Source organism: Sphingomonas sp. BAUL-RG-20F-R05-02 (assembly GCF_022662305.1).
Lineage (GTDB): Bacteria > Pseudomonadota > Alphaproteobacteria > Sphingomonadales > Sphingomonadaceae > Sphingomonas.
Window position 1 is genome coordinate 226,234 of sequence record NZ_JAKNQH010000004.1, and the last position, 115,343, is coordinate 341,576.

At 64.8% G+C, this 115,343-nt stretch carries 99 protein-coding genes, 2 tRNA genes and 2 pseudogenes (1 of these 103 running past the window's edge); 48 read left to right on the forward strand and 55 right to left on the reverse strand.

Annotated features, from left to right (window positions below; all coding sequences use genetic code 11):
* The 6 genes from L8F97_RS11265 to L8F97_RS11290 form a co-directional block, all read left to right on the forward strand.
* On the forward strand, positions 1–205 hold the final stretch of the coding sequence (locus tag L8F97_RS11265; protein ID WP_242149652.1) for a glycoside hydrolase family 108 protein. 356 nt of this gene lie to the left of the window's left edge; the window shows 205 of its 561 coding nt (coding positions 357–561); the start codon falls outside the window, past its left edge; its stop codon occupies positions 203–205.
* Complete coding sequence (locus tag L8F97_RS11270) at positions 202–576, forward strand: hypothetical protein (protein ID WP_242149654.1); 375 nt, start codon at positions 202–204, stop codon at positions 574–576. The genes L8F97_RS11265 and L8F97_RS11270 overlap by 4 nt, the downstream gene beginning before the upstream one ends.
* 227 nt (positions 577–803) lie before the next feature.
* A complete protein-coding gene (locus L8F97_RS11275; RefSeq protein ID WP_242149656.1) occupies positions 804–4,124 on the forward strand; it encodes a hypothetical protein in 3,321 nt (1,106 codons plus the stop codon).
* A 214-nt stretch (positions 4,125–4,338) separates the two neighbouring features.
* A complete protein-coding gene (locus L8F97_RS11280; protein ID WP_313931958.1) occupies positions 4,339–5,514 on the forward strand; it encodes an acyltransferase in 1,176 nt (391 codons plus the stop codon).
* 167 nt (positions 5,515–5,681) lie between these two features.
* The gene (locus L8F97_RS11285; RefSeq protein ID WP_242149661.1) at positions 5,682–6,911 is read left to right on the forward strand and encodes a cellulase family glycosylhydrolase; all 1,230 of its coding nucleotides are present in this window, start codon (positions 5,682–5,684) and stop codon (positions 6,909–6,911) included.
* Positions 6,912–6,984: 73 nt separating this feature from the next.
* Complete coding sequence (locus L8F97_RS11290; RefSeq protein WP_242149663.1) at positions 6,985–7,278, forward strand: hypothetical protein; 294 nt, start codon at positions 6,985–6,987, stop codon at positions 7,276–7,278.
* A gap of 1 nt (position 7,279) precedes the next feature.
* Here L8F97_RS11290 and L8F97_RS11295 read toward each other — a convergent pair whose 3' ends face one another.
* The 5 genes from L8F97_RS11295 to L8F97_RS11315 all read right to left on the reverse strand — a co-directional run bounded on the left by L8F97_RS11295 (position 7,280) and on the right by L8F97_RS11315 (position 9,333).
* The gene (locus L8F97_RS11295; RefSeq protein WP_242149666.1) at positions 7,280–7,531 is read right to left on the reverse strand and encodes a hypothetical protein; all 252 of its coding nucleotides are present in this window, start codon (positions 7,529–7,531) and stop codon (positions 7,280–7,282) included.
* A gap of 165 nt (positions 7,532–7,696) precedes the next feature.
* Positions 7,697–8,482, reverse strand: a complete 786-nt coding sequence (locus L8F97_RS11300) for a hypothetical protein (RefSeq protein WP_242149669.1) — start codon at positions 8,480–8,482, stop codon at positions 7,697–7,699.
* 144 nt (positions 8,483–8,626) lie between these two features.
* Complete coding sequence (locus tag L8F97_RS11305) at positions 8,627–8,788, reverse strand: hypothetical protein (RefSeq protein WP_242149672.1); 162 nt, start codon at positions 8,786–8,788, stop codon at positions 8,627–8,629.
* 51 nt (positions 8,789–8,839) lie between these two features.
* Positions 8,840–8,910, reverse strand: a tRNA-Gly gene (locus tag L8F97_RS11310).
* Positions 8,911–8,979: 69 nt separating this feature from the next.
* Positions 8,980–9,333, reverse strand: a complete 354-nt coding sequence (locus L8F97_RS11315; protein WP_242149674.1) for a hypothetical protein — start codon at positions 9,331–9,333, stop codon at positions 8,980–8,982.
* 110 nt (positions 9,334–9,443) lie between these two features.
* On the opposite strand from L8F97_RS11315, the gene L8F97_RS11320 reads away from it, so the two are divergent.
* Positions 9,444–10,748 (forward strand): methyltransferase family protein, encoded by a 1,305-nt coding sequence (locus tag L8F97_RS11320; protein ID WP_242149677.1) that lies wholly within the window; start codon positions 9,444–9,446, stop codon positions 10,746–10,748.
* Here the strand turns inward: L8F97_RS11320 and L8F97_RS22980 are convergent.
* The 5 genes and pseudogenes from L8F97_RS22980 to L8F97_RS11350 form a co-directional block, all read right to left on the reverse strand.
* A pseudogene (locus L8F97_RS22980) lies at positions 10,745–11,299 on the reverse strand (NADPH-dependent FMN reductase). The gene L8F97_RS11320 and the pseudogene L8F97_RS22980 overlap by 4 nt on opposite strands.
* Positions 11,296–12,669 carry a glutamate--cysteine ligase gene (locus L8F97_RS11335; RefSeq protein WP_242149684.1) on the reverse strand — a complete coding sequence of 458 codons (1,374 nt, stop codon included), beginning with the start codon at positions 12,667–12,669 and terminating at the stop codon, positions 11,296–11,298. Before L8F97_RS11335 ends, L8F97_RS22980 begins: the two are co-directional and overlap by 4 nt.
* Positions 12,670–12,973: 304 nt before the next feature.
* Positions 12,974–14,005 (reverse strand): glycoside hydrolase family 99-like domain-containing protein, encoded by a 1,032-nt coding sequence (locus tag L8F97_RS11340; RefSeq protein ID WP_242149687.1) that lies wholly within the window; start codon positions 14,003–14,005, stop codon positions 12,974–12,976.
* 5 nt (positions 14,006–14,010) lie between these two features.
* Entirely contained in the window at positions 14,011–15,459 is a 1,449-nt protein-coding gene (locus L8F97_RS11345; protein ID WP_277924903.1) for a lipopolysaccharide biosynthesis protein, read from the reverse strand.
* Complete coding sequence (locus L8F97_RS11350) at positions 15,456–16,607, reverse strand: glycosyltransferase (RefSeq protein WP_242149693.1); 1,152 nt, start codon at positions 16,605–16,607, stop codon at positions 15,456–15,458. Before L8F97_RS11350 ends, L8F97_RS11345 begins: the two co-directional genes overlap by 4 nt.
* A gap of 285 nt (positions 16,608–16,892) precedes the next feature.
* On the opposite strand from L8F97_RS11350, the gene L8F97_RS11355 reads away from it, so the two are divergent.
* The gene (locus L8F97_RS11355) at positions 16,893–18,173 is read left to right on the forward strand and encodes an O-antigen ligase family protein (protein WP_242149697.1); all 1,281 of its coding nucleotides are present in this window, start codon (positions 16,893–16,895) and stop codon (positions 18,171–18,173) included.
* Between the two features lie 22 nt (positions 18,174–18,195).
* Here L8F97_RS11355 and pepF read toward each other — a convergent pair whose 3' ends face one another.
* Positions 18,196–20,058: an oligoendopeptidase F gene (pepF, locus tag L8F97_RS11360; RefSeq protein WP_242149701.1), complete on the reverse strand. Its 1,863-nt coding sequence runs from the start codon at positions 20,056–20,058 to the stop codon at positions 18,196–18,198.
* Positions 20,059–20,220: 162 nt separating this feature from the next.
* Here pepF and L8F97_RS11365 point away from each other — a divergent pair, with 162 nt between their 5' ends.
* Positions 20,221–20,748 (forward strand): hypothetical protein, encoded by a 528-nt coding sequence (locus tag L8F97_RS11365; protein WP_242149704.1) that lies wholly within the window; start codon positions 20,221–20,223, stop codon positions 20,746–20,748.
* A 33-nt stretch (positions 20,749–20,781) separates the two neighbouring features.
* On the opposite strand, the gene L8F97_RS11370 is transcribed toward L8F97_RS11365, so the two are convergent.
* Positions 20,782–21,777 carry an aldo/keto reductase gene (locus L8F97_RS11370; protein WP_242149707.1) on the reverse strand — a complete coding sequence of 332 codons (996 nt, stop codon included), beginning with the start codon at positions 21,775–21,777 and terminating at the stop codon, positions 20,782–20,784.
* A gap of 97 nt (positions 21,778–21,874) precedes the next feature.
* On the opposite strand from L8F97_RS11370, the gene L8F97_RS11375 reads away from it, so the two are divergent.
* Together L8F97_RS11375 and L8F97_RS11380 are read left to right on the forward strand one after the other, a co-directional pair.
* A complete protein-coding gene (locus L8F97_RS11375) occupies positions 21,875–22,777 on the forward strand; it encodes a LysR family transcriptional regulator (protein WP_242149710.1) in 903 nt (300 codons plus the stop codon).
* A gap of 52 nt (positions 22,778–22,829) precedes the next feature.
* Positions 22,830–23,801: a GNAT family N-acetyltransferase gene (locus L8F97_RS11380; protein WP_242149714.1), complete on the forward strand. Its 972-nt coding sequence runs from the start codon at positions 22,830–22,832 to the stop codon at positions 23,799–23,801.
* Between the two features lie 205 nt (positions 23,802–24,006).
* Here L8F97_RS11380 and groL read toward each other — a convergent pair whose 3' ends face one another.
* Together groL and groES are read right to left on the reverse strand one after the other, a co-directional pair.
* The gene (gene groL, locus L8F97_RS11385; protein WP_242149717.1) at positions 24,007–25,653 is read right to left on the reverse strand and encodes a chaperonin GroEL; all 1,647 of its coding nucleotides are present in this window, start codon (positions 25,651–25,653) and stop codon (positions 24,007–24,009) included.
* Between the two features lie 52 nt (positions 25,654–25,705).
* Positions 25,706–25,993 (reverse strand): co-chaperone GroES, encoded by a 288-nt coding sequence (gene groES / locus L8F97_RS11390; protein WP_242150152.1) that lies wholly within the window; start codon positions 25,991–25,993, stop codon positions 25,706–25,708.
* 209 nt (positions 25,994–26,202) lie between these two features.
* Here groES and sppA point away from each other — a divergent pair, with 209 nt between their 5' ends.
* The 5 genes from sppA to L8F97_RS11415 all read left to right on the forward strand — a co-directional run bounded on the left by sppA (position 26,203) and on the right by L8F97_RS11415 (position 32,527).
* On the forward strand, positions 26,203–28,077 hold the full coding sequence (sppA, locus tag L8F97_RS11395) for a signal peptide peptidase SppA (RefSeq protein WP_242149720.1): 1,875 nt from the start codon (positions 26,203–26,205) through the stop codon (positions 28,075–28,077).
* Positions 28,071–28,634, forward strand: a complete 564-nt coding sequence (locus L8F97_RS11400; protein WP_242149723.1) for a GNAT family N-acetyltransferase — start codon at positions 28,071–28,073, stop codon at positions 28,632–28,634. The genes sppA and L8F97_RS11400 overlap by 7 nt, the downstream gene beginning before the upstream one ends.
* 62 nt (positions 28,635–28,696) lie before the next feature.
* Complete coding sequence (gene ileS / locus L8F97_RS11405) at positions 28,697–31,585, forward strand: isoleucine--tRNA ligase (RefSeq protein WP_242149725.1); 2,889 nt, start codon at positions 28,697–28,699, stop codon at positions 31,583–31,585.
* Positions 31,582–32,115: a signal peptidase II gene (gene lspA / locus L8F97_RS11410; protein ID WP_242149729.1), complete on the forward strand. Its 534-nt coding sequence runs from the start codon at positions 31,582–31,584 to the stop codon at positions 32,113–32,115. Before ileS ends, lspA begins: the two co-directional genes overlap by 4 nt.
* Entirely contained in the window at positions 32,108–32,527 is a 420-nt protein-coding gene (locus tag L8F97_RS11415; protein ID WP_242149731.1) for a DUF3035 domain-containing protein, read from the forward strand. Before lspA ends, L8F97_RS11415 begins: the two co-directional genes overlap by 8 nt.
* A gap of 86 nt (positions 32,528–32,613) precedes the next feature.
* Here L8F97_RS11415 and L8F97_RS11420 read toward each other — a convergent pair whose 3' ends face one another.
* From L8F97_RS11420 to sseA, 3 genes are all read right to left on the reverse strand, one after another.
* Positions 32,614–33,375, reverse strand: a complete 762-nt coding sequence (locus L8F97_RS11420) for a TorF family putative porin (protein WP_242149734.1) — start codon at positions 33,373–33,375, stop codon at positions 32,614–32,616.
* A 181-nt stretch (positions 33,376–33,556) separates the two neighbouring features.
* The gene (gene metC, locus L8F97_RS11425; protein ID WP_242149737.1) at positions 33,557–34,768 is read right to left on the reverse strand and encodes a cystathionine beta-lyase; all 1,212 of its coding nucleotides are present in this window, start codon (positions 34,766–34,768) and stop codon (positions 33,557–33,559) included.
* A complete protein-coding gene (gene sseA, locus L8F97_RS11430; protein WP_242150155.1) occupies positions 34,765–35,607 on the reverse strand; it encodes a 3-mercaptopyruvate sulfurtransferase in 843 nt (280 codons plus the stop codon). The genes metC and sseA overlap by 4 nt, the downstream gene beginning before the upstream one ends.
* A gap of 98 nt (positions 35,608–35,705) precedes the next feature.
* Here sseA and queF point away from each other — a divergent pair, with 98 nt between their 5' ends.
* The 5 genes from queF (at position 35,706) to map (ending at position 41,070) form a co-directional block, all read left to right on the forward strand.
* On the forward strand, positions 35,706–36,152 hold the full coding sequence (gene queF / locus L8F97_RS11435) for a preQ(1) synthase (protein ID WP_242150158.1): 447 nt from the start codon (positions 35,706–35,708) through the stop codon (positions 36,150–36,152).
* A gap of 140 nt (positions 36,153–36,292) precedes the next feature.
* Positions 36,293–38,566, forward strand: coding sequence for a glycosyltransferase family 4 protein (locus tag L8F97_RS11440; protein ID WP_242149739.1), 2,274 nt, complete (start codon positions 36,293–36,295; stop codon positions 38,564–38,566).
* Between the two features lie 45 nt (positions 38,567–38,611).
* Positions 38,612–39,895: a glycoside hydrolase family 130 protein gene (locus tag L8F97_RS11445; RefSeq protein WP_242149741.1), complete on the forward strand. Its 1,284-nt coding sequence runs from the start codon at positions 38,612–38,614 to the stop codon at positions 39,893–39,895.
* A gap of 190 nt (positions 39,896–40,085) precedes the next feature.
* The gene (locus tag L8F97_RS11450; RefSeq protein ID WP_242149744.1) at positions 40,086–40,289 is read left to right on the forward strand and encodes a ParD-like family protein; all 204 of its coding nucleotides are present in this window, start codon (positions 40,086–40,088) and stop codon (positions 40,287–40,289) included.
* Between the two features lies 1 nt (position 40,290).
* Complete coding sequence (gene map, locus L8F97_RS11455) at positions 40,291–41,070, forward strand: type I methionyl aminopeptidase (RefSeq protein WP_242149748.1); 780 nt, start codon at positions 40,291–40,293, stop codon at positions 41,068–41,070.
* Positions 41,071–41,072: 2 nt separating this feature from the next.
* On the opposite strand, the gene L8F97_RS11460 is transcribed toward map, so the two are convergent.
* Complete coding sequence (locus tag L8F97_RS11460) at positions 41,073–43,019, reverse strand: OPT family oligopeptide transporter (RefSeq protein WP_242149752.1); 1,947 nt, start codon at positions 43,017–43,019, stop codon at positions 41,073–41,075.
* 214 nt (positions 43,020–43,233) lie between these two features.
* Between L8F97_RS11460 and L8F97_RS11465 the strand changes: the two genes are divergently transcribed.
* A complete protein-coding gene (locus tag L8F97_RS11465; protein ID WP_242149754.1) occupies positions 43,234–44,073 on the forward strand; it encodes a diacylglycerol/lipid kinase family protein in 840 nt (279 codons plus the stop codon).
* A complete protein-coding gene (locus L8F97_RS11470; RefSeq protein WP_242149757.1) occupies positions 44,070–44,837 on the forward strand; it encodes a metallophosphoesterase family protein in 768 nt (255 codons plus the stop codon). Before L8F97_RS11465 ends, L8F97_RS11470 begins: the two co-directional genes overlap by 4 nt.
* Before the next feature lie 63 nt (positions 44,838–44,900).
* Here L8F97_RS11470 and rpsI read toward each other — a convergent pair whose 3' ends face one another.
* The 4 genes from rpsI to L8F97_RS11490 form a co-directional block, all read right to left on the reverse strand.
* A complete protein-coding gene (gene rpsI / locus L8F97_RS11475) occupies positions 44,901–45,449 on the reverse strand; it encodes a 30S ribosomal protein S9 (RefSeq protein WP_242149760.1) in 549 nt (182 codons plus the stop codon).
* Positions 45,449–45,928: a 50S ribosomal protein L13 gene (gene rplM / locus L8F97_RS11480; protein WP_242149764.1), complete on the reverse strand. Its 480-nt coding sequence runs from the start codon at positions 45,926–45,928 to the stop codon at positions 45,449–45,451. The genes rpsI and rplM overlap by 1 nt, the downstream gene beginning before the upstream one ends.
* A gap of 138 nt (positions 45,929–46,066) precedes the next feature.
* Positions 46,067–46,876, reverse strand: a complete 810-nt coding sequence (locus tag L8F97_RS11485; protein WP_242149767.1) for a hypothetical protein — start codon at positions 46,874–46,876, stop codon at positions 46,067–46,069.
* On the reverse strand, positions 46,873–47,865 hold the full coding sequence (locus L8F97_RS11490) for a COX15/CtaA family protein (protein WP_242150160.1): 993 nt from the start codon (positions 47,863–47,865) through the stop codon (positions 46,873–46,875). The genes L8F97_RS11485 and L8F97_RS11490 overlap by 4 nt, the downstream gene beginning before the upstream one ends.
* Positions 47,866–48,164: 299 nt before the next feature.
* On the opposite strand from L8F97_RS11490, the gene L8F97_RS11495 reads away from it, so the two are divergent.
* Both L8F97_RS11495 and galU read left to right on the forward strand, forming a co-directional pair.
* Positions 48,165–48,557 carry a MerC domain-containing protein gene (locus L8F97_RS11495; RefSeq protein ID WP_242149770.1) on the forward strand — a complete coding sequence of 131 codons (393 nt, stop codon included), beginning with the start codon at positions 48,165–48,167 and terminating at the stop codon, positions 48,555–48,557.
* A 205-nt stretch (positions 48,558–48,762) separates the two neighbouring features.
* Positions 48,763–49,637: pseudogene (galU, locus tag L8F97_RS11500) on the forward strand (UTP--glucose-1-phosphate uridylyltransferase GalU).
* Between the two features lie 51 nt (positions 49,638–49,688).
* On the opposite strand, the gene L8F97_RS11505 reads toward galU, so the two are convergent.
* A complete protein-coding gene (locus L8F97_RS11505) occupies positions 49,689–50,492 on the reverse strand; it encodes a metallophosphoesterase family protein (RefSeq protein WP_242149773.1) in 804 nt (267 codons plus the stop codon).
* Between the two features lie 159 nt (positions 50,493–50,651).
* Between L8F97_RS11505 and L8F97_RS11510 the strand changes: the two genes are divergently transcribed.
* Complete coding sequence (locus L8F97_RS11510) at positions 50,652–51,122, forward strand: Fur family transcriptional regulator (protein WP_242149775.1); 471 nt, start codon at positions 50,652–50,654, stop codon at positions 51,120–51,122.
* Between the two features lie 31 nt (positions 51,123–51,153).
* On the opposite strand, the gene L8F97_RS11515 is transcribed toward L8F97_RS11510, so the two are convergent.
* Positions 51,154–51,690 (reverse strand): GNAT family N-acetyltransferase, encoded by a 537-nt coding sequence (locus tag L8F97_RS11515; protein WP_242149778.1) that lies wholly within the window; start codon positions 51,688–51,690, stop codon positions 51,154–51,156.
* Between the two features lie 97 nt (positions 51,691–51,787).
* Here L8F97_RS11515 and dxs point away from each other — a divergent pair, with 97 nt between their 5' ends.
* Genes dxs through fghA form a run of 4 tightly spaced genes read left to right on the forward strand, consistent with a single transcriptional unit; the run spans position 51,788 to position 56,077 of the window.
* Positions 51,788–53,713, forward strand: a complete 1,926-nt coding sequence (gene dxs / locus L8F97_RS11520; RefSeq protein ID WP_242149781.1) for a 1-deoxy-D-xylulose-5-phosphate synthase — start codon at positions 51,788–51,790, stop codon at positions 53,711–53,713.
* Between the two features lie 15 nt (positions 53,714–53,728).
* Entirely contained in the window at positions 53,729–54,841 is a 1,113-nt protein-coding gene (locus L8F97_RS11525) for an S-(hydroxymethyl)glutathione dehydrogenase/class III alcohol dehydrogenase (protein ID WP_242149783.1), read from the forward strand.
* A 22-nt stretch (positions 54,842–54,863) separates the two neighbouring features.
* Entirely contained in the window at positions 54,864–55,247 is a 384-nt protein-coding gene (locus L8F97_RS11530; protein WP_242149787.1) for a VOC family protein, read from the forward strand.
* Positions 55,247–56,077 (forward strand): S-formylglutathione hydrolase, encoded by an 831-nt coding sequence (gene fghA, locus L8F97_RS11535; RefSeq protein WP_242150162.1) that lies wholly within the window; start codon positions 55,247–55,249, stop codon positions 56,075–56,077. The genes L8F97_RS11530 and fghA overlap by 1 nt, the downstream gene beginning before the upstream one ends.
* Positions 56,078–56,128: 51 nt before the next feature.
* Here the strand turns inward: fghA and hemW are convergent, their stop codons facing one another.
* Positions 56,129–57,283, reverse strand: a complete 1,155-nt coding sequence (hemW, locus tag L8F97_RS11540) for a radical SAM family heme chaperone HemW (RefSeq protein WP_242149790.1) — start codon at positions 57,281–57,283, stop codon at positions 56,129–56,131.
* A 37-nt stretch (positions 57,284–57,320) separates the two neighbouring features.
* Between hemW and L8F97_RS11545 the strand changes: the two genes are divergently transcribed.
* Positions 57,321–57,878, forward strand: coding sequence for a CAP domain-containing protein (locus tag L8F97_RS11545; RefSeq protein ID WP_242149793.1), 558 nt, complete (start codon positions 57,321–57,323; stop codon positions 57,876–57,878).
* Between the two features lie 80 nt (positions 57,879–57,958).
* Positions 57,959–59,248, forward strand: a complete 1,290-nt coding sequence (locus L8F97_RS11550; protein WP_242149796.1) for an aminotransferase class V-fold PLP-dependent enzyme — start codon at positions 57,959–57,961, stop codon at positions 59,246–59,248.
* Positions 59,249–59,367: 119 nt separating this feature from the next.
* Here the strand turns inward: L8F97_RS11550 and L8F97_RS11555 are convergent, their stop codons facing one another.
* The 6 genes from L8F97_RS11555 to L8F97_RS11580 all read right to left on the reverse strand — a co-directional run bounded on the left by L8F97_RS11555 (position 59,368) and on the right by L8F97_RS11580 (position 68,264).
* The gene (locus L8F97_RS11555) at positions 59,368–60,381 is read right to left on the reverse strand and encodes a sensor histidine kinase (protein ID WP_242149800.1); all 1,014 of its coding nucleotides are present in this window, start codon (positions 60,379–60,381) and stop codon (positions 59,368–59,370) included.
* Positions 60,382–60,450: 69 nt separating this feature from the next.
* On the reverse strand, positions 60,451–61,263 hold the full coding sequence (locus L8F97_RS11560; RefSeq protein WP_242149803.1) for an ATP-binding protein: 813 nt from the start codon (positions 61,261–61,263) through the stop codon (positions 60,451–60,453).
* Positions 61,264–61,396: 133 nt separating this feature from the next.
* On the reverse strand, positions 61,397–63,472 hold the full coding sequence (locus L8F97_RS11565) for a tetratricopeptide repeat protein (protein WP_242149806.1): 2,076 nt from the start codon (positions 63,470–63,472) through the stop codon (positions 61,397–61,399).
* The gene (prsR, locus tag L8F97_RS11570; RefSeq protein ID WP_242149809.1) at positions 63,465–64,826 is read right to left on the reverse strand and encodes a PEP-CTERM-box response regulator transcription factor; all 1,362 of its coding nucleotides are present in this window, start codon (positions 64,824–64,826) and stop codon (positions 63,465–63,467) included. The genes L8F97_RS11565 and prsR overlap by 8 nt, the downstream gene beginning before the upstream one ends.
* Positions 64,823–66,868 (reverse strand): XrtA/PEP-CTERM system histidine kinase PrsK, encoded by a 2,046-nt coding sequence (prsK, locus tag L8F97_RS11575; RefSeq protein WP_242149811.1) that lies wholly within the window; start codon positions 66,866–66,868, stop codon positions 64,823–64,825. Before prsK ends, prsR begins: the two co-directional genes overlap by 4 nt.
* A 4-nt stretch (positions 66,869–66,872) precedes the next feature.
* Positions 66,873–68,264 carry a TIGR03013 family XrtA/PEP-CTERM system glycosyltransferase gene (locus tag L8F97_RS11580; RefSeq protein ID WP_242149814.1) on the reverse strand — a complete coding sequence of 464 codons (1,392 nt, stop codon included), beginning with the start codon at positions 68,262–68,264 and terminating at the stop codon, positions 66,873–66,875.
* A 437-nt stretch (positions 68,265–68,701) separates the two neighbouring features.
* Between L8F97_RS11580 and L8F97_RS11585 the strand changes: the two genes are divergently transcribed.
* The 7 genes from L8F97_RS11585 to L8F97_RS11615 all read left to right on the forward strand — a co-directional run bounded on the left by L8F97_RS11585 (position 68,702) and on the right by L8F97_RS11615 (position 81,664).
* Positions 68,702–71,167 carry a glycogen/starch/alpha-glucan phosphorylase gene (locus tag L8F97_RS11585; protein WP_242149817.1) on the forward strand — a complete coding sequence of 822 codons (2,466 nt, stop codon included), beginning with the start codon at positions 68,702–68,704 and terminating at the stop codon, positions 71,165–71,167.
* Positions 71,168–71,191: 24 nt separating this feature from the next.
* Positions 71,192–73,348, forward strand: a complete 2,157-nt coding sequence (gene glgB / locus L8F97_RS11590) for a 1,4-alpha-glucan branching protein GlgB (protein ID WP_242149820.1) — start codon at positions 71,192–71,194, stop codon at positions 73,346–73,348.
* A gap of 12 nt (positions 73,349–73,360) precedes the next feature.
* Positions 73,361–74,620 (forward strand): glucose-1-phosphate adenylyltransferase, encoded by a 1,260-nt coding sequence (gene glgC, locus L8F97_RS11595; RefSeq protein ID WP_242149822.1) that lies wholly within the window; start codon positions 73,361–73,363, stop codon positions 74,618–74,620.
* 4 nt (positions 74,621–74,624) lie between these two features.
* On the forward strand, positions 74,625–76,073 hold the full coding sequence (gene glgA / locus L8F97_RS11600) for a glycogen synthase GlgA (protein WP_242149825.1): 1,449 nt from the start codon (positions 74,625–74,627) through the stop codon (positions 76,071–76,073).
* Entirely contained in the window at positions 76,070–77,698 is a 1,629-nt protein-coding gene (locus L8F97_RS11605; RefSeq protein ID WP_242149828.1) for an alpha-D-glucose phosphate-specific phosphoglucomutase, read from the forward strand. The genes glgA and L8F97_RS11605 overlap by 4 nt, the downstream gene beginning before the upstream one ends.
* A complete protein-coding gene (gene glgX / locus L8F97_RS11610) occupies positions 77,698–79,560 on the forward strand; it encodes a glycogen debranching protein GlgX (protein WP_242149831.1) in 1,863 nt (620 codons plus the stop codon). The genes L8F97_RS11605 and glgX overlap by 1 nt, the downstream gene beginning before the upstream one ends.
* A gap of 64 nt (positions 79,561–79,624) precedes the next feature.
* A complete protein-coding gene (locus L8F97_RS11615) occupies positions 79,625–81,664 on the forward strand; it encodes an ATP-binding protein (protein WP_242149834.1) in 2,040 nt (679 codons plus the stop codon).
* 127 nt (positions 81,665–81,791) lie between these two features.
* Here the strand turns inward: L8F97_RS11615 and L8F97_RS11620 are convergent, their stop codons facing one another.
* Positions 81,792–82,805: a polyprenyl synthetase family protein gene (locus L8F97_RS11620; RefSeq protein ID WP_242149837.1), complete on the reverse strand. Its 1,014-nt coding sequence runs from the start codon at positions 82,803–82,805 to the stop codon at positions 81,792–81,794.
* A 108-nt stretch (positions 82,806–82,913) separates the two neighbouring features.
* Here L8F97_RS11620 and L8F97_RS11625 point away from each other — a divergent pair, with 108 nt between their 5' ends.
* Entirely contained in the window at positions 82,914–83,198 is a 285-nt protein-coding gene (locus L8F97_RS11625) for a chorismate mutase (RefSeq protein WP_242149840.1), read from the forward strand.
* A 49-nt stretch (positions 83,199–83,247) separates the two neighbouring features.
* Here L8F97_RS11625 and L8F97_RS11630 read toward each other — a convergent pair whose 3' ends face one another.
* On the reverse strand, positions 83,248–84,126 hold the full coding sequence (locus tag L8F97_RS11630; RefSeq protein WP_242150165.1) for a helix-turn-helix domain-containing protein: 879 nt from the start codon (positions 84,124–84,126) through the stop codon (positions 83,248–83,250).
* A gap of 107 nt (positions 84,127–84,233) precedes the next feature.
* Between L8F97_RS11630 and pobA the strand changes: the two genes are divergently transcribed.
* A complete protein-coding gene (gene pobA, locus L8F97_RS11635; RefSeq protein ID WP_242149843.1) occupies positions 84,234–85,403 on the forward strand; it encodes a 4-hydroxybenzoate 3-monooxygenase in 1,170 nt (389 codons plus the stop codon).
* A gap of 92 nt (positions 85,404–85,495) precedes the next feature.
* Here pobA and L8F97_RS11640 read toward each other — a convergent pair whose 3' ends face one another.
* From L8F97_RS11640 to L8F97_RS11675, 8 genes are all read right to left on the reverse strand, one after another.
* On the reverse strand, positions 85,496–86,497 hold the full coding sequence (locus L8F97_RS11640; protein WP_242149846.1) for an aldo/keto reductase: 1,002 nt from the start codon (positions 86,495–86,497) through the stop codon (positions 85,496–85,498).
* 8 nt (positions 86,498–86,505) lie between these two features.
* The gene (locus tag L8F97_RS11645) at positions 86,506–87,444 is read right to left on the reverse strand and encodes a Gfo/Idh/MocA family oxidoreductase (protein ID WP_242149848.1); all 939 of its coding nucleotides are present in this window, start codon (positions 87,442–87,444) and stop codon (positions 86,506–86,508) included.
* Complete coding sequence (locus L8F97_RS11650; protein WP_242149851.1) at positions 87,441–88,292, reverse strand: class III extradiol dioxygenase subunit beta; 852 nt, start codon at positions 88,290–88,292, stop codon at positions 87,441–87,443. The genes L8F97_RS11645 and L8F97_RS11650 overlap by 4 nt, the downstream gene beginning before the upstream one ends.
* A 1-nt stretch (position 88,293) precedes the next feature.
* Positions 88,294–88,704, reverse strand: a complete 411-nt coding sequence (gene ligA, locus L8F97_RS11655; RefSeq protein ID WP_242149854.1) for a protocatechuate 4,5-dioxygenase subunit alpha — start codon at positions 88,702–88,704, stop codon at positions 88,294–88,296.
* On the reverse strand, positions 88,701–89,588 hold the full coding sequence (locus L8F97_RS11660; RefSeq protein ID WP_242150168.1) for an amidohydrolase family protein: 888 nt from the start codon (positions 89,586–89,588) through the stop codon (positions 88,701–88,703). Before L8F97_RS11660 ends, ligA begins: the two co-directional genes overlap by 4 nt.
* Before the next feature lie 11 nt (positions 89,589–89,599).
* Positions 89,600–90,616, reverse strand: coding sequence for an amidohydrolase family protein (locus tag L8F97_RS11665; RefSeq protein ID WP_242149856.1), 1,017 nt, complete (start codon positions 90,614–90,616; stop codon positions 89,600–89,602).
* Positions 90,613–91,473: a DUF1932 domain-containing protein gene (locus L8F97_RS11670; RefSeq protein ID WP_242149858.1), complete on the reverse strand. Its 861-nt coding sequence runs from the start codon at positions 91,471–91,473 to the stop codon at positions 90,613–90,615. Before L8F97_RS11670 ends, L8F97_RS11665 begins: the two co-directional genes overlap by 4 nt.
* Positions 91,474–91,712: 239 nt before the next feature.
* The gene (locus L8F97_RS11675) at positions 91,713–92,897 is read right to left on the reverse strand and encodes a LysR substrate-binding domain-containing protein (RefSeq protein WP_242149861.1); all 1,185 of its coding nucleotides are present in this window, start codon (positions 92,895–92,897) and stop codon (positions 91,713–91,715) included.
* Positions 92,898–92,991: 94 nt separating this feature from the next.
* Here L8F97_RS11675 and L8F97_RS11680 point away from each other — a divergent pair, with 94 nt between their 5' ends.
* From L8F97_RS11680 to L8F97_RS11690, 3 genes are all read left to right on the forward strand, one after another.
* Entirely contained in the window at positions 92,992–93,663 is a 672-nt protein-coding gene (locus tag L8F97_RS11680) for a 4-carboxy-4-hydroxy-2-oxoadipate aldolase/oxaloacetate decarboxylase (RefSeq protein ID WP_242149864.1), read from the forward strand.
* Positions 93,656–94,714, forward strand: coding sequence for a 4-oxalomesaconate tautomerase (locus tag L8F97_RS11685; protein WP_242149867.1), 1,059 nt, complete (start codon positions 93,656–93,658; stop codon positions 94,712–94,714). Before L8F97_RS11680 ends, L8F97_RS11685 begins: the two co-directional genes overlap by 8 nt.
* 86 nt (positions 94,715–94,800) lie before the next feature.
* Complete coding sequence (locus L8F97_RS11690) at positions 94,801–96,945, forward strand: TonB-dependent siderophore receptor (RefSeq protein WP_242149870.1); 2,145 nt, start codon at positions 94,801–94,803, stop codon at positions 96,943–96,945.
* Here L8F97_RS11690 and L8F97_RS11695 read toward each other — a convergent pair.
* The 3 genes from L8F97_RS11695 to L8F97_RS11705 form a co-directional block, all read right to left on the reverse strand.
* A complete protein-coding gene (locus L8F97_RS11695) occupies positions 96,942–98,072 on the reverse strand; it encodes an endo-1,4-beta-xylanase (protein WP_242149873.1) in 1,131 nt (376 codons plus the stop codon). The genes L8F97_RS11690 and L8F97_RS11695 overlap by 4 nt on opposite strands.
* Positions 98,072–99,628, reverse strand: coding sequence for a glycoside hydrolase family 28 protein (locus tag L8F97_RS11700; protein ID WP_242149876.1), 1,557 nt, complete (start codon positions 99,626–99,628; stop codon positions 98,072–98,074). Before L8F97_RS11700 ends, L8F97_RS11695 begins: the two co-directional genes overlap by 1 nt.
* A 61-nt stretch (positions 99,629–99,689) precedes the next feature.
* A complete protein-coding gene (locus tag L8F97_RS11705; protein WP_242149879.1) occupies positions 99,690–102,857 on the reverse strand; it encodes a TonB-dependent receptor plug domain-containing protein in 3,168 nt (1,055 codons plus the stop codon).
* Between the two features lie 244 nt (positions 102,858–103,101).
* On the opposite strand from L8F97_RS11705, the gene L8F97_RS11710 reads away from it, so the two are divergent.
* Together L8F97_RS11710 and L8F97_RS11715 are read left to right on the forward strand one after the other, a co-directional pair.
* Positions 103,102–104,676 carry a glycoside hydrolase 43 family protein gene (locus tag L8F97_RS11710; protein WP_242149882.1) on the forward strand — a complete coding sequence of 525 codons (1,575 nt, stop codon included), beginning with the start codon at positions 103,102–103,104 and terminating at the stop codon, positions 104,674–104,676.
* Complete coding sequence (locus L8F97_RS11715) at positions 104,673–106,247, forward strand: MGH1-like glycoside hydrolase domain-containing protein (RefSeq protein WP_242149885.1); 1,575 nt, start codon at positions 104,673–104,675, stop codon at positions 106,245–106,247. The genes L8F97_RS11710 and L8F97_RS11715 overlap by 4 nt, the downstream gene beginning before the upstream one ends.
* 8 nt (positions 106,248–106,255) lie before the next feature.
* Here L8F97_RS11715 and L8F97_RS11720 read toward each other — a convergent pair whose 3' ends face one another.
* The 4 genes from L8F97_RS11720 to dapB all read right to left on the reverse strand — a co-directional run bounded on the left by L8F97_RS11720 (position 106,256) and on the right by dapB (position 108,951).
* Positions 106,256–107,287, reverse strand: a complete 1,032-nt coding sequence (locus L8F97_RS11720; RefSeq protein WP_242149887.1) for a LacI family DNA-binding transcriptional regulator — start codon at positions 107,285–107,287, stop codon at positions 106,256–106,258.
* A gap of 117 nt (positions 107,288–107,404) precedes the next feature.
* A tRNA-Arg gene (locus tag L8F97_RS11725) sits at positions 107,405–107,481 on the reverse strand.
* Positions 107,482–107,530: 49 nt separating this feature from the next.
* Positions 107,531–108,202, reverse strand: a complete 672-nt coding sequence (gene nth / locus L8F97_RS11730) for an endonuclease III (RefSeq protein ID WP_242149890.1) — start codon at positions 108,200–108,202, stop codon at positions 107,531–107,533.
* 11 nt (positions 108,203–108,213) lie between these two features.
* A complete protein-coding gene (dapB, locus tag L8F97_RS11735) occupies positions 108,214–108,951 on the reverse strand; it encodes a 4-hydroxy-tetrahydrodipicolinate reductase (protein ID WP_242149894.1) in 738 nt (245 codons plus the stop codon).
* Positions 108,952–109,079: 128 nt separating this feature from the next.
* On the opposite strand from dapB, the gene L8F97_RS11740 reads away from it, so the two are divergent.
* Positions 109,080–109,778, forward strand: a complete 699-nt coding sequence (locus L8F97_RS11740) for an NAD-dependent deacylase (protein ID WP_242149897.1) — start codon at positions 109,080–109,082, stop codon at positions 109,776–109,778.
* Positions 109,779–109,789: 11 nt separating this feature from the next.
* The gene (locus L8F97_RS11745; protein WP_242149900.1) at positions 109,790–110,326 is read left to right on the forward strand and encodes a peroxiredoxin; all 537 of its coding nucleotides are present in this window, start codon (positions 109,790–109,792) and stop codon (positions 110,324–110,326) included.
* Positions 110,327–110,471: 145 nt separating this feature from the next.
* Here L8F97_RS11745 and L8F97_RS11750 read toward each other — a convergent pair whose 3' ends face one another.
* The 7 genes from L8F97_RS11750 to L8F97_RS11780 all read right to left on the reverse strand — a co-directional run bounded on the left by L8F97_RS11750 (position 110,472) and on the right by L8F97_RS11780 (position 115,312).
* Positions 110,472–111,137, reverse strand: a complete 666-nt coding sequence (locus L8F97_RS11750) for an HAD hydrolase-like protein (protein ID WP_242150171.1) — start codon at positions 111,135–111,137, stop codon at positions 110,472–110,474.
* 5 nt (positions 111,138–111,142) lie between these two features.
* The gene (locus L8F97_RS11755; protein WP_242149903.1) at positions 111,143–111,703 is read right to left on the reverse strand and encodes an EF-hand domain-containing protein; all 561 of its coding nucleotides are present in this window, start codon (positions 111,701–111,703) and stop codon (positions 111,143–111,145) included.
* 68 nt (positions 111,704–111,771) lie between these two features.
* Positions 111,772–112,827 carry a tRNA preQ1(34) S-adenosylmethionine ribosyltransferase-isomerase QueA gene (gene queA / locus L8F97_RS11760; RefSeq protein WP_242149906.1) on the reverse strand — a complete coding sequence of 352 codons (1,056 nt, stop codon included), beginning with the start codon at positions 112,825–112,827 and terminating at the stop codon, positions 111,772–111,774.
* Positions 112,828–112,853: 26 nt separating this feature from the next.
* Positions 112,854–113,555 carry a peptidylprolyl isomerase gene (locus tag L8F97_RS11765; protein WP_242149909.1) on the reverse strand — a complete coding sequence of 234 codons (702 nt, stop codon included), beginning with the start codon at positions 113,553–113,555 and terminating at the stop codon, positions 112,854–112,856.
* A gap of 84 nt (positions 113,556–113,639) precedes the next feature.
* Positions 113,640–114,140: a pantetheine-phosphate adenylyltransferase gene (gene coaD / locus L8F97_RS11770; RefSeq protein ID WP_242149912.1), complete on the reverse strand. Its 501-nt coding sequence runs from the start codon at positions 114,138–114,140 to the stop codon at positions 113,640–113,642.
* 27 nt (positions 114,141–114,167) lie between these two features.
* Positions 114,168–115,070 (reverse strand): polyprenyl synthetase family protein, encoded by a 903-nt coding sequence (locus L8F97_RS11775; protein ID WP_409929038.1) that lies wholly within the window; start codon positions 115,068–115,070, stop codon positions 114,168–114,170.
* A 2-nt stretch (positions 115,071–115,072) separates the two neighbouring features.
* A complete protein-coding gene (locus L8F97_RS11780; protein ID WP_242149918.1) occupies positions 115,073–115,312 on the reverse strand; it encodes an exodeoxyribonuclease VII small subunit in 240 nt (79 codons plus the stop codon).
* Positions 115,313–115,343: the final 31 nt, after the last annotated feature.

The window sequence follows — 115,343 nt, forward strand, 5'->3', positions numbered from 1 at the left end:
GGTCGATGGCTCGTATGGCTCCAAGTCTGATGCAGCGCTTGCCGGTTGTCAGCGCGTGCGCGGCAAGCAGCAATGGGAGGACGTGCTGCTCGCGGCGATGAACTGCCAGCAAGGCGATCGCTACCTCGACATTCTCGAACGAAATCCCAGCCAAGAGGCGTTCGGCTGGGGTTGGTTTCGCAACCGCGTGCTGGCGCCAGCATGATCGGCGTTCTCGTTGCACTGGGCGTGCCGCAGCGCTTCGCCAAGGCGGCGCTGATCGTCCTGGCTGTCGTTCTCGCGCTCGTCCTGCTCGCCGTAGGCAAGTGCTCCTACGACGCCGCGATCATCAACGATCACGACGACAAGCGATCCGCCACGATCGCCGCCGATGGACGCAAGGGCGAGGCGAACGCTGCCGTCGATCGCCGCGCCGACGATGCGGCAATCTCCAACCAATCCGAAGAGGTACACAATGCGGTCGACAGCCTTCCCGAAAGCACGACTAGCGCTCGTCAGCATGCTCGCGCTTGCGTCATCCTGCGCCAACAAGCCGACGCCAATTCCGCTCGCATACCAGCATCCACCGGCTGCTGACCTGAAGGTCGAGCAGCTGCCGCAAGCCGGGCCGGAGATCGCCACGTCTGAGCCGGCATACGAGGCCTACAACCAAGCTGTGATGGATTGGGGCAAGCGCGGCTGGGCCGCTGTTGCCCGTCTGTGCCGCTTCTCGCGCAGCATGGGCATGCCGATCGAGTGCCCGGCTGCGCCCGCCAGCCGTGAGCAATAATCCAACCGAACCACCCTAATCTGAGGACTGATTGATGACAGATCCATTCTACTCGGACTCTGCAAGCGCGGCGTCTCGGCTGACAACTCCTATCGTGCCAAACGACAGCACAGACCTAACAGTCATTCCAAAGGCCATCTACGTCGGCACTGGCGGTAATATCACTCTTGTAGCCGTAGATGCGCCGGTAGATGCAGCGCCCGTGACTTTTAAGAATGTTCCGGCCGGTTCGACCTTGCAGGTGCGGCCGCGCCGAGTTCTCGCAACTGGAACGACGGCTGCTGACATTTTAGCTTTCACCGCTGCCGTTTCTATTGCGCCGTCGCCGGCTTCTTTCGCGAAAAAGCCTTCGATTATCTCGGACAGCGGTGCAACTGCCGGGATGAGCTTCCAAGCTCTGGATGGCATCATCTTGAACGGGAGCGTCACAGCACGGCGGTGGCTGCTTGACGGCACCTTGATCGGCAACGCGACAACCGTTTCGCCCCGGTCTGCTGGCAGCTTGGTGCTTGAGAACACCGCAACCGGTTTGGACGGCAAGACGATCACCAGCACTTCTGCTGCTGTGACTGTTGCGGACTATCAAGCGCCAAACCTCCCCGTGGCTCCGATTATCAAAAGCCTCACCGCCAATCCAACCACCAAGACCATCGCAGCAAATGTTGTCTCCGGCACGCTCCTGTTCGCGATCGGCAACGTACCCGCTGGCGTCACACCGACCGTCAGTCCGAACGATGGCCGCTTTGCTATCGCGGGCGATGCGACAAGCGGCTGGAAGGTTGTGGTGGGTCTTTCGGCGCTTTCGGCTGGATCGGTGAACGTCGGCGTTAATGCAGCTGGGGCGACCGGTGTGAGCGTGCCGGTGACGATTACTTCTGCTGTTGCAGCCTTCGCTCCGGTTTCGTTGCGAACCGCGTCAGACCTCTCCGTTCGCCTCGCGTCTACCGCCGTCACACCCTTCGCGGCTGGCACGGGGGTCACAGAGGCGAAAGAGATCCTGATTGACAGCGGCACTCTTTTCCAGCCGTGGCTCGCAGGCGGTGCGGCCCTCACGGACGCCTCCGCTACGGTCCTGATGGCGATGCCTCAGGATAAGCTCACCGCTTTCCTCACCGCTGTCTTCCACCCAACGCTTGGACTCGGCTGGAACCTTGTCCGCTTGTGCATGGGCGACAGCGATTACACCTCGCGCAATCCCAATGGCGGGGACACGGGCGGCGCTCTCACGGGCAACTTTTCGGTCTACGATAACTCCGACACCAACGATAACCTCGCCTCCTTTTCGACCGCGCAGGACGATGTTGCGGTCTTCCCGATCTTGCGACAAATCCTTGCAATCAACCCGAACGTGGACTTCTTGGTCGCGCCTTGGACGCCTCCAAAGTTCTTCAAGAACCCTGCGGTTCTGGCGGGGGGAGGCACCAACCAGTTCTACCAGAACACCCCCGCAAACAACGCCCTGTATGCTCAATACCACGTAAAATATCAGCAGGACTTGAAGGCGAAGGTTGGAAAGTACGCTCGGTGGGCGTCGCTCCAGAACGAGCCTAACATAAATCCGGGGACTTATCCGGGATGCCGGTTTAGCCCTTCCGATCTTCTGACTGTGGGCATCGCCGTGCGGAGCGGCTTTGATGCGGGCAACATCCCGACCATACTAACCTCGGGCGATGTGTCTTGGGGCGATGACGTTTCGGGGGGCATGTCTTTCACGGCTTACCCGTTCCAGCAGGGTTCCACCGCCTTCGGTGCGGCAGCTTGGCATTTTTACGGCACGCAAGCAGCCAACAACCCATCGGTGCAGACGGTCATGGCCCCCTATACCGATAAAGCCACCCTCATGATGTCCGAGGCCTGCGACGTATCAAACAACCTGCCTGCAAGCTGGTTGAAGTTCATGGGCGATGTCGTGATGGGGTCGCGCGCCTATGGTGCCGGTGTCATTTGTTTCTGGAACCTCGCGCTTGATCCAAACGGACAGCCGGGAACCGCAGATAACCTGATGCCTGTTGCGAACATCGCGTCAGACGGCTCATGGACATTCACCCAGCAGTTCTACGCCTTGGCGCACCTCACCTCATATACGAAGCCAGGTGCAAGGCGCTTCGCGGCCACGAGCTTCGGGGCGTTCGGGCGATCGGGGACGGATGTTCAGGTGATCGGGCATAAGAATTCAGACGGTTCCCTGAGCCTCGATCTACTCAACGCCAGCAGCACCACGCAGAATGTGACCCTGAAGGATCAGCAAGCAGGGAACAAGGTTTCCCGCATCTCACTCGCTCCACTTGAAATGCGCTCAGTAAATTGGAAGAACGATGCGGCTGTTGTGGTACCGGATGCGCAGGCATTCCAAGTAGTTCCCGCCACATCGACTAGCGTAAAAGTAAACGTGATTGCCCCCGTTGCGGCTAACGGCGGTTCTCCTATCACAGGCTACGACATCTGGGCGGGTACGGTGCAGGGTGGAGCCAAGACTAAGATCGCCAGCAACGTTCCATCGGGATATGAAATCACGGGGCTAACCGCCGGAAACCCGATATATGTGAATACGTACCCGCGTAACGCAGCGGGACCGGCCACCACCAGCGTGGAACAAAGCGCCACACCCGTTGCCATCGCCCACGCTCTGAACTTCACCGGGGTGCAGAACGCAGATGTCTATGGGGTTCCGACTGCGTCCACCAGCAGCGCAAGCGGTATCAGGGTCATCAAGGCTCGGCTTAACTATCAGTCCTATGCGGCGGGTTCTGGCGGTACGATGACTCTAGCCGCGCAGGGTAAGTCTTCGGGTCTGACTAAGAGTGAGACCGAGTGGCTGCTCGGCTCCTATGATACAACGGCCACACCACTCGTCTTTGGATACAACGCTGCGGGCACGTATAAAAGCGCGGCAGCCACTGGTTTCTCGTGGACGGCTGCGCCTTACAAAGTTGCGGTCATCAACGGCTCTGCGAACGCCTTCAGCACGCCCTTTAAGGTGGGAGGCTCCACGGTCAACGGCGTTAACTCGGGCGGTGCTGCGCTAAGCATCCCAGCAGGTTCAACGGGCTTTTTCGAGTCCTTGGATGACATCACTTATACGCAGATCGGTAACTTGGTAACGACGTGGGGCACCGGGGGTATCAACAACCTCGGCGCCGCCTCGCGCGCCCCCGCGATTGGCTCGCTTGACACCAATACGGCGAACAAACCTCCAGTCGGGCAGTTCTACCGGCTTACGGTCACGGACGGCACCAACACGCTCTACGACATCGACTTCACCACACAAGCACCCGGCGCGGGTCCATACCCTGCCAGTGTCGGCGGCAACTGGACGATCTACCCGACGTCCGGCAGCGGCATCTCGGTTTCGTGATCCGTCCTGTCACAAAGCGGAACCTATTGACCGGGCGGTTCTACCCTTTGCCAAAGCCTTGATATCCTCGGCGAACGAAGATGAGGGCGGGCTGGGTTAGTCACACTTAAGCGTAGAAATGGGACACCAGCTCATACCGAAAAAATTTCCCGTTGTGCAGTAGCGAACAAGCGGGGTAGCGCTCGCTCTGCTACGGCGCAACGGGGATGGACAAGTGCAACAGAAGCGGCAAGAGATACGGTCACTAACAGGACTTAGAGGCGCTGCTGCGTGTCTCGTCGTGTTCTATCATCTTTCACAGCGCGCCATTAATTTTCCAAACGCATTCAATTACATAATCGGCAGGGGTTATCTGTCGGTCGATGTATTTTTCATCCTCAGCGGCTTCGTTATGGCTCTGTCCTATCGCAAGCTGTTCGATGGGGCTGCTTTAAGACGAGCTTACCCCGTCTTCTTGTTGCGGAGGCTAGCTCGTACCTATCCGCTTTACGCTGCCGTGATCCTCGTCGTGTCGTCGCAGGACGTCCGCCATGCCATTCAACATCACGTTCTGGCGCCAGATCAGGTTGCGCAGAAGGTCGCCGCGAACCTGTTGTTCCTTCAGGGCGTCGGCTACCCTGCTCGGGTGGTGGGGCCATCGTGGTCAGTTGCCGTCGAGTTCGTCGCCTACCTGTTGTTCCCTCTTTTGCTTGCCGCGACCGCCCGTAGACCTCGAGCCCTGCTCAGCGCTACGGTTGCCTATATGTGCCTCTTGCTGGCCGCGTACCTGCCAAACGGCGTGCTGCTTCAGGGATTTTCCGGGCCGTTAGACCTGACGGTTTCTGATCAGGGACCGTTTATCGTCCGCTGCCTGCCGGTTGTCCGATGCCTGACGGAATTTACTATCGGCCTCTGTCTTTTCTCCTTTGTAGGTTCAAAGGAGTTTAGCTTCGCCAGCCCTGCCAAGTCTTTCGCCGTGTTTGCAGCTATCTTGGCTACGTTGGCTTTGCCGTATTCTGATTTTGCGTTCGTTCCTGCCGCCGCCCTGCTGATCGCGGTCCTGCTGCATGATAATCCTGTCACGAAAGCTTTCGCCTCTCGCCCGGTTTTCTTCCTCGGCGAGATTTCCTACGCCATATACCTTTGGCACTTTCAGCTGTTCCAAGTTCAAACGTCCTTGTTCGCGAAGTTATCGCGGCACATGGGCGTCAGCAGCGCTGAGGCTTGTGCGATGGTCTGTTATTGGATCGTGCTGATCGCCATTTCCTACGCCAGCTTCCGGATGATCGAGGTTCCGGGACGCAGGTACGTTCGGAAGCTAGAGCAGCGCTTTTTCCCTGCCGAGGATGCTGCCTTGCTAGCGCAGGAGCGGGCAGCAAGTGCGGCTATAGATCATACCGATCAGCCGTGAGCAGCAGGCGCTTCATCCGCGCCTCTAAGGCGGCGCTAGGTAAGATCGCTCTAACCTAGCGCCGCTAGCTCCGGAGGCCGCAGGGCCGACGAAACTCTCAGACTTTGAAATTATTCACCCCCGCTTCGGCGGGGCTTTTTGCGTTAACTTCACAAAGGAGATATAATATGAGCCGCTACGTTCTAGCCGCAGTCCTAGCACTGCTCGCCATGCCAGCCCTAGCCGACACGGTCCCGCTCGTGGACGGTCCGCTAATAGTTCGCCAAGGCGACATCGTCGTCAGCAGCAAGCCGCTGGTGCAGGCAACTGCGATCGACACACTGACTTGCTTCAACAGCGTGTGCGTCAACCGCATGACCGGGCATCAGACGATCTTGTCGGGCGGTGCGACAAAGCTAAAAGCGCTAGGCCCAATCAAAGGCGGTTACGTTTTGAACGGCTACCGCTATCAGGTCATGGATGGTGCGCCAGCGGCATCCACACCGCCAGCGCCGGTGCTGACTTCGCAGCCCGCGCCGACAGTCTCTGGTCCGCTCTACGGCATCAATGTCTCAGGCGGCGAGTTCGCCAACATGGACAACGGGCAGTCTCTGCCGACGCCAGCCGATCTCGATGCATACTATGCAGTCGGCTACCGCATGTTCCGCATTCCGCTGAAGTTCGTGCAGTTCGACAACTCCGCGCCGAAGCTGAACGCGCTGGCGAACGAGTGCATCAAGCTCGCAACGCCGTGCGTGTTCGAGAACCACTCCTACGCGTGGCCTGCGCCGGCCCTACAAGTCGCCCAGGTGGTGAAAGCCGATAGCGTTTTGCCGAAGTCGTCGCTCATCCAGTATGGCTTGCAGAACGAACCGAACTTCAAGGATTGGGACCAATGGGCGAAGGACGCGCAGGCGATCGTCACAGGCGTCCGTGCTGCCGGCGTCACCCGCTTCCTGTGGCTCGATTATCCCGGTTCCAGCGGCGCGCAGCGCTTCGACAAAGGCGACCGCGCTCCAAAGGCTTGTGCGTCTGTCGCGTGCTCGATGGCAAAGCTGCCTAGTGGCACGATCGTTGACCCGCTGCACCGCACTGGCCTCGACATCCACCGCTATTTCGACAGCAACGGTTCGGGCACGAGCATGAACTGCGACAAGTGGGTGATACTGGCTTCTGCCGCTCGCGCTGCCGTGCCGTTTGGCATGCCGGTGTTGTACGGCGAGTACGCATTTGGAAATGACGGCGCGGTCAAGGACACCTGTGCGGCGCTGGCACCGTCAATCATGCAGGAGATTAAGGACTCGCCTAACCTCTACGGCGTCACGCTGTGGGGCGGCGGGTCGCGTTGGGGCAACTATATGTTTCGGGCGTTACCGAAAGCTACGTCGCCGTATATCAAGATGACGACCGGGCAGTGATGCATAGCGGGCGGGGCATACTGCCTCGCCCGAATCGCTTGCACAGCGTTCCGCTTTCGTTCCACATCGCAAGATGCCCAGCCGCTACGAGAACACCAACGTCAACATTGCGCTTCAGGTGCTACGGGCGATCGTGCCATCGTCGCTGGTGATCGGGGATACGACGCCGCTACGTCTCGCTCTACGGACTATCCTGCCCCATGCTGCCGATAGCCCGGCACTAGTTAAGTTCTGGACCTACGCCACGAACACACACAAGCCGGTCCATGAGACGTGCATCGAGCCATATTTGGCGGTGGTGGCTCATCTGAAGCGAGCGGGTTTCGAGATCGACGCGGCGAACGATCTCCATTCAGGGAGGCAATAGGCTACTCCGGTTGCCACGGATCACGCGCGCCGAGTAGCCGCTCATCCACCTTGAGAACTTTCGCAAGTTTGAGCCGCGCATCTTCATCAAGCCGCCTCGGCGTGCCGCGCCGGATGAACTGCTGTAGATAGGCGTCGTTTCTGCCGATCATTCGCGACAAGGCGCCGAGGCTTTCGCCACGTTGATTGATTAGATCGGCCAGTGTTGCGCGCACGTTGTCAGGCTCGGCAGAAGTCGCTTCCTTGTTTTGCACGCGTTTCTCAAGTGATTGTAACTAAACGCGAAAAAATCACGTTGTTTTGCACCGTAAAGTGCAGTTCTCTGCGGATTGCCGATGCTTGGAAGGCTGCTGCAACGTGTGCCTACATACGAGAACGCATGTGGCGAAGCCCTACCCGTCTTAACGTTTCGACGTCAGTCATAGCGATTGGAACTCTTCGACTCGTACGAAGTGTTCTGCGCTAAATGTCTCTTGTACTGTCTGGCAGAAAGACGGATGCATCGGAACGTAGCTTTCTCCAAGATGCTTAATTGCTTCTGCCGTACAGTCTGCTGTCACACTGTCGAGATGATCAAGTAGATTTTGAGAAAGAGTTATAAGATCATCAAGGGGCAATCGTTTTCCAAATGCCCATAAATTCAGATTACCCCATGGGAAATACACTTCATCCGTTAGAACCTCTTTCGTGTTTATCGAGAAAGGATGATGTGTACCGCTAATCGAGATTATCGATAGCTTTCTACCTTTCAGGATTATGCCATCTCCTTGCTTAAAAGCATCAGTCTCGTCAAACCACGTCCAGCCGATAACTCCATAAATCGGAAATTCCTTTTTACGACTAATCAGCTTATCTATCGTGCCCTTCGGATGATCCATCGCGTTTCGCATCTGTCGCGCGATTTCAATAGAAGCTAGCTGTGCCTCTGTGGGTTTGAACGATAAGTATTCACGCTGAAACCAAAGAATTTGTCTAAGTGCATCGACGCGATCAATGATCGACCAAGCAGAACTAAAAACTACCAGTTTCTCATCAAAGCTTAATTCCAAATCACCTTCGCGACGCATTGCTCGCTCAACGGTAACTCCAATAGCTTCGTAATTACATTTGGTGAGGTAGGCTGCGATGGCGAGCCCTTCAATTGCCATTCTCTGACTTGGTTCTAGGTTGACTGGCAATTGCTTTGAAAACGGAACGTCATTCATAGAGGATCGCTTCGTCTCATTAGTGCGGTGCGGGCCGTTAACACGATGGAAGCTGACGGCGCTAATGTTTTACCGACGCCCCTTGCCTAGCAGCCAACGTGTCGAGCCGCATTAGTCGGCTTCGCATTGTAAACGTGACGACGCTTAATTGTCCGTCAGGTAGGGCAGGGCAGCCTCGACAGCTACCATAGCCTCCGTGAGATAGCTCTGCCACATCGGCTTGCCCTCGAAGCTTGAATTTTCGGGGTTACCTGCGAGGCGGCAAAGGGCACGGGCAGCAGCTTCAATTGCTTTATCGATCTGCATCTTCGCCTCTTAACGAGCGCTAGGCCGACTCGGTATACGGGGTAACGTGGGAGCGGGTAACGGGAATCGAACCCGTGTATTCAGCTTGGAAGGCTGCTGTACTACCATTGTACTATACCCGCGTGGCGCTGGCAGATACCGACAAGCCAGTCGCGATGCAATATGCCTTGCGCCAGCGGCAGCCAAAGCCGTTACTGATAATGCGTGGTGTTGCCAAAGCCGGAGTTGAGCTTCGCCATCTTGGCGAGTTTGCGGATGTAGCCGCGCACGTGGCGATCGAACTTCGCATCGTTGTAGACGCCTCGCCAGATGAAGTCGTCGCGGTCCAGCAGCGCGCGTAGCGCGTCGGCGAACGCGCTTTGGGTGTCGGCGGCCTTGGCGACGAAGGTGCAGACCATCTCCTCGGCGGCGGCCTTGTCGCAATCGTCCTGAAGCTGGTAACCGCCACGCTCCGCACGGACCTGATCGCTGCGGGCGGCGGCGATCCGGCTTTGCAGCCAGATGCGAACGGCGGCGGCGTTCCATTCGGGTGGTGGTTCGGCCATGATCGTTCCAGTTCGCTTGCAGGCAATCGGCGGGTGTCATGCCCGGTTGCGACCGACACCTCAATCGCGCTTTACGGGTCGCTAACCACTACGGCGCTACAGCGTGCGCCATGTTCCACGATACCGCTCTGTCGCGCGCGGCGCGTGCCGCCGATCCCCGTCCGCGATCTGCGGTCAGCACCGGGTGCGGGCTGGCCGGCCTGGCCGGGCTGCTGGTGTGGATCGCAATTGCGCGGATGTTCGGAATGGACGGGCCATTGTCCGCCATGGCCAACGTTGTAGCCTGTGGGTTGCCGATGGTCCTGTGGTCCGTGCTGGTCGATAAGGTGCATCGCAACCCCTCCACCGGAATCGATTGGTCGAATCCTAAGCCGCTGCGCGAGACGTATGAGATCAGCCTGACCAAGCTCGCCGGGCTGTGGCTGACCTGGGCCGCGATTGGGATAGTCTATGGGCTTGAGCGGTTCTACTGGGACGGCAACTATGTGTTCGCGATGTGGTGTCTCGGCATCGCCGCGCCGGTGATGTTCGTGGCCTCGATCCCGTACATGCTGTGGATCGATCGTCACCTCACCGAGCCCAGGGATGGCGCATGGGCATTGGGTGCATGGTTGATGGGACTGGCCGAGCCGATCGAGCGCGAGGCGATCTATGCGCACCTGCGTAGCTGGGCTGTGAAGGGGTTCTTCCTCGCCTTTATGTTGGCGATCGTGCCACCGGGGTTCGGCGACTTCATTCGCGGGGATAGCGCGCAGGTGCTGCACGACCCGGTTGCGCTCGCCAACTGGCTCATCACCTTTATGTTCGTCATTGACGTGGCGTTCGCGACCGTCGGCTACATCCTGACCCTGCGCCCGCTCGACTCGCATATCCGTAGCGCGAACCCCTTCATGGCGGCCTGGACGGCCGCGTTGATCTGTTATCCGCCCTTCGTGCTGATGGGCGATGGCGGCGTGCTCGACTACCATGTCGGCACGCGTGGGCCGGACGGCTGGACGATCTGGTTGGCGGGTCACCCGATCCTGATGGCGGCGACCGGCGCGCTGCTCGTCGCGCTGACGGCGATCTATGCGTGGGCGACGATCGCGTTCGGTCTGCGCTTTTCCAACCTCACCAACCGCGGCATTCTGACGCATGGTCCGTACCGGTTCACGCGGCATCCGGCGTACCTTTCCAAGAACGTGTTCTGGGTCATCTCGACGCTGCCGTTCCTCACTACCGGTTCGTGGCTCGACGCGGTGCGCGCGTGTGCGCTGATGGCGGTGACGGCGGGCGTGTACTATTGGCGGGCGCGTACCGAGGAACGTCACCTTGGGCTGGACCCGGACTATCGCGCGTATTCGGAATGGATGACGCGTAATGGCACGGTGCCGCGCCTGTTCGCCAGACTGACCGGAAAGCCCCGCGCCGGTTAGGCTGCGAGCGCGGTGGCGAGTTCGGCCAGCGCCTCGCGGACCGTGTCAACGTGTGTGGCGAACACCTCGATCGCGTCGATCTCGCCGGTGTTCGCCTCGATCAATGTGCGCGGCAGCGTAAGTTCCGGGCAGGTTGCTACGGTACGCAGCTTCAGGCCGGCCAGAACCTCGCGCAATTGCGCGCCGCATTTGCCGCCGCCATGACCGCCGTAGCTGACGATGACCGCCGGCTTGTCGGCCCACTCGCGGTACAGATGGTCGATCGCGTTCTTCAACGCCGCCGGATACCCCCAGTTGTATTGCGGCGTGACGAACACGAATCCGGGCGCGGCCGCGATCTTCGCGCTCCATGCGCGCGTGTGCGGCTGAGCTTAAACGCCGCGCTGCGGCATATCCGGCTCGTCATCCATCGGCAGCGGCCAGTCGCGCAGATCGACCACCTCGAAAGTGCCCCCGCTCGCGCGGCCGATGCCGGCAACCCAGTCCGCCACCTGCACGGCAATCCGCGTTGGTCGCACGCTGCCAGCGATGACCAGCGTGGCTCCTATCAGAACGTCATATCCTCGTACACGCGTGACACATCACCGCCCCAAGGGCCGTGATACTTCTCCAGCAGCACTTCCGCCGGAACCTTGCCGCTGCGAACCACTTCACGCAGCGGATCGAGGAAGCCGGTTTCGTTGCTGCCGACGCCATCGAAGCGCGCGCGGGCGGAGAGGCCGGCATGGGCGATGTCGAGCACCTCGCCGGCGATGTCGCGAAGTTTGCGCCCGCCAGCGATCGGCGCGTCGAGGCCGAGCTTCGGGACTGAGGAACGCAGCGCCTCGCGCTCGTCCATCGTCCAGTGCTTCACCACATCCCATGCCGCGTTCAAGGCGGCGTCGTCGTACAGCAGCCCGACCCACAACGCGGGAAGCGCGCAGATCCGGCTCCAAGGCCCGCCGTCCGCGCCGCGCATTTCGAGAAAGGTCTTTAGCCGCACCTCGGGGAAGGCGGTGGAAAGGTGGTCGTTCCAGTCATCCAGCGTAGGCTTCTCGCCGGGCAGGATCGAAAGGTCGCCTTTGAGGAAATCGCGGAAGTTCAGCCCCGATGCGTCGAGATATCTGCCGTCGCGGTAGACGAAGTACATCGGCACATCGAGCGCGTACTCGGCATAACGCTCGTAGCCGAAGCCATCCTCGAACACGAACGGCAACATGCCGGTGCGCGCGGGATCGGTGTCGGACCAGATATGGCTGCGGTAGGAGAGCATGCCGTTGGGCCGCCCTTCCGTGAACGGCGAGTTGGCGAACAGAGCGGTGGCGAGCGGTTGCAGCGCGAGGCCGACGCGGAACTTCTTCACCATGTCCGCCTCGCTCGCATAGTCGAGGTTGACCTGGATGGTGCAGGTGCGCAGCATCATGTCGAGCCCCATGCTGCCGACGCGCGGCATGTGGCGCAGCATGATCGCATAGCGGCCCTTGGGCATGATCGGCAGCTCGGCGCGGGTCTTGTCCGGCCACATGCCGAGCCCGAGGAAGCCGATGCCGAGCTCGTCGCCGACCGCCTTGACCTGCTCCAGATGTCGTCCGGTTTCGGCGCAGGTCTGGTGGAGGTTGTCGAGCGGCGCGCCCGACAGTTCGAACTGTCCGGCGGGTTCGAGGCTGAGGCTGCCGTCCGCGCCCGTCATCGCGATCACGTTGCCGTTCTCAATCACCGGCTCCCAGCCGAAGCGCTGCAGGCCCATCAGGAGAGCACGGATGCCGCCTGCCTCGTCATAGCTCGGCGCGTGATGATCGGAGCGCGCGTAGACGAATTTCTCGTGTTCGGTGCCAATCCGCCAACGGTCCTTGGGCTTCTCGCCCTTCGCGAAACTCGCGATCAACTGGTCGCGGTGTTCGATGACCGCATGCTTGGCGGGGGGGGCGGTCTTGGTGCTCATGGCCGCGCCTTAGCGGGGCGGTCGGCGACGCGCTAGGGGATAAGCAGCGCCTTAAAACCGATCAGTACAAAAAGCGGACGGCTTCACGGGCGTTCGCGGGATTTTGAGCTCCGGTGGGATAAGCGGAGACGTGGGTAGGCAGGTAACGCGGTGACAATCGGTGCGGTCCCGATCATCGTACGATGCAGCTATTCCAGCCCGGTGTTCTGCATATACCCGAAGGTGAGCGGAAGGCCATGCAACCCGATACCGGCCTTCGACGAAATGGTACTGGTTATCACCAGAACGACGCCTGGGACGGTAATCAACGATCGCGCAATCCATGCCCAAAGGTTGCGCTCACGTTGTTGAGCAAGGCCGTGCCCGCTTTTTTGGTCGGCTCGATAAAACTGCCTTCACCATATTCGTTCCAGCAACAGATTACGCCCGCGTCGATACGCCTGTCGATCATGAACTCGCGCGCCGCCTGCAAATGTGTTTTGAACTCGGCCGGGGTCGGGATCGAACCGTCACGATTAGGCATCGGTCCCCACGGCCGATGATCCCAACCCGATGTGATCGGAAGGATCGGCTTGAAGCCTGTAAACCGCGCCATCCGCTGCCATTGCTCGCGATATAGCGCGTCCAGATTCGCATAGCCTTTGCCGTTGATATGACTGTCCGGGCGGCTGTGGATGTTGTAGGCGCTGATCGAGGAGAACCCATTCGCGGTGGCCACCGGAATGATGGTGTCATTGCCGGAAAACACGCCCGCAACGAAGTAGATCGGCGGCAGGTGGCGGCGACGCATTTCGGCCTGCGCGTAATCGGTCCACCCTGCCGCGCTCGCGCCGGAGGCCTTTGCGTCATCGGCAAAGCGCTGGGCATTGAACACGAAGATGACGTTGCTGCCGCCGATCTGAAAAAACCGGGCCTTGGCGAAGTAGCCGGCCCAGATATCCACGATGGCGTGCCAGACCTGCGTCGTCGTGTGACCGCCGTGGTTAGCCCACATGAGGCTGAGCTTTGGGCGTGGCGTGCTGAGCGCGATATAGGCTTTGAGCGGGCCGTCCAGCTGCACCTTGCCGTTCTCGTAATACCAGTCGAACACCACATAATCGAGGTGTGCGACCTGCATCATGTCGGCCTGCTTCTGCAATGTGCCTCGGCTGCTGCCTGCGTACCAGCCGAGCAGGGGCTGACGCTCGGGAAAAGGCCTGATCCGTTGCCAACTATCCGCGACGTTGAACGGGTCGTTTGACCAGCCTGGGAAATAGTAGACGCCGATCTTTGGCGGTTCCGCCTGCGCTGTGGCGGCGGTGGCCAGCCCTGCCAACGATGCGAGGGCAATCGCCAACGGTTTCACGCGGTCGGAATCCGCGTCTTGCTCCGCACCAGTCCGACGATTTCATCGACGCCCTCACGATTGAGCAGAAGGCTCATCACCATGAAAACCATGCCGCCGCTTGCGAGGGAAAGGGCGGTGCGTTCGAGGAGCGCGCCGCCCGCGAACAGGCGGGCCAGCAACACGGTGATCACCGCGCCTATCACCGGGACGCCCGGTGCCAGGATCTGGCGATGATATTCAACAAAACCGACCGACGACATCGGCCGCAATACCGCCACCCAGGCCACTTCGATAAAGACGAGATACACGCCGGCCATGCCGAGCGAGAGCGCGATCGGCCCGTACCGCGAACCCGCCCATGCCGCGACCGCGACCAGCCCTGCAAAGGCGAGCTGGTAGTAGAGTGCCGCCCGGCTCTTGCCGAGCGCATACATATAGGTGCCGAGCGGATTTACCGCGGAGCGAAGCGCGAACCACAGCGAGATGTACGGCAGCAGCAGCCCGGCGCCGCGCCAGCGTTCTCCAAGCACCGCCGGCAGCACGTCGGCGCCGAGCAAGCCGAGCGCCGCGTACACGGGGAAGCATACCGAGCAGGACATGCGGATCACACGCAGATAGATCTGGCCGACGCGTACCGGATCATGCTGCTCGCGCGCCATCAGCGGCAGACCGACCCGAGAGATGACCGGGTTGATCGCGGTCATGATCTTCATGCTCAAATCGCGCGGCTGGCCGAAGCTGCCGAACTGCTGCTTTGTGAAGAACACGCCCGCGATCAGCAGGTCGAGCTGAACGGTGAAGGAGATCGCGGCGTTGACCAGCAGCATGTCGAGCCCATAGGGAACGAACCGCCTCACGTCCGCCCAGGCGAAATGCAGGCTAGGCCGCCACGCGCGCGCAAGCATCAACCACGCCAGGATCAGCAGGCTGATCGAGGTTGCGACCTGTCCCCAGATCACCGAAAACGGTCCGACCTTCGCAACCGTGAGCCCGACCGTTACCAGAAACCCGAGTGTCGAGGCTCCCACCTCGACCTTGATGATCGTATCGAAGCGCAGATCACGCTCCGCCAGCACGCGCAACTGGAGGTAGAAGCCGTTGGCCACGAACAAGGTGCTGCCGATCCACAACATCGCCTCCAGCCGAGGCGCCGCGTAGAACCGGGCGACGAACGGCGAGGACGCCACCGTCATCAACGCCATGACCACGCCGACCGATACGTTAAGCCAGTACAGCGACGACTTCTCGTCCTCCGTCACGTCGCGAAAACGGATCAGCGCGCTGGACAGTCCGGCGTCGGAGATGTTCTGTGCGAGCTGAAGCAGCGACACCAGCAGGATAACGAGACCGAAATCGGCAACCGAGAGGAAGCGTGCGACGATCAGGAGTTGCACCGTCATCAGTGCCGACCGCAGGATGTTGCCTCCTGCGTTCCAACGGACCGATGTCCGCCCCGTGCTCATACCCGCACGCCGAGCGCGCGGCGGAACACCGCCTCATACTGGTCGCACGCGATCGGGATCGAAAACGCGCGCGCCCGCTCGATCTGCCGATCGCGCGGCGCGGGGCTGCGGATCATTTCGGAGATTGCTGCCGCCATCGCGGTGGCATCGCCGACGGGGACCAGCGTGCCGAAGCGGCCGTCCGCCACGATCTCGCGTGGGCCATCGGGGCAATCGGTGGTGACGATACTGGCACCAGAGCCGAGCGCCTCGATCAACACGTTGCCGAAGCCTTCCCAACCGGAACTCAGCACGAAGAAGCCGCTGGCAATGATCGACGGGTTGATGTCGGGCACGAACCCGGGCAGCGCGACCCGGTCGCCCATACCGAGTGACACGACCAGCGCCTCAAGATCGGTACGCAGCGGCCCGTCGCCCAAAATCACCGCCCGCACGGGCGGCTGTTGCTCGACCTGCGCCAACGCGTGGATCAGCGTTGCGAAGTCCTTTTGCTCGACCAGCCGACCTGCGCCGACAATTACCGGACCCTTGCCATCGCGGGTCCATGGGTGCGCGAGGGTGGCAATCTCGGCATCGCTATAGGTCTGCGACCGATAGGCGGGGTTGTAGATCACGGTGATGCGGCTGCGGTTCAGCCCAGCGAAGCGTGCAAGCGAATCGGCCAGATCGCTCGACACCGCGACGATCTCGCTGGCCAAGGGGTAGGCGATCGCCGCCGCCTTGTGCCAAGCCTTCTGCTTCCACCCTTTCAGTCGCACATAGTCGGCCTGCGGATTGGTGCGTTCGGTCAGCACGTTGCGTGCTTTGGTGCGTGACAGGATGCGGCCGAGCACGGCGGCGTTGTTGAACTGCGGCATTGCGCTCAGCACGATATCGTACTTGCCCGCGCGTAGCAGCTTGGCGAGGGGGCCGATCGTTCCCCGTGCGCTGCTGGTCGGGTGGCGCAACCAGTGAATGTCGACGTTGGGCGCAACCCGATAATCCTGGTCGGTCGGCGATCCGGCGAGGATCAGCGTCAGGCTGTGCCCACGCGCCAGCAACTCGTGCGACAGGTTGGCGATCATATGCTCGACGCCGCCGGGTTTCAGCCCTTCGTAGAAGAAGGCGATCTTCAAGCCATGCTGATCCACTTCGCGTGATGCTGTCATCAGAACGCCCCGTCTGTCATCATCATCCCCGATAGAAGCTGAAGGCGATCATTATCTGCGGCGTCATATCAGGCGCATCTTCTCGCAACAGCCTCGGGAGCCCGAATTACCGATAGAAACCGGTGGCGATATGACATACCCGCCCGACAGAAGCCTGCGTGTTCGACAGACGGGCTGGTGGGGGAGGTTGGTGTTGATCGAGTATCCTGTCGACGTCGCAGCCAAACCGCAAACTTGGCGACCGGGCGAACCGCGCGTCCACGCACCTTCGGTGCAAGGCCGACCATGAAGATCTCGACGACCTTCATCCCGGTGTTTCTCTTCATTCTGCTATTGTTCTCGGGCGTGACCTGGTCGCTCGTCGACTCCCAGCAGATGGTGGATACCGGCGGCGCTGCCGCGATCAACGTGTTCAACGGAAAGGCCGGCCTGATCGCGGGGCTGGTGCTGGTCTCCCTCTACCTCGCATACCTGCGCCATCCGATCCGCGCGATGGGTGCGCCGCTCGCGTTGTTCTGCGTGCTTGCCGCCGCTTCCGCGGCTTGGGCCAGCAATCCTGGCACGACCTTGTTCGCGCTCGCCAACCTGTTGCTGTTGCTCGCCACCGTCATCATTGCGCATAAGCTGCTCGGCTTTACGAAGATGGTGCGGCTGGTGTGGCTGCTCAGCACCGTGATGATCCTGATCTCGGTCGCGCTCGCCCTGATCGGCGATCGGCATGCCCTGATGGGCGGGCTTCATAGCGGCCGTTGGCGCGGCATCTTCGCGCACAAGAATGCGTTCGGGCAGTTCCTTGCGGTCAACGTGCTGATCAGCGCCTTTGGTCGACCAAGCCTGAAATTTTCTGGCCTGACCGTCTATTCGGTGGTGCTGATCGACGTGGTTGCGTTGGTGATGGCCAATTCCGCTACGGCAGACATTGGCGTTGCCGCAGGCGTGACCGGCGGTATCGCGCTGTTGCCGATCCCCAATCGTGCACTGCGCAACCTGTGGCGCTATGGAGCGATCGCGGTGGCTTGCCTGCTGGGCGCTGTGCTGCTGCTGCAACCCGAAATCGTCAACAACGCCGTCGGTCGCGATCCAACGATGAGCAGCCGTGGCGACCTATGGCAGGCGGCGATGCCGACCACATTCCAGCGCACGCTCGGCAGCGGTTACGGTACCGGCGGCGGATCGCAGGTATCGATCGAATTGCAGAAGCGGATGAACCGCACGACAGCGCTCAGCGTGCAGAGCGGCTTTATCAACACAGCACTAGAACTTGGCTGGATCGCAGTGCTCTTTTACGTCGTGTGGGCGGGCGCTGCGGTCGTCTCGGCGCTGCTCGATCGTAACGCCGCGCCGACGCAGACGCTGCTCATCGCGCTGCTCGCGTTGCACATGATCGAGAGCGTTTCCGAGGTGAACGGCTGTTTCGCTGCGAGCTGGCTGCTGCTCGTCGTGATGGTGCCTATGGTCGAGGTGCGGCTTGCCGGCACGCCGCGCTTTGGGCTGACGCGGCGACGCTATACGTCCATCGCGCCGGCCAATGCGCGGCCGGCCCCTAGCGCCGAACTTCCCGCCTAAACGGACCGCCCGGCGCGGCGGCTCACCCCACCAACGCCTCGCACTGATCGAGCGTATCCTTGAAGCTGGCGACGATTGCCTGATACGGCGTGCTACTCGCCATATCGAGGCCGGCGCGCTTGAGGATATCGACCGGATAGTCCGATCCGCCCGACTTCAGCACTGTCAGGTACGTGTCGCGCTCCTTGGCACCGCCGTTGAGGATCGACCGCGCGAAGTACGACGCCGCCGAGATCGAGGTGGCATACTGATAGACGTAGAAGCTGGTGTAGAAATGCGGAATGTACGCCCATTCGGAGCCGTATGTGTCCGAAATCGCCACCTTCGGCCCGTGATAACGGCGCAGCAGATCGAGGTAGAGCTTGGTCAGTGTCGCGCCAGACAGGCCTTCGCCCGCCTCGGCCTTGTCGTGGACCATCAGCTCGAACTCACCGAACATCGCCTGCCGGTAGAAGGTGCCGCGGATCGATTCGAGCTGTTGGCCGAGGTAGAACAGCTTCTCCGCCTTGGTCTTGGCGTGTTCGACCATGTACGCGGCGAGCAGCGCCTCGTTGCAGGTCGACGCGATCTCGGCGAGGAAGATCGGGTAGTTGGTCTTCTCGTACACGTTGTTCTTGTTGGCGAGCAACGTGTGCATCGCATGGCCCCATTCGTGTGCGTAGGTGGTCATCCCCTCGTAATTCTCGCCGAGGTTGAGCAGCAGGTACGGGTGCACGTCGAACGCAGCCCCGGGGTTCATGTACGCACCGGATTTCTTGCCGGGGCGGGGCAGCGGGTCCATCCACTTCTTCGCGGTGGCATCGGCGAAGATCGCGCCATATTCCGGGCCGAGCGGCTTCAGCGCCTCGATCACGGTGGTGCGCATCTCGGGCACGGTCACCTTTCGGTCGAGCTGCACGAGCGGCGGGTAGATATCGTAATAGGCCATGTCGGGCAGCTTGAGCAGGCGGCGGCGCAGTTCGAAATAGCGGTGCAGTTGCGGCAGGCCGGCGTTGGTCTCGCGCACCAGCGACCGGTACACCGCCTCGGGGACGTTGCCGCCCGATAGTGCCATCGCCAACGACGTCGGATATTTCCGCGCCTTCTTTGCGAAGATATCGGCCTTGACGTGGCTGAGATACGCCGCGCCCAGCGACGATTGGAAACGGCCATATTCCGCCCAGAAGGTGTCGAATACCAGCTTGCGATCTGCGCGGACGGGCGCGTCACGGTTGAGCGTATAGGCCTGATCGTCGAGCCGAACCGTCTTGCCGGTGGACAGCGTCACGCTCGGCCAGGGAATGTCCGACGCGACGAGCTGTTCGCGAATGTCGCTGGGGCCGCTGAACGGCGCGGAGGTGCCGGCGAGCAGCACCTCGCCCTCGGGCGACAGCGTGTGCGCCTCCTGCCGCAACACATCGGCGAGCTGGAAATCAAAATGCGTCTTGAGCGTCTGATTAACGGCGATGAAGCGGTCGATCTTCGCCTTGCCGACCGTCAACAGTTCCGGCGCCACCCACGAGGTCGCTTCGCCGAACGCCGTGTAAAGGTCGGTGGCAAGCGCCTCCTTCTCCTGATTGGCGGAGTTGCGCAGATCGGCATCGGCCTTCAGGCTGGCATAGGTGTAGATGCGCGAGATCGTGCGGTCGAGCGCGGTCTGCGCCGACAGTGCCTTGGCCAGCGCATCGGCACTGGTGCCGAGCGTGCCCTTGTATTTCGCGAAGCCCGGCAGATCGGCGAGCGCCTGCTTGCGCGCCGCATCCCAGGCGGCATCGCTCGGGTAAAGATCGCTCAGATCCCATGCCACTCCACCGGCGGCCGACGTTTGCGCGAAGGCGGGCATAGTGGCCGCAAGCGTGGCTAGGCTGGCTGCGGCGATCGCCTCGCGGCGGGACAGGTCTGACATGATGCGCTCCGAACTCGAGAATGGCGTGGTGATGCCAAAGCCGGCGCGGCTTGGCTAGGCGGTCCGCCAATCGGCAAGGATGACGTATTTTTCATTTCGTAGCTGTAACATGTCTGGCGGATGTGCGTTCGGTCCGCGGTACTAATCGGAGGAACATCGACCATGCGCATCCTGCTTAGCCTCGCCGCCGCTGGCCTGCTGCTGTCGCCGGTCACTGCCGCGACCGCTCAGCAACAGGGTGGCGGGATCGGCCAAGTCGTCACCCAACCGCTGCGGGACACGCGCCTACGCGACCAGAAGATCCCGCCGGTGCTGCAACGCGCCGCGTCCGCGCCGTATTCCTCGACCGGAACCGGCACCTGCCCCGAAATCGCCGCGCAGGTTCGTGATCTGAACCGCGCGCTCGGTGCCGATGTGGACACGCCGGCGCGGCAGAAAGGCGAAGGCTCGGCGATTGCGGCGGCAGGCGCGCGTGCGGTCGTCGGCACGCTTATCCCCGGGCTTGGCCTGGTGCGTGTTCTTACCGGCGCGGACAAAGCGCAGCGTCGTGCAGAAGCGGCGGTTTATGCAGGTTCGGTGCGGCGGGGCTTTCTGAAGGGGATTGGCCTCGCCAAGCGGTGCGCAGGCGGTGCCGCGCCGACCGCAAGCTCGCTTGCCGAGCGACCGGAATTGCTGGACGCGGACAAATAGCCGGGGTGGCGCGGTGCCACCCCGGCGTTGCCGTCACCGTTCGCTGTCGAGCATTGCCATCAGCGGCTTGGGGTAGCGGTCGCCCGAGGCGGCGTCGCGCGGCACCGCCGCCTCGATCGCGGCAAGATCGTCGGCGCTGAACGCCACATCCGCCGCGCCGAGTGCCTCGGACAGCCGCGTTCGGGTGCGGGCGCCGATCAGTGGCACGATGTCGGCGCCCTGCGCCGCGACCCACGCGATCGCCGCCTGCGCCGTAGTGATGCCGCGCCCCTGTGCGACCTTCGCCAGCGCGTCGACGAGCGCGAGATTGCGATCGACATGCTCCGCCTGAAAACGCGGGCTGTGGCTGCGGAAATCGTCGGCAGCCGCGACCGTACCCGGCTTCCAGTGGCCGCCGATCAACCCGCGCGACAGTACGCCATATGCCGTCATGCTGATGCCGAGTTCGCGCAGCACCGGCAGGATCGTGTCCTCCACGCCGCGTGAGACCAGCGAGTACTCGATCTGGAGGTCGCAGATCGGATGCGTGGCGGCGGCACGACGCAGTGTTTCGACGCCGACTTCGGACAGGCCGACGTGGCGGACGTAACCAGCCTGCACCATTTCCCCGATCGCGCCGACCGTATCCTCGATCGGCACGTCCGGATCGAGCCGACCGGGCCGGTAAATGTCGATATGGTCGACGCCAAGCCGCTGCAACGTGTAGGCAAGCGCGGTTTTCACCGCCGCAGGCCGACCGTCAAAGCCGAGCCAACTGCCGTCGGGCGCGCGCAGGGCGCCGAACTTGACGCTGAGCTGTACCGTATCGCGATCGCGACCGTGCAGCGCCTCGGCGATCAGCAGTTCGTTGTGGCCCATGCCGTAGAAGTCGCCAGTGTCGATCAGCGTGATGCCGGCGTCGAGTGCGGCGTGGATGGTGGCGATACTCTCGTCGCGATCTGACGGGCCGTAGCTGCCCGACATGCCCATCGCGCCGAGGCCGAACGCCGACGTGCGCGGGCCGGCTTTGCCGAGGTTGGTAATCTGCATGGGACGTGCTCCTTTGCTGTGGCGGCAGCTATCTAGGAGCTGCAGGATTGTGCGATAATCCGGTTCAGCTCGAACAACATGTACGGATTTCAGAACAATGGTGGATGCCGACCTGACCGATCTCGCCGCCTTCGCTGCGGTCGCCGAACAGCGCAGCTTCCGCCGCGCCGCCAACCTGCGCAACGGCTCGGCATCCACCTTCAGCACCAGCGTGCGGCGGCTGGAGGAGCGGCTCGGCGTGCGGTTGCTCCACCGCACTACCCGCAGCGTCACACTCACAGAGGCGGGTGAGGAACTGTTCGCCTCGCTTCGCCCCGCGCTCGCCGAGATCGGGCGCGCACTTGATGTCGTTGGTGGTTCCGTCGACGCGCCACGGGGGACCTTGCGGCTGAACGTGCCGGTCGGCGTGTCGGAGTTGATCCTGCCGGCGCTGTTGGCGCGCTTTGCGATGCGTTACCCGGAGATTCGCGTCGATGTGACGGCGGATGACAGCTTCGTCGATATCCTCGCCGGCGGCTTTGATGCCGGCATTCGCTATGACGAGCGGCTGGAGCAGGACATGATCGCGGTCCCGATCGGGCCGCGCCACGATCGCTACGTAACGGTCGCATCTCCGGACTATCTTGCGCGTCACGGCGTGCCCAAGCATCCGCACGACCTGTTGCGTCACCGCGCGGTGCGGCATCGCTTCGCCAGCGGCCGAATGGGCGAGTGGGAGTATGAGAAGGACGGGGAAACGATCATCGTCTCGCCACCCGCGCATTTCGTGACCAATCGCATGCCGCTTCTGCTGGCGGCGGTGGAGGCGGGGGTCGGGCTGTTCGGCGGGTTCGAGGCGTATGTCGCGCCGGGGATAGCGCGCGGAACAATGGTGGAGGTGCTGGCGGACTGGTCGACGCGTTTCTCCGGTCCGTTCCTGTACTTCGCTGGCCGGCGGTTGATGCCGGTGCCGCTAAGGGCATTCGTCAACTTTTTGCGGGAGGAAGCAAGCCACAGCTAGCAAAGCTCTGCATATCTGATAACGTGCTATATAACAGGTTATGGAGAACGATATGTCGCGTGATGTGCTGGCGGATTTCGGCGCTGTATTCCTGAGCAGCCGGCTCAAACGCCTTGCCGAACGGATGCAGGGGGAGGCCGCCACCGTGTTGCGGAACGCCGGCGTGCCGATCCAGCCAGGCCAGATGCCATTGCTAGCCGCATTGGATCGCTACGGGCCGCTCACCATCAGCGAAGCGGTGGAGGCGCTTGGCGTCAGTCAGCCAGCCGTTACCCGCACCGTGACGGCGCTGGTCGCGCTCGACCTCGTCGCACTCACGCGCGATCACAAGGACCAGCGCCAGAAGACGATCACGCTGACGGCGGCAGGCACGGCTCTCGCCGATCATGCCCGCGTCGCGCTCTGGCCGCAGGTCGGCGCGGCGGCGGTGGAACTGTGCGAGGGACTTGCCGGTCCATTGCTCGATCAGATCGCCACGCTCGAACGGCGGCTTGCCGAGCAACCGCTCGACATGCGTGTCGCCGCCATGCTGGCGCGTTCCGCTCCGCCACTCGTGTTGCGCGAGTTTACCGACGATCTCGCACCCCTCTTCCACGACATCAACGCCGAGTGGATCAGGACGATGTTCGCCCTAGAGGATACCGATCGCGACGTTCTCCAGAATCCGCGCGAGCGCATCATCACGCCCGGTGGTGCAATCCTGTTCGTCGAGGCGCCGGGCGTCGGGATCGTCGGCACTTGCGCGTTGCAGAAGACCGCAGAGCGCCAGTTCGAGCTTACCAAGATGGGTGTCAGCGCGGCGGCGCGTGGGCGCAAGGCGGGCGAGTTCCTGCTCACCGCGATGATCGCGCGGGCGCGGAACATGGGGGCGGAGACGCTTTACCTGCTTACCAGCCGCAAGTGCGCCGCCGCGATCCACCTCTATGAGAAACTGGGCTTCGAGCATGACGCCGACATCATGGCACGGTTCGGGGCGCGCTATGCGCGGTGCGACGTGGCGATGCGCTATCGTGGGCTGCTGTAGTCGCGGGCCCTTCGCCTGAACGCACGAAGGGCCGGGGGATCGCTCCCCCGGCCCTTCGTTTTGGTCCAGCTTGGAAGGCTGAGTGGTTTGGAATTGGCGACGGCAGAGCCGCCACCTTTGCGTCAGACGGGACCGACGGCTTTGCCGTCGACCCGCCGGCCGTTCTGAGTTCGTGTCGGGAGCAGCGAACTGCTCCCGTCCGAAATCAGAAGTCCATGCCACCCATGCCGCCCATGCCGCCGCCGCCCATTGCGGGCATCGCGGGCTTGTCTTCCGGCAGCTCGCTCACGGCCGCTTCGGTCGTGATGAGCAGGCCGGCGACCGAGGCCGCGTTCTGGAGCGCGGTGCGGACGACCTTGGTCGGGTCGATCACGCCGGCTGCGACGAGGTTCTCGTACACGTCGGTCGATGCGTTGAAGCCGAACGAGGTGTCGGTCTGGTCGAGCAGCTTGCCCGAAACCACTGCGCCGTCATGGCCCGCGTTGCTGGCGATCTGGCGAACCAGCGCGGTCAGCGACTTGCGGACGATGTCCACGCCGCGGGTCTGGTCCTCGTTCGCACCGGTCAGGCCGTCGAGGGCCTTGGTTGCGTAGAGGAGGGCCGTGCCGCCGCCGGGAACGATGCCTTCTTCAACGGCTGCGCGGGTTGCGTGCAGCGCGTCGTCGACGCGGTCCTTGCGCTCCTTGACTTCGACTTCCGACGCACCGCCGACCTTGATGACGGCCACGCCGCCAGCAAGCTTGGCGAGACGCTCCTGGAGCTTCTCACGATCGTAGTCCGAGGTCGTGATCTCGATCTGCTGACGGATCGCATCGGTGCGGCCCTTGATCGAATCGGCTTCACCGGCGCCATCGACGATGGTGGTGTTGTCCTTGTCGATGGTGACGCGCTTGGCGGTGCCGAGCATGCCGAGCGTGACGCTCTCGAGCTTGATGCCGAGGTCTTCCGAGATCACTTCGCCCTTGGTGAGGACGGCGATGTCTTCGAGCATCGCCTTGCGACGATCGCCGAAGCCCGGTGCCTTGACCGCTGCGACCTTGAGGCCGCCGCGCAGCTTGTTGACGACGAGCGTGGCGAGCGCCTCACCCTCGATATCCTCTGCGATGATCAGCAGCGGGCGACCCGACTGAACGACCGCTTCGAGGATCGGCAGGATCGCCTGCAGGTTCGAGAGCTTCTTCTCGTGGATCAGGATGTACGGATCGGCGAGCTCGACCGTCATCTTCTCCGGGTTGGTGATGAAGTAGGGCGAGAGGTAGCCACGGTCGAACTGCATGCCTTCGACGACGTCCAGCTCGAAATCGAGACCCTTGGCCTCTTCGACGGTGATGACGCCTTCCTTGCCGACCTTCTCCATCGCTTCCGCGATCTTCTCGCCGACTTCCTTGTCGCCGTTGGCCGAGATGATGCCGACCTGTGCGACTTCCGACGAACCCGAAACCGGCTTCGAACGCGACTTGATGTCCTCGACGACCTTGACGACGGCGAGATCGATCCCGCGCTTCAGATCCATCGGGTTCATGCCGGCTGCGACCGACTTCATGCCTTCACGCACGATCGCCTGAGCGAGCACGGTGGCGGTGGTGGTGCCGTCGCCGGCGACGTCGTTGGTCTTCGAGGCGACTTCGCGCACCATCTGCGCGCCCATGTTCTCGAACTTGTCCTTGAGTTCGATTTCCTTGGCGACGGTGACGCCGTCCTTGGTGATGCGCGGGGCACCGAACGACTTGTCGATCACGACGTTGCGGCCCTTCGGCCCGAGCGTGACCTTCACCGCATCGGCGAGGATGTCGACGCCGCGCAGGATGCGCTCTCGCGCGTCACGGCTGAATTTTACGTCCTTGGCTGCCATGTTGGCTGACCTTTCAAACTAAAGTGTTGAGAAGAAAAACCGGGTAGTTGGCTCAGCCAACGATCCCGAGAATGTCCGACTCTTTCATGATCAGCAGATCTTCACCGTTGACTTTGACCTCGGTGCCCGACCACTTGCCGAACAGGATCTTGTCGCCGGCCTTAACGTCGAGCGGCGTGACCTTGCCCTCTTCGCTCTTGGCGCCGGCACCGGCGGCGACGACTTCGCCTTCCTGCGGCTTTTCCTTGGCCGTGTCGGGGATGATGATCCCGCCAGCGGTCTTCTCTTCCGCCTCAACCCGGCGGACGAGAACGCGATCGTGCAACGGACGAAAGTTCATGCGCTGTCCTTTTTGTAGAGCATGTGAATAGTTGTTAGCACTCGCCAAAGGTGAGTGCCAGCGACGCTCATATGTGACTGAGCCGGGCGATCGTCAACCGGCGCTAGCGCAATTTTTGACCGGCTGTGTTGCCGCAACTGCACGGTGTTTACGCGTCTTCGGCGATGCTCTAGCGATATGTTGTCATCCGCCAACAGGAGAGCGGCAGAGTGAAACTCGTACGAGGTGCGTGGAAGCTTTTGGTCGGGATCAAGGACGCGCTCGTCCTGATCGCGATGCTGCTGTTCTTCGGGGTGCTGTTCGGTGCGCTTGCAGCGCGGCCGGGCGGTTCCGGTAACCGGGCGGGCGCGCTGTTGCTCAAGCTTGACGGTCCGATCGTGGAGCAGCCGGGTACGCCGGGGACGCTTGCGGCACTGACCGGTTCGCCGACCACCACCGAGTTTCGCCTCCGCGATCTGGTGCGCGCACTCGACAAGGCGAAAGGCGACGGCGATGTTAAGGTCGTCGTGCTTGATCTCGACGGGTTTGCTGGTGGCTATCCGGCCGCGCTGACCGAGGTCGGCGATGCGATCCGCCGTGTGCGCGACAGTGGCAAGCCGGTGCTGTCCTATGCCACCGCCTATACCGATGGCGCGTATCGCCTTGCCGCCAACGCGAGCGAAGTGTGGGTGAACCCGATGGGCGGCTCGCTGTTCATGGGGCCGGGCGGATCGCAGCTCTATTACAAGGGCCTGATCGACAAGCTCGGCGTCACCGCGCACGTCTACCGCGTCGGCAAATACAAATCCTATGTCGAGCCGTACACGCGCGACGCCGCCTCGCCCGAAGCGAAGGAAGAGGTCGTTAAGCTGTACCAGGTCATCTTCGGCCAGTGGCAGGAGGCGATCGCCAAGGCGCGGCCCAAGGCCAAGGTCGGTCCGTTCCTGACCGCACCCGACAAGGTGATCGCGGCGGCGCAGGGCGACATTGCCAAAGCCAATCTTGACGCGGGGCTGGTCGACAAGCTCGGCACCCGTCTGGATTTCGATAAGCGTGTGGCGCAGATCGCCGGCTTCGACACCAGCAAGGCGGCCGGTAATTTCAAGACGATCGGCTATGACGGCTATGTGGCACGCAACCCGCTGCCGACCGGCGGCGATGCGGTCGGCGTGTTGACCATCGCCGGCGACATCACCGACGGCAAGTCGAGCGGCGGCAATGTCGGCGGCGACACGATCGCCAAGCTGATGCTAGACGGCCTTGCCAAGAAAACTCTCAAGGCTTTGGTCGTTCGCGTCGACTCGCCGGGAGGCTCGGCGCTTGCGTCCGAGACGATGCGCCGCGCGATCCAAGAGGCGAAGGCGCAGAAGCTGCCGGTCGTGGTATCGATGGGTTCGGTCGCGGCCTCCGGTGGCTATTGGGTATCGACCGCCGGCGACCGCATCTTCGCCGAGCCGACCACCATCACCGGTTCGATCGGCATCTTCGGGATCATCCCGACCTTCGAGAACACGCTGAAGAAGATCGGCATCACCACGGATGGGGTGAAGACGACGCCGCTGTCCGGCCAGCCCGACATCTACGCGGGCACCACGCCGGAGGCTGACGCGATTTTCCAGGCGGGAATCGAGAACGGCTACCGCGAGTTTGTCGGCCGCGTCGCCACTGCGCGGCACCTGACCCCGGCCCGCGTTGACGAGATCGGCCAAGGGCGGGTGTGGGACGGCGGCACCGCGCGTCAGATCGGGCTGGTCGATCAGTTCGGCGGGCTTGATGACGCGGTCGCGGCGGCCGCGAAGCTGGCAGGGTTGAAGAGCTACCATGCCGAGTATCTCGAGAAGAAGCCGAGCGCATTCGCCAAGCTGATCGCGCAGTTCACCCGCGACGACGGGGATGACGATGCGAAAAGCGGCGGTGACGCGTTCACCCGCATCGCGGCGCAGCATCGCGCCGCGTTCGCGCAGGCGCTCGGTGACGTGAAGCGGATCGGCACCGGCTCGGCGATACAGGCGCGGTGTCTTGAGTGTGAAGGGCTGGGCGGCACGCCGCCCGCGCAGGGTGACGTAGCACTGATGAACTACGTGCTGGCGCGCTTCGGATGGTGATCGCTGTCCGTTCCGCCACGCCCGACGATGCCGATGCGATCGCCGGCATCTACCGCCCTTACGTCGAGGGCGCGACGGTGTCGTTCGAGACCGACGCGCCGGACGCGGACGAGATGCACAAACGCATGCTCGCCTCCAACGGCTATCTGCCATGGCTGGTGGTCACCGAAGGTGAGGCGGCGACGGTTATGGGTTACGCCTTCGCTGGCCCGTTCCGCGATCGGCCGGCCTATCGTTACACGATCGAGACCTCGGTTTATCTCGCGCAGGCCGCCCTCGGCAAAGGCTATGGCCGGCAGCTTTACGATGCTTTGATCGATACGGTACGCGCGCAGGGCTTCGCGCATGCGATCGGTGTCATCACGCTGCCGAACGACTGGTCGATCCGACTGCACGAATCGGTCGGCTTCAAACGCACCGGCGTGCTCCGCGAGGCGGGTTACAAGAACGGCCGCTGGATCGACGTCGGCTTCTGGCAGGTCGAGCTGAACAGCGCGACGATCCCGCCGAAAGAGCCGAAGCCGTTCAGCGAAACCGGCATGGTGTGGAACTGGTGACGAGGCGATGCTCGGGCAGGGGGCTTTATAGTGGCGCGCCGCTCGGCTAAGGCCACCGCTTCATGACCGATACGACCGCCCCCGATAGCCCGCGCGACTGGCGCGACACCGTCTTCCTGCCGAAGACCGACTTCCCGATGAAGGCCGGCCTCGCCGCCAAGGAACCCGCGATTCTCGCGCGGTGGGAAAAGCTCGGCCTGTACGATCGCCTGCGCGAGCAGCGCGCCGGGCGCGAACGCTTCATCCTGCACGACGGCCCGCCCTATGCGAATGGCGACATTCACATGGGCCATGCGATGAACAAGGTGCTGAAGGACATCATCGTCCGCAGCCAGTCGCTGATGGGCAAGGACGCGCCCTACGTGCCGGGTTGGGATTGCCACGGCCTGCCGATCGAGTGGAAGGTCGAGGAGGCGTACCGCGCCAAAAAGCTCGACAAGGATCAGGTGCCGGTCGCGCAGTTCCGCGCCGAGTGCCGCGCCTATGCCGAGAAGTGGGTGGCGGTGCAGCGCAAGGAGTTCGAGCGGCTCGGCGTGATGGGCGATTGGGCCGACCCGTATCTGACGATGAAGTATGAGGCGGAAGCGTCGATCGTCGGCGAACTGCTCAAGTTCGCGGAAAGTGGCCAGCTTTATCGCGGCGCCAAGCCGGTGATGTGGTCGCCTGTGGAAAAGACCGCGCTTGCCGAAGCTGAAGTTGAATATGAGGACGTGGTATCGACGCAGATCGACGTCGCGTTCGAAATCACCGAGGCGCCGAATGCGCCCGAATTGGTCGGCGCGCATGCGGTGATCTGGACGACGACGCCGTGGACGATCCCGGTCAATCAGGCTTTGGCGTATGGGCCGGAGATCGAATATCTGTTGGTCCGCTTCGACGACATGGTCGGTGGCCCGCGCACGTTGCTGGTCGCGCATGATCTGCTGGAAAGCTTCGGCGCGCGCATCGGGCATCCGGTCATCGTCAAGATCGGCGATGCAGCGGGGACCGTCACCGCGCTGATGTCGGTGCGTGGATCGCAGCTTGAGGGCGCCGTTGCCCGCCACCCGATGCACGAACTCGGCGGGTTCTTCGCCAAGCCGCGCCCGTTCCTTGCCGGTGATTTCGTTACCACCGACGCCGGCACCGGGCTCGTCCACATGTCGCCCGACCACGGCGAGGACGATTTCCTGCTGTGCAAGGCTAACGGTATCGATCCGGTGTTCGCGGTCGATGGCGCGGGCATGTACCGCGCCGACTGGCTGTGGCTGGGCGGGCAGGGCAGCGTCATCAACAAGAAGTTCGTCAGCGCGGAAGGGCCGATCTGCACGGACCTCCGCGCGGTTGGCGCACTGATCGCGGCAAGCGACGACTTCGCGCATTCCTACCCGCATAGTTGGCGGTCGAAGGCCAAGGTGATCTTCCGCGCGACGCCGCAGTGGTTCATCCCGATGGATCAACCCGCGAATAGCGAACGCCTGGGGGGCGTTCGCAGCGGGTTGATCGGCGAGCAAAGCGAGCCGTCCGCCACAAGCGCTACCACCAGCAACGGTGCAACCCTCCGCGACCTCGCGCTCGATGCGATCGAGCAGACTCGCTGGGTGCCTGAGCGTGCCAAGAACCGCATCAATGCAATGGTGTCGCAACGCCCCGACTGGGTGATCTCGCGGCAGCGTGCGTGGGGCGTGCCGATCGCGCTCTACGTCCACCGCCAGACCGGCGACTATCTGCGCGACCCGGCGGTCAACGCCCGCATCCGCGAGGCGTTCACCGCCGGCGGCGCGGACGCGTGGTTTTCCGCCGATCATCAGGCGCTGCTCGGCCCGGATTATGCGGTGGCGGATTACGAGATCGTCACTGACATTCTCGACGTGTGGTTCGACAGCGGCTCGACGCACGCCTTCGTGATCGAGGCGCGCTACGGCGAAGGTACGCGCGCCAACCTCTACCTCGAAGGATCAGACCAGCATCGCGGCTGGTTCCAGTCGTCGCTGCTGGAAAGCTGCGGCACGCGTGGGCGCGCGCCCTATGACGCGGTGCTGACGCACGGCTTTGCGCTCGACGGCAACGGCCGCAAGATGTCGAAGAGCCTCGGCAACGTGGTCGATCCGTTGAAGGTGATCGGGGAAAGCGGCGCGGACATCCTGCGGATGTGGGTCGCCTCGGTCGATTATTTCGAGGACGTGCGGATCGGCAAGGAGGTGCTCACCACCACTTCCGACGCATATCGCAAGCTGCGCAACACCTTCCGCTATCTGCTCGGCGCGCTTGACGGGTTCAGCGATGCCGAAAAGGTCGCGCCGGCCGACATGCCCGAGCTGGAACGCTATGTGCTCCACCTGCTCGGTAACCTCGATCGCGATCTCAAGGCGGCAGCGGAAGCGTTTGAGTTCAACCGTTATCTGCGGTTGCTAACCGATTTCGCCAACGAGGATCTGTCGGCGTTCTATTTCGATATTCGTAAGGACTCGCTGTATTGCGACGCGCCGAGCGATCTCAAGCGTCGCGCCGCGCGTACCATGTTCGATCTGCTGTTCCACGCGCTGGTGCGCTATGCCGCACCGATCCTATGCTTTACCGCCGAGGAAGTATGGCAGGCACGCTTCCCGAGCGAGGATGGCTCGGTGCATTTCCTGGAATGGCCGGACGTGCCGGCCACGTCGGGTGACGATGGCGTGTCTACGGTGTGGGCGGAAGTGCGCGCTTTGCGTGCGCAGGTGACCGAGGCGATCGAGCCGCTGCGCCGTGAGAAGGTGGTGCGTTCCAGCCTTGAGGCGGAGGTGACGGTGCCGGCGCTGCCGGTCGCGCCGGAGGCGCTGGCGGAGGCGTTCATCGTCGCCAATGTCTCGCCGGGTGACGGCATCGCGGTGACGCGCACCGAGTATCACAAGTGCGGTCGCTGCTGGCGGTTGCTGCCCGAGGTGGTGCAGGATCTCGACCTGTGTGACCGCTGCGAAAGTGTTGTGGCATGAGCCGGCTGCCCGCCGCCGGCTTCGCTGCCGCCGCGCTGCTGTTCGTCGCCGATCAGGCTGCAAAATACGGCATCACGCAGGTGCTGCGGCTTGACGATCTGACCGCCGCGCGTGAGATTACGCCGTTTTTCAACCTGCAGTTCGTCGCCAACCACGGCGTTTCGCTCGGGCTGCTGCACGCGAGCAACGACACGTCGCGCTGGTTGCTGGTGGCGATGACCGGGCTGATCGCGCTCGGCGTGCTGGTATGGATGCTGCGCGAACCCAAGCGGATCGAGCAGATCGCGCTTGGTTGTGTGTTGGGCGGCGCGCTCGGCAATATCCTCGATCGGGTGCGGCTCGGCTATGTAGTCGATTTTGCCGATTTTCATATCGGCGCGTGGCAACCGTTTTTGGTCTTCAATGTCGCCGATGCCGCGATTACGGTGGGGGTGCTCGTCTTGTTCGTCCGCGCGCTTCTGGTACGCGACAAGCCCAGGGGCGAACGACATGCGGCACAAGATTCTGTGGAGACTTCTGGCAATGCGTAAACTGGTTTGTGTCGCGGGCGTATCGGGCGTCGCGCTGTTGCTGGGCGGATGCGCCGCGCATTCGCGGCTGGGTAGCCCCGGCGGTCCGGATGAGTTCGCGGTCGCGCGTCAGGCGCCGCTGGTAATCCCGCCCGATTTCTCGCTTGCTCCGCCGAAGCCCGGTGCCGCACGCGCGAACGACGTCAGCCCCAACGCGCAGGCGCTTGACGCGCTATTCGGCGGGTCGGCGCCGCGTAGCGCGGGCGAGAGCGCGACGCTCTCGGCAGCGGGCGCGGATAGCGACGACGCGGGCATCCGTTCCTCGGTCGACGATCCCGCAACCAACGTGGTCGACAAGGGCGCGTCGACCCGCGACGTGGTTGCCGCTCCAGAAGGTGACGGCCAAAGCGCCCGCGTAACACAGGCCAAGTGAACTGCCGGCTTTCGGGCCGGTCTATCCGACACACAAAAAAAGGGAGCGGCGAACCGCTCCCTTTTTCTTTAAATGCCTTGCTCGGTTTAAAACGCCGCGCCGAGCGATACCACGACACCGCCCTTGGAGATGTTACGCGTCTCGCCGTGCTGATCGGTGATGAACGAATCCTTGTTGGTATCCACATAGCTCAGGCCGAGCGTCAGATGGTTCCAGGTGTAGCTGCCGCCCAGTCCCCAGTCGGTGTAATTATCTCCGATCGACAGGTAGCTCGGCCCAAAGGTGTGGCCGAGGTGTGCGGTGAAGCCGAACGGCGTGTTCGGCACCGCAAGCGCAGCGTCGCCGGCGAGATAGACGTTGCTTTCCGAACCGTTGCCGACGCTCAGCGCCTTCTGCTTCGGCGCATAGTTGACCGTAACCTTGCCGTTGACCGGGCCGAACTGCTTCGAGATGTCGAAGTACGGCTCGACGAAGTCGGTGTTGGCGTGGCCGCCACCGGGATAGTAATAATAGAGCACGCCGCCATCGAGCTTGATGCCGTTGATCGTCTTTGAATAACCCGCAATCAGATCAACTTCCTGATCGCTGCCGTTCGCGATGTAATCGTCGATCGTCGAACCCCAGACGGTGGCGTACAGACCCGATTCGTGCGCGATGGTGAACGTACCCTGCAGCGCAACTTTCTTGTCGGTCTGCGAAATGCCGCGAAAGCGATAGTCGGAGATCAACGTTGCGCCACCGCTGACCGTGAAGGCGGGCGGTGGTGCCGTCGGGGCATCGTCCGCAAGCGCGGGCGTGGCAGAGGCGGCGAGCAACAGCGCGCCGAGCGAGAGTGTGGAGAAGCGCATCGTTTCCCTTTCGAAATGCGTCGTCCCCGCCTGCTTCCGAATGCATGTACGTCTGTAAGGGCGAACCCTCCGCGCAACTTGCCTTTGGAGGCCGTAACTTGAGCCTGCTTATGGTGCAGTACAACAAAATTTTGCTGATCTGTGTCCGGTTTGTTGCTGATGTGGCGCGCGCGCCACACGGCTATGGGTGCATAACCGTCCGGAACCGCGCGAGGCCGGCGTCGAGATCGGCGATCAGGTCGTCGGCATCCTCGAGCCCGATCTGAAGGCGGATCATCGGCCCGGCGTCATCGCGGCGCGTTGCGGTGCGGTGGCGGGCCGGGTTGATCGGTAGCGCCAGGCTCTCGAACCCGCCCCAGCTGTAGCCAATCCCGAAATGCTCCAGCCCATCGATCAGCGCGGCACGCGCCGCCTCCCACTTTTCCTTCGCGCCGCCGTTGAGGACGAACGAGAAAAGGCCGGATGCGCCCAGAAAATCGCGTGCGAAGATCTCGTGCCCGGGGCAGGACGGTAGCGCCGGGTGCAGCACGCGCGCCACTTCCGGCTGTTCGGCGAGCCACCGTGCGATTTGAAGTGCGCTGTCTTGATGCTGGCGCAGCCGCACCGCCATCGTCCGCAGCCCCCGCGAACCGAGCCAGGCATCGTCCGGGCTGGCGACTTGCCCCAACTGGAAGCTGGTATCACGCAGTTGCATGAAATGGCCGGGCGCGGCGGTCACCGATCCGAGCATTACGTCCGAATGGCCGACGATATATTTCGTGCAGGCGAGGATCGAAAGATCGACGCCGTGCTGCATCGCCGGGAACAGCAGCGGCGTTGCCCAGGTGTTGTCGAGCAAGGTCGTAACACCGCGCGCCTTTGCGGCTGCGCAGATTGCGGGCACATCCTGCACCTCGAACGTGAGGCTGCCGGGGCTCTCCATCAGGATCGCGCGCGTGTTCGGCCCGATCAGGTCGGCGATACCGGCGCCGATCAGCGGATCGTAGCAGCGCGTGGTGATGCCCATTCGCTTGAGCAAACCGTTGGCGATGCCGCGCGACGGATCATAGGCGCTATCGACCAGCAGCAGTTCGTCGCCGGGCGAGAGGACCGACAATAACGCCGCCGCGATCGCCGCCACGCCGGAAGGATAGAGAAACGTCCCCTCCGCTCCGGGTTCCAGTTCGGTCAGCGCGTCGGCGAGGCTCCACTGCGTCGGAGTGCCGCGCCGACCGTAGAACAAGCGATGGTGCGTATCGGCCGCGCCGGAAGCGCGCAGGTCGGCGACGCTGTCGTACAGGATCGTGGAGGCACGCCAGACCGGCGTGTTGACGATGCCCTGCGTCCATTCCTTCCGCCGCCCTGCGGCGACAACCCGCGTCGAAGTGCCCTTGTCGCGTGGCTCGCCGCTCATGCGATCGCTCCCGTTGCCTTGGGCGTGGATGGGTCGGCGCCCCATTCGGACCAACTGCCATCGTATAGCGCTGTTTCCACGCCGAGCAGGTGCGCGCCGAACGCCAGCACCGCCGCCGTGATTCCCGACCCGCAGGTGGTGACGATCGGCCGAGAGAGGTCGACGCCGGAATTTTCAAACGCGGTGCGCAGGTTGGCGCGGCTCTTCCAGGTCCCGTCCGGGTTGAACAACGTAGCATAATGCAGGTGTTTCGCGCCCGGAATATGCCCGCTCGCCACACCGGGCCGCGTTTCCGGCTCCTCGCCGGAGAAGCGCGCGGCAGAGCGCGCATCGAGCACCTGTTCCGCGCCGCCGACCAGCGTCTCGCGCATGTCGGCAAGCGTGCGCACATCGCTGCGAGGCGACAGGCCGCTCAGCGTGGCCGGCAGGGGAGCGGCATCGCCGCGTTCTGTAACACGGCGCTCCGCCTGCCACTTGGCTAGACCACCGTCGAGTATGGCAACCTCCTCAAACCCGAAGTGGCGCAGCATCCACCATGCCCGTGCGGAGGAGTGGATCGGCGAGGCGTCGTAGATCACCACCCGCGCGGTCGCACTGATACCCAGCGCCTGCATCGCCTGGGTGAACGCGTCGGTTGACGGAAGCATGGTCGGGTAGGGGCTGGCGGTATCGGCGACGGTCTTGAGGTTGAGGAACACTGCACCCGGAATATGTGCACCTGCGAACTCGGTTACTGCATCCCGGCCATGCTCAGGCAGGAAATAGCTTGCATCGACGATGCGAAGATCGGCGGCGCCCAATTCGGCGGCGAGCCACTCGGTCGATACCAGCGAATCCATGTTCATTTCCCGTAAGCCTTTGCTCGCCTACCTAAACCCGCAGGTTGTGCACGTCGAGCGCAGTGGCGAAGCACAACATGCATCGCTACATGCGCGGCATGACACCAAAGCATCTCGGCCAAACCAGCGCGCTTCCCGTCTCTCCGGAGGAAGCGGTGCTCGACTACGTTCCCAATCCACGGCGCGGGCGTCCGTATCTGGTGCGGTTTACCGCGCCGGAGTTCACCTCGCTGTGCCCGGTGACCGCCCAGCCGGATTTTGCACACCTCGTGCTGGATTACGCACCGGGTGAGACGATCGTCGAGTCCAAGTCGCTCAAGCTTTTCCTCGGCAGCTTTCGCAACCATCAGGCATTCCACGAGGATTGCACGGTCGGCATCGGCGAGCGGCTGTTTGCGGAGATGAAGCCATTGTGGTTGCGGATCGGTGGCTATTGGTATCCGCGCGGCGGTATGCCGATCGACGTCTTCTGGCAGTCTGGCTCGCCGCCGGATGGCTTGTGGCTGCCGTCGCAGGACGTGCCCGGCTATCGTGGCCGGGGCTGAATGCTGCATCCGCGAACGCCTGACCCAGTTTGGAGGACTTGCTTCGTTGCGGTGCAACATTCTTGCAACTTATTCGAAAGCAGTTTGTTGTTGGGGAGACACGTCGGGGCATTTAGCCTCGGTCCACAGGATGTCCCTTGATGACGCGAGCAGCAGAACCGCTTTCTTCGATTGACCACATTGCGCTGATTGGGAATTTCCTGCCGCGCAAGTGCGGTCTTGCGACTTTCACGACGGATACGTTCACCGCGCTGAAGGGGCGCTTCCCCGATCTCAAGATCGACGTGTACGCCATGGACGATCATCCGGGCCGTTACGTGTATCCGCCCGAGGTCACGATGAGCATCCCGCAGCACGATCGCATCGCCTATTCGGAGGCGGCGCGCGCGATCGAGCATAGTGGCGCGCAGGCGCTCTGGGTACAGCATGAATATGGCATCTACGGCGGCTCGGCCGGCGAGCATCTACTTGCGCTGCTCGACCGGGTGACGATCCCGGTGATCGTGACGCTTCATACCATTCTTGAAAAGCCCAGCGCTGAAGAGCGCCGCGTGATGGAAGGTCTGCTGCGTCGCGCCGCCAAGGTGGTGGTCATGGCGGATCGTGGCAGCGAGATCCTCGAGCGGGTCTATGGTGCCAGTGCGCGATCGCTCGTGATGATCCCGCACGGCGTCCCGGATCGCGACTTCGTCGATCCCGATACGCTGAAGGCTCAGTTCGGCTGGCAGGGCAAGAAGGTGATCTTCACCTTTGGGCTGCTCGCCCCCAACAAGGGCATCGAGACCATCATAGACGCGATGCCGGCGATTACCGCGCGCCATCCCGACGCCTATTATGTTGTTCTCGGCGCGACGCATCCTAACCTGGTCGCGCATGAGGGCGAGGTATACCGTGATCGTCTTAAGGCGCTGGCATCCGAGCATGGCGTCGGCGAGCAAGTCGCTTTCATCGACGAATTCGTCGAGCATAACGATCTGATCAATTACTTGCAGGCCGCCGATATCTACGCAACGCCCTACAGCAACCCGGCACAGATCACCTCGGGTACGCTTTCCTACGCCGTCGGTGTGGGTAAAGCGGTTGTGTCGACGCCTTACGTCCATGCGACCGAGATTCTTTCAGACGGGCACGGCGTGCTGGTCGACTTCGGGGACAGCGCGGCGTTCGCGCGTGAAATCAACGCACTGCTCGACAGCGAACGCAATCGCACCCGCCTTTCGCAGCGTGCGTACGAACGTGGCCGTACGATGATCTGGCCGCGCCTTGCCGAACGCGCGATGCGGGAGATTGCCCATATCATCGCGACGCAGCCACGCCGTATCGCGGGGCCTTCGCCGTCCACGGCGTCTCTTGATCCGGACTTTTCTGCGGTAGAGCGGATGAGCGACTCCACCGGCATGTTCCAGCACGCGATCTTCTCGGTGCCGGACCGCCGTCACGGCTATTGCATCGATGACAATGCGCGCGCGCTGATCCTTGCCTGCAAGATGGAAACGCTTGCCGACGACGTGCGCGACAAGTGGATGACGACCTACGAATCGTTCCTGCAATATGCGTGGAACCCCGAGGCGCGGCGTTTCCGCAACTTCATGCGGTTTGACCGAACCTGGTGCGAGGATGTCGGGTCGGAGGACTCCAACGGCCGGACGATCTGGGCGTTCGGCGTAACTGCACGGGATGCCCGCCAAGCCAAGCACCGCGATTGGGCGGTGGCGATGTTCGACATGACTGCGAGCCTCGCCTTCGAGCTTGGCAGCCCGCGTGCCCATGGTTTCGCGATGCTCGGCGCGGCCGCAATCCTGGAGGCGTTCCCCGGCCATGCGCTTGCGCGTAGCATATTGACGCGCTTTTCGGCCGACCTGCTCGCCCTTCTCGAAGAGGCGCGACGCCCTGAATGGGAGTGGTTCGAGATCGTGCTGGCCTATGACAATGCCCGTCTCCCGGAAGCGCTGCTCCGCGCCGGCAAGGCGCTGGGCCGCGATGACCTGATCGCGTGCGGCACCAGGACGCTGGATTGGATCATTGGGCAGCAGACGTCACCCGAAGGCCGTTTCCGCGCGGTCGGTAGCGAGAGTTTCAACCGCCCATTCCAGGCGCCGCTGCCATACGACCAGCAACCGCTCGAAGCGCAGGCGACGATCGAGGCCTGTGAAGCAGCATTCGAAGCGACCGGTGAACGGCGGTGGATCGATGAGGCCATGAAGGCTTATCATTGGTATCTTGGGGTCAACGATCTCGATCTTCCGCTTGCCACAGTGCATGATGGGGGCTGTTTCGACGGACTGATGCCGAGCGGATTGAACCGTAACCAAGGTGCGGAGTCGATTTTGGCGCTGCAACTCGCATCATGTGCGATTTCTGGGCTTTCAAAGCAGGTCGAAAGCGTGGCAGGGCCGGATCGCGCCGTTGCGTAGCCTCGCTCGTGACGTCGCGTAGCAGACTGTTGGCGAGGCGACGACGTGATAGACCTGTTCCACCATGCTCTGCGGCTCCACGCAGATCCTTCCCGCGTGGTTGTGCGGCCGTTCCATCTTGCCTGGGCGGCAAGCGGGAAGGGGCCGAGCCGTACCGAACGCATCGTTAACGCCGTAATGGCGCTCAACACTGCCGAAACGCGTGCGGAACTGGAGATCGTGCTAAAGGATTTCGAGGCGCGTCATTGGCAGACGCGCCGCGTCTTCATGACGCGCTATGACGAAATTGCGGCCATGATGGGCCTCGACGGTACCTATATCGGTGACGAGAAACGTCAGTTGATTGGTGCGTATTTCTGTCACGAATACAGCTATGCCGCAGCCGCGCTGATGAATCCCAGTGCGGTGCCGCATTTCGACCAGACCGGCATGCCGCCCGGTTCGCAACGCATCCTGATGAGCCTGCGCGCGGTGGGTGAGGGGCACATCTCCTCCGTGGCGTTCCGCGAAGGTATCATCACCGACAACAACGAGCTGAAACTCGCACCCGAGCCGCCTTTCGCGACGGCGACCGACATGATCGACGTCGACGAGGAAACGGTGCCGGAAGGCCCGGTGACGGTTTACCGCCACCGTGACTCCACGCTGTCGGGTACGGTGATCTTCCCGATGACCGATGCCCAGTCGAAGGGGCTTGAGGATCTGCGCCTCGTGCATTTTCAGCATGACGACGGTGCGTGGGAGTGGCTTGGTACCTACACCGCCTATAACGGCTCTACGATCCAGTCCGAACTGCTCCGCACGCGCGATTTCCGGGCGTTCGATCTGGTCCCGATGAGCGGCCCTGCCGCACGTAACAAGGGTATGGCGCTGTTCCCGCGCAAGGTGAACGGCCAGTATATGATGATCGGCCGGCAGGACGGCGAAAACCTGTTCCTGCTCAAGTCGGATACGCTGACGCATTGGGACGAGGGCGAACTGCTACTCACGCCCGAACTGCCGTGGGAGCTGGTGCAGATCGGCAATTGCGGTCCGCCGATCGAGATCGACGAGGGCTGGCTGCTGCTCACGCACGGCGTCGGCGCGATGCGGAAATATTCGATCGGCGCGGTCCTGCTTGACAAGGACGATCCCTCCAAGGTGCTTGGCCGGACGCAGGAGCCGATTCTCGCCGCTGCCGATCAGGACCGCGAGGGGTATGTGCCCAACGTCGTCTACACCTGCGGCGCGCTGAAGCATGGCGACAAGCTGTTCGTGCCCTACGGCGTGGCGGATAGCTCGGTTGCTTTCGCGTTCATCCCGATTTCGAGCCTCCTCGCGGCGATGTGACGTCGCGACGGCGTCGCTCGAACCGTCGTTCCCACCTGTAGCCGGCGAGCGGTGGCGTGTTTTGGCAGGCTTGCCGCGCGAGGCAGGCTGTTAGCCTGCATGTTGCACAGTCGCCACGAACGGGTCTGCGTTGACAAGGCTATACGAAGCATATACGTTCCGTATGCTGTTCAACGATGGGAGAAAGCTGGTGGGCATCGTCAAAGTCGCCGACGACCTTCACGAAGAAGCGCGCCGTGCGAGTGCGGTGATGTGCCGTTCGATCAACGCGCAGGCCGAGTTCTGGATGAAGATCGGCATGATGGCCGAAGCGAACCCGACGCTGTCCTTCAACGATATTGTCGCAGCCGAACTTGCGGCCGCGCAGGTGCCGCTGTCCGCCGTCGCCGCCTGAGATGGTGAAGACGGCCGACGAGCTCGCGCTGATGCGCATATCCGGCAAGCTGCTCGCCTCGGTGTTCGAGATGCTCGACACCCAGAACCTCGCCGGCCTGTCGACGATGCAGGTCAACGATCTGGTCGATCGCTTCATCACCATCGATCTCGCCGCGCGACCGGCCAGCAAGGGACAATATGGCTTCAAGTACGTCCTGAACTGTTCGATCAACCACGTCGTTTGCCACGGCGTGCCGGATGCGGGAGAGATCATCCGTGACGGCGACATCATCAACCTCGACATCACGCTGGAAAAGAACGGCTTCATCGCGGACTCGAGCAAAACCTATGTGGTTGGCAACGTGCCGCCCGCGACGACGCGGCTGGTGCGTGTCGCACAGGAGGCGATGTGGCATGGCATCCGCCAGGTACGACCCGGCGCGTATATCGGCGATATCGGCTGCGTGATCGAGCGTCATGCCAAGAAGAACGGCTATTCGGTGGTGCGGGAGTATTGCGGTCACGGTATCGGGCGCGAGATGCACGAGGAACCGCAGGTGATGAACTTCGGCAAGCCTGGCAGCGGCATGAAACTGCGCGAGGGCATGGTCTTTACGATCGAGCCGATGATCAATCAGGGCACGCGCAAGGTGTCGACCGAGGAAGACGGCTGGACCGTCGTTACCAACGACCGCAAGCTCTCCGCGCAGTTCGAGCACACCGTTGCGGTGTCGGCGAGCGGCGTCGAGGTGCTGACGCTGCGCCGCGACGAAACGGCGATGATCGCTCGCGCAACGTAAGGCTAACGCGCCATCGCCATGGTCCGCCGGTATAGCAACGCGGCCAGCGCGATGAACAGCAGGGTGCCCGCCACCAGCGCGGTTCCGGCGAACCCCGGCCCGACCAACGCGAGCGGTGCGTCGCTGCCGGTCAGGTACACGATGAACGCGAAGGCAACGCCCCACAGGCTTTCACCGACGATCAGCCCGGTCGCGGTCAGCGTGCCCATCCGCTCGGCCACTTCGGGATTGGCACTGCCTCGCGCCCAACGATCGTAGAACCAGCCAACCACCGACCCGGTGACGGTTGGCAGGATCACCGACATCGGCAGATAGATGCCAAGCGCGACGCCGAGCGGCGGCAGCCGCAGCAGCTTGAGGCGGCCGAGCCCTTCGTCGAGCACGATCAGCGCCACACCCGCGAGCGCGCCGTACCCAAGCATTCGCCAGTTCGCATCGCCCGACAGCACCCCCTTGGCCAGCGCGGAGATCAACCCGGCCTGGGGCGCCGCCAACGCATTGGGTCCGGCGCCCGGTGCCCCGACGAAGCCGATGCCGGTATTGAGCACGTTCAGCACCGGCGGAATGATGAGCGAGCCGAACACCACGCCGATCACCAGCGCGACCTGTTGCTTCCATGGCGTCGCCCCGACAAGCTGGCCGGTCTTGAGATCCTGCAGATTGTCGTTCGAGATGGTCGCCACCCCGAACACGATGCCGGTGACGATCAGCGCATAGGCGATCAGTGCGCGCGTCGTGTCGGCACCCGGATGCTGCCCGAACAGCCCAACCAGCAGCAGCGCCGAACCGATTGCAGCGAGGATGCCGATGCCCGACACCGGCGAATTCGACGCTCCGATCAGCCCGGCCATATAGCCGCACACCGCCGCGATCATCAGACCGGCGACAAGGATGAACACCAGTGCCCCCGCGATCAGCGCAACACCTGAGGCGGCCAGTGCGCCACCCGCCAGCACATCCCACAGCAGCCATACGATCGGCAGCAGCGTCAGCACCGCGACCGCGCCGACCCACAGGATCGGCAGGTCCTGTTCCTCCAGCGCCAGCGTCTCGCCGCCCTTGCGCGCCGCGCTTGCGGCTAACGCCGAACGGACGCCGCCGATCACTGGCGCAGCGATCCGCACCAAAGTCCACATTGCGGAGATGCCGATGACGCCGGCCCCGAAGAACCGTACCTGGCTGGAGAAGATCATTCCCACCCATCCTGCCACGTCCCCGGGGACGGGCTGTGCGGCGGTCATCACCGGCATCAGCACGCCCCAGCCGATGACGAGGCCGAGCGCCATCGCCGCGCCGACCGAAATGCCGACAAGATGTCCGACGCCGAGCAGCGCGAACGACAGACTGCCCGAAATCCCGGTCGCCCCCGCGCCGACACGGAAGGCGGTGGCGGCGGTATCGGTGATGATCTTGGTCTGTGTGGCGATCGCGAAGCTGGCCGAGGCGATGCTGTTGACGACCAGCACGCGCAACCCCCGCGTGCTTTCCTCGCCGCCCTCGCGCGATCCCGCGCCGATCTCCAGCACCTCGGCTGCGGCGACGCCTTCAGGGTAGGGCAGGTCGGTATCGACCACCAGCGCCCGCCTGAGCGGCACGGAGAACATGACGCCCAGAACACCGCCGGTCGCGGTGATCAGTGCGGTCTGCACATAGGGGAAGCCCTGCCACCAGCCGATCATCACCAGCCCCGGCAGCACGAAGATGATCGCCGACAGCGTGCCGGCGGCACTCGCGATCGTCTGCACGATATTGTTCTCGAGGATCGACCCGCCCGGCAGCAGCCGGAGGATCGCCATCGAGATCACCGCCGCCGGGATCGACGTCGCGAAGGTCAGCCCGACCTTCAGGCCAAGATAGACGTTGGCCGCAGTGAAGAAGAGTGTGATCAAGCCGCCGAGCAAGATTCCGCGCAGGGTGAGTTCGGCCATTGGTTTGGAGGCAGTCTGCATCGGGGCACCGTGGCACGAACCGATCAGGCGTGCATTATGAAAGTGTTATATTGCGGGTGACAGTACCGAGGCTGGCGTGACGGATCGGTACACGTCTCCGTCGTAGTCGAGTGGAGGTATCGCCGTGAGGGGGTGCATACGCATGCTTTGGCATGCGGCTCGCTAAATTGGCGCGAGCATCGGCCCCTTTCACCTGTCCGCGCGTTGGCGAGGGATGGAGAAAATCTGGTTCATCACCAACATCGCCTCGGGATCGGCGACCGACGCCAAGGCCGAGGCTATCGTCGCCGTGTTCCAGGAGCGCGGGCTGGCTCTGGTCGGACGCACGGGTTTCCCGAAGGATGATCTGCCCACCAACGCAGAACTCGATGCAGCCGGTGCCGATACGGTCGCGCTGTTCGCCGGTGACGGCACGATCAACGCCGCCGTCTGTGCTTATGCCAAATGGGGCGGCAAGATCCTGATCCTGCCCGGGGGCACCATGAACCTGCTCGCCAAGTCCCTGCACGGCAACGCCGATCCCGCCGCGATCGTCCACGCAGCTCACGAACGCGGGGAGGTGGTGGCGCTCCCGTTCGTAGAGGCGGGCAAGCACCGCGCGCTGGTCGGGCTGATCCTGGGCCCTGCGACCGCGTGGGTACACGCCCGCGAACTGGTGCGGGAGGGCAAGCTGCGCGGCCTCGCGCGGGCGCTGCGGCACGCGTGGCGACGCACGTTCTCGCGCGGGATCAGGCTCGATGGTGTGCCGGGCATCGATCACCGCCCACAGGCGGTTTTCGTGCGGCCGGGTGACGAGCGGCTTGATGTAGCGGCTGTCGATGCGCGCGATTTTCGTTCGGTCGCATCACTTGGCTGGGAGTGGCTGACGGGAGACTGGGTCGCTGCGCGCAGCGTGACGCAGGTCTTTGTCGAGACCTTCCGCATCGGCGGTCGCAAGCCGGTGCTCGCGCTGTTCGACGGCGAACCGGAAATGCTCGATCCGCGCACGCAGATTTGCAGTGCCCGCACCGACAAGATGTTTATCCGTACCATAGGCGGGGGGCTATCCTCATGACCCGACTGTTTCACGTCAGCGACGTACACTTCGGACGCGAGGACCGCGCGGCGATCGCGTGGCTCGACGATCTCGTGCACAAGGAGCAGCCCGACGCGGTCATCATGACCGGCGACCTGACCCTGCAGGCACGGCGTAGCGAGTTTGCGAACGGGCTTGCGTGGTTGCAAGGGCTGGGCGTGCCGGTAACGGTCGAAGTCGGCAATCACGATCTGCCGTACTTCAATCTGTTCGAGCGGTTCTTCCGCCCGTACCGCCGATTCCTGTCGGTCGAAAAGATGATCGAAACGCCGCTCGAACTGGCGGGAGTCACGATCGTGCCGATGGTGACGACCGCGCGTTTCCAGTGGCGGTTGAACTGGTCGAAAGGCTATGTTTCCCAGGGTGAACTTGCGAAGACGCTCGCGTTGGTGCGCGCGGCTCGGCCGGGCACGCGCGTGTTCATCGCCTGCCACCATCCCCTGATCGAGCCGCATACGCGCACATCCGCGCAGACGCACCGTGGCGCGGAAGCCTTGCAGGCGCTCGCCGAAGCGGGTGTCGAAGCGGTACTGACCGGCCATGTCCACGATCCGTTCGATATCGCGCATGACGTCGGTGGCCACCAGGTTCGCCTGATCGGGGCCGGCACCTTGTCCGAACGCACCCGCGACACGCCGCCGTCATTCAACGAAATCCGTATCGCGCCTGATGGCTTTTCGGTGAAGGTGCGCGCTCTCACGCCTGCGCCGGACGTGCGGCTGCCGGTCGAGCACGTCGACTGATCCGCACATACGAAAAGGGCGGCCCGTTGCCGGACCGCCCCATCGTGTTCGAGATGGAAGCTGTTAGCGCTTCGAGAACTGGAAGCTACGACGTGCCTTGGCGCGGCCGTACTTCTTACGCTCGACCGTGCGGCTGTCGCGGGTCAGGAAGCCTGCTGCCTTGACCGGCGCGCGCAGGATCGGCTCGTACTTGGTGATCGCCTGGCTGATGCCATGCTTCACGGCGCCGGCCTGGCCCGAAAGCCCGCCGCCCTTCACGGTGCAGATCACGTCATACTGCCCGGTACGCTCGGTGATGCCGAACACCTGGTTGATGACGAGACGCAGCGTCGGGCGTGCGAAATACACTTCCTGGTCACGGCCATTGATAGTGATCTTGCCGGTACCGGGCTTGAGCCACACGCGGGCAACGGCGTCCTTACGACGGCCGGTCGCATAAGCGCGGCCATACTGGTCGAGGTCCTGCTCACGCAGCGGCGCGCGCTGAACCGGCTCGTCGATCTGGCCCGACAGATATGCGTCGGCCTGAACCTCGGCGCCCGCCTGTGCGGCTTCGCCCTGCTGGTTGAGGACGGCGCCGAGATCGGAAAGGGACTGGCGATTGTCGGTCATTACGCGCCCACCTTGTTCTTGCGGTTCATGCCCGCGATATCGAGGACTTCGGGGTTCTGCGCCTCGTGCGGATGCTCGGTGCCGGCGAAGATACGCAGGTTGCGCATCTGGGCGCGGCCGAGCGGACCGCGCGGAATCATCCGCTCGATCGCCTTTTCCAGAACGCGCTCCGGGAAGCGGCCTTCCAGAACCTTGGCGGCGGTGATGCCCTTGATGCCGCCGGCATAACCGGTGTGCTTGTAGTACACCTTGTCCTTGAGCTTGTTGCCCGTGAACCGCACCTTGTCCGCGTTGATGATGATGACATTGTCACCGCAATCGACGTGGGGGGTGAAGCTCGGCTTGTGCTTGCCGCGCAGGACGTTGGCGATGATCGACGCCATGCGGCCGACGACCAGACCGTCTGCGTCGACGATAAGCCATTTCTTCTCCACCTCGTGCGGCTTGACCGCCTTGGTGGTCTTCATGAGCGCCTTCATGGGGCTATGACCTCTTGTTTGAAACGAAGCGCGCCGCCCACGAATGGACGGCGCCCGATGTCGCGCTATTGTTGCAGAACTGCCGGTAAGTCAAGCAACCGGCGGCGTTGCTGACGGGTATTATGATACCGTACGCGTTCAGGGCTCCAGTCGCAGCGTCACGACCGTCTCGGCGCGGCTGCTTCGCGCGCCGCTTGCGGTCGTGATAAAGCGGGCGGAACGGCTCTCGATGATGAGCCCGGTCGTCGTATCGACGCGGCGCAGCGTGTCGAGCGTGATCGTGCCGGCGGCGGCACCAGGCACCGTCGTGCCACCAACCGTGACCGGCCCGGCGGCGTGGGTAGTGATGGATACCGCATCGCCGTCGCGGCGCACGGTTTCGATGCCGGGCAGGGTTTGCCCTGCGGCGGTCGGCACACGCGACGGTAGTGCGACGGTGCGTGTGCCGTCCGGGCGCGCTACATCGACGGGGCGGATCAGGTCCGCCACCGCTGAACCGAGCATCGCACGCCGCTGCGCAGGGTCGAAGGCTCGAAGCGGTGCCGCCATCGCGGCGGCGCGGGCAGGGCCGGTCACTGACCGTGCTGCCGTTTCGATACTGGCCGCGAGGCGCTCGATCAGCGCGTCGGCATCGTCGACCGCCGTGATTGCGCCGGCGGCATCAAGATGCACCCGCACGACGCGACCGAAAAACGCACGATTGCCCGCCAGAAACGCTGAACCCGCCTGTGGCCCGGATTGATCGGCCGAGTCGATCGTCGTCTCCGCGACATAACCGGTCGCCTCGCGGCGGAACACGATCCGCCGGCTGGCGTGGAAATGCTGCGAACCGCCGTCGTCGGTCCTCGTCTCATTGGTGTCGCTTCGGTACGTCGCGCCTTCGATCGGATGGAAAGCAGGCGTGGCAACGGGCGCAGGGGTGAGCGCCAGCAAAATCGCGTCGATCACGCGCGGCGGCGCCCGCTCGCATGGATGCCCCACACCACGCTGACCACCAGCAGCGCACCGACCAGCTGGTGCAGCGCGGCAAGCGCGATGTTGACGCCCGACATCACCACCGCGATGCCGAGCAGGATCTGCAGCCCAAGCGCGATATGGATCGCGATCGACGCGCGGCGATGCCCCATCGCTTTAGCACGCCGCGCGAGCACCGCCAGCACCGCCACCAGGACCCAAGCCCACCATCGATGAATGAAATGCACCAGCGAAGGATCATCGATCATCAGCGCGCCGAGCGGTCGCGTGCCGAGCACTTCATGCGGGAAGATCCGCCCGTTCATCAGCGGCCACTCGTTGGTAACCAGCCCGGCGCGCAGCCCCGCCATGAGCGCGCCGTAGAACAGCTGCACGGCCAGCACGACCGCCGCCAATGCGCCGAACCCGGTCAGCGCGGCCGGACGCGCATATGGGTTACGCGCGAGCGCCCGCAGATCGAGCGCGGTCCACACGAGCCCGGCAAGCGTGAACAGCGCGGTGATCAGATGCGCCGCCAACCACAAAGGTGCGACCTCGATCCGATCGGACAGGCCGGATCGTACCATCAGCCAGCCAAACGCGCCCTGCAAGCCGCCGAGCGCCAGCAACGCGACCAGCCGGAAACCGTACCCGCGCGGGATCTGCCTGCGCAGCGCGAACCACAGCAACGGCAGCGCGAACACCGTGCCGATCACACGCCCGAGCAGGCGATGCAGATACTCCCAGAAGAAGATGTGCTTGAACCCGGTCATGGTCATGCCATCGTGGATCGCGGTATATTGCGGAATGCGCCGATAATGCGCGAACTCCACCTGCCACTGTGCGTCCGTAAGAGGTGGCACGATGCCGCTGATCGGCTGCCATTGCGTGATGGACAGGCCGGACTCGGTGAGACGGGTGATGCCGCCGACCACCACCATCAGCACGATCATCGCCGCGACCAGATAAAGCCAGCGTATCATCGCCACGGGAACGGCCGTGCGGCCAGAGTGCGCCTGAAGCATGCCTGTGCCTAGCCCGATCACGATGCCACGTCGATTGGACATTTTGACAGCACGTTGATCCACTGCACCCCGTTAAGCCAAGGTTCGACACCGCAACGCGCTCTTACGTGCGCGGTAGCCAACGCCAGCGACGGGACTTTTCCCGTTCAGTGGCGGGACCGGGCTGAGGCGGCTTCCCGTTTCAACTCGGTTCTTCCGCATAAAACTTGCGATGATATGTTGTAACTTCATGTGCTGCATGCCACATGCGCTGGGCAATGACCGCTCATGTTCATCATCCTGCACTTCACTGGATCGAGTCGCGCTTCGACGGACTCGCGATCGGCCTGTCCGGACTTTGTGTGATCCACTGCGTCGCGAGTTCGGTTCTGGTCGCGCTCGCCGCGTCGGCGGGCGGATTGCTGCTCAACCCGTTGTTTCACGAGGTCGGCCTGTCGATCGCGATACTGCTCGGCGTGATCGCACTTGGTCGCGGTGCTGTTTCGCACGGGTATATGATGCCGGCCGCCGTCGGCTCGTTGGGGCTCGGCATGATGGCGGGTGCGATGTCACTGCCGCACGACAGCGGTGGCGGGGAAACGGTGTGGACGCTGATCGGCGTCGCCATCCTCGCGCTTGGCCACGATCTCAATCGCCGCGCGGCGAACTGAACGTCCTGCTACCGGATGCGCGGCGGGGTCGCGTGGGGCGAACGACGAGCTGCACGGGCAAGCTGTGCCATCTCCTGACGCCTCGACGCTGTTAAGCCGATCGACAAGGTTGTATCACGTCCATAATAGGGCGCGCCGCGTCCGCGGTGTTGCAGGTCGCGGGTCCTTTCCACACCTTCACGCGCGATTTCGGAGTTACGGACGCATGAGCATCAAACCGGTACGCAAGGCGATTTTCCCGGTGGCGGGGCTGGGTACGCGGTTCCTGCCGGCGACCAAGGCGATGCCGAAGGAAATGCTGACCGTCCTCGACAAGCCGCTCATCCAATATGCGGTCGAGGAAGCGCTGGAAGCGGGGATCGAGCAGATCATCTTCGTCACCAGCCGCAACAAGACCTCGTTGGAAGACCATTTCGACGTGTCATACGAACTCGAGGATACGATGCGCGGCCGCAGCAAGTCGCTCGCCGCGATCGAGAACATTCGCATGAAGCCGGGTTCACCGGTCTATATCCGCCAGCAGGAGCCGCTGGGGCTCGGCCATGCGGTCTGAGCGCGCGCGAGATCGTCGGCGACGAGCCGTTCGCGGTGCTTCTTCCCGACGAACTGATGGTCGGAACGCCTGGCTTCATGAAGCAGATGGTCGAAGCGTATGCGCGGGTCGGCGGCAACGTCGTTGGCGCGTTGGAGGTCGCTGCGTCCGAAACGCACAAATATGGCATCATCTCTCCGGGCAAGACCGACGGCCGGCTGACCGAGGTGACCGCGCTGGTGGAAAAGCCCACGCAAGGGTCGGCGCCGTCGAACCTGATGATCCCGGGGCGCTATATTCTTCAGCCGGAGGTGATGCGCATTCTGGAAAAGCAGGAAAAGGGGGCCGGCGGTGAGATCCAGCTGACCGACGCGATGCTGCAACTGATCGGCCAGCAGCCGTTCCACGGTTTCACGTTCGAGGGGCAGCGCTATGATTGCGGCGACAAGGCCGGCTTCATCCAGGCCAACCTCGCGCTGGCGTTGGTACATGAGGAGATCGGCCCGGTTGTGCGCGAATTCGCCACGGAGCTGTTGCGGCAGTCTTAAACACTAGCATGGGAGCCGGAGTGGCACGGCGTCGGCTGCGCGGGCGCCGGGTCAGGCGATGCGACGGCGCGCGGTATTCCCAGGTGTCTTGGCCGATTCGAACAGCCACCGCCGTGTGCCGTCGATGCCGAGGACGGTCAGCCGGTCGCTATACACCGCGCCGGTATCGATGCCGATCCGGTTGGCGCGCATCTCCGGCTCTTCCGACACGGTGTGGCCGTGGACGATGATGCGGCCATGATCGGCGTTGCTTTCGAGGAAGGGGCTGCGAATCCAGCGCAGGTCTTCTTCCTTCTGGTCGGCAAGCGCTACGCCAGGGCGGATGCCGGCATGAACGAAAGCATAGTCACCGCGAAACACCATCACATCGCAGTCGTTGAAGAGCGCGAAATGCGCATGTGGCACCAGCACGCGCAGCCGCTCGGCCAATGCTTGGTTCGATAGCGTGTCGTATTCCTCGCGTGTGATGCCGTAGCTGAGCACCGTCTCGCGACCGCCCATTTTTAGGAACATCGGCAGCAGGCTGAACTCGCCACGCAAGATCCGCAGAAAGATTTCTTCATGGTTGCCGAGCAGCACGCTTACGGGTCGCCCGCTTCCCCGTAACTGCACCACCCGCTCGACCACATCGGCGGAATCCGGGCCACGATCGATCAGGTCGCCAAGAAAAATGATCTCGGAAGGCGCGCCGTCACTCTGCGCTTCCTGCGTCTCGATCTGGCGCAAGACATCGTCGAGCAAATCGCGCCGGCCATGAATATCGCCAATCGCGTAAAGGCGGGAGTCGTACCAAGCCGCAACCGCCCGTTGCTCGGGTTGCCGCTCGCGGCGTCGGTTAAGAATACGGCGAAACATCGATTCTCGAACACCCACCTTGTCGTTTTGGTTCACGCGCCGCCCGAAGTCACAACGCGCTATCGCCAATCGGCAGCAGTCTCAATCGCGCAAACATCCCGCCGTCTTCCGCCAGGCTCGCCGCTTGCCGCAGAACGGCGAAGTTCCTATCTGCGGGCGATGGCGATGCACCACCACCATCAGGAGCCGCAGGGCGACGCCCTCGCGCGCGCTGCCCAACAGACTTTGGAGCGGTCGGGCGAGCAGTGGACGACGATGCGCGCGCACATCTTCGCCGCGCTCGCCGCTTTCGACAAGCCGGCGTCCGCCTATGACATCGCCGAGGCGGTTTCGAAGGCGGAAGGTCGGCGTGTGGCCGCCAACAGCGTCTACCGGATCCTCGATGTGTTTGTAGCCGCCAACCTTGCCCGCCGGGTGGAAAGCTCGAACGCCTATATCGCCAACGCGCACCCGGATTGTCTGCACGACTGTATCTTCCTGGTGTGCGATACGTGCGGCCAGACCACGCACCTCGACGACGATCTCATCACCAACGGCGTGCGTTCGGCAGCGGAAAAGGCCGGCTTCTCGCCGGTCCGCCCGGTGATCGAGGTGCGCGGCAAGTGCGCGAACTGCGAGGCGGCTGCCTGACCGACCCGTCGCCAGGCGTGATCGGCACCCCTCAGAGCGTCTTGCCCATCCGTACCCCGGGAACTGCCACGCCGCTCGCGTTCATCCTGTCGACTCGCGCGATCGTGTCGTAACCGCTCGCGCGGTACAGGGGTTCGCCCGCCAGAGTCGCCATCATCTCCGCGCGGGTGAATCCGGCGACTCGCGCGGCATCCTCGCAGATGGCGAGAATCATCCTGCCAACGCCCCGCCGCGTGAAATCCGGGTCCGTGTACATCGCCCGAATCCGCGCCGCATCCCGCGTGGGGTCGAGTGTCGACCCATCACGCAGCGAAACGCTGTGGTTGCCGCCATAGAGCGTCGCCCGGAAACTCCAACCGCCGCAGCCGGCGAGTCGCGAACCATCCTCCACCACGAAGTACGTGCCGTCCTCGATCAGTTGCGTGTCGAGGCCCATACTCAGCCGGCTCGCCGCCACCTGTTCCGGGGTAAGAAACCCCGCTTGCAGCGCGCCGATCGCCCGTTCCATCAGCGCGGCGATGGCGGGGATGTCGTGGGTTACGGCGAGGCGATGGGTGAAGTCTGCCATGCGGACGTTGTGGTTTTGCAACGCACGCCGCGTCAAGGCGCATGGCATGTGCTCGCAATCAATCGACAGTCGCGTGCGGCTTCGCTAAGCACGCGCGATGGTTGACGCTTCCACCACCCCGCTTCTCGACACCGTCGATACGCCTGCCGATCTCCGCAGACTCGCGCCCGCAGACCTCCGCCAGCTCGCCGACGAGCTTCGGCAGGAGACGATCTCCGCCGTCGGCGTGACTGGCGGTCATCTCGGCTCCGGGCTCGGCGTGGTCGAGCTGACCGTCGCGATTCACTACGTGTTCGATACCCCGCGCGACCGGCTGGTCTGGGATGTCGGCCATCAATGCTACCCGCACAAGATCCTCACCGGCCGACGTGACCGTATCCGCACGCTGCGCATGGGCGGCGGCCTGTCTGGTTTTACCAAGCGGAGTGAGAGCGAGTACGATCCATTCGGCGCGGCGCACTCGTCCACCTCGATCTCGGCGAGCCTCGGCTTTGCGATCGCCAATAAGATCGCGGACCAGCCCGGCAAGGCGATCGCAGTGATCGGTGACGGCGCGATGTCGGCCGGCATGGCCTATGAGGCGATGAACAACGCCGAGGCCGCCGGCAACCGCCTCGTCGTGATCCTCAACGACAACGATATGTCGATCGCTCCGCCGGTTGGCGGCCTGTCGGGCTATCTCGCCCGGCTTGCGTCGAGCAAGGAATTCCTGGGCTTACGCGATCTCGCCAAGCGCGTCGCCAAGCGGTTGCCGCGTCCGCTCGCCACCAGCCTCAAGAAGACCGACGAGTTCGCGCGCGGCATGGCGATGGGCGGCACGCTGTTCGAGGAACTCGGCTTCTATTACGTCGGCCCGGTCGATGGCCATAACCTCGACCAGCTCATCCCCGTGCTTGAAAACGTGCGCGATGCGGTCGATGGCCCGATCCTCGTTCATGTCGTCACGCAGAAGGGCAAGGGCTATGCCCCGGCCGAGGCGGCAGCCGACAAGTACCACGGTGTGCAGCGCTTCGACGTTATCACCGGCACGCAGGCCAAGGCGCCTCCCGGCCCGCCGCAATATCAGAACGTGTTCGGCCAGGCGTTGGTCGATGCCGCCAAGACCGACAGCCGCGTGGTGGCGATCACCGCCGCCATGCCGTCGGGCACCGGACTCGACGCGTTCGCCAAGACCTATCCCGATCGCTTCTTCGACGTCGGCATCGCCGAGCAGCACGCCGTCACCTTCGCCGCCGGCCTCGCCGCGCAGGGGATGCGGCCGTTTTGCGCGATCTACTCGACGTTCCTGCAACGCGCCTACGATCAGGTCGTGCACGATGTCGCCATCCAGAACCTGCCGGTGCGCTTTGCGATCGATCGCGCTGGCCTCGTCGGTGCGGACGGCGCGACCCATGCCGGCAGCTTCGACGTGACCTATCTCGCCTCGCTGCCCAACTTCGTGGTGATGGCGCCGTCGGACGAGGCGGAGCTGGTCCACATGGTCCACACTGCCGTCGCCCACGACAGCGGGCCGATCGCAGTGCGCTATCCGCGCGGCAACGGCGTCGGCGTAGAGCTGCCCGCCACGCCCGAACTGCTGGAAATCGGCAAGGGCCGCATCGTCCGCCAGGGCCAGAAGGTCGCGATCCTGTCGCTCGGCACCCGGCTGGGCGAGGCGCAGAAGGCGGCCGAGGCGCTGGAAGCCCGCGGCCTGTCCACCACCATCGCCGATCTGCGCTTCGCCAAGCCGCTCGACGAGGGGATGATCCGCAAGCTGCTGTCGACGCACGAAGTCGCCGTCACGATCGAGGAAGGCTCGATCGGCGGGCTTGGTGCGCACGTGCTGACCTTCGCCTCAGACGAGGGGCTGATCGATGCCGGCCTCAAGCTGCGCACGCTGCGCCTGCCCGATACCTTCCAGGATCAGGACAAGCCCGAGGTGCAGTATGCCGAGGCGGGTCTCGATGCCGAGGCGATCGTCGATACAGTGCTGAAGGCGCTGCGCTACAATTCGGACGGCGTGGTCGAACACGCGCGCGCCTGATCGGGAGTTGCCACGATGAAAACCCGCGCCGCCGTTGCGTTCGAGGCCAAGCGGCCGCTCGAGATCGTAGACCTCGATCTCGAAGGCCCCAAGGCTGGTGAGGTGCTGGTCGAGATCATGGCGACTGGCATCTGCCATACCGATGCCTATACGCTCGACGGCCTCGACAGCGAGGGGCTGTTCCCGAGCGTACTCGGGCATGAGGGTGCTGGCATTGTGCGCGAAGTCGGCGCGGGCGTCACCTCGGTGCAGCCCGGCGATCACGTCATCCCGCTCTACACGCCGGAGTGCCGCCAGTGTAAATCCTGCCTCAGCGGCAAGACCAACCTGTGCACCGCGATCCGCGCCACGCAAGGGAAGGGGCTGATGCCGGACGGCACCACCCGGTTCAGCTACAAGGGCCAGCCGATCTTCCACTACATGGGCTGTTCGACTTTCTCGAACTTCACCGTGCTGCCCGAGATCGCCGTCGCCAGGATCCGCGAAGACGCGCCGTTCAAGACCTCCTGCTACATCGGCTGTGGCGTCACCACCGGCGTCGGCGCGGTGGTCAACACCGCCAAGGTGCAGGTTGGCGAGAACATCGTCGTGTTCGGCCTCGGCGGTATCGGTCTCAACGTGCTGCAAGGCGCGCGGCTGGCCGGCGCGAACAAGATCATCGGTGTCGACATCAACCCGGACCGCGAGGACTGGGGCCGCCGCTTCGGCATGACCGACTTCATCGACGCGCGCGGCAAGGATCGCGCCACCACCATCGCCGAGATCCTCGCGCTGACCGACGGCGGCGCGGACTATACGTTCGACTGCACCGGCAACACCGAGGTGATGCGCACTGCGCTGGAGGCGTGCCATCGCGGCTGGGGCACCTCGATCATCATCGGCGTGGCGGAAGCGGGCAAGGAAATCAGCACCCGCCCGTTCCAGCTCGTCACCGGGCGCAACTGGCGCGGCACCGCGTTCGGCGGGGCGAAGGGCCGCACCGACGTGCCCAAGATCGTTGACTGGTACATGAACGGCAAGATCGAGATCGACCCGATGATCACCCACGTGCTGTCGCTGGACGAGATCAACAAGGGTTTCGATCTGATGCACGCGGGCGAAAGCATCCGCTCGGTCGTGCTGTTCTAATCGCCTGACCGGAGAAGCCCGCATGTTCAGTCACGTCGTCGTCGGCAGCAACGATCTTGCCCGCTCCAAGGTGTTCTATGACGCGGTGCTCGCCGTGGTGGGCGCGGCACCCGGTGAGTATGACGCAAAGGGGCGGATTGTCTATTCGCATGGCGGCGGTCGCCTCCTCGTCACCACGCCGGTCGACGGAGAGCCCGCCGCGCCCGGCAACGGGCACACGCTCGGTTTCGCGATGGAATCGCCGGAGCAGGCGCGCGCCTGGCATGCGGCAGGCGTGGCCAATGGCGGTACGTCGGCCGAGGACCCGCCCGGCGTGCGCTACATGCCGATCGGTAACATGTACCTCGCCTATCTGCGTGATCCGGACGGCAACAAGCTGTGCGGTCGCCACCGGATGCCGGCGTGATCGAAACCGTCAGCACGGTGCGCGCACACGGCGGCACGCAGGGCGTGTACCGTCACCCATCGACCGCGACGGATACGCCGATGACCTTCTCCGTGTTCGTGCCCGACCATGTACCGGGCACGACGCTGCCGGTGGTGTGGTACCTGTCTGGCCTGACCTGCACGCACGCCAACGTCACCGAGAAGGGTGAATACCGGCAGGCTTGCGCGGAACTGGGCCTGATCTTCGTCGCGCCCGACACCTCCCCACGCGGCGAAGGCGTGGCGGACGTACCCGAATACAGCTTCGGGCAGGGTGCGGGCTTCTACCTCGACGCGACGCAAGCGCCGTGGTCCACGCACTTCCACATGCGCTCGTACATCGAGGACGAACTGCCCACGCTGATCGCGGCGGAGTTCCCGGCCGACATGACGCGTCAGGGCATCACCGGCCACTCGATGGGAGGCCACGGCGCGCTCACCATCGCGCTTCGTAACCCGGATCGCTTCCGCAGCGTGTCCGCCTTCGCGCCGATCGCCGCGCCGGGACAGGTCGACTGGGGGCGGAAGGCGTTCAGCGGGTATTTGGGTGACGATCCTGCGGCATGGCGGGTCCACGACGCGGTCGCGCTGATCGAGGATGGCGCGCGGCTGCCCGAGCTGCTGGTCGATCAGGGCGACGCCGACCCGTTTCTCGCCGAGCATCTCCGCCCGGAATTGCTGGCGGCGGCGTGCGAAGAGGCCGGCATTGCGCTAACGCTCCGGATGCAGCCGGGGTACGACCACAGCTATTATTTCATCTCGACCTTCATGGCCGATCACCTGCGCTGGCACGCGGCGCGGCTGGGTTGAAGTCCGGACACTCGGTGTCGTAGGGCATGCTAGAACGTGCCCGGATGCCCGTCACCCCAGCACCACCTCCGGCAGGATCGCATCGAGCAGCAGCATCCCCGCTTCGCTTACGGTCAGATGGTTGCCATCGCTTGATAGCAGCCCCTGCGCCGCCAGCCGCGCCACCTTGTCCTCGTCGATCACCGCCGCCACCGGCACGCCGCCAAGCCGCGCCACTCGCGCTAGATCGATCCCCTCGCGCAGGCGCAGCCCCATCAGCAGCGCCTCCTTGGCGCGCTCGCCAGGCACCAGTGGCTCCTCGATCTGCGCACCGTGGCCGTTGCGCGCCACCGCCGCCATCCAGTTCTCCGGCTTTTTATGCCGTGCGGTCGCCAGCCCCTCGCGTCGGCCGTGCGCGCCGGGGCCGATCCCGGCGTAATCCTGATACCGCCAATAGACGAGGTTGTGGCGGCTCTCCGCCCCCGGCCGCGCATGGTTGGAGATCTCGTAAGCCGGTAGCCCGGCGGCGGCCGTCATCGCGCGGGTGGCCTCGAACAGGTCGGCCGCTGCATCGCCATCGGGAATGACGATCCGCCCCGCCGCCGCTTCGGTCGCGAAGCGCGTGCCGGGTTCGATGGTGAGCTGGTAGAGCGACAGATGCTCGGTGCCGAAATCAAGTGCACGGGCCAGTTCCGCCTTCCATGCGGCGAGGCTCTGGCCGGGTCGGGCATAGATCAGGTCGAAGCTCACGCGCGCGAAGTTGGCCTGCGCCGTCGCCAGCGCGGCCAGCCCCTCGTCGACACCATGCGCGCGCCCGAGGAAGTGCAGGGCGGCATCGTCCAGTGCCTGCAACCCAAGCGACACGCGGTTCACCCCCGCCGCAGCGAGATCGGCGAACCGCGCCGCCTCCACCGATGACGGATTTGCCTCCAGCGTGATCTCGATGTCGGGCGTGAACCCCCATGCCGCTTCCGCCGCGCCGAGGATCGCCGCCACTGTCGCAGGCGGCATCAGCGAGGGCGTACCGCCACCGAAGAAGATCGAGCCGAGCCGCCGCCCCGGCAACAGCCGCGCCTCGTACGCCAAGTCGGCGAGCAGCGCGTCCCGCCACGCATCCTGATCGACGCTTTCGCGGACATGGCTGTTGAAGTCGCAATACGGGCATTTCGACACGCAGAACGGCCAATGGACGTAAAGCGCGAGGGGTGGGGTTTCGCTTGGGGGCATGCCGCGCCATCTATGCCTGCGCAAAGGATGTGGGAAGATGCGGAAGATAGTGTTGTTGGCGCTGGCGCCGCTCCTCGCGGTCGCCGGGTGTTCGCCGCCCGGCCCGGCGCGGATCGTCGAGCCGCGTCTGAAGGAGCAGCCGGCGCGCGGGCTCAGCCTGTTACGGCAGGCGATGCTCGATGGGCATAACCGCGCGCGCGCTGCCGTCGGCGTCGCGCCGTTGGTGTGGGACGATACGCTGGCCGCGCACGCACTGATCTACGCGCGGACGCTCGCCGCCGAGCACCGCTTTGAACATGCCGAGCAGCCGATGGGCCCGGGCCGGGAGGGTGAGAATTTGTGGACCGGCACGCGCGGTGCGTACCGCTATGACGAGATGGTCGGCGGTTTCGTCGACGAAAAGCGCTATTTTCGCAATGCTGTAACGCCGGACTTCAGCACCACCGGCCGGTGGGAAGACGTCGCGCATTACACCCAGATCATATGGCGCGGCACCACGCGTTTTGGCTGTGCGCTCGCCAGCAACGAACGCGACGATTATCTGGTATGTCGCTATACTCCGCCGGGCAACGTGGTGGGACAGATCGCTTATTAGTTTCCTATAGAGAAGAATTGTTGCTATTGGCGGTCAGGCCGCTACCGTCTCGCGCATGTATCCTTCATGCCGAGGTGACGATGCTGAACCGCCGCTCCCTGCTTGCAACCGCAACTGCCGTCGGGCTTGCCGCGCCTTTGGGGCGGGAGGCGCTCGCCGCCGCGATGGCGCCGGTGGCGATGCCTGCGCCAAGCCTCTACGACAAGGACGAGGACGCGTACTGGGCGGGTTTGCGCAAGCAGTTCCTGATGCCGGCTGATCTCGTCAATCTCAACAACGGCACGGTCGGCTCGTCGCCGCGCCCGGTGCTGAAGGCGGTGTTCGACAGCTACGAGCAGACCGAGCAGATGATGCAGGCCGGCGCGGAGGAGTATCCGATCTGGGGTTACGGCCCGTGGCCGGAGTTCCGCAAACCCTTCGCCGATCTCGTCGGTGCGCACGTCGACCAGATCGCGATAGTGCGCAACTGCACCGAGGCGAACAGCTTCATCGGCAACGGCTTCGACATGAAGGCAGGCGACGAAGTGCTGATGTCGGACGAGGAACACGGCAGCGGCATCGCGCCGTGGGAGTTGCGTGCCAAACGCTACGGCATCGTCATCAAGACCTTTGCCATGCCCAAGCCGCCGAAATCCCCCGACGAGATCCTGAACCGCATCAACGATGCGATCACGCCGCGCACGAAGATCATCTTCGTCAGCCACATCAGCACCAACACCGGCGTCATCCTGCCCGCCAAGCAGATTTCGGCCTTGGCGCGATCGAAGGGCATCGTCTCGGCGTTCGATGGCGCGCACGCGGCGGGAATGGGCAAGCTCGACCTCAACGACATCGGCTGCGATCTTTACGCCGGATCGATGCACAAATGGCTGTTTTCGCCGAAAGGTACCGGGTTCCTGTATGTCCGCGACGATAGCATCGGCGATCGGCTCTGGCCGACGACGGTGACGCACAGCTGGGACGATCGGACCCTGAAGGCCGGGCGTTACCAGCAGTTCGGATCATCCAATATCCCGACGATGATGGGGCTGAACGCGGCGGTTGCGATGGCGCAGGACATCGGCATCGACCGGATCGAGCGGCGCCACCGCCAGCTTGCCGATTACCTCCATGCCGAGATGATGAAACGCGGCGCGACGAGCTGGACCTCGCCCGATCCGGCGATGCGCTGCGCGATCATCACCGTCAACGTGCCGCCGGTACAGCGCATGGAGCTGGAGACATGGCTCTGGCAGAACCATAAGATCCGGGTGCGCGGTGGCGAGCCGAGCAAGCTCAGGCTATCCACGCCCTATTACCTGTCCAAAGCGGACCTAGAACGGTTCCTCGACGCGTTCGATGCGTTCCGCAGGATGAAGGGGCTGGCCTGACCTAGTGCTTGGACAACGCCGGTGTCGCGTGCCGAACCTCTGTATCAACCGCAACAGCGTGCACTAGCCAACTGACTTCGTTGCAAACCCTCGGCAAACACAACGGCAACGGCCGACGGTCAGGCCGCCAGTTCCAACGTCTTCCGCGTTCCGCCTGCTCCGCTCTCGGTGCGCAATTTTCCGCCTGCCTGCCGAGCAAACGCATCGATCAGTCGCGTACCGAGACCGCCGCGCGGCGCGGTGGCGGCGGGCAGGCCGACGCCATCGTCGGCGACGATGAGCGTCCAGCCATCGGCGTGCGCCCGCAGCAGCACTTCGATCCGGCCGGTATCACGGCCGGTGAAGGCGTGCTTGGCCGCATTGGTGACGAGTTCGTTGACGACGAGGCCGATCGAAACCGCCCGATCGCGTGGCATTTGTGTGCTGTCGATGTCGCACACCAACGTCACCTTGCCGCGGAGGAACAGCGCCTCGGACAGCGCGCCGCACAGTTGGTGCAGATACTCGCTCATCTCGACCGCGCCGACGTGGTCGCTGCCGCGATACAAATGGCGGTGTGCCTGCGCGATGCTTTCCACCCGCATCCGTGCGGTGTCCAGCGCGGTGGCGGTCGCCGGGTGTTCGGCCCGGCGCGCCTGCATGTCGAGCAGCCCCGCGACGATCGCGAAATTGTTCTTCATGCGGTGGTCGAACTCGGCGAGGAACAGGTCGCGGTCGGCGATCTCGCGGTCGCGCTCCGTCGCCGCCATGCGGACTGCCTGCCGGAACGTCTCGGCGATGGCGATGGTGAGGCCGGCGGCAACCGCGATCACCAGCGTACGGGTGACGCCGTACGGATCGTCGAGCGATGCAGGTGCCCGCGCGGCGACCCCGAACACAACGGTATGCCATGCGTAAAACATCGACAGTGCCGCCGTCAGCACGCCGGCCGGCCAGTGCGCGAACAGCGTCGCCAGGATCAGCGCCGGGAACACCAGTGCAAACGGCCCGATGCCTGGGACGACCAGATCGAGCACCAACCGAATCGCGATCGCACCCAGCCCGCACAGCAGGCCGACGCCGATTTGCGTCGCCCAGCGCGGTATGCCCGGCGCAAGCCGGTCCGGTAGATCGATTTCCCCCACGCGCGCCATGACCGGCATTTCCAAGCGGCACCGAGCCGAGTCAAGCAGGCTTCGCGCCAATCTGATCCGAGTTAAGCTTTATCCTACGGTCTTGCCGTGTTGTCCCGCCAGATCGACGATATAATGCCACGCGACCCGTCCCGACCGGCTGCCACGCCGTGTCGCCCAGCCGACCGCGTCGGTTGCATCGAACGGCAAGTCGAGCGCCTGCGCATAGCCCGCGACGATGCCGAGATAGGTGTCCTGATCGATCACGTGGAAACCGAGGCTCAGCCCGAAGCGATCGGCAAGCGCGAGATTGTCGTCGACAACGTCGCGCGGGTTGATCGCGTCGGCCTGCTCCTCAAGGTTTTGCGGCACGAGGTGGCGGCGGTTGGAGGTGACGAACAGGCGCGCATTGGCGGGTCGCGCCTCCGCGCCGCCGTCCAGCATCGACCGCAAGGCGCGCGCATCGCTCGCCGCATCAAAGCCGAGATCGTCGATGAAGATCGCGAATGCGCGGGGTGCGGTGGCGATCTGCGCGAACAGGTCGGGGAGCGTGTCCAGCCCGGTGCCGATCACCTCGACCAACGCCAGCGCTGCGCCGCCCGCCTGCACTGCGCCGGTACAACTCTTGACCAGCGCCGATTTGCCGGTGCCGCGCGCCCCCCACAGCAGTACGTCATGCGCCGCCGCACCGCCGGCCAGGCGGGTGAGGTTGTCGAGCAGCGCCTGTTTCTGCGCGGCAAGGCCGAAGATACGATCGAGCGGCACCGGCGCGAACGCGCGCGCGGCGCTGAGCGTATCGCCGCGCCACACATAGGCCGGATACGCGAGCGGATCAGCCGGCGCCGCGCGCGGCGGCGCAAGGCGTTCGAGAGCGGCGGCGATCCGTTCGATCGGGTCGGTCATGTGTCTGGTCCCGCAGTGTCGTTGCCGCCGCGCTTTGAAAGAAGACGGGGGTTCGGGCAAGCGGATCAGGCAATCGGTGGCGACCGCTTGCATCCTGTGGCTTCAGGGTACGCCCGAGCAAAGGTCAGCCGTTTCAGACTTTCAGCGCCTTCAACGCCGCCGTCGCGGCCGTGCGATCGCTGAAAGCGGGAACGGCAAGCGCCGCGCGGATCTGCGTCGCCGCCTCGCCATCCCGGTGGAGGTCGCCGAGCGCCTGCCCGAGATGCCAGTGCAGCGTCGCATCGGCGGGTGCGATTGCCACCGCCTTCTGGAACAGCTGCACGGCAAGACCGGTCTTGCCAAGCTGGTACAGCGCCCAGCCATAGGCATCCGTGACGGCCGGGTTCATCGACGCGAAGCAGTAGGCGGCCTTGGCATAGCTGCGGCCCGTGTCGGCGTCACCATCGCCGGTATAGGCATAGGCGAGTTCCGCCAGCAGCGCCGCATCACGATCCCCGAGTTGCTGTCGCAGGCCCTCCAGCGTGTCGATCGCCGCGTCATATTGGGCGGCGGCGATCTGCCAATGCGCGGCGATGCGCTGCCCAGCGATGCTCTGCGGGTTCTGCGACAGGAACTTGCTGAGCGCATCGAGCGCGGCCGGGCGCTGTCCGGCCCGGTCGAGCGCATCCACCATGCGCAGCATCGTCGGTTCGTCGAACCGGATGTCGGCAGCATGCCGGTACGCGGCCGCAGCATCGCCGTAGCGTGCGTTCGCCGCCAGCGTATCGCCCAGCGCGAGCCATCCCGAGGGCGCGCCCGGCATGATCTGCGTGATCGCCTGCGCCTGCGCGAGCGCGGCGCTCTGATTGCCCGCTTCGAGCAGACCACGCACCGCTCCCAGCCGCGCGACCGGCTCCATTGGATGATCGCTGGCGAGCGAGGTGAGCAGCCCCGGGCTTTCGTCGGTCCCGAACGGCGCCGCACCCGGCCGCGCCGGCCAGAACGACCGGTCGAGATACGGCGCCGCCCAGTTGCGCTCGCCCGATTGTTCGAACGCGCGCGCCACCAGCGTCAGCGTGTAGCTGTCGGCGTCGCTGCGGAGGGCCGCCGGCCGCAGTGCCGCCAGCGCGCCGCGCGCGTCGCCCGCCCGCAGCGTGGCGAGACCGAGCAGCCGCTTGGCGGTGAGGTTCATCGGCTGTTGCGCGGCAAGTGCGCCCCACTGCTCGATTGCCTGCTGGTATGCGCCCGCCTGATAGGCGAGCATCCCGCCAAGCAGCCGCACGCCCGGCGTCCCGCCAAGCGTACCAGAGGCGCGTGCCAGCAACGTGCGCGCAAGGTCGTAATTGCCCGAGCGCGCGGCCAGCACCGCTTGCAGATAATACGCCTGCGCATCGTTCGGCCGCGCGTCGAGCGCCTTGCGGGTCGCCTCCAGCATTTCCTGATTGCGGCCGGCGTCGCCCAGAGTCGCCGCGTAGTCAATCAGCGCGTCATAGTAATAGGCGTCCTTCGTCAATGCCGCTTCGAACCACGGCAGCGCCGCGACCAGCCCGTATTGCGCGCGGATCAGTTCGCCGCGCAGCGTCAGCGCGGCAAGGTTGTTGGGGCTGGCCGCGACCGCGCGTGCGGCGGAATCGATCGCACCCGCGACGTTGCCGGAGTCCAGCCGGATGCGCCCCAGGTCGGCGAAGGCCGCGCCATCCTGCGGATTGGCGGCGAGCACCTTTAGCAACATCGCCTCGGCGCCCGGCACATCACCCTTGGCGGCGAGCGCGCGCGCGGCGATCCGCATCGCATAGCCGGCGAAGCGCGGCTGCGCCTTTGCGGCTTCGGCAAGCGCGCGGTCGGGATCGCCCTCGATCAACGCGGCGTGCGCGTAAAGCTGGTGCGCGCGTGCGGTATCGAAGCCGTCGTCGCGCGCGCGGTCGAGTTCGCCTTCCGCCGAGATGCCGTCCCCGATCGCCAGATAGGCGCGCGCGAGCACAGCATGGGCGAGGCCCCAGTTCGGATCGGCCTTGATGGCAAGCTGCGCGTGCAACCGCGCGGCGCTGTAATTGCCGGTGTCGAGCAATTGGAGGCTCTGTGCAAGTTCACTGCGCGCACCCCCGGCATCGGCGCGGGCCGGGGTCAGCGCGGTAACGGCGAACAACCCCGCCGTGGCGACCGCACCCAGCGCGCCACCCGTGACCAGCGCCTTGCGGGCGAAACGAACGCGTTTGCGGGGCTTAGGCATGGAGGTCATAGCTCTTCAGGAGGTCGTAGAGCGTCGGCCGGCTTACGCCGAGCAACTTGGCGGTGTTCGAGATATTGCCGTCCGCGCGCGCCAGCGCCTGCCGGATGGTCTTGCGGTCGGCGCTTTCGCGCGCGGCGCGCAGGTTGAGCGGCACTTCCTCCGACCCTTCCGCAAGGTCGAGATCGACAGCGGTGACCAGCTTGCCCTCGGCCATGATGACCGCGCGCTTCATGCGGTTCTCCAATTCGCGCACGTTGCCGGGCCAGCTCCACGCATCGATCGCGGCGCGCGCATCGGGGGACAGGCCGGTGACAGAGGAATGCATGGCCTTCGCGTACTTCTTGAGGAAATGGCTGGCGAGCAGGCTGGCGTCACCGCTGCGCTCGGCAAGTGAAGGGATGCGCACGACGATTTCGGCGAGGCGGTAGTACAGATCCTCCCGGAACGACCCCGCCGCCACCATCGCGTCGATATCCTGATGCGTCGCGCAGACGATGCGCGTGTCGACCGGGATCGCCTTGCGCCCGCCGATCCGCTCGATCACGCGCTCTTGCAGGAACCGCAGCAGCTTGACCTGGAGCGGCAGCGGCACATCGCCGATCTCGTCGAGGAACAGCGTGCCGCCGCTGGCCTGTTCGATCTTGCCCTCGGTGGTTTTTACCGCCCCGGTGAACGCGCCCTTTTCATGGCCGAACAGCTCGCTTTCCAGCAGCGTCTCGGGAATCGCCGCGCAGTTGATCGCCACGAACGCACCTTTGCCGCGGTGGCTGGTGTCGTGCAGTCCGCGCGCGAGCAGTTCCTTACCGGTGCCGCTCGCGCCGAGCAGCATCACCGACACGTCCGCGCCGGCGACGCGTTCTATCGTGCGCGTCACCTTGAGCATCTCGGGTGCTGCGGTAATCATCCCGCTGAGTGCGGTGCCGCTGTCACGTTCGGCGAGGCGGCGGTTTTCCGTCTCCAGCGCATGGACGTGGAAGGCGCGCGCGACGATCAGGCCGAGCGCGTCGATGTCGATCGGCTTCTGGTAGAAATCCCACGCACCGTCCGCGATCGCCTGCCGCGCGGACTCGCGGGCGCCGTGGCCGGAGGCGACGATCACCTTGGTATCGGGCTTCAGCGCAAGAATTTCGGCGAGCGTGGCGAAACCTTCGGTCACCCCGTCCGGATCGGGCGGCAGGCCGAGGTCGAGCGTAACGACCGCCGGCTCGTTCGCGCGCACGGCGTCGATCGCGCTTGCGCGGTCGTGTGCGACGATCACGTCATAGTCCTCATACGCCCAGCGCAACTGGCGTTGCAGGCCGAGATCGTCCTCGATGATGAGCAGTTTGGGCAGCGCTTTGGGCTTGTCGGTCATGCGGCCTGTTCCACGGGCAGGGTGGGCGCGGGGGGGAGCATCACAACGAAGCGTGTGCCCTGACCCTCGCGGCTTGTGACGGTGACGGTGCCACCCATCGCCTCGGCAAGCTGGCGGGCCTCGAAAGCGCCGATGCCGAAGCCGCCGGGTTTCGATGATACGAACGGCTTGAACAACTGGTCGCGCACGAATGCGGGCGACATGCCGCAGCCAGCGTCGGCAACGGTGATGGCGGGCCGCTCGCCGGCGGTGACGGTGACGTCGATCGGCTGGTCCTTGCCGCTCGCCTCCACAGCGTTCTGGATCAGATGTGCGAGCAACGTCTCGAGCCGGGCGGGATCGGCGAGCGCGAAGGCACGGTGTTCACCCGAAAGGTTGATGCGATGCTGACGGCGGCGCTGGCGCACGATGCGTCGGGCTATCTCCGCCAGATCGACCGCGTGCGGCTCCTCAACACGCCCCGAATGGTGCTGTGACAGTCGCGCGAGCAGATCGTTCATGCGACCGGCCGAGTCCTTCAGGGTCGCGATCATGTCGGCGCGGAATGCCGGGTTCTCGGCGTGGCGCTCGGCGTTGCGCGCGGTCAGGCTCAACTGACTGACCAGGTTCTTGATGTCGTGCATGATGAACGCGAAGCGGCGGTTGAACTCGTCGAACCGCTCCGCCTCCGCCAAAGCTTCCTGCGCGCGTGCTTCGGCCAGATAGCTCGCCACCTGCCGGCCGGCGATGCGCAGCAGGTCAAAATCCTCCCAGTCGAGCGCCCGATCGACCGGCGGCCGTGCCAGCAGGATCGCGCCCTGCAAGCGGCCGAGGTGGACGAGCGGCACCAGCGCCCAAGCATCACTGGCGAGCATCCACTGCGGCACGCTCGTCAGTTCCACCGGATCGGCGGTGCCGGCGCGCACCGAGTCGAGTTCGACGATCCGTCCGCTGCTGGACAGATGCTCGGCCAGCGCTTCCTCGGTGGTTTGCGCACCCGCGTCCTGCCAGCGCCAGCCCGCGCCGATGCCGAGACCGGCGCCTTCGGGTACCAGCAGCAGCCCGGCAGGCGAGTCGGTCAGGTCCGCGACAGCTTTGACGATGCGCTCGGTGAGTGGCGCGGCGCCCTCAGGCTTGCCGAGGGTGGCGGTGAAACGCACCCACTCGGCGCGATAATCATAGCGATGCTCAAAGAAGTGCTTGGCAAGCTTCACCTTCGCCCACGCCTTCACCCACGGTGAGGACAGCAGCGTCAGCCCCGCGGCAGTGCTGCCGAACACGAACGCGGTTTCGAGCAGGCGGGCATGGTCGCCACCCAATGTCGCGATCGCGCTCGTCGCGAACAGCATTGCGACACCGTACAGGATCGTCGCCGCCAGCGAGAGCGTCTGCCACGCCACGGTGCGCGAGAGTTGCAGCGTCCAGTCGTCGCCACGCTGCACCGCCACCGCCAGCACCGGCGCGATCATCGCCATGACGATGCCGCGCACGGCGACCAGTTCCTGCGGCCAATGTCCGGTCGCGTATGCGGTGGTGGTGAGCAGCAGGTCCGCCCCCCACATTGCCGCCAGCGCCACTACGACGAGCCGGATGCCGCCGCGCGCGCATGGCACGACCGCGCCGTACAAGTGCTGGAGCAACACCAAAGCGCTGATCGCCACCATGACGCGGAACAGTGTGCGCACCGGGGCAAGCTCGTGCGGCACCGACGCGCCGAGCATGTTCTCCACCACCGACAGCATCAGACCACACAGGATGACCAGAACGACCGCGCCGTAGATCAACGAGACCGCACGGCGCTGCGGTGCGGCTGGATCGCGGCGCAACAGCGCGAACATGAAGGCAAGCCACGCGAGGTTGCGAGTGGTTTCGGTCAGGCGGGTGACGAGATCCTTGGTGCCGATGCCTGCGACCGCGAGCGCCCACAGCGCGGTCATCACCAGCGCCAGCGTGAACGTGAGGCGCGGCAGCCCGGCGCGGCCGTCGCGCAGCAGCGACAGCGTCACCCCCGCGAACAGCAGGGCGGCGAGTGCATGGCTCCACAGGATGACTCCCGCGATCATCGCGTCAGCGCACTCCTTCCGGGAACAGCACGACACGGATCGTCTGGAGGATGATGAGCAGGTCCAGGAACGGCGAATAGTTCTTGGCGTAGTACAGATCGTATTCGAGCTTGTGCCGCGAATCGTCGATCGAGGCGCCATAAGGATAGTTGATCTGCGCCCAGCCGGTGATGCCGGGCTTCACCATATGTCGCTCCGCATAATAGGGTAATTGCTGCTCGAGATCCTCGACGAAGTGCGGGCGTTCCGGGCGTGGACCGACGAAGCTCATCTCACCCTTCAGCACGCTCCATGTCTGCGGCAGTTCGTCGATCCGGCATTTGCGGATGAAGCGGCCGACACGGGTGATGCGTGGGTCGTTCTTTTCCGCCCAGACCGCGGTGCCGGCGACTTCGGCGTCCTGCCGCATCGAGCGTAGCTTTATGCAGTCGAACCCGACGCCGAACAGCCCGACGCGGCGTTGGCGGTAGAAGGCGGGGCCGCGGCTCTCCAATTTCACGGCCAGCGCGGTCAGCACGATCACCGGGGCCATGATGAGCAACAGCGTCGCGCTCGCGCAGATATCGAACAGACGCTTGAACATGCTCGAGAACATCCGGCCCGAGGAAAAACCGTCGGAGAAGATCAGCCAGCTCGGGTTGACGCTTTGCAGGTCGATCCGTCCGGTTTCCCGTTCAAGGAAGGTCGAGATTTCGTTGACGTGGACGCCCGTGGTCTTGATGCGCAGCAGGTCCTTCAAGGGGAGGGCATTGCGCCGTTCCTCCAGCGCCAGCACGACTTCGCTCGCGTTCAGCAGCACGACATGGTCGGCGAGATTGTAGATCGCGTCGCGCGCGATCGCCTCGGGGATGACGCGCGTCGCCGCCTCGCTCATCGCAACATAGCCGACCACGACGAAACCTGCACCCGGCGCCGCCGCCAGTACCTTCAGCCGTGCCGCGCGGGCGCCGGCGCCCAGCACGACGATGCGCCGCTTGAAGATCTGACCGCCCAGCGCCTTGCCGAGCAGCATCCGCAGCGTCATCAGCAGCACCACGGTGATGCCCATCGCGTAGAGCAGACTCGATCGCCAGAACGTCGCGCCGGGCAGGAGGAAGGAGATAACGCTGAGCAGGATCACCGCCAGCGACACCGCCACCACCATTCGCGCCATCGCGAAGCGCAGCGACTGCAACGACTGCGCGCTGTAGACGCCGGTCGCCATCATCGCCACCTCGACGCACAGCGCAAACGAGCCGAGCTGCGCTACGCGGTTCCGGATGGGATCGACGATGCTGCCAAGCTGATGGATGCGCAGCACATAGCCGACCTCGCCCGAAACAACGAGCAGCACCACATCGAGCAGCCCGAGCAGCAGCACGGCATTGGGGATATAGTGCTTGAACAGCCTTATCATCGTCGTGCGGCCCTAATTACGTGTACAAACGTGCGTTGTGTAAGCATTTCCGACACGCATCAGGCATGTCGCAGAAATTGACAAACAAAGGTTAAACGGACGCTGGAGGAGAAGATTTCGCCTCCGCCTTGTGATATCTCGGTGGGATGTTCTTCGATCCCGGAGCATGGCCACCGTCGCCGGGGGGCTTCGACCCGCCGCCGCCGGAACCCCGGTTGAACGCGGCGCAGGAGCGTGTGTTGCTGCGCCTGATCGGCCTGCTGCTGTTCGCGCTGTTCGTCGGGCCACTGGCGGGCGCGTCGCTGATCGACGTCGCGATCGCCGTCGCCCGCGCGATCTTTTAAAAAGCATCGGTACGCCTTGGCGATGGATTAACCCTCTACAAAGCATGAGCGTGACGATACGCTCGCGCCCGGTATCCAATTCGAGGCTGTTCGATGATCAAAGCCGCTCCCACGCTTCCAAAACCGGCGCCGCGCGCCACCAATCCCGAGACACTCGCGGCGGAGATCGTCGAGAAGCTGACCTACCGCATCGGCAAGAATGCGGTCGCCGCCAAGCCGCACGACTGGCTCGCCGCCGTCATCAACGTGATCCGCGATCGCATCATCGACCGCTGGATCGAATCGACGCAGGAAACCTACGATAAGCGCGGCAAGCGTGTTTACTACCTCAGCCTCGAGTTTCTGATCGGCCGGTTGATGCGCGACGCGGTCTCCAACCTCGGATTGATGGAGGAGATGCGGGAGGCGCTGTCCTCGCTCGGCGTCGAACTCGACCTGATCCGTGAACTCGAACCGGACGCTGCGCTGGGCAATGGCGGCCTGGGCCGGCTGGCGGCGTGTTTCATGGAGTCGATGGCGACGGTCGACGTACCGGCTTATGGTTACGGCATCCGCTACGTGAACGGCATGTTCCGGCAGGAGATCCATGACGGTTTCCAGATCGAGCTGCCTGAGACCTGGCTCGCACACGGTAATCCGTGGGAGTTCGAGCGGCGCGAGTCGAGCTACGAAATCGGGTTCGGCGGCACGGTCGAGCCCGCCCGCGCGGACGGTAGCGGCGATGATGCGCGTGTCTGGAAGCCGGGCGAACGCCTAATCGCGACGGCCTACGACACGCCCGTGGTCGGCTGGCGCGCGGAGCGCGTCAATACGCTCCGGCTATGGACGGCGACCCCGATCGACCCGATCCTGCTCGACCAGTTCAACGCAGGCGACCACATCGGCGCGTTGGCGGAGAGCAACAAGGCCGACAGCCTCGCGCGCGTGCTCTACCCCGCCGATTCGCATATCGCGGGGCAGGAACTGCGGCTGCGGCAGGAGTATTTCTTCTCCTCCGCCTCGCTGCAGGATATCGTGCGACGGCACATCCAATATTTCGGCGACATTCGCACGCTGCCGGACAAGGCCGCGATCCAGCTCAACGACACGCATCCGGCCGTCTCGATCGCCGAAATGATGCGCATCCTCATCGACGAGATGGACCTGTCGTTCGACGACGCCTGGGCGGTTACCCAGCCGACCTTCGGTTACACCAACCACACGCTGCTGCCCGAGGCGCTCGAGACGTGGCCGGTGCCGCTGTTCGAGCGGTTGCTGCCGCGCCACATGCAGCTGGTCTACGCGATCAACGCCAAGCTGCTGATCGCCGCGCGGCGGGAGAGGGGCATGGACGACCGCGCCATCGCCGCAATCTCGCTGATCGACGAGACCGGCGAGCGGCGGGTGCGGATGGCGAACCTCGCCTTTGTTGGCTCGCACAGCGTCAATGGCGTGGCGGCGCTGCATACCGACCTGATGAAACAGACCGTATTCGCCGATCTGCACCGCATGTTCCCGGACCGGATCAACAACAAGACCAACGGCGTCACGCCCCGACGTTGGCTGCAGCAGTGCAACCCGGAACTGACCGGGCTGATCCGCGAGACGATCGGCGACGGCTTTCTCGACGATACCGAGAAGCTGTCGGCACTCGACGCCGTCGCGGATGACGGCGCGTTCCAGGCCAAGTTCAAGGCGGTGAAGATCGCCAAGAAGGCCGCGCTCTCCAACCTGCTGCGCGAGCGAATGGGGCTGAAGATCGATCCGAACGCCTTGTTCGACATCCAGATCAAGCGCATCCACGAGTACAAGCGGCAGTTGCTCAACATCATCGAGGCCGTGGCGCTGTACGACCAGATCCGCTCGCACCCCGAGCGCGATTGGCAGCCACGCGTGAAGCTGTTCGGCGGCAAGGCGGCGCCGAGCTATCACAATGCCAAGCTGATCATCAAACTGGCCAACGACGTGGCGCGCGTCATCAACCATGATCCGGCCGTGCAGGGGCTGCTCAAGGTCGTATTCGTGCCGAACTACAACGTCAGCCTGGCCGAGGTGATGATGCCGGCCGCCGACCTGTCCGAACAGATCTCCACCGCTGGCATGGAGGCATCGGGAACCGGCAACATGAAGTTCGCGCTGAACGGCGCGTTGACGATCGGCACGCTCGACGGCGCCAATATCGAGATCAAGGATCATGTCGGCGACGACAACATCATGATCTTCGGCCTCACCGCGGAGGAAGTCGCCGCCAAGCGCGCCGGCGGCTACAACCCGCGCGAGGTGATCGAGGGATCGCGCGAACTCGGTCAGGCACTGTCGGCGATCGCCTCCGGCGTGTTCTCGCCCGACGACCGCGACCGCTATCGCGAGTTGATCGGCGGTATCTACGATCGCGACTGGTTCATGGTCGCCGCCGATTTCGATGCTTATCACGCCGCCCAACGCCGGGTGGATGCGCTCTGGGCGCAGGAAAATACGTGGTATGCCAAGACGATCCGGAACACAGCGCGGGTTGGCTGGTTCTCCTCCGATCGGACGATCCGGCAATATGCGAGCGAGATTTGGGGCGTGCTGCCATAAACCGGTTTTTGTGAGAAGGAGCGTGTGGTGAGGCCCGGCGAAGCGCAAGCGATCGTCGCGGGTACGCATGGTGATCCGTTCGCGGTGCTGGGCGTGCACCGCGAGGATGAGGCTATCGTCGCGCGCTGTTACATTCCGGGTGCGCAGGACGTGGCGGCGTTCGGGCTTGACGGCACGCCACTCGGCACGCTGATGCCGACGGGTGAGGGCGGATTGTTCGCCGGGCCGCTCAAGCTGGTCGCGCCCAAGCCGGTGCGATATCATGCGCGAAACCCCGATGGCGACTGGTGGGTCGATGATCCCTACGCCTATGGTCCGGTGCTGGGGCCGCTTGACGATCATTATATCGGCGAGGGGACTCACCTGCGCCTGTTCGACAAGCTCGGCGCCCATCTGCTGCATCACGAAGGCAGTGAGGGCATGCATTTCGCGGTGTGGGCGCCCAATGCGCGCCGCGTGTCGGTTGTCGGGCCGTTCAACCAATGGGATGGCCGCCGTCATGTCATGCGCCTGCGACGCGACACCGGTATCTGGGAAATCTTCATCCCCGGCGTCGGCACGGGTGAAGCGTACAAGTTCGAGATCCTGGCCAACAATGGAACGCCGCTGCCGCTGAAGGCGGACCCGTTTGCCTTCCATGCCGAACTGCGCCCCTACACAGCCTCGCTGACCACCGCGCCGCTCGCGCATGAATGGGGCGATCATGAACATCGCGGATTCTGGGCGAAGGCGGATGCGCGGCGTCAGCCGATCTCGATCTACGAAGTCCACGCCGGCTCCTGGCGACGCGGCTGGCAGGGCGAGTTCCTGACCTGGGACGAACTGGCCGACCAGTTGATCCCCTACGTTGTCGACCTAGGGTTCACTCATATCGAATTGATGCCGATCACCGAGCATCCCTATGATCCAAGCTGGGGCTACCAGACCACCGGCATGTTCGCGCCGACCTCGCGCTTCGGGGACGGCGAAGGCTTCGCGCGCTTCGTCGATGGCTGCCACCGTGCCGGGATCGGCGTGATCCTAGACTGGGTGCCGGCGCACTTTCCGGTCGACGCATTCGGGCTGGAGCATTTCGACGGCACCGCGCTGTACGAACATGCCGATCCTCGCCAAGGGTTCCATCCCGACTGGAACACCGCGATCTACAATTTCGGGCGCAGCGAAGTGTCCGCCTTTCTCGTCAATAGCGCGCTGTACTGGACCGAGACGTTCCACCTCGATGGTCTGCGCGTCGATGCTGTCGCATCGATGCTGTACCTCGATTATTCGCGGAAGAGCGGCGAGTGGGTGCCCAATGCGCAGGGCGGTCGCGAGAATGTGGACGCGGTTGCCTTCCTCCAGCGTATGAACGCAGCGGTGTACGGCGCAAACCCCGGCGTAATGACGATCGCGGAGGAATCGACGTCGTGGCCGGGCGTCAGCAAGCCGGTGCATGAGGGCGGCCTCGGCTTCGGTTTCAAATGGAACATGGGCTTCATGCACGACACGCTCGCCTATCTGGCGCGTGATCCGGTGCATCGGCCCTGGCATCATGACGAGCTTCTGTTCGGCCTCGTCTACGCATTTGACGAGAATTTCGTGCTGCCGCTCAGCCATGACGAGGTGGTCCACGGCAAGGGCACGCTCCTTACCAAGATGGCGGGCACGTATTGGCAGAAGTTCGCCAATCTGCGCGCCTATTACGGTTTCATGTGGGGTTATCCCGGCAAGAAGCTGCTGTTCATGGGGCAGGAGTTCGCCCAAGCCGCCGAATGGAGCGAAGCCCGCGGGCTCGACTGGCATTTGCTCGATCAGCCCGCGCATGATGGCGTACGCGGCCTCGTCCGCGATCTCAACCGTGTCTACCGCAAACATCCGGCGCTGCACGCACGCGATTGCGAGGGTGAGGGGTTCGCCTGGATCGTCGCGGACGATCGCGACAATGCCGTATTCGCCTGGGTGCGGCAGGCGCCGAGCGAGGCTCCGGTGGTGGTCGTGACCAACTTCACGCCGCAGGTTCTGACTGGCTATCGCATCACCTTGCCCAGGGCGGGTACGTGGTGTGAGATTCTAAACACCGACGCACACGTTTATGGCGGCAGCGGCGTGGGCAATTTCGGTGGCATCGTGGCGGCGGAAGATGGCGGGGCTGTCATCACCATCCCACCGCTCGCCACCATCATGTTCGAACATAACACGTAACGGGAGAGAACCATGGTCGAGAGGAGAGGCGCACCGCTCGCGCGCGACGCGATGGCCTATGTACTGGCGGGCGGACGCGGCAGCCGGCTGTGGGAATTGACCGACGTGCGCGCCAAGCCCGCGGTCTATTTCGGCGGCAAGGCGCGCATCATCGATTTCGCACTGTCGAATGCGCTGAATTCGGGCATCCGCCGCATCGGCGTGGCGACCCAGTACAAGGCGCATTCGCTGATCCGCCATTTGCAACGGGGCTGGAACTTCTTCCGTCCGGAACGCAACGAAAGCTTCGACATTCTACCCGCCAGCCAGCGGCAGGACGAATATGGCTGGTATTCGGGTACGGCCGACGCGGTGTACCAGAACCTCGATGTGATCGAGGGCTATGGGCCGGAGTTCATGGTCATCCTAGCGGGCGATCACGTCTACAAGATGGACTATGAATTGATGCTGCAACAGCATGTCGATTCTGGCGCCGACGTGACGGTCGGCTGTCTCGAGGTGCCGCGCATGGAGGCGACCGCGTTCGGCGTGATGCATGTGGACGAGAGCGATCGCATCGTCGCCTTCGTCGAGAAGCCGAAGGATCCGCCCGGCATCCCCGCGCAGCCGGACCTCGCGCTCGCTTCGATGGGCATCTACGTGTTCCGCACGAAGTTCCTCGCCGATCTGCTGCGGCGCGATGCGCAGAACCCGGCGTCGCAGCATGATTTCGGCGGCGACCTGATCCCCTATGTCGTCGAACATGGCAAAGCGGTGGCGCATCGCTTCGCGTCGAGTTGCGTGCGGTCCGAGCTGGAGCAGAACAGCTACTGGCGCGATGTCGGCACGATCGACGCCTATTGGGAGGCGAATATCGACCTCACCGACGTGATCCCGCACCTCGATATCTACGATCGTGCCTGGCCCTTGTGGACCTATTCGGAGATCACGCCGCCGGCCAAGTTCGTGCATGATTTCGATGGGCGGCGTGGCAGCGCGATTTCGTCGCTGGTCGCGGGCGGATGCATCATCTCCGGCTCGGCATTGCACAGGAGCCTGATCTTCACCGGCGTGCGCGCGCACAGTTACTCGACGATCACCGAGGCGGTGGTGATGCCGCGCTGTGAAATCGGAAGGGGTGCGCAACTCACCAAGGTGATCGTCGATTCGGACGTCAAGATCCCCGCCGGGCTGATCGTCGGCGAAGACCCGATCGCGGACGCCGAACGCTTCCGCCGCACCGAGCAGGGCGTGGTGCTCATCACCCAACCGATGATCGACCGGCTGGGCTGACGACATGCACGTCCTCGCCGTCGCCTCCGAAATGCACCCCTTCGTCAAGACCGGCGGGCTGGCCGACGTGGTCGGCGCGCTGCCGGCTGCACTTGCCCCGTACGGCGTGACGGTGACGACGGTGCTGCCCGGTTATCCCGCCGTGCTTGCGGCGATCGGCGATGCGGAGGCGGTGGCGCATTATCCCGATCTGTTCGGCGGGCCGGCGCGGCTGTTGCGAGCGAGCGTGGGCAGCACCCGGCTGCTGGTGGTCGATGCGGCCCATCACTTTCAGCGCGGCGGCGGCATCTACAGCGAGGCGAGCGGGCGCGAGTGGGGCGATAACTGGCGGCGCTTCGCCGCGCTGTCGGCGGTGGCGGCAAGCGTCGCGGCGGGCGCAGTGGCGGATTATCACCCCGATCTCGTCCACGCGCATGACTGGCAGGCGGCGCTGACGCTCGCCTATCTGCGCCACGGTCCACGCGCCGACGTGCCGGCGGTGATGACAATCCACAACCTCGCTTTCCAGGGCGGGATCGACGCCGGCCTATTCCCGCAGCTCGGCCTGCCGGGGAGCGCCTTCGCGGTCGACGGCGTCGAATATTACGGCGGCGTCGGGTATCTGAAGGCCGGGCTGTTCTACGCCGATGCGATCACCACCGTCAGCCCCGCCTATGCCGACGAAATCCTGACGCCGAGCCATGGCATGGGCCTCGACGGGCTACTCGCCACGCGGCGCGGGCGGCTGCATGGTATCCTCAACGGCATCGACACCGCCGAATGGAACCCGGCGACCGACCCCGCCGTGCCGGATCACTTCGACGCGCACGATCTCGCCGCGCGAGCGCGCAACCGGGAGCATGTCGAGCAGCGCTTCGGTATCGTCGGCGGTGACGGGCCCTTGTTCGCTGTGGTAAGCCGGCTGACGTGGCAAAAGGGTCTCGATATTCTCGCCGCCACGATAGACGATCTCGTCGCGATGGGCGGGCGGCTGGCGGTGCTCGGCTCGGGCGATTCCGCGATCGAGGCGGCGATGTTTGATGCCGCCGCGCGCCACCCAGGCAAGGTCGGCGTGCTGACCGGCTTCGACGAGCCGCTGTCGCACCGTGTTCAGGCCGGCGCCGACGCGATTCTGATCCCCTCGCGGTTTGAGCCGTGCGGGCTGACCCAGCTTTACGCGCTGCGCTACGGCTGCGTGCCGGTGGTCGCGCACACCGGCGGCTTGGGCGATACCGTGATCGATGCCAATCAGGCGGCGGTCGCCGCTGGCGTCGCAACCGGCGTGGTGCATGATCCCGGCAGTCAGGAGGCGCTTCGCTCCGCGATCCACCGCGCGGTCACGCTCCATGCGCAACGCGACGTGTGGGCAGCGATGCAACGCGCCGGAATGGCGGCGGATTTCTCTTGGCGGCAGAGCGCGGCGCGCTATGCGGAGCTGTACACGTCGCTCCTTCAAGAACGGACGCCCGCATGACCACCACCGTGCCTACGACGCCCTATCAGGACCAGAAGCCGGGCACGTCGGGCCTGCGCAAGAAGGTGCCGCACTTCCAGCAGCCGAACTATATCGAGAATTTTGTACAGGCGATCTTCGACAGCCTTACCGGCTTCGAGGGGCAGACCCTGGTGGTCGGCGGCGACGGCCGATTCTACAACCGCGAGGTGATCCAGATCGTGCTGCGCATGGCGGCGGCGAACGGCTTCGGGCGGGTGCTGGTCGGGCAGGGCGGTATCCTGTCGACCCCGGCGGCGAGCAACGTGATCCGCAAATATGGCGCGTTCGGCGGCATCATCCTGTCGGCCAGCCACAATCCCGGCGGCCCGACCGAGGATTTCGGCATTAAATACAACACCGGCAACGGTGGTCCTGCGCCGGAAAGCGTCACCGACGCGATCTACGCCCGCACCAAGGTGATCGATGCGTACAAGATCGTCACCGCGCCGGACGTGGACATCGATGTGATCGGCGAAACTTTCGTCGAGGGCATGTCGGTGCAGGTGATTGACTCGGTCGCCGACTATGCTGCGCTGATGGAGACGTTGTTCGACTTCCCCGCGATCCGCGACCTGATCGGCGGTGGTTTCCGCGTCGTGTTCGACGCGATGAGCGCGGTCACGGGTCCGTATGCGCTGGAGATCATCGGCCGCCGTCTGGGGGCGGGTGAGGACGCGATCTTCAATGCCGTGCCGCTGCCGGATTTCGGCGGCCATCACCCCGATCCCAACCTCGTCCACGCACATGACCTGTACGAGCGGATGATGGCGGCGGACGCGCCCGATTTCGGCGCGGCCTCGGATGGCGACGGCGACCGCAACCTCATCATCGGCAAGCACATCTTCGTCACACCGTCGGATTCGCTGGCGATGCTGGCGGCGAACGCGCATCTCGCGCCGGGCTATGCCGCCGGACTGGTCGGCATCGCGCGCTCCATGCCGACCAGCGGCGCCGCCGACCGCGTGGCGGAAAAGCTCGGCATCCCGCTGTTCGAGACGCCGACCGGCTGGAAGTTCTTCGGCAACCTGCTCGACGCCGGCATGGCGACGATCTGCGGCGAGGAAAGCGCTGGCACTGGCTCCGATCACGTCCGGGAGAAGGACGGGCTGTGGGCGGTGTTGCTGTGGCTCAACATCTTGGCGAAACGCGGCGAGAGCGTGAAGGCGATCGCCGAGGCGCATTGGGCGACCTACGGCCGCAATTACTATGCGCGCCATGATTACGAGGGGATCGAAACCGCTGCCGCCGACACGCTGATGGCTTCGTTGCGCGGCAAGCTTGCCAGCCTGCCCGGAAGCTCCGTCGCCGGGCTGGAGGTCGCGAGTGCCGACGATTTCGCCTATACCGATCCGGTCGACGGTTCGGTCAGCGCGAAGCAGGGCGTGCGCATCGGCTTCGTCGGCGGCTCGCGCGTGGTGTTCCGCCTGTCGGGCACCGGCACCTCCGGCGCGACGCTGCGCGTCTATATCGAACGCTACGAGCCCGCCGACGGCGATCTCGCGCAGGAGACACCGCAGGCGCTCGCCCCGCTGATCGCCGCCGCCGAAGCGGTTGCAGGCATCGCGCAGCACACCGGCCGCACCATGCCGGACGTCGTCACCTGATGGAGCCGCCATTCCCGCCCGGCGCGCACGTTCAAGACGACGGTACGCACTTCACGATCTGGTCGGAACATGCCGCGACGATCGATCTCGTGCTGTTCGACGCCGACGATAGCGAGATCCTGCGCAAGCGCCTCGATATGCGGCAGGGCGGCTGGCATCACACCTTTGTCGAAACGGTCGGGCCGGGCGCGCGATACGGATATCGGATCGACGGGCGCTACGATCCTGCCAACGGCCATTGGTTCGACCCATCCAAGCTGCTCGTCGACCCCTATGCGATCGCCATCGACCGGCCGTTCGTGCAGGATCCGCGGCTGGGCGAACGTGGCGTCGATACCGCCGCGCTGGTGCCGAAGGGCATAGTCACCATCCTGCCCGAGCCCGGCTTTTCCGAGCCGCCACACTTTTCGCCCGGCGGCCTGATCTACGAACTCCCCGTGCGCGCCTTCACGATGCTACATCCGCAAGTGCCAGAGGCGCAGCGCGGCACGATCGCGGCGCTCGGCCATCCGGCGGTGATCGCGCACCTCAAGGCGCTTGGCGTCGCCGCCGTCGAACTGATGCCGATCGCGGCATGGATCGACGAGCGCCATCTGCCGCCGCTGTGGCTGCGCAATGCATGGGGCTATAACACCATCCCGTTCATGGCGCTCGATCCGCGTCTCGCGCCCGGCGGCATCGCGGACCTGGCGGATGTGGTGGCGACATTGCACGCGGCCGGGATCAGCGTGTTTCTCGACATGGTGTTCAATCACAGCGGGGAGAGTGACGCGCAAGGCGCCACGGTGTCGCTGCGCGGTATCGACGGCGCGAACTATTTCCGCATGGCTGACGGCACGCTCATCAACGATACCGGTTGTGGCAACACGCTGGCCTGCGAGCGGCCGCCGATGCAGCGGCTGATCCTCGATACGCTGCGGCACTTCGTCGTCAACGCCGGCATCGATGGCTTCCGCTTCGATCTCGCGCCGGTGCTGGCGCGCGGACCCGACGGGTTCGATCCCCAGGTCCCGCTGCTCGCGGCGATGGCGGCCGATCCGGTCCTTAGCGATAGGGTGATGATCGCGGAGCCGTGGGATCTTGGCCCGGGCGGCTACCAGTTCGGTCGCTTTCCGGCGCCCTGGCTGGAGTGGAGCGACCGGTACCGCGACGACGTGCGCCGTTTCTGGCGCGGTGACGCGGGGCGTATCGGCGATCTCGTCACGCGGATCGCCGGTTCGTCGGATGTTTTTGCCGGGCCGTTCACACGTGGCGTCAGCTTCATCGCCGCGCATGATGGTTTTACCCTCGCCGATTGCGTCTCTTACGAAACCAAGCACAACGAGGCGAACGGCGAAGGCAATCGGGACGGCCACACGCCCAACCATTCCTGGAACAACGGTGTCGAAGGCCCGAGCGATGATCCGGCAATCATCGCCGCGCGCCGTCGCGACGTCAAGGCGCTGCTGGCGACGCTGTTTGCCACGCGCGGCACGATCATGCTCACTGCCGGGGACGAATTTGGCCGTAGCCAACGCGGCAACAACAACGCCTATTGCCAGGACAACGCCTTCACATGGCTCGACTGGACAAATCGCGATACCGAGCTGGAGGCGTTTGTCGCCAGCCTGTCCGGGATACGCGCTCAGTGCCCGAGCCTGGCCGATCCGACGCTGCTAACCGACAGCAACGTCAGCTGGCTTCGACCCGACGGGTGTGCGTTCACCGTCGACGATTGGTACGATCCTGCTACGGGCGCGATCGCGATGCGGTTGGCTGGCGTCACCGTGTTGTTCAACCGAACGCCCGACCCCATCACCTTCGTCACGCCGGCCGCGACAGTGGAGGCACGCAGTGTCATGTTCGTGCCGGACGCCGGTTAGCTTCGTACTTTTACGGAGTTGCGTTTCGCTGGCCTGACGAGCAGCTACGCGCACGATGGACGCGTTGCGCAACTTTGCCTTTCCAGGGGGGACGGAGAGCGCCAGTGGGCGTTGGTGGACGCGCTTCGCCCTGCTCACGCTGGGCTGCTTCGCCGCTTTCCTCATCGGGTTCATCCTGAATCGGTCCGCACCGGTGCCGCCGATCATGCCGGTCACAGGCGTTGCGATGGCCGGCCTGCTGCTGTGGGGCAAGCGGATGTGGCCGGCCGTGCCGATCTCCGTTTTGATGGGGGCGCTCGTGCTGGGCCTTCCACACCCAGTGTTGCAGATCGTCATCGCGCTTGCGCTCACGATCGGGCCGGTCGTCGGCACGTGGGTGGTGGAGCGGATGGTCGGGCGGGTAAAACTCCCTGCACGGGCCGAACACGCAATGCCGATCATCCTCGGTGCCTGTGTCTGCTCCGTGCTGATGGCGGCGTGCGTAAGCGGCCCGATGGCGTTGCACGGCGACCTGCGTGGGGTCACGTTCGCGGCCGATCTGTTCAGCCGCAGCCTGCGGCACCTGACTGGTGCGATGTTGACCTTGCCGTTGATGCTCGCCTGGGCGGATACGCGGCCGGACCACTGGGATCCGCGACGCTGGCTGCACTTTGCGATCATCCTGATCGTGACCGCTTTGGTCGCCTATCCGATCTTCCTTCGCCGGGACGCCAGTCCGATCTCCTGGGCGGTTTTCCCGCCGTTGATCTGGGCAGCGCTGGCGTTTCGGATGCGCGGCGTGACGGCGGCCATGCTTGTCGTCAGCGTGGAGGCGTTCGCGGGCATATCCAACGACGTCGGTGTTTTCGTCCACAGCGACTTCGAACCTATGCTGTTAATGCTGCTGTTCATCAGCATTACGACTGCGACCATGCTGGCGTTTGCGGCGCTTGCGTATGAACGGATCAGTGAGCGCCGGCTTCATCTGGAGGTGTCCGACGCGAAGCTGGCACTGGAGATCGCGCAGGCGGAGGCGCTCGATGCCAACACCCGGCTACGGCTGTCACAGGAGGCGGCGGGCGCAAGCGCATGGCAATATGACGTCGAGTCTGCGCGGATCGTGCGTACGTTCGGAGAGAATGAGAGCGTCGATATCATGACCGGGCACGCCCCGGTGGGTGGCTTTTCCGCGGAGGTGGTTGGCGCCGACATGGCGCTGGTGGTCGCCGCGATGCGCCGGGCGGTCGAAACCGAAGGTTCGCTGGACATGACGGTACGGACCGGATCGGTCGAGCGGCCGACGCGGTGGCTGCGTGTGGTCGCCCGGTACGACGGGTCGAACGGGAGGCGACGATTGGTCGGCATGACGTTGGACGTGACGCCATTGCATGAGGCGCAGTCGGCGGCGCAGGCGGCCAACGAGAAACTGCTGAGCATCTCGCGGCTGAGCGCGATGGGGGCGATGGCCTCCACGCTCGCGCACGAACTCAACCAGCCGCTGACTGCGATCGCCAACTACGGCGCGACCTCGCGGATGCTGCTGGCTTCGAACATTCCCGATGCCAATGAAATGGCGAGCGAACATCTCGGCCAGCTCGTCGATGCGAGCCTTCGCGCCGGCAAGATCATTCGCAAAATGCGTGATTTCACGATCAGTGGTGAGATAACCCGCACCGTCGCGGATCTTGGCGATATCGTTCAGGCGGCGTGGGCGAACGTTCGCGACAGGCCAGTCGCGATCGGTGCTGTCCTGAATTTCGATGACGGGCGGCACGCGCCAATGGTGGCAGTCGACCGGCTTCAGATCGAACAGGTGCTGGTCAACCTGTTGCTCAACGCGGTTGAGGCGACCGCCGGGCAGGACGACCGCCAAGTCGATGTGGTGATCGTCGGCGGGGCTGATGCCGTCACGGTGACGGTGGGTGACAACGGCCGTGGCCTGCCGGAAGGCATGATCGACAACCTGTTCGAACCGTTCCGCACGACAAAGCCGGATGGCACCGGCCTTGGCCTGCCGATCTGCCGTACCATCGTCGAGGCGCATGGCGGCAAACTGTGGGCGGAGGCTCGCCCGGAGGGCACCGCGTTCGTCTTTACCATCGCCGGCGACGCCCTGCTGCATTGAGCAATTACGGGCGGCAAGGTCGCAAGGTCATTGTCGCGAAGCGATCCGACCACCGATCGGCGGAAACACGGATTGCGACGATCCTCAGCGTATCTTGTTGGCGACTAATGTTGCCAAAAACGGAGCCTTAGAAGGCGCGAGCGATGGCGAACTCGACGGCTTCGATCATCGCGTCCTTGGCCTGACCATCGGGAAAGATCGCGAGGGAGTCGATCGCGCGCCGTCCGTAATGGCGCGCGCGCGCCATCGTATCGTCGATCGCGCGCGTGCTGCGCACCAGCGCGAGCGCGTGGGTGAAATCCTCGTCGCGATTGCGGTGGCCCTCGATCGCGGCCTTCCAGAACGTCCGGTCAGCCTCGTCACCACGCGCATAGGCGAGGATCACGGGAAGCGTCGCCTTGCCCTCGCGGAAGTCATCGCCCGCATCCTTGCCCATCGTGCCGGCATCCGACACATAGTCGATCGCGTCGTCGACAAGCTGGAACGCCACGCCGAGATTGCGTCCATAGGCGTCGAGCGCCGCTTCCTCCGCCTCGCTTCGCTCCGCAACCACCGCCGCGATCCGGCAGGCGGCGGCGAACAGCGCGGCGGTCTTGGCGACGATAATGTCGAGATAGCGTTCCTCGGGCGTGTCGACCCGGCGCGCGGCGGTGAGTTGGTTGACCTCACCCTCGGCAATAATCGCGCTCGCGCTCGACAGGATCTTGAGCACCTTGAGGCTGCCCGCCTCGACCATCAGTTCGAACGAGCGGCTGAACAGGAAATCGCCGACCAGCACGCTCGCCGGATTGCCCCAGATCAGGTTGGCGGTGCGCTTGCCACGCCTCAGGTCCGAGCCGTCGACAACGTCGTCGTGCAACAAGGTAGCGGTGTGGATGAATTCGACCGCAGCCGCGAGTTCATGGTGGTGAACACCATCGTACCCGAGCAGCTTGGCACTGGCGAGCGTCAGCATCGGCCGCATGCGCTTGCCGCCGCCCGCGATCAGATGGCCGGCCAGCGTCGGGATCAACGGGATATCCGACCGCATGCGATCGAGGATGACGGCGTTGACCTGTTTCAGATCGGCAGCGATCAGCGCCACCATCGGATCGAGCGATGGTGCTGGGCGGGGTTCGAGGCGTTGGGTCGTGGCGCTCATCTTCCCGCGATGTGGCGGCACTGGCGCGCAAAGGCAAGCCCGCATTAGGCTTGCGCGGCGCGGGTCGCCTGCGCAAAAGGCGTGTCACAGTCGAGAGGGAGGCCGCGAGTGAGCGACGAAACGCTGGCAGGATATCGCCAGAGCATCGACAATATCGACGCGGCGCTGGTGTTCCTGCTCGCCGAGCGGTTCAAGGTGACGCAGGCGGTCGGTCGTTACAAGGCCACCGCCGGCTTGCCGCCCGCCGACCCCGGCCGCGAGGATGCGCAGATCACGCGGCTGCGCGGTCTCGCCAAACAGGCCGATCTCGATCCCGATTTCAGCGAAAAATTCTTGCGGTTCATCATCGACGAGGTGATTCGCCACCATGAGCGCGTCCGCGACGCGGGCTGAGCCGCTTCATTCGGTTCAGTCGTAGGAGCCTCGACCGACCGCGATCAGCTCAACCACCCCGTGCCGTGCGAAAGCGGCGCGGGGACTGGCCGGCATGACGCGCGAAGAAGCGGGAAAAATAAGCCGGATCCTCGAATCCCACTGCCCATGCGACCTGGTGGACGGTCATGTCGGTGTACAGCAGCAACCGTCGCGCCTCCAGCATCGCGCGTTCATCCAGCATCGCGTTCGGCGACGATCCGCCCACCCGCGCGCAGGCGAGCCGCAGCGCGGTTTCGCTCACCCCCAGCGCGGCGGCGTGGACCGCGACCGGCTCGCGCAGGCGGAAGCGCGCCTCGATGCGTTCGCGTAAGTGCGCCACCACCAGCGCTTGGCGCCCCGGCGCATCCCCCGCCAGCGCGCCGACCGCCGCGCGGCGCAGCGCCCGTACCAGGATCGCAAGCACCTCCGCTTCCACCGCACTGCGCTGACCGACGCCGATCCAGCCGAGTTCGCGAAGCAACTGGCTGACCGCGCGCTCGACCGCGACGTGATCCTCCGCATCCAGCGCGATCGCCTGCGCAGGGTGGAACAGCGTGGCGAGATCGCGGTCACGCTCGGCCAGTTGCGTCACATAGGCGTCGGCGAGCGTGATGACCCAGCCGCGCGATTCGTTCGCCCAGGTGAAGCCGTGCACCGCCCCCGCCGGGATCAGCAGCAGCGCGGGCGCGGTGAACGCACAGGTGACACCGTCCACCTGCATCGTCCCGCCGCCCTCGGTCATCACGAAGACGTGGTTGAGATCGGGGTGAAGATGCGGCTGGATTGTCCATTCACTCGGCCGCGAACGATCGTCGAGGCTTTCGACATGGACGAACCCCTCGCGAACCGCCCGCTGCGGCTCGCCGTAGAGATAGAAGGCGGGAATAGCGGGCGCGGCGGATCGCATCGGCATGGCCTGAAGCTGCTGGATCGTCCAACTATCCGGTCGCGCCTGCCATGTCCAATCGTGCCGTCGCGCCGCATCCTGCCGTCAACGAAAAGACGGAGAGATGCGTGAAAACTCAGGTTGCGATCGTGGGCGCCGGCCCGGCGGGGCTGCTGCTCGGCCATCTGCTCCGTGCCGAGGGGATCGAGGTCGTCGTGGTCGAACGCGCCGCGCCGGATTACGTACTCGGTCGCATCCGCGCGGGCGTATTGGAAACGACGCTCACCGATCTGCTCGACCGGCTTGGCCTTGGCGAACGCATGCATGCGGAGGGCATCCCGCACGACGGCTTCAACCTCGCCGACGGTGAACGGCTGATCCGCATCGACGTCGCTGCGCTCACCGGGCGGGAGGTGATGGTGTACGGCCAGACCGAAGTGACGCGCGACCTGATGGACGCGGCACCTTCGCGCGGATTGGAAGTGATCTACGAGGCCGCCGATCTCGCGCTGCACGATGTCGAGGGCGACGCGCCCTACATCACCTATATCAAAGGTGGTGCGCAGCACCGGCTCGACGCGCGCTTTATCTGTGGGTGTGACGGCTATCACGGCCCCTCGCGCAAGGCGTTCCCCGCCTCGGCCGGGCAGCATTGCGAGAAGGTCTATCCGTTCGGCTGGCTCGGCATCCTTGCCGACGTGCCGCCGTGCAACCACGAGCTGATCTACGCCAACCACGCGCATGGTTTCGCGCTCGCCTCGATGCGGTCGGCCACGCGCAGCCGCTATTACATCCAGGTGCCGCTCGACGAGAAGATCGAAGAGTGGCCCGACGACCGGCTGTGGGACGAACTCGCGCTGCGGCTCGGGCCGGATGCCGCCGCGCACATGACGCGTGGGAACGCGCTGGAGAAGTCGATCGCACCGCTGCGCTCGTTCGTTTTCGAGCCAATGCGCCACGGCAGCCTGTTCCTTGCCGGGGATAGCGCGCATATCGTCCCGCCGACCGGCGCGAAGGGGCTTAACCTCGCCGCGTCCGACGTGGCGTATCTGTCCGAGGCGCTGGCGCGCTATTTCCGCAGCAACGACCCGGATGGCGTGGCCGGCTATTCCGCGCGTGCGCTGGCGCGGGTGTGGAAGGCGGAGCGGTTCTCTTGGCAGCTCACCCGCCTGATGCACCGTTTCCCCGAGGCGGATGCGTTCGATCGACGCATGCAACTTGCAGATCTTGACTATATCGCGTCTTCAGTCGCGGCGCAGACCACGATCGCGGAAAATTACGTCGGATTGCCGCTGTAAATCTCGATTTTCGATCGTCCCGAGCGACACGCCGCAGGGTACCTCGGCTTCGCTACGAACGGTCGGTCGAGCGACCTCGCTTACGCAGTTGGTTACGCCAGCACTTCGCCCGGCAGCAGTTCGGTGTCGATCATCGCCTGCATCGCGGCAGTGTAGCGCGGGCCGGCGATCGCGTGGATCGGGAACATTGCGTCGACCGCCGCCAGCGCCGCGGCCGGCACTGGCGTATCGAGCGTCGCGACGTCTTCTTCGATATGCGCGATGCTGCGCGTCCCCGGCAGCGCGATGACATGGTCCCCCCGCGACAGCACCCAGCCGAGCGCGAGTTGCGCCGGCGTCAGCCCGGCGTTCGCCGCCACCGCATCGAACCGCGCGACCAAATCGAGATTGGTGCGCAGGTCCGCGCCGATGAAGCGCGGCATCGTCGCGCGGATATCGCCGGGCTTGTAAGTGTCCGTCCGGATCGCGCCGGCCAACATCCCGCGCGCCACCGGCGAGAACGCGACGAAGGCGACATTAAGCTCGCGGCAGGTCTCCAGCACCGCCACTTCGGGATTGCGCACCATCGGCGAATATTCGCTCTGCACCGCCGCCACCGGGTGGACGGCGTGGGCGCGGCGGATCGTGGCGGCGGACATTTCCGAGAGGCCGACCATGCCGATTTTGCCCGCCTCGATCGCGCGGGCGAGCGCGCCTACCGAGTCCTCTACGCCCACGTTCGGATCGAGCCGGTGAAGGTACATCAGATCGATATGATCGGTGCCGAGCCGCGCCAGCGACCGGTCGATCGAGGCGGTGATCGCCGCCGGGCTACCGTCGAGCACGCGCTTGCCGCCCGGCATGTCGAGCACGCATTTGCTGGCAAGGGTGAACTCCCCGCGCCGGTGCATCACCGTGCGCGACAGCAGTTTCTCGTTCTCGCCGCCACCGTACAAGGCGGCGGTGTCGAGCATCGTCACGCCGAGATCGAGCGCGCGGTTGAGCAGCGCGCTCGCCTCGGCTTCGGGCGGCGCCACGTCATACGCGTGGCTGAGGTTCATGCAGCCGAGGCTGATCGCGGTTACGGTGCGGTGCCCAAGCGGTCTCGTCTGCATAATCGTCCTTACTTCAGTTGCTGTTCCAGCGCGTCGAGCACGCGGTAGCACGGCAGCACCTGCGCGACCGAAGAGTTCGGCTCGCGGCCTTCGCGGATCGCGGCGATGAACTCGCGGTCCTGCAATTCGATGCCGTTCATCGACACGTCGACCTTCGACACGTCGATCGGCTCTTCCTTGCCGTTCACCAGATCGTCGTAGCGCGCGATATACGTGTCGGTATCGCCGATGTAGCGGAAGAACGTGCCGAGCGGCCCATTGTTGTTGAACGACAGCGACAGCGTACAGATCGCGCCGCTCTCCGCCTGCATCTGGATCGACATGTCCATCGCGATGCCGAGTTCCGGGTGGATCGGCCCCTGGATCGCATTGGCCTTGACGATCGGCCCGGCCTGATAGGCGAACAGATCGACCGTGTGCGCGGCGTGATGCCACAGCAGGTGGTCGGTCCAGCTGCGTGCCTCGCCCTTGGCGTTGATGTTCTTGCGACGGAAAAAATACGTCTGCACGTCCATCTGCTGGACGTTGAACTCGCCCGCCTTGATGCGGTTGTGGACGAACTGGTGGCTCGGATTGAAGCGCCGGGTATGGCCGACCATGCAGGTCAGGCCGGTCGCCTGTTGCTTGGCCAGTACGGCTTCGGCATCGGCAAGACTGTCGGCGAGCGGGATCTCGACCTGGACGTGCTTTCCCGCGTCCATGCAGGCGATCGCCTGTTCCGCGTGCATCTGCGTCGGCGTGCACAGGATCACCGCATCGACGTCATCGCGGGCGAGCGCGTCGGCAAGTTCGGTCGAACTGTGTTTCGCGCCGTATTTGGCGGCGACGGCGGCGGCCTGTTCGGCGCGGCGGCTGATGATCGAGACGATTTCGACGCCGTCGATCTTCTGAAGGCCATCGAGGTGCTTTTCCCCGAATGCGCCGGCACCGGCGAGGGCGATTCTCATGCGATATGCTCCGTGGGTTCCAAAACAATATGCCCGACCGCGGTGTTGCTGGCCGGAACGTGATAATGCCGGTGCAGGCAGCGCGTGGCGCGGCCCAGCGCGCCGCGCATGATGAGCCACATCACCATCTCGATGCCCTCGCTGCCGGTTTCGCGCAGATATTCGATGTGCGGGATATGGCGCAGCCGATCGCTGTCACCGACGAGGCCGTCGAGGAAGTCGTTGTCCCAGGCGGCGTTGATGAGGCCGGCGCGCGGCCCCTGCAACTGGTGGCTCATGCCGCCGGTGCCCCACACCTGCACGCTGAGGTCTTCCTCGAAACTCGCCACCGCGCGCGATATCGCCTCACCCAGCGCCCAGCAGCGGTTGCCCGACGGCGGCGGATAGGTGACGACGTTGACGGCGAGCGGGATCACCTTCACCGGCCACGCCTCGGGCTTGCCGAACATCATCGACAGCGGGACGGTCAGGCCGTGGTCGACATCCATCTCGTTGATGATCGTCATGTCGAATTCGTCGAGGATCAGGCTCTGCGCGATATGCCAGGCGAGGTCGGGGTGTCCCTCGACATCGGGCACCGCGCGCGGCCCCCAGCCTTCGTCGGCGGGCTGGTAGCGTTCGCCACAGCCGATCGCGAAGGTGGGGATGATCTTCATGTCGAACGCGCTGGCGTGGTCGTTATAGACCAGGATGACCACGTCGGGCTTCTGCTCGGCCTCCCATTGCTTGGTCCAGTCGTAGCCGGCGAAGGCGGGCGCCCAATAGGCTTCCTCGGTCTTGTCGAAATCGCTCGCCACGCCAAGCGCGGGGATGTGCGAGGAGGCGACGCCGGCGGTGATGCGTGCCATCTCAGCGGCCCTCCTTGGTGGATCGCTGGCCCTCGGGGCTGCGGCCGCCCGCCAGCATCATCGCGGCGTAATCGTCCAGCCCCATGCCGCTCATCGTGCTGACCGCTTGCAGGAACGACTGCCCGTCGGTTGAGAACACCTTCGCCATGAAATAGATGTTGCCGCCGAGATCGAGCAGCCGGTTGTAATCGCGCGCCAGCACCGCCTGCTTCTGCTCCTCGGTCATCGCCCACTGATCGAGATAGGCGCGCTCGTCCGCCTTCCAGCGTTCGCGGTTTTCCGCCTTCATCAGGCTCATCGCGAACTGGTTGAGGTGATAGCCCTGCCGCGCCCGCTTGGCGGTGAACACGCGGGTGCCGGGAATATCGTCGAACTCGGCGAGATATTGGTGGATGTCGGTCACGCGGGTCATGGGCGTTCCTCCGGCCAGTACAGCCGCATTGGATTGTCGACGAGCAGCTTGCGTTGCAGCTCTGCCGTCGGCGCGATGCGCGGGATGATATCGACGAGCCAGCCGTCGTCGGGCATGTGGCCGACCATGTTGAGATTGGGGTGCGGCCAGTCGGTGCCCCAGATCACGCGGTCCGGATATGTCTCCACCACCTTGCGCGCGAACGGCACGAAATCGTCATAGGTCGGCGGGCCGGATTTGGAGAGCCGCTCCGGGCAGGTCACCTTGCACCAGATGTTGTCGTTTTCCATGAACTTCAGGAAGGGCGCGAACTCCGGCCCGTCCACGTCTTTGGTCACGTCAGGGCGGCCCATGTGATCGACCACCAATGTCGTCGGCAGCGACAGGAAGAAGTCGCGCTTCTCGGCGAGATCGGCCGCCTCGAAATAGATCACGACATGCCAGCCGAACGCGGCGATCTTCTCAATGATACCGCGATAGTATTCGTCGGGCTTGGGATCGACCAGCCGTTTGACGTAGTTGAACCGCACCCCGCGCACGCCCGCTTCGTGCATCGCGGCGAGTTCGTCGTGGCTGATGTCGGCCTTCACATCGGCCACGCCGCGCGCGCGACCGTTCGCGTGGGTCAGCGCATCGACCATCGCGCGATTGTCCTTGCCGTGGCAGGTCGCCTGCACGACGACGTTGCGCGAGAAGCCGAGGAAATCGCGCAAGCCATACAGGATGTCGCGCCCGGCATCGCACGGCGTATATTTCCGCTCAGGCGCGAACGGGAACACGTCGCCCGGCCCGAACACATGGCAATGCGCATCGACCGCGCCCAGCGGCGGGGTGAAGCTGGGCTTGGTCGGCGCGGGATCGAAGCACAACCAGTTCGCGTCCATCGTGAACGCGCTCACAGTCCGCGCGCCGTCAGTTGCGCATCCAGCCGCGGGAAAACCCGCCGCGCGTTGCCCTCGTAGATCGCATGGCGCTGCTCTTCGGAAATCAGCAGCGCGTCGACGTAGCGCTTGGTATCGTCGAAATACTGCCCCGTCGTCGGGTCGATGCCGCGCACCGCGCCGACCATCTCGCTGCCGAACAGGATGTTCTTGGTGTCGATCACCTCGGCGAGCAGGTTCACCCCCGGCTGGTGGTACACGCAGGTATCGAAATACACGTTGTTCATCAGATGCGTATCGAGGCTCGGCTGCTTGAGCATGTCCGCTAGCCCCCGATAGCGCCCCCAATGATACGGAACCGCGCCGCCGCCATGCGGGATGATGAAGCGCAGGTTCGGGAAATCCGCGAACAGATCGCCTTCGATCAACTGCATGAACGCGATCGTATCGGCGGCGATGTAGTAGGCGCCGGTCGCGTGCAGCCCCGGATTGCACGATCCCGAGACGTGGATCATCGCCGGCACGTCCAGTTCGATCATTGTCTCGTAGAATGGATACCAGAAGCGGTCGGTCAGCGGTGGCGAGGTGAAGTGGCCGCCGCCCGGATCGGGATTGAGGTTGCAGCCGATGAACCCCATGCCGACGCAGCGCTCCAGCTCGGCGATCGACCCGGCCATGTCCGCCTTGGGGTTCTGCGGCAGCATGCAGACCGGCGCGAATACCTCGGGGTAGAGATCGGCGCAGCGTTTGATGAGGTCGTTGTTGGCGCGCGCCCACGCCAGCGCCACGCTCTCGTCGCCGACGTGCGGTGCCATCGCCGAGGCGCGCGGCGAAAAGATCGTCATGTCCGCGCCGCGCTCGCGCAGCAGGCGAAGCTGGTTGGTCTCCAGCGTCTCGCGGATCTCGTCGTCGGAGATCTTGGGGTAGGGCGGCGTCGTATCGCCCGCCTTGAACGCCGCCTTCTGCGCCTCGCGCCAGTCGTTGTGTGCGGCAGGGGCAGTAGTGTAATGGCCGTGGCAATCGATAATCATGCAGGCTCTGCCTCCCGGTTCAACAGATCGAGTTTGGCGGCGAGCCCATCCGGCGGCGCGACGCCGAGTGCGCCGATCGCGCGCTGACGCACCACCGTACCGGCGCTCATCATGGAGCCGGTGCCGAGCGCGTCGAGCGTCTTGACGACCTCCGCCATCTCGGCGGCGCGGCGCGTGCCATGCGCGAGCATCCGGTCGAGGTTATAGTCGGCGCGCGCCGCCCACGGCTTCGGTTTCTCGCTGGCGTCGAGCGAGGCGAGCACCTCGTCCAGCACGCCGGCGCGGTCGGCGGCGAGCACGCACTCGGCGGTCAGCGCCTCGATCCCCTTGACCATCACCGAGCGAATCATCTTGATCGACGACGCACGGCCCACGTCGCCGGCCACGATGCGGACATCCGCGAAACCGAGATCGCGTAGATACGCCGCGCCCGCCTCGGCATGTGGCCCCGACACCAGCAGCGGCACGCCCGTCCGCGCGGGCAACACCGGCGCCATCACCGCGACATCGACGTAGCGCCCACCCTTGGCGGCGATCGCGTCGGCGGCGGCGCGCTTCGTGTCCGGCGCGACGCTGTTCATGTCGAACCACAGGGTGCCGCTCGCGATCTCCGCGCCCCACGCGGCGGCAAGCGCCTGATCGGCGGTGACGAGCGAAAGCGCCGCGTCCACCCCATCGAGCGCGGCGGCGGCGCTGTCGCAGCCGCGTAACCCCACCATGCCGTAATCGTCGCGCTTGTCGTCGGCGAGCGCGGGATCGTCAGTCTTGCGGTCATAGGCGGTGAGCGTGGCCGAAAGGCCGGGTGCGAACGCCATCGCTGCCTCGCCGAATCCGATCAGGGCCGTCGTCCGCTCCATGGTCGTGGCTTGGCCGCAGCGGACGGCAGCGCCCAATCGGAAAGCGCGCGGGCATATTCAAAATCCTGAACTTAGCGGGGCCGGCGGATTTGCCCATCCGTGCCGCGTTCGCGACGAAAATCATGCGACCCCGCGAAATTTGCCCTCCCGGTCGCGTGAATAGCCCGCGCGGCAACACGCGTTGCGATACGTTTGAGCGTCGTTGCCTCTCTCCGGAACGCGTTAGCCGACCGTTTGCATCACGCCCCGCGCGCCGGCCCCGCCACCTGATCGAGCGCTTCCAGAAACCGCGATTGCGCCCGCGTCGGCCGCCAGTCACGCCTGGTGGTCACGCCGATCGTCCGCCCGCTCAGCGCCGGCTCCGGACCGATCGCGGCCAGCACGCCGCTGTCCACTTCGAGCGCGATCTGCTCGGGGGAGAGCAGGGTGAGGAAGTCGCTCTCCGCCAAGATGCCGCGGATCACCATCACCGATCCGCAATGCACTGGCGCACGCGGCAACGGCCCCGCGCCGAACAGCCGCTCCCAAAGCGTGCGCAAAGGGGCGCCGGCATGGCTCACTACCCAGGGGTACGCGGCAAGCTGCCCGGGCGTCGGCGTGGCGGCGCCGGCGAGCGGATGGCCGGCGCGCCCGACGATCATCAGCCGGTCGGTCATCAGCGGCGTCTGCGTGAGGTCGGGTGGACCGGGTTCGGGCCTGAGCGCGCCGATCGTCAGGTCGATCGCGCCGTCGCGGAGAGCCTCGACCAACTCGCGCCACGATCCCTCGATCACGTCGATCTCAATCTCCGGCGCGACCGCCACCGTCCGCGCGATCGCGCGCGGCACCAGCATCGCGCGCGACAGCGGCATCGCGCCGATCACGACGCTGCCGCCCTCGCGCGCGGTGAGTTCGGCGATGCCGCCGGCGATCTCGGCGCGGGCGAGCCGGATGCCGCGCGCCAGCCGCAACCCGCCAGCGCTCAGCGCGATACCGCGCCCGCGCCGCTCGACCAGCACCTGCCCGCAAACCTGTTCGAGATCGCGAACCGCACGATGGATCGCCGGCTGCGACAGGGCGGTCGCGCTCGCCGCGCCGACGAAACTCCCCGCATCGGCGAGCGCGAGGAAGGCGCGAAGCTGCGTCGCCGTCATCAGCCGCTCGGCATTGGCGAAGCGCCGCCCGCCGCGCACGGCGGCGGCAAGATGCGCGAACGCCGCGCCGGTCCGCGCCGCCAGCGCGCGCCCCGCCTCGGTCGGCTCCATGCCGCCCGCCTGGCGCGTGAACAGCGGCGTGGAAAGTTGCGCCTCCAGCTTCGCCACCCCTTGCGTCAGCGCCGGCTGAGACAAACTTATCAGCTGCGCCGCCGCGCTGACGCTGCCGGCACGCACGATCGCCGCCACCCCGCGCAAATGCCGTAGATTGAGATCGAACGCGTTCGTCATATCCGAGGATTAGAGAAAACTTATCGTGCTTTTGCAATTCGGATTTGTGATCTCTGATGGAATGTTCAGGCCGGTCGTGAAGGAGATTGCAAGCATGGCCAAGGTCGTCACCGGGATCGAACGTGCGGACGCGGGCGTCATCGATGGCCTCGCGGCAGCGGGGGTCGCCACTGTGCATGAGGCGCAGGGCCGGATCGGCCTGCTCGCCAGCCGGCTGCGGCCGATCTACCCCGGAGCACGCATCGCCGGGTCCGCCGTTACCATCTCGGCGCCGCCGGGCGACAACTGGATGGTACACGTCGCGATCGAACAGTTGCAGGCGGGCGATATCCTCGTGCTGGCACCGACGAGCCCGTGCGAAGACGGCTATTTCGGCGATCTCCTCGCCACCTCGGCGATGGCGCGGGGCTGTCGCGGGCTGGTCATCGACGCGGGCGTGCGCGACGTGCGTGATCTGACGCAGATGGGCTTCCCGGTGTGGTCAAAGGCGGTGTTCGCGCAAGGCACCGTCAAGGCGGTGCTCGGCTCGGTCAACGTGCCTATCGTCTGCGCGGGCGCGGCAATCGAAGCGGGAGACGTGATCGTCGCGGATGATGACGGCGTGTGCGTGGTCAAGCGCGCCGATGCCGCCGACGTGCTCAACAAAGCGCAGGCGCGCGAGGCCGCCGAAGAAGCCAAGCGCCGGCGGCTGGCGGCGGGCGAACTTGGCCTCGACATCTACGACATGCGCGGCAAGCTTGAAGCGATGGGGCTGACATATGAGTGAATTTTCCGCGCCCTGCATGTGGATGCGCGGCGGCACCTCGAAGGGTGCGGTGTTCCTAAACGACGATCTGCCGGCGGACACGGCCGCGCGTGACGCGTTCCTGCTGCGGGTGATGGGATCGCCCGATCCGCGCCAGATCGACGGCATGGGCGGGGCGGACCCGCTCACCTCCAAGGTGGCGGTGGTATCGGCATCGGCGCGCGAGGGCGTCAATGTCGACTACCTGTTCCTCCAGGTGTTCGTAGATCAGGCGATCGTCACCGACGCGCAGAATTGCGGCAACATGCTCGCCGCAGTCGGCCCGTTCGCGATCGAACGCGGGCTGGTCGCGGCCACCGGGGAGGAGACGCGTGTCGCGATCTTCATGGTCAACACAGGGCAGATCGCCGTGGCAAGCGTGCGGACACCCGGCGGCGTGCCGACCTATGCCGGTGACGCCCGGATCGACGGCGTGCCCGGTAGCGCCGCGCCAATCCCGCTTGAATTCCGTGACACCGCCGGATCATCCTGCGGCGCGCTGCTGCCGACCGGGAATGCCGTCGACGTGATTGACGGCGTTGCCTGTACGTTGATCGACAACGGCATGCCGTGTGTGGTGTTCAAGGCAAGCGATGTCGGCGTGACCGGCTACGAGGATCGCGAAACGCTCGACGATGCGACCGAGCTGAAGGCCCGGATCGAAGCGATCCGGCTCAAGGCGGGGCCGCTGATGAACCTCGGCGACGTGGCCGAAAATTCGGTGCCGAAGATGATGCTTGTCGCACCCCCCGCGCACGGCGGCGCGGTGACGGTGCGCAGCTTCATCCCGCACCGTGCGCACGCGACGATCGGCGTCCTCGGCGCGGTCAGCGTGGCGACGGCATGTTTGGTGGCAGGCTCGCCCGCGGCCGAGGTGGCGGTGATCCCGGACGGACCACGCAAGACGCTCTCCGTCGAGCATCCCACCGGTGAGATGAGCTGCGTTCTGGAGGTGGGCGACGACGGGCAGGTCGCGACGGCCGCGCTGCTGCGGACCGCGCGCAAGCTGATGGACGGGGTGGTTTTCGGCTGACCGCCGACCCGAGAAAGCTTGCTGCTATTGATAAGCGCTCGCAAATAGGCCAAGGGCTTCCGCAGGGAATGCAAAGGGACTCTTGGATGACGCGTGAGATTTTCGCCGCGATGCTGCTCGGCTCGGTGGCTTACGGTGGCCCGGCCTTCGCCGACGTCGCGAGTGGCTCCGCCGTCGACGATCAGGACACGATCGTCGTACAGGGCGAGCGGCCCTCCACCGAATCCTCCGCCGGCACGAAGAACCCGGCGCCGATCGCCGAAACGCCGCAGTCGATCAGCGTCATCAGTTCCGCGCTGATCGCCGATCTTGGCCTGTCGAACCTCAATCAGGCGCTGCGCTTCGTCGCGGGCGTCACCACCGAACAGCGCGGCTCCAGCGCCGAAGTCTACGACCAGTTCAAACTGCGCGGCTTCGATGCGCCGCAGTTCCTCGATGGGCTGAAGGTCACGCAAGGTGCGGGCTATCTCGCCTCGCAGGTCGACGTGTCCCGGCTCGAGCGGGTGGAGGTGGTGAAGGGGCCGGCATCGGCGTTGTACGGCCAGTCGGGCCCGGGCGGCCTGATCGCGCTGTCCAGCAAGCTGCCGCTTGACGAGGCGCTGTACGGCGCGGTGTCGGGCACCTATGGCAGCTACGATCTCTACCGTGTGGATGGCGATGTCGGCGGCAAGGCCGGCGGCGTGCTGTGGCGGGTCTACGGCAGCGTCAACGGCGCGCACACCCAGCAGACGTTCAGCGCGCGCGAGCGGGAGACGATTTCGGGCGCAGTGACGTTCGGGTCCGGCCATGCCACCACGTTGACGCTGCTGGGCGCTTACTCGCATGATCCGCAGAACGGCAGCTACAGTGTGTTCCCAGCGTCGGGCACGTATCTCGCCAACCCCAACGGCACGCTGCCAACCAGCCGCGATTTCGGTGAGAAGGGCAATTACTTCCGCCGTGAGCAGGTTGCGGGCACCTACATCCTCAACCACGACTTCGGCGACGGCTGGGCGTTCCGCGCGTCGGGCCGCTACCAGCATGCCACGTCGCGACTGGGGATCGTCTATGCGTCGGGTGGCCTCGACGCGTCCGATCCGACCGGGCAAACCTACAGCCGCGCGTCCTATGCCACGCGCGAGACCGGCAGCGGCTGGGTGTTCGACAACCGCCTGAGTGGCAGCTTCGACACTGGCCCGTTCAAGCACGACGTGCTGCTCGGCGTCGATCACCAGTTCAACAAGGCGTATGAGCTGTCGGCGTTTGGGGGTGCAACGCCGCTCAACGGTTTCGCACCGGTATACGGCACGATGATGGTGCCAGACCGGCCGGACGCTGTCCCGGCGAACTTCGGTGTGAACCCGGCAAGCCCGCGCCAGACGCAGACCGGCATCTACGCGCAGGACCAGATTTCTGTCGGCGGCCTGCGGGTGTTGCTGAGCGGGCGGCAGGATTGGGCGGACACGCGCGCGATGAAGAATGATGCGCCGGAGAACTCCAAACGCTTCACCTATCGCGCGGGTGCGCTCTACACCACGTCGTTCGGCCTCGCGCCCTATGCGAGCTATTCCACCTCGTTCGAACCGCAGAGCGGCATCGTTACCCGCTCGGATGGTACGCTTGGCGCGGCGCGGCCGTCGCTCGGCAAGCAGCTCGAGTTCGGCGCGAAATACACGGTGCCGGGCACCAAGATCCTGCTGACCGGCGCGTGGTTCCATATCAACCAGACCAACGTGGTGACATCGAACCCGATCACGTTCGCCGGCGTACAGGGCGGCGAGGTTCGCTCGGAAGGATTCGAGATTGAGGCGAACGCGCCGCTGCCGCACGACTTCAACGCGCGACTGGCGTTCAGCCGGCAGAAGGTGCGTACCGTGAAGGACACCGCCAACCCGGCGACGATCGGCAACGGCATCCTCGGCGTCGGGCGTGGTGGCACGTCGTTTAACCTCGAGTGGGCACCGCATACCGGTACGCTTGAGGGCTTTGCGATCGGTGGCGCGGTGCGGCAGGTCGACAGCATCACCGCGAGCAGCACGTCGCTGGTCAGCACGCCCGGCTTCACCGTGTTTGACGCACTGGCGCGTTATGACCTCGGCAAACTCTCGCCCCGCCTCGAAGGCCTGACGCTCGGCATCAACGCACAGAACGTGTTCGACAAGAAGTACGTGACGACCTGCTACCTCGATTACGCATGGTGCTGGTACGGTAATCGCCGCACGGTGCAGGGCACGATCGGCTACCGCTTCTAGGAGGGCTTCGGAGACGACGCGATCGGCGCTGCTTGAAACGCGGCGGCGATCGCGTCGCGGAATGGTTTGGGTCGGAAGTCTGCATCGAACGGGCATGGCCGCTTCGGCAGCCCGTCGCTGCGTGGGCGGAACGCGTTCAGCCAGCTATATTTGTCGCTCAGGCCCCAGCACATCACCGTGCCGCATTGCCGGTAGGACAGCATCAGGTCGAGATAGGCGCGGACATGCGCCGCCACTGCCGCGTCGCGCACCGCGATCGGGCCGGGCAGGGGATTGTCGTGCACGTCCATCTCGGTGACGAGCAGGTCGAGCCCCATGCCGGTCACCGCGTCGAGGAACTGCCGCCAAGCGCGTTCGTCGATGTTGCCGAGCCCGGTCGGTGCCTCGCTGTACTTGCTGCCGAGGTGACTTTGCACGCCGAGCGCATCGACCGGCGTGCCGCGCTTCTGCATGCCTTCGAGCAGCCGCAGCACGGCGTCACGATGCTTGCCGTCATCGGCGGTCCAGCTCATGAAATCGTTATAGACGAGTTGCGCGTGCGGCGCCGCTTCGCGCGCGGTGTGGAAGGCCAGGTCGATCACCGTCTCCGCCCCGCCAAGCGGGCGCGACAGCGTCGTCTCGCGCAGCAGGCCCGTATCCGGGTCGATCGCTTCGTTCACCACGTCGAAGCTGTCGACCGCAGGCGCGTAACGGCTGGCCACCGTGCGGACATGCTCGACGAGCAAACGTTCGGCCTCGGCTTGGGGATGAGGGCCGAAATCATACTCGACCAGCCATTTCGGAAACCAGCGTTCGTAATGCCACAGCAGGGTGTGGCCGCGCACGCCGAGACCGTTCGCCTTCGCCCACGCGACGATGGCATCGGCGGCGCGGAAGTCGAACGTCTTGACGTCGGGTCGGGTGGCGACCCACTTCATCTCGCCCTCCGGTACGATCAGTCCGCACTTCGCGGCGTTGAGCGCGCGGTAAGCGGGATCCGCGAAGTTGGCGCCGCCCATCGTGCTGCCGAACCGCCGCCCACTCGCCCGCGCAATCGCGGCGAGCGAGGCCGCCTGCGGCGATGCGGCGGCGAGCGGACCCGACACGGCAAGCGCTGCCCCGGCGGCGAGCACATCGCGGCGGCGCATCACAGCGTCACATTCGCCGGCCCGGCAAGCGCCTGGTCGCGCACGCCGTGTGTTGCGGTGGTGGTGAAGCCGCTCACCCGGTCGAGCGAGAAGACGCGGCCCTTCGGCGTCCGCACCGCGAGGAAGTCGGCGTCGGCCACGTCCTCCAGCCGGAACGCGGGGCGCGGGTCGGGCGCGATCGTCGCCACCTCGACGTTGCTCATCCGCAAGCCTCGCACGTGGCGGACGAAAAATCCGGTTGCGGGCAGGTCGCCGAACATGGTCGCCTCCGGGTAGCCGAGTTCGTTCTCCGGCGGGACGATCGCCGCCATCGCCGCCGGCGCGCCGCCGATGTGCTGGAAATGGCAGTCGCTGATCTGCACGTCCTCGATCGGGTGATCGGGCAACCCGGCAATCACCGAAGGGAGCAGGTTCGCCCCCGAACTCGACACATTCTGGATCAGTACGCGGCGGAGCGTGCCGATCGCCGCGCCCGCCGGGCCGCGCATCCGCTTGCCGAGGCGGAGGAACAGCGGCCCGTCGACCGTGCCGCGCATCGCGATGTTGATGATCGTGATGTCCTCGATCACCGCGCCGTCCACCGTCTCCAGCGCGATGCCGCGGCTGTCCTCGATCACGCAGTTGCTGATCGTGATGTTGCGAAAACCGCCGTTGCTTTCGGTGCCGCATTTGATGCGCCCGTGAATGGTCTTGGCGAAATCGGCCGGCATTTTCTTCCAGCTGCCATCGATTACCGAGCCGACCTGATAATTGCCGGTGACGTAGCAGTTGGTGATCGTCAGGTTCTCGGTCGCGCGCGGATAGCCGAGCGCAAAGCTCGATTTCGGGCAGATACCGTCATCATAGGGTGAGTTGACGGTGCAGTTGCTGATCCGCACGTTGCGGCAGCAGTCGATATCCATGCCGTCGCGGTTGGTGTCGACCGTCAGATTGTCGATGGTGAGATTGTCCACGCCGGTGGCGAGGACGCCGAACCAGCCGCCTTCGAGCAGCTTGAAATCGCGCAGCAGCACGTTGTGGCAGCTCTTCAGCGCGATCGCCTTGTTGCCGGTGCCGGGGCCGTTGGCGTCCTTGAGCCAGCCGTCCTTGCCATCGCCACGCCCAAGGCCCTTGCCCCAGATCAGGCCGCCGCCGATGATCGCGATGTCGTGCAGGCCTTCGCCCCAGATCAGGCTGTTGCGCCAGTGGCCGTGGCCGAAATCCTGAAACTTTTCGTAGGCCGGGTCGATCGGCTCGGCGACGTCGTAGCCGGCGCTGCCTTGCGGTGTCGCGGCAAGCAGGACCGCACCGGAATCGAGATGCAGCGTCACCGCGCTCATCAACCGGATAGTGTAGCTGGGGTAGGTGCCGGCGGGGAAATGGACGGTGCCGCCGCCCCGCGCCGCCGCCGCTGCGATCGCGCGGTTGATGGCGTTGGTATCGATCGTGCGGCCGTCGCCGCGTGCGCCGAACTGGCGCACATCGAGCCAACCCACATCCGCCGCGAACGCGCTGGTTGGCAAGATCGCGGCCAGCGCCGCCGCGCCACCGGATAGAAGGAGGTCTCGCCGCTGCATGACTATGCTCCGAGAAAAATGCCCCGGCCGGCAACGTGCCGGCCGGGAAGGAGGGAAGCGATCAGAATTTAGCGGTGACGCCCAGGAAGAACTCCGTTCCCATCACGTCATAGGTTGCCGAGAAGGTGTTCGCGCTCGGCCCCTGCGTCGTGATCGGCGGGTTCAGGTTGAAGATGTTGTTGGCGCCACCGAACAGCTCGAAACTCTTCGTCGCATCGTAGGTGAACGACAGGTCGAAATAGTTGCGCGACGGCAGCTTCGGATAGGCGATCGTGTTGAGCGCCGGCGTCGTCGTCGAACCCTGGCGCAGCGGCACCAGATAGCGATCCGTTGTCACCGGGCCGATGTAGCGATGGCGCAGCGAGAGGCCGAGTGGGCCGGTCGTCCACGTCACGCGGCTTGTGCCGCGCCACACCGGCAGCGGCTGGCCGCAGGTCGGGCCGAACGATCCATCGCAGTGGTTCTGGATGTTCGGGAATGCGGCCACCGGCACCGAGGTGAAGTCGTTCAGCCATGTGAAGCTGCTGCTCAGATCGAAGCGGCTCGTGTCACCGAGGCCGGGGAAGCCGAAGTCTGCGGTGAAACGGTAGCGTGCCGCGAAATCGAGGCCTGAGGTGCGCAGCGACCCCGTGTTGGCGTTGAGGATCTTCGCTACATAGGGATCGTTGATCTCGCCGGTGCTAGGGTTGCGGCTGATCGCCTGGCAATACGGGCTGCTCGCGTCCTGAATCACGTTGTAGCACAGGCTAAGCGTGTTCTGGAGGCCACCGCCGAGTGACGAGATCGCGCCGTCCAGCTTGATGTTGAAATAATCGACGCTGAAGAACAGCCGTGGCGCAAAGGCGGGTGTGAACACGACACCGGCGGTGTACGTGTCTGACTTCTCGGCGGCCAGGTTCGGGTTGCCGCCGAAGTCCGCCGGGATGATCGTGTTTGGCTGCACGGCGGCCGTGAACACGTTGGCCGCCGGTACGCCGGTCGCCACACACACCGCGCGCGCCGCGGCGGTCTGGAGCACGGCGGCGGCACGGCTCGAGCACGGATCGGTGGCGACGCCGGTCACCCGATTGACGCCGCCGTACAGTTCCGAGACGTTGGGCGCGCGGATGGCGCGCTGATATTGGCCACGGAACGCGAAGCTTTTGTTCACGCGCCAGTCGAGCCCGCCGAGGTACGTCCAGTTGCCGCCGATGCCCTTCAGATCATAGTCCGAATAGCGGAAAGCTGCATTGGCGGTGAGGTTCTCGATGAACGGCGTGTCGTGGATCAGCGGCACGCGGATTTCGCCGAAGCCTTCCTTCACACCCACGCCACCGCGCGTCGGCAAACCGGGATTGAAGCCCGCCACGTCACCCGATGCAAGGAAGCTGTCGGGCGAGAAGACCGCGTCAGTCTGCCGCCATTCGAATCCGGCCGAGAAGCCAACCTTGCCCGCCGGCAGCGCGAACAGGTTGCCGGTCAGGCTGCCCTGCGCGACTTGTTGCGTCGCCGTCGTGGTGTTGGTCGCGCTGATCCTGATCGCGGCGGCGCACGCCTCGCTGATCTGTGCGCCGAAGATGTCGCACACCGGTGCGGCACCGTTCTGCGACAGCACCGCTGCCTGCACGCGGCTGCGGGACAGCGCGTTCTGGAGCAGCAGCGTGTCCTCGCTATGCGAGTAGGTGTAGTAGACGTCGTATTTCAGATCGGTGAGGAAAGAGTCGCTGACGTCGCCTAGGTTGCCGCGGAAGCCCCAGGCGCCGCGGAACACGTTGCGTCGCTCGCTCGCCAGACGCGGGCCGACCTCGACGTAGCGGCGGCCGGCGATGATCGAGGCCAAGCCATCGTTGGGCCGGTTGGTGTACGTGGCGGTGCCGGCGGTGACCGTGGTGTTCCCGGCTTCCGACCGATCGAGGACGCCCAGCACGTTTTGGAGCGCGGGCGAGACATATGGATTGTTGACGTTGAACAGCGTCGCGGAACCGATATTGGTCGGCGCGAGCCGCGCGTTCACCTCGTTATGGCTGTAGTGCAGCTCCATATAGCCGGTGATGTGGTCGTTGAAGTCGTAATGGCCGAAGCTGTTGATCATCCAGCGCTTTTGCGGCTGGATCAGATAGTTGTCGGGACCGAGGTTGAAATCGTCCTGTGGTGTGAGCGCCGGGCGTGCGGTGGTGCCGGCACTGTCGAAGGTGAAGCCTCGCGAGGTCAGGCCGGATAGCCCCGCACCGGCATAGGCGGCGTTGAGGGCCGTGTTCGACCCGCCGGCCGCCGGAATGCCGGAGAAGCGACCATTGGGAATATCGCCCGATCCGCTGGCGATGAAGCCGAGCTGACCACCACCGGCGACGCAGCTTTGCCCGGCGGGTGGCGTGAACGGCGTACCTGGACGGGTGGCGCTGCCCGAACCGGGCGCGACGCAGCCATCGGCAAGGCTGAGATAGGCGAAGCTGCCGCGTTCGCCGCGCGTGATCGACCCACGATTGAGATAGTTGCCCGACACGACGAGATTGCCACGGCCTTCGGCGAAATTGCCGCCCATCGTCAGATCGAAGTTGTACGTTGGCGTGCCGGTCGGCCGGTCGACGTTGACCTGCGCGCGGCCCTCCACACCCGAGAAATCGTCACGCATGATGAAGTTGATGACGCCGGTGATCGCGTCCGAACCATAGACCGCAGAACTGCCGCCGGTGACGATCTCGGTCCGCGCGATCAGCGAGGAAGGAATAGTGTTGAGGTCGGTAACCTGTTCCGGCCCGAAGATCGCGAAGCGGCGACCATTGACGAGCACGAGGTTGCGGGTCGAGCCGAAGCCGCGCAGGTTCACATCGGCATAACCGCCGGGAACGGTGTTCGACGTCGCGCCGCCGAGCTGTGAGCCGACGACCTGCGGAACTTGTTCCAGCGTGCGGTCGATGTTGACGTTGCCAGAAAGCTTGATGTCTTCCTGATTGAACACGTTGACGGGCGTCGATGCGTCGAACCCGGTGCGGGCGATGCGGGATCCGGTGACGACCACGTCCTGCGTCGCGGCCGGCTCCGTCGAAGTCACGCCTTCCGCATTGACTTGGCTGCCGGCCTGCCCGTTGGGATCTGCGACGGTGCTTGTCTGTGCCGGCGCGCCGGTCGGCGCTGCATCTGGCACGGCTTGCTGCGCGGTTTGCGCTGCGGCAGGCGAGGCCAGCGAAAACGCCAGCAGCATCGTGGCCGTGCCCGCGAGTAGCCGGGTACGCGTGTTCCAAGAACCCATTCGTTCATCCTCCTTTGGGGCTTTGCGCCGTTTTTAGACCCTGTCGAGCATCGGCCGTTGCCGTCACTCTGGGGTCGGTTAACACCGATGACGCCATTATGCTAGCGCTGGCAATAGAAACTTGATGCGGTGGTTTTGAGTGGTAAGGGTTGGACGACCAGCAAGTGAGCGCCACCGAAGACGCCGCGACACACGAGAGGAGCGCGTGACAATGGTATCAATCCGCAGCGGGAAGCGCTGGTGTGTGGCGCTCACGTCCATAGTGCTGGCGGGGCCGCTTCCGGCGTCTCCGCAGCAGCCGCCGGCGACCTTCACCAATCCGATCCTTTACGCCGATTACTCCGACCCCGACGCGATCCGCGTCGGCCGCGACTATTATCTTGTTGCATCAAGCTTCCACTTTTCGCCGGGGCTGCCGGTGCTGCACTCACGCGATCTCGTTCACTGGACGATCATCGGGCACGTCTTGCCCAAGCTGCCGTTCGCGCCGGAATACGACATGCCTGGGCCGCACACGCTGACGGATGCGATCTCCAAGCCGATCGGCGGCACGCGTTACGCGGGCGGGGTGTGGGCGCCATCGATCCGGTTCCACGCCGGCAAGTTCTTCGTCTACTGGCCGACACCGGACGAGGGCATCTTCATGGCCACGGCGACTAACCCGGCTGGCCCGTGGAGCAAGCCGGTCGCGGTGATGGCGCAGCCTGGCCTCGAGGATCCATGCCCGTTCTGGGATGACGACGGCAGCGCCTGGCTGGTACACAGCCGACTTGGCGCCGGCCCGTTGATCCTTCACCGGATGAGTCCGGACGGCACCCGCGTGCTCGACGCGGGAACCGTCATCGTCGAGGACAAGGTGCGGCTGCCGACGCTGGAGGGGCCGAAGCTCTATAAGCGAAACGGCTGGTACTACATCTTCGCACCGTTCGGCGGCGTCTCGACCGGCGCGCAGGCGGTCGGTCGTGCGCGTGACATTCACGGGCCATATGAATGGCATACCGTGCTGAAGCCGGGAACCAGCGGCGTGCAGGGACCGCACCAGGGCGCATGGGTGGAGACGCCATCGGGGCAGGGGTGGTTCATCCACTTCAACTCCACCGGCGCGTTTGGTCGGATCGACTATCTCGAACCGCTGCGCTGGGTAGACGACTGGCCGATCATCGGCGCCCCCATTCCCGGTGATGCGGAAGCCGGCCAACCGGTCGCGCGTGCGCCGATGCCCGATACCGGTAGCCCGCCTACGCGGGATCGCATCCAGGCATCGGACGACTTCGCGTCGCCCAAACTCGAGCTGCAGTGGGCGTGGAACCACAATCCGGACGATCGCGCGTGGAGCCTCACCGCCCGGCCCGGCTGGCTGCGGCTGAACGCACTGCCCGCGCAGCATCTCGTCACCGCGCGCAACACGCTGACCCAGATCCTGCATGGCCCGAAGAGTCGCATCACCACCCGGATCGACGTCACGCGCATGGCCGATGGCGAGCGGGCAGGGCTGACGCTGTTCGGCGTCGGCCCGAGCTGGATCGGTGTGGTGCAGGCGGGGGGCATGCGCCGCATCACGCTCGCTTCCAAAGGGCTGGAGACAGCGGGTCCGCCGCTTACCGCCGGCACGTTGTCGTTGCGCGCGGATGTCGGGCCGAAGCAGACCGTGCGCTACAGTTATAGCGTAGACGGTAAGCGCTTCACACCATTCGGTGACGCGATCCCGCTGGCGCGATTCTCCTGGTGGAAGGGGTCTCGCCCGGCGCTGTTCACCTTCAACACGGACGGTGCCGGCGGCAGTATCGATGCGGATTCGTTTGAGGTGGAACAGCCATGATCGTCGGTCGCCGTCCCTTCCTCGCCGGTGCTGCGGCCGCGATCGCGCTGCCCGCCACCGCGCGTGCCGCTCCTGCGGCATCCTCCGCGCCCGTTTTTACCACCTCCAATGCACGCTGGCAGAACGCCTATGACAAGGCTTTGGCGGTGCTCGCCGGCAACGTCCGCGTGTTGCCGTACATCCCGAATCCGGTGCTGATCGAAGGGTCGGTCTATAACGGCATCTGGCAGGAATGCGGTCCGCATGAAGCGTTGGTGTACCGCCACTGGCGGCCCGATGTGGCGCGGGCGAGCCACCTGACCTTCTTCGCGCTGCAACGCGCGGACGGTCAGTTGCCGGCCAACAACAAGCTGACCGAAACCGGGTTCGGCCAAATCCAGATGGTCGTGCCGATCGCCGCGACCGCTTGGGAACTCGCGCATGCGACCGGCGACGCCGAGCTGCTGGAAGCCAGCTACCGCGCATGCTCCGCCTGGGACGGCTGGCTGATGCGATACCGCAACACGCGCGGCACCGGTCTGGTCGAGGGGTTCTGCACCTACGATACCGGCCACGACAACAGCCCGCGCTGGCAGGGCGTGCCCGATCAATGCCCGAATAAGGAGGCCAAGCGTTACCCGTCCGGCTTCGGCCTGCCGCGCCTGTGCCCGGACCTTTCGGCGACCGTTTACGGCGCCCGCCGTGCGCTCGCCGAGATGGCGCGTGCGCTCGGTCGTGGTCCCGAGGCAGACCGCTGGACCGAGCAGGCCGAGGCGATCCGTCGCCTGATCCTTACCCGTCTGTATGTCGCGGAAGATGCCGCCTTCTACGATCTCGACGCCGCCGACCGCTTCGTACGGGTGCGCGGGGACATCCTGACGCGGGTCGCCGGCGAGCATGTCGTCGATCAGGCCGTGTTCGACGCGATGTGGCAGCGCCAGCTCGGCAACCCGAAGGCATTCTGGTCGCCGTTTCCGTTCCCGTCGATCGCGCTTGATGACCCGAGCTTCGTGCGGCCGATCCCGCGCAACAGCTGGGGCGGGGCGGCACAGGCGCTTACCGCGCTGCGTACCGGACGCTGGATGGATCACTACCACCGTTCCGCCGAACACGGCACGCTGATGAACCGCTGGTGCGAGGCGATCCAGCAGGACCCCAGCTTCCGGCAGCAGATTGACCCACAGACTGGCGCGTTTACCCAGGAAGACGCTCCGAACTATTCTCCGGCGGCATTGGTCATGGTCGATTTCACCTGGCGGCTGGTCGGCGTTCAGCAGGTCGGTGGCGAACTGCATTGGAATTGCCGCCCGGCGCACCCAGCGGCGCGTGGCGCACGCGCCGTGTTGCGCACTGACCAGGGGCAGGTGGCGACGCTCGCGTATGAGGGTGGCGGCGCGACGCTGACACTTGGCGGTACCCGCGTGGCCCGTATCGATGGCGGCCACGCCCGGTTGGTGACGGATACCGCGGGTCGCCTGCTCAGGCTCACCGGTATCGAAGCGGAGACACAGCAGCCGACGGTGACGCTCATGAACCGATCACCACGCCGGGTTGCGCTTGCGAGCAATGCGGACGCCACGCTGCCCGCCTGATGCGCCCTTCAAACTGGCGGCGGTGCGCTTGATTCGCTTAGGATCAGCGGCAGGTCGGCGCGATCGACTTGGGCGATTGGCGCTCCGGCCAACGTGTCGAGCAGATGCCGCGTTGCCTGACGCGCCATTTCGTCGAACGGGCGCAGCACCGTCGTCAGCGCGGGCGTCAGCATCTGCGCCAGAATGCTGCCGTCGAAGCCGACCACCGACAGGTCCTGCGGCACCGCGATGCCGCGCGCCGCGGCAACCTTCAGCACCGCCGCAGCCATGATGTCGTTCGCGGCGAAAATCGCGGTCGGCGGCTCGGCGCGATCGAGAAACGCTTCTGCCGCCGACAGCGCGGAGGTGAAGCCGTAATCGCCCTCCGCCTCCGCCAGCAACGTCAACCCGGCTTGGTCCAGCGCATCCTTGAAGCCGGCGCGCCGCTCCCGCGCGGAGATCATGTTCTGTGGACCCGTAACCATCGCCATTCGGCGGTGGCCGAGATCGACCAGATAGCGTGCAACCTTGGCCGCAGCGCGCCGCTCTTCGGAAATGATGACCGAGACGTAGCCATCCACCGGGGTCGAGGAAAGCGCGACCGCGGCCACGCCTTCCTGCGCCAGCGCGTCGGCCAATCCGGGGATGCCCGAGACCGGCGGCAGTACCACCAGCCCATCGACACGCGAACGATGCACGAAAGCGAGCACGTCCTTAATCGCGAGGTTCTCGGCCGATGGGACCGAATGCATGATGAGTTCGTACCCATCCGGCGCCGCTTCGCCGACGATGCCGCGTTGCACCGCCTCCAGCACCAGCGCGTTGCGATCGTTGTGAACCATGCCGATCAGGAACGATCGCCGCATCGCCAGCGCGCGCGCGCGCAAGCTGGGACGAAAGTTGAGCCGTGCGATCGCCGCCTCGATTTTCTCCCGCGTGTCGGCGTTGACCATCGGTGAGCGATTGAGCACGCGCGACACCGTGCGGATCGATACGCCCGCCGCCTCGGCGACGTCGTGGATGGTCGGCTCCGTATGCGCCTGTCGCTCTGCCTGCCGCAATCCTGTTGCCCTTCGCTCTCGTTCCACCCGGAAGCCTAGTCTCTGACGGCATCGTTCGGGAAGTCCGGAATCGAAGATCGCGCATCTCGAGCGACGATCGACCGGTACGAGGGGGGATGGTGCACCCGACTGGATTCGAACCAGTGGCCTCTGCCTTCGGAGGGCAGCGCTCTATCCAGCTGAGCTACGGGTGCCTGGGGGCAAGCGCCTAGCAAAGCGCGAAGCGTTGCGCCAGTCGTTTCGTCACGCCGCCACTGCTGCTTTCCCCGAGGCGGCTGCCGGCGGTGGTGTTTTGGGTTTGTAGGCGCATAGATCTGCGACGATGCAGCGCCAGCATTCCGGGCGCCGCGCCTTGCAGACGTAGCGGCCGTGCAGAATCAGCCAATGGTGCGCGTGCAGGCGGAACGGGGCAGGGGTGGCCTTGTCGAGCTTCAGCTCCACGGCGAGCGGCGTCTTGCCACGAGCGAGGCCGGTACGGTTGCCGACGCGGAAGATGTGCGTGTCGACGGCGAAGGTTTCCGCTCCGAAGGCAACATTCATCACGACGTTGGCAGTCTTGCGACCAACGCCCGGCAACGTCTCCAGCGCGTTGCGGTCGGCGGGAACTTCGCCACCATATTCGGCGATAAGCCGTTCCGACAAGGCGATTACGTTCTTCGCCTTGGTATTGAACAGGCCGATCGTCCTGATGTGCTGCTTGAGGCCCTCTTCGCCGAGTGCGACCATCTGCGCGGGGGTCTTCACCTCCTCGAACAGGACGCGCGTTGCCTTGTTAACGCCCACGTCGGTCGCCTGTGCGGACAACGCCACCGCCACGACGAGCTGGAATGGATTGCCCGCCGCCAGCTCCGTTTCCGGGTGCGGGTTGTCGGCGGCGAGCCGCGCGTAGAACTCGACGATGTCGGCCTTTTTCAAGCGCCCAATCCTCAGACTCCCAGAACTTCCGCCATGGTGTAGCTGCCAGCGGGCTTGTCGGCGAGCCACAGCGCCGCCGTCACCGCGCCGCGTGCGAAGATCGCGCGGTTCTCGGCCCGGTGACCGATTTCGATGCGCTCGCCTTCTCCGGCGAACACCACCATGTGATCGCCCGCGACCGAACCGCCGCGCAGACTGGCCATGCCGATCGTACCGTCGCAGCGTGCCCCGGTCAGCCCGGCACGGTCGCTCACCTGCGCTTCGGACAAGGCGACGCCGCGCCCCTTCGACGCCGCCTCGGCCAGCAGTTGAGCGGTGCCCGAGGGGGCGTCGACTTTGTGGCGGTGGTGCATCTCGACGATTTCGATGTCCCAGTCGGAGCCGAGTCGTTCCGCCGCCTCGCGCACCAGCTTGGCGAGCAAGGTGACGCCAAGCGAGACGTTGCCGGTCTGCAGCACCGCAATGTCAGCCGCCGCCTCGGCCACCAGCGCGCGGTGCGCCGCGGTAAGGCCGGTTGTGCCGATCAGGATCGGCGTGCCCGCCGTACGTGCAGCAGCAAGATTGGCGGCAAGCGCGGACGGTGTCGAGAAATCGACCAGCACGTCGGCGCGTTCCGCCAGCGCGGCGAGCGCGGCCCCGTCGCCGCTGGCATCGATGCCTCCCGCCACGGTGCCGCCGAGATCGGGCACCGTCGCCGCTATCGCCTGGCCCATTTTGCCTGCGCTGCCCAAAATCCCGATCGCCGTCATACCTGCATTCCGCTTTGTCGTGTTGCGGCGCGCATGACAGAAAGGATGGCGGTGCGACAGGGGCAGTCACGCGTATTTTGCGTGAGAATGCTGGTAGTCGCGCGTGCGCTGGCACCGTATCACAGGGCATGGCCAAACCGACCAACATCGTCATCCTCACCGGCGCGGGCGTTTCCGCTGAAAGCGGGATCGCCACCTTTCGCGGGCCGGGTGGCCTTTGGGAAGGGCACCGCGTCGAGGATGTCTGCACGCCCGAAGCGCTCGCCCGCGATCCGGTGCTGGTGCACAGGTTCTACGACGCTCGCCGTGCCGCGCTCGCTGACGTAGCGCCGAACGCCGCGCACGTCGCGCTTGCGCGGCTCGACGCCGCGTGGCCGGGCGAACTGCTGATCGTTACGCAGAACGTCGATGATCTACACGAGCGTGCCGGTGCGTCCCGGCTGCTGCACATGCACGGCGAACTGCAATCGGCGCTGTGCGCGGCGTGCGGGGTGCGGACCGAATGGAGCGGCGATCTGCCGCCTGAGGAGGTCTGCCCGAACTGCGACGTCCCCGCGCTGCGGCCGGACATCGTGTTTTTCGGCGAGATGCCGTATGAGATGGAGCGGATCGAGCAGGCGCTCGCACATGCGGACCTGTTCGTCTCGATCGGTACGTCCGGCGCCGTCTATCCCGCGGCGGGCTTCGTTCAGGGCGCGGGGCATCATGGCGCCGATACGCTCGAACTCAATATGGAAGCTTCGGCGGGGAATGCCTATTTCGCCGAGACGCGGGCCGGCCCGGCGACGATGCTGGTACCGGCTTGGGTTGACGAGATACTCAGCTGAAGGAGACGCGAATGCTTGGACGCACGATACCGGACGTGACCCTGAAGACCCGCGTGCGAGATGAGACGGTGGAGGGGCCGAACCCGTTTCGGTGGCAGGATGTCGGCACGGCCGACCTGTTCGCGGGCAAGCGCATGGTGGTGTTCAGCTTGCCCGGCGCCTTCACCCCGACCTGTTCGACCGAGCAGTGCCCGGCATTCGAGCGGGAATACGACACGCTCAAGAAGCTCGGAGCGGACGAGGTATATTGCCTCTCCGTCAACGACGCGTTCGTGATGTATCAATGGGGTCGCCACCTCGGGCTGGAGAAGGTCAAGCTGTTGCCGGACGGCTCGGGCGATTTCACGCGGCGCATGGGTATGCTGATTCGCAAGGACCATCTCGGCTTCGGCGAGCGGAGCTGGCGCTATGCGATGGTGGTCGACGACGGCAAGATCGTCGGTTGGTTCGAGGAGCCGGGCATCAACGACGCCGGCCTCGACGAAGACCCATATGGCGAGAGCGCACCTGACAAGGTGATCGCCTGGTTAGAGGCGAACCCGAAGTAAGCGGGCGATTGCCAAGGCTGCAAGAGGCGCGCGATGAAACCGTTATCGCGCGCCGCGACGGTTTGCTGTCTCGATCCGAACGCATGGTTCGCTTCGGAGCCGGCGGCGCTGGCGTTATCAACGACCCATCGCCTGCGAGACCGACTCAAACCGCCGGCGGCTCAAAGAAATGGTCAAGCACCTCGCTCGGCTGCTCGAAAACGACCTCCGGTTCGCAGCCCAGCAATGCCGCGCGATTGGCATAACCCCATAGTACCGCGCCGGCGGCGATGCCGACCTTGTGCGCGGCGGCGATGTCGCGGGTTTCATCGCCGATTGACAGTGCCGCATGACGCGCGATCCGCATGCGCTTCAACACCTTGCGATAGCGCGGCGCCTTGCCGAACAGCGAAGCGCCACATTCGAACATTTCGACACGCTGAGCGAGCGTGCCTAGCACGGCGCGTGCGTTATGCTCGGAATTCGAGGTTACGACCGCGATCCGCACCCCTGCATCGGCCAGCGTGTTGATCACCTCGCTCACGCCTTCGAACAGCGCGATCCGGTCGATCTGCGCGGCGAGCCTTGCGTGAACGTAGCGGCCCATCGCCGGGAGCTTCCAGCGGGGAATGCCGAGGTGCCGGATAACCTCGCGCGTGGTATGCCCGCGTAAACCATCAACCTCGTCAGGCGCGACGCGGCGGAACTTGAACCGGTCGGCAAGGTCGTCGGCAATCGACAGGAACCAGTCCCCGCTGTCCGCCAGCGTCCCGTCGAAGTCAAAAATCGCCAGCCGGTACCGCGCGCGGTGCTGGCCGGCGGGGGTGTGCATCTGCTTCACGGCGCGGTCGTGGCGTGGCGCCGCTTGCCGCGCTTGCCCGGCAAGCCGTCGCCCGGTGCGCCGACGCCGCTACGGATCGTCAGCACCTCCGCGCGAGACACGCTGCCGTCGCGGTCGTGATCGAGCCGCGTGAAGATCACGCCAAACCGAGCCTCAAGCTCCGCCAGCGTAATGCGATTGTCGCCATCGGCATCGATCTCGAACGGGCTGGGCAGGGCGTTGCGATCACCAAGCCACTTCAACGCCCAATCGCTATAGTCGATATAGCCGATCGAACCCTTCCGCGCGGCATCCGTCGCCGCGAAGCTTTTGGCGAGGCAGGTGTCGAGCTCGGCGCGGCTGACCAGTGCATCGCCGTTCTGATCGCACGCGGCGATCATCATTCCGACCGGCTCGGCAACGATCGTGGCAAGCGGTTGGCGCGCCGGAGGGGTGGCGCCGACCGGCTGTTGCGCGGCTGCCGGCATCACCACCATGGCGGTGACGCAGAGTGCGGCGATGCGGTATCGCTGTCGTATCGCGGCACTCCGCGTGAATCGGCAGGCTGGCTTCCCCATAGGGGAACAAGCGTTAGCCGAGATCGCGGCCATGTCGATAGGTGGCATGCTACAATCAAGCTTCGCCGTTACGGAAGCAGCAGCGACGCATCCCCGTAGGAATAGAAACGGTAGCCCTTGCCGATGGCATGACTGTAGGCGGCCTGCATCCGCTCCAGCCCCATCAGCGCCGAGACCAGCATGAACAGTGTCGAGCGCGGCAGGTGGAAGTTGGTGAGCAGGCCATCGATGCCTTTGAAAACATACCCCGGCGTAATGAAGATCGCGGTATCACCTTCGAACGGCTGGATGCGGCCGTCACGGTCGGTCGCGCTTTCGATCAGGCGCAGGCTGGTGGTGCCGACCGCGATGATGCGCCCACCGGCCGCGCGCACCGCATTGAGACGGTCTGCGGTGGCAGCGTCGATGCGGCCCCATTCGGCGTGCATGCGGTGTGCGGTGGTATCGTCGGCCTTGACCGGCAGGAACGTGCCCGCGCCAACGTGCAGCGTCAGCGTAGCGTGGCCGATGCCCGCGGCGTCGAGCGCCGCTATCAGCGATGGGGTGAAGTGCAACGCTGCGGTCGGCGCCGCGACGGCGCCCTGTTCGGCGGCGAACATCGTCTGATAATCATCCAGATCGCGCGCGTCGGTCGGTCGTTTAGAGGCGATGTACGGTGGCAACGGCATGCGGCCAGCACGTTCCAGCAGCAGTTCGACCGGTTCATCGCCCGCGAACGTCAGCGCGAAGCTGCCGTCCTCCTGTCGTTCGCTCGCCACCGCCGACACATCGTTACCGAAGTTGATCGTTTCGCCGGCGCGAATGCGGCGCGCGTTGCGGATGAAGGCGCGCCAGCGGCGCGGCCCCTCGCGCTTGTGCAGCGTCGCACCAATTTTCGCGCCGGCGCCGCCCTGGTTATTGTCCGGGGCAGCCGCGCGTACGCCCTCGAGTTGCGCTGGAATGACGCGCGTATCATTGAACACCAGCAGATCGCCGGCGCGAAGCTGGGCGGGCAGATCGGTGACAGAGCGGTCGCGCGTCTCGGCACCATCAAGCACAAGCAGCCGCGCAGAATCGCGTGGCGCGGCAGGGCGCAGTGCGATGCGCTCGGGCGGAAGCGCAAAATCGAACAGAGCGACTTTCATGACAATTCGCTAGCGTCGCGCCAACCCTATTGCGCCTTGGCCTTCGGCTTTACCGCGGACGGTGCGCTCATCGTCTTGCTCTTGATCGGGGACGTGTTGGGCAGGCTCGGCGCGAGCGTGGCGGGTGCGCTTGGCGCAGGCGCGACATAGGCGGGCGGGTGATCCGCGGCGATATACGCGTGGAGGATACGCGAGGGGTTCGCAGGCGGCTCGCCGCGCGTGATCGCGTCGACATATTGCATGCCATCGATCACGCGGCCGAACACCGTGTATTTCTTGTCGAGCGACAGCTTGGGGTCGAACACGATAAAGAACTGGCTGTTGGCGCTGTCCTCCTTCTCCGCGCGCGCGGCCGAGACGGCACCGCGCACATGCGGCAGCCAGTTGAACTCGGCGGGGAGATCCGGAAGCGTGGAGCCGCCGGTCCCGTCACCTTTCGGGTCGCCACCCTGCGCCATGAAGCCTTCAATCACGCGGTGGAACGGTAGGCCGTCGTAGAAATGCTGACGGGTCAGTATCTTGACGCGCTCGACCATCTTCGGCGCGGCGTCGGGGCGCAGCCAGATGACCACACGGCCACCGGTCGACAGATCGAGATACCACAGGTTCTCAGGATCAGTGACCGAGGGGATCGGCGGGCGGCCGGCGACGGGATCGACCACTTGCGCGGACACCGGGCCACCGACGAGCGCGAGGAGAAATATGACGAGAAGACCAAGAAAACGCATTATTTCCCCGCGAAGGCAGATGGGTGCGACCAAGCGCTTAGAGCAAATCCCGGCTTGCGCCAATCTGAACGACACGCGGCCGCGTCACGAGCCTTTGCGGCCGATCTTCTCGACCCGCGCGGCAACGTCGCGCGCGATCGCCGGCGGCACGAAACGGTCGATCGGGCCACCGTACAGCGCGATTTCTTTGACCAGTCGGCTGGCGATCGGTTGCAGCGAGACGTCCGCCATCAGAAACACCGTCTCGATCCGCGGATTGATCTGCTGGTTCATGCCCGCCATCTGATATTCGTATTCGAAGTCCGCCACCGCGCGCAGGCCGCGCACGATCACGCGCGCGCCTTCGCGCTCGGCGAAGTCCATCAGCAGCGAGTCGAAACTGACCACTTGAATATCGCCGGCAAGCGGGGCGACCTCGCGTTCTACCATTGCCATGCGTTCGGCAAGATCGAACATCGGCGATTTGGACGGATTGGTGGTGACGCCGATGACAAGGCGATCGACCAGCTTCGCGCCGCGCCGGATGATGTCCATATGGCCGAGCGTCACCGGATCGAACGTACCGGGATAGACGCCGATTCGCATGTCAGGTCCTTTGCCCGGCGCCACCTCTCAACGATCGCGTTCAAGAATGAAGCGCGCGATGTCGCGCAGTAGATCGGCTTCCGGGCCATAGCTTTGCAGGTGCGCGATCGCCTGATCAACCAGCAGGCGCGCCTGTTCGCGGGCGCGATCGAGGCCGAGCAGCGACAGGAACGTCTCCTTGCCCGCATCGCCATCCTTGCCGAGCTTCTTGCCGACCGCCGCCTCATCCCCTTCGACATCGAGAATGTCGTCGGCGATCTGGAAGGCGAGGCCGATATCGCGCGCGTATCCGCGCAGATGTGTGCGACCCTCGGTCGGCAACCGGCCAAGGATTGCCCCCGCCTCCACCGAGCAGGCGATCAACGCGCCGGTCTTCATCGCCTGCAGACGCGTGATGGTCGGCAGGTCGAAGCTTGCCTTCTCCGCCTCGATATCCATCATCTGCCCACCCGCCATCCCGGCCGGACCGGCCGAGCGCGCGAGATCGAGCACCAATTCGCTGCGCACGAACGGATCAGGGTGCGTCTCGGGATCGGCCAATACCTCGAAGGCGAGCGCGTGTAACGAATCACCGGCGAGGATCGCGGTCGCCTCGTCATAGAGCTTGTGGACGGTCGGCTTGCCGCGCCGCATGTCGTCATCATCCATTGACGGCAGGTCGTCGTGGATCAGCGAATAGACGTGGATGCACTCGATCGCGAGACCGGCCCGGCCCGCGCAATCGCGGTCGACGCCGAACAGTCGCGACGTGGCATAGGTCAGCAGCGGCCGCAGCCGCTTGCCGCCGCCGATCGCGGCATGGCGCATCGCCGCGTACAGATCCTCGCGCGGATCGCCGGGAAGACTGAGCAACGCATCGAAGCGCGCGTCGATATCGGCACCGACTTCGGCGAGCGCATCGCCTAGCGTGAGAGTGGCAGGCGCGGTCATCATCAGCTCGCGGCGAAGGGTTGAACGGTCACCGGACGCCCCTCGGCATCGAGGCGGATTGCTTCGATACGCGCCTGCGCGGCATCAAGCCGCTCGGCGCAGCGGCGACGCAGCTTGTCGCCGCGCTCATAGAGGCGGATCGCCTCGTCGAGCGGGGCATTGCCGGTCTCAAGCTGCGACACGATGGTTTCGAGTTCGCGCAGCGCGTCTTCGAAACTCAGCTCTTCAATGGGTCGATCCATGGCGTCGCTATGCGCGAGGCAAGTCACAGGG

Coding starts and splice junctions, on each gene's coding strand:
- L8F97_RS11270 (WP_242149654.1), top strand. CDS start 202: ATGATCGGCGTTCTCGTTGCACTGGGCGTGCCGCAGCGCTTCGCCAAG.
- L8F97_RS11275 (WP_242149656.1), top strand. CDS start 804: ATGACAGATCCATTCTACTCGGACTCTGCAAGCGCGGCGTCTCGGCTG.
- L8F97_RS11285 (WP_242149661.1), top strand. CDS start 5,682: ATGAGCCGCTACGTTCTAGCCGCAGTCCTAGCACTGCTCGCCATGCCA.
- L8F97_RS11290 (WP_242149663.1), top strand. CDS start 6,985: ATGCCCAGCCGCTACGAGAACACCAACGTCAACATTGCGCTTCAGGTG.
- L8F97_RS11300 (WP_242149669.1), bottom strand. CDS start 8,482: ATGAATGACGTTCCGTTTTCAAAGCAATTGCCAGTCAACCTAGAACCA.
- L8F97_RS11305 (WP_242149672.1), bottom strand. CDS start 8,788: ATGCAGATCGATAAAGCAATTGAAGCTGCTGCCCGTGCCCTTTGCCGC.
- L8F97_RS11315 (WP_242149674.1), bottom strand. CDS start 9,333: ATGGCCGAACCACCACCCGAATGGAACGCCGCCGCCGTTCGCATCTGG.
- L8F97_RS11320 (WP_242149677.1), top strand. CDS start 9,444: ATGTTCCACGATACCGCTCTGTCGCGCGCGGCGCGTGCCGCCGATCCC.
- L8F97_RS11335 (WP_242149684.1), bottom strand. CDS start 12,669: ATGAGCACCAAGACCGCCCCCCCCGCCAAGCATGCGGTCATCGAACAC.
- L8F97_RS11345 (WP_277924903.1), bottom strand. CDS start 15,459: ATGAGCACGGGGCGGACATCGGTCCGTTGGAACGCAGGAGGCAACATC.
- L8F97_RS11350 (WP_242149693.1), bottom strand. CDS start 16,607: ATGACAGCATCACGCGAAGTGGATCAGCATGGCTTGAAGATCGCCTTC.
- L8F97_RS11355 (WP_242149697.1), top strand. CDS start 16,893: ATGAAGATCTCGACGACCTTCATCCCGGTGTTTCTCTTCATTCTGCTA.
- pepF (WP_242149701.1), bottom strand. CDS start 20,058: ATGTCAGACCTGTCCCGCCGCGAGGCGATCGCCGCAGCCAGCCTAGCC.
- L8F97_RS11365 (WP_242149704.1), top strand. CDS start 20,221: ATGCGCATCCTGCTTAGCCTCGCCGCCGCTGGCCTGCTGCTGTCGCCG.
- L8F97_RS11370 (WP_242149707.1), bottom strand. CDS start 21,777: ATGCAGATTACCAACCTCGGCAAAGCCGGCCCGCGCACGTCGGCGTTC.
- L8F97_RS11375 (WP_242149710.1), top strand. CDS start 21,875: ATGGTGGATGCCGACCTGACCGATCTCGCCGCCTTCGCTGCGGTCGCC.
- L8F97_RS11380 (WP_242149714.1), top strand. CDS start 22,830: ATGTCGCGTGATGTGCTGGCGGATTTCGGCGCTGTATTCCTGAGCAGC.
- groL (WP_242149717.1), bottom strand. CDS start 25,653: ATGGCAGCCAAGGACGTAAAATTCAGCCGTGACGCGCGAGAGCGCATC.
- groES (WP_242150152.1), bottom strand. CDS start 25,993: ATGAACTTTCGTCCGTTGCACGATCGCGTTCTCGTCCGCCGGGTTGAG.
- L8F97_RS11400 (WP_242149723.1), top strand. CDS start 28,071: ATGGTGATCGCTGTCCGTTCCGCCACGCCCGACGATGCCGATGCGATC.
- ileS (WP_242149725.1), top strand. CDS start 28,697: ATGACCGATACGACCGCCCCCGATAGCCCGCGCGACTGGCGCGACACC.
- lspA (WP_242149729.1), top strand. CDS start 31,582: ATGAGCCGGCTGCCCGCCGCCGGCTTCGCTGCCGCCGCGCTGCTGTTC.
- L8F97_RS11415 (WP_242149731.1), top strand. CDS start 32,108: ATGCGTAAACTGGTTTGTGTCGCGGGCGTATCGGGCGTCGCGCTGTTG.
- L8F97_RS11420 (WP_242149734.1), bottom strand. CDS start 33,375: ATGCGCTTCTCCACACTCTCGCTCGGCGCGCTGTTGCTCGCCGCCTCT.
- metC (WP_242149737.1), bottom strand. CDS start 34,768: ATGAGCGGCGAGCCACGCGACAAGGGCACTTCGACGCGGGTTGTCGCC.
- sseA (WP_242150155.1), bottom strand. CDS start 35,607: ATGGATTCGCTGGTATCGACCGAGTGGCTCGCCGCCGAATTGGGCGCC.
- queF (WP_242150158.1), top strand. CDS start 35,706: ATGACACCAAAGCATCTCGGCCAAACCAGCGCGCTTCCCGTCTCTCCG.
- L8F97_RS11440 (WP_242149739.1), top strand. CDS start 36,293: ATGACGCGAGCAGCAGAACCGCTTTCTTCGATTGACCACATTGCGCTG.
- map (WP_242149748.1), top strand. CDS start 40,291: ATGGTGAAGACGGCCGACGAGCTCGCGCTGATGCGCATATCCGGCAAG.
- L8F97_RS11460 (WP_242149752.1), bottom strand. CDS start 43,019: ATGCAGACTGCCTCCAAACCAATGGCCGAACTCACCCTGCGCGGAATC.
- L8F97_RS11465 (WP_242149754.1), top strand. CDS start 43,234: ATGGAGAAAATCTGGTTCATCACCAACATCGCCTCGGGATCGGCGACC.
- L8F97_RS11470 (WP_242149757.1), top strand. CDS start 44,070: ATGACCCGACTGTTTCACGTCAGCGACGTACACTTCGGACGCGAGGAC.
- rpsI (WP_242149760.1), bottom strand. CDS start 45,449: ATGACCGACAATCGCCAGTCCCTTTCCGATCTCGGCGCCGTCCTCAAC.
- rplM (WP_242149764.1), bottom strand. CDS start 45,928: ATGAAGGCGCTCATGAAGACCACCAAGGCGGTCAAGCCGCACGAGGTG.
- L8F97_RS11490 (WP_242150160.1), bottom strand. CDS start 47,865: ATGATACGCTGGCTTTATCTGGTCGCGGCGATGATCGTGCTGATGGTG.
- L8F97_RS11495 (WP_242149770.1), top strand. CDS start 48,165: ATGACCGCTCATGTTCATCATCCTGCACTTCACTGGATCGAGTCGCGC.
- L8F97_RS11505 (WP_242149773.1), bottom strand. CDS start 50,492: ATGTTTCGCCGTATTCTTAACCGACGCCGCGAGCGGCAACCCGAGCAA.
- L8F97_RS11510 (WP_242149775.1), top strand. CDS start 50,652: ATGGCGATGCACCACCACCATCAGGAGCCGCAGGGCGACGCCCTCGCG.
- L8F97_RS11515 (WP_242149778.1), bottom strand. CDS start 51,690: ATGGCAGACTTCACCCATCGCCTCGCCGTAACCCACGACATCCCCGCC.
- dxs (WP_242149781.1), top strand. CDS start 51,788: ATGGTTGACGCTTCCACCACCCCGCTTCTCGACACCGTCGATACGCCT.
- L8F97_RS11525 (WP_242149783.1), top strand. CDS start 53,729: ATGAAAACCCGCGCCGCCGTTGCGTTCGAGGCCAAGCGGCCGCTCGAG.
- L8F97_RS11530 (WP_242149787.1), top strand. CDS start 54,864: ATGTTCAGTCACGTCGTCGTCGGCAGCAACGATCTTGCCCGCTCCAAG.
- hemW (WP_242149790.1), bottom strand. CDS start 57,283: ATGCCCCCAAGCGAAACCCCACCCCTCGCGCTTTACGTCCATTGGCCG.
- L8F97_RS11545 (WP_242149793.1), top strand. CDS start 57,321: ATGCGGAAGATAGTGTTGTTGGCGCTGGCGCCGCTCCTCGCGGTCGCC.
- L8F97_RS11550 (WP_242149796.1), top strand. CDS start 57,959: ATGCTGAACCGCCGCTCCCTGCTTGCAACCGCAACTGCCGTCGGGCTT.
- L8F97_RS11555 (WP_242149800.1), bottom strand. CDS start 60,381: ATGGCGCGCGTGGGGGAAATCGATCTACCGGACCGGCTTGCGCCGGGC.
- L8F97_RS11560 (WP_242149803.1), bottom strand. CDS start 61,263: ATGACCGACCCGATCGAACGGATCGCCGCCGCTCTCGAACGCCTTGCG.
- L8F97_RS11565 (WP_242149806.1), bottom strand. CDS start 63,472: ATGCCTAAGCCCCGCAAACGCGTTCGTTTCGCCCGCAAGGCGCTGGTC.
- prsR (WP_242149809.1), bottom strand. CDS start 64,826: ATGACCGACAAGCCCAAAGCGCTGCCCAAACTGCTCATCATCGAGGAC.
- prsK (WP_242149811.1), bottom strand. CDS start 66,868: ATGATCGCGGGAGTCATCCTGTGGAGCCATGCACTCGCCGCCCTGCTG.
- L8F97_RS11580 (WP_242149814.1), bottom strand. CDS start 68,264: ATGATAAGGCTGTTCAAGCACTATATCCCCAATGCCGTGCTGCTGCTC.
- L8F97_RS11585 (WP_242149817.1), top strand. CDS start 68,702: ATGATCAAAGCCGCTCCCACGCTTCCAAAACCGGCGCCGCGCGCCACC.
- glgC (WP_242149822.1), top strand. CDS start 73,361: ATGGTCGAGAGGAGAGGCGCACCGCTCGCGCGCGACGCGATGGCCTAT.
- glgA (WP_242149825.1), top strand. CDS start 74,625: ATGCACGTCCTCGCCGTCGCCTCCGAAATGCACCCCTTCGTCAAGACC.
- L8F97_RS11605 (WP_242149828.1), top strand. CDS start 76,070: ATGACCACCACCGTGCCTACGACGCCCTATCAGGACCAGAAGCCGGGC.
- glgX (WP_242149831.1), top strand. CDS start 77,698: ATGGAGCCGCCATTCCCGCCCGGCGCGCACGTTCAAGACGACGGTACG.
- L8F97_RS11620 (WP_242149837.1), bottom strand. CDS start 82,805: ATGAGCGCCACGACCCAACGCCTCGAACCCCGCCCAGCACCATCGCTC.
- L8F97_RS11630 (WP_242150165.1), bottom strand. CDS start 84,126: ATGCGATCCGCCGCGCCCGCTATTCCCGCCTTCTATCTCTACGGCGAG.
- L8F97_RS11640 (WP_242149846.1), bottom strand. CDS start 86,497: ATGCAGACGAGACCGCTTGGGCACCGCACCGTAACCGCGATCAGCCTC.
- L8F97_RS11645 (WP_242149848.1), bottom strand. CDS start 87,444: ATGAGAATCGCCCTCGCCGGTGCCGGCGCATTCGGGGAAAAGCACCTC.
- L8F97_RS11650 (WP_242149851.1), bottom strand. CDS start 88,292: ATGGCACGCATCACCGCCGGCGTCGCCTCCTCGCACATCCCCGCGCTT.
- ligA (WP_242149854.1), bottom strand. CDS start 88,704: ATGACCCGCGTGACCGACATCCACCAATATCTCGCCGAGTTCGACGAT.
- L8F97_RS11660 (WP_242150168.1), bottom strand. CDS start 89,588: ATGGACGCGAACTGGTTGTGCTTCGATCCCGCGCCGACCAAGCCCAGC.
- L8F97_RS11665 (WP_242149856.1), bottom strand. CDS start 90,616: ATGATTATCGATTGCCACGGCCATTACACTACTGCCCCTGCCGCACAC.
- L8F97_RS11670 (WP_242149858.1), bottom strand. CDS start 91,473: ATGGAGCGGACGACGGCCCTGATCGGATTCGGCGAGGCAGCGATGGCG.
- L8F97_RS11675 (WP_242149861.1), bottom strand. CDS start 92,897: ATGACGAACGCGTTCGATCTCAATCTACGGCATTTGCGCGGGGTGGCG.
- L8F97_RS11680 (WP_242149864.1), top strand. CDS start 92,992: ATGGCCAAGGTCGTCACCGGGATCGAACGTGCGGACGCGGGCGTCATC.
- L8F97_RS11685 (WP_242149867.1), top strand. CDS start 93,656: ATGAGTGAATTTTCCGCGCCCTGCATGTGGATGCGCGGCGGCACCTCG.
- L8F97_RS11690 (WP_242149870.1), top strand. CDS start 94,801: ATGACGCGTGAGATTTTCGCCGCGATGCTGCTCGGCTCGGTGGCTTAC.
- L8F97_RS11695 (WP_242149873.1), bottom strand. CDS start 98,072: ATGCGCCGCCGCGATGTGCTCGCCGCCGGGGCAGCGCTTGCCGTGTCG.
- L8F97_RS11700 (WP_242149876.1), bottom strand. CDS start 99,628: ATGCAGCGGCGAGACCTCCTTCTATCCGGTGGCGCGGCGGCGCTGGCC.
- L8F97_RS11705 (WP_242149879.1), bottom strand. CDS start 102,857: ATGGGTTCTTGGAACACGCGTACCCGGCTACTCGCGGGCACGGCCACG.
- L8F97_RS11715 (WP_242149885.1), top strand. CDS start 104,673: ATGATCGTCGGTCGCCGTCCCTTCCTCGCCGGTGCTGCGGCCGCGATC.
- dapB (WP_242149894.1), bottom strand. CDS start 108,951: ATGACGGCGATCGGGATTTTGGGCAGCGCAGGCAAAATGGGCCAGGCG.
- L8F97_RS11740 (WP_242149897.1), top strand. CDS start 109,080: ATGGCCAAACCGACCAACATCGTCATCCTCACCGGCGCGGGCGTTTCC.
- L8F97_RS11745 (WP_242149900.1), top strand. CDS start 109,790: ATGCTTGGACGCACGATACCGGACGTGACCCTGAAGACCCGCGTGCGA.
- L8F97_RS11750 (WP_242150171.1), bottom strand. CDS start 111,137: ATGCACACCCCCGCCGGCCAGCACCGCGCGCGGTACCGGCTGGCGATT.
- L8F97_RS11755 (WP_242149903.1), bottom strand. CDS start 111,703: ATGGGGAAGCCAGCCTGCCGATTCACGCGGAGTGCCGCGATACGACAG.
- queA (WP_242149906.1), bottom strand. CDS start 112,827: ATGAAAGTCGCTCTGTTCGATTTTGCGCTTCCGCCCGAGCGCATCGCA.
- L8F97_RS11765 (WP_242149909.1), bottom strand. CDS start 113,555: ATGCGTTTTCTTGGTCTTCTCGTCATATTTCTCCTCGCGCTCGTCGGT.
- coaD (WP_242149912.1), bottom strand. CDS start 114,140: ATGCGAATCGGCGTCTATCCCGGTACGTTCGATCCGGTGACGCTCGGC.
- L8F97_RS11775 (WP_409929038.1), bottom strand. CDS start 115,070: ATGACCGCGCCTGCCACTCTCACGCTAGGCGATGCGCTCGCCGAAGTC.
- L8F97_RS11780 (WP_242149918.1), bottom strand. CDS start 115,312: ATGGATCGACCCATTGAAGAGCTGAGTTTCGAAGACGCGCTGCGCGAA.